A 115,343-nucleotide genomic window follows, 5' to 3' on the forward strand; every position below is an offset into this window, starting at 1 on the left:
ATAGGCGCCTGCAAAGGGACGTCGCTGGCATCCGCTCCGGGATGCAATTCCTATGCTGATCATCCGGAGGTGTCAGTCGCTACGCTCCTTCAACCTCCGGCTAAGGGCTGTGATGCCTCCGGCATCGGCTGGCATCACAGGATGCGGGTCAGATCATCTGAAGCAACATCCCGGTCGAGAAGCACCCCTCAAACACCTCTACTTCGCGATGAGGGTCCGCTTTCCCCTCATCGCCATCTACACCCCCACGTCAGTCTCACAGGTTCCTTGGCAGGCACTAGCTTCCCCGTATGCGATGCCAGCCCCGTGGCAAGCAACCGCGTGCCCAAGGGGTGCTCCCCGGCCGCGAGGGGTAGCGGGATCAAACACGCCTGCCCTCTCACGCCAGCAACTCGGTCATCACATGCCCGTGCACATCCGTGAGGCGGAAGTCCCGCCCCGCATGACGGAACGTGAGACGCTCATGATCCATGCCCAGTTGATTCAAAATCGTGGCATGCAGGTCATGCACCTCCACCGGCTTCTCGATTGGATACTTGCCGATGTCATCCGTGGCCCCGTGCACGTGACCCGGCTTGAATCCGCCGCCTGCCACCCAGACGCTGAAGCAGTCCCGGTGGTGCCCACGTCCATTGGTCCCCTCGCGGCCTGGGGTGCGCCCAAATTCCGTGGCCCAGAGCACGATGGTGTCTTCCAGCATGCCCCGCTGCTTGAGGTCGGTGATGAGCGCCGCCGTGGGTTGGTCCACATTGGAGGCCAGTTCCGCATGGTCCTTCATCTCCCCGTGTGAATCCCAGTTCGGGCGGGAGCCGGTGTCGATGAGTTCAATGAAACGCACACCTCGTTCCGCCAGCCGGCGGGCCACCAGACACTGCCAGGCGAAATCCGCCCCTGGCCCCTTCACGTTGCGATCCAGGCCGTACAGTGCGCGGATGTGCGCCGGCTCCGTGCTCAGGTCAAAGGCTTCCGGGGCCGCCTGCTGCATCTGAAACGCCGTCTCGAAAGACTTGATGCGCGCCGCCAGCGCGGTGTCATGCGCACGGGTGGCGAAGTGCCGCTGATTCAACCGGTCGGCCAGGCCCAGCTCCAGGTTCTGCAGGTCACGCCCCGATTCCGGTGAGCGCAGATTGGCAATGGGGTTGTTTCCAGGAATCACCCGGGTGCCCTGATGGCATGCGGGAAGAAAGTCACTGCCATAAACCTGCGTGCCTCCGTACGGCAGTTGCGGAGCAATGACGATGTAGCTGGGCAGGTTCTGGTTGAATGTCCCCAGTCCATAGCTCACCCACGAGCCCATGCTGGGCCGGGCAAAGGTGGGCGACCCGGTGTGCATTCCCAGCGTGGCCTCTGAGTGGTCAAAGTGGGAGGCCTTCATGGTCCGGATCAAACAGATCTCATCCATGACGTTGCGCACATGCGGGAAGATGTCGCTCACCTCGGTACCGCAGCTGGCGTTGTAGCCTGAACCGAAGAGGTTGCCCATTAGATTGTCCGGCCCTGTGCCATCGCGACCCTTTTTGATCGTTTTGGGGTCAAACGTATCAATATGCGATACCCCACCGGTGGCATAAATAAAGATGACCCGCTTGGCACGAGCGGAGGTATGGGAGCGATGAGCCGCCAGCGGATCCTGGCTGTCGTCAGCACCCAGCAGTTCAGACAACATGCCCGGCCCGAGCAGGGAACTGCAAAAGAGGGAGCGCAGGAAGGCGCGACGGGGTTGTTGGAAGGAGTTCATGGTCACAACCGGAGGCTGTCAGTCGAGGTACAGAAATTCATTGAGCCGGAACAGACTGCGCAGGAGGCTGGACCAGGCCATCGTCTCGGCCTGTTCACTGTCTCCCAAAGTCTGGCGCACCGATGCCAGGTGTTCCTGAAGCATCTGGGTTTCGGCCTCGTCGGGTTCGCGGGCAAACAGGCTGGTGTAGAGCTGACGCAGACGGGCCTCTTCCGACCCACCCTCCTCTTTCAGCAGGGCTTTGGCCAGCCGGTCAGCCTGCTCATGAACGAACTTGTCATTCACAAAAAAGAGGGCCTGCAACGCCGTCACCGAACGATCCCGCGTGCTGGTGCAAACATTCGGATCCGGCCCATCAAAGGTCTGCAGATACGGCTTCGCAGTGAGCCGCTTGGTCATCTGGTACACGCTCCGTTTGTTGCTTGGGTAGTCGCTCTTGAACGGATGGTGCTGCGTGTAGTCCCACCTGGCTGTCGGCGGCATCGCGTAGGGTTGGTGCTGCGGGGCAAGGTCCAGACCACCACTGACAAACAAAAGCGTATCACGGAGCGATTCCGCATCCAGACGTTGCCGCCCAAACTTCCAGTACAGGCGGTTGCCGGGATCACTGGCCACATTGTCCTCCGTGTCCTGGCTGGAGAGCTGGTACGCCCGCGAGGTCATGATGAGGCGGTGTAGTTGTTTCATGGACCACCCGCTGCGCATAAACTCCGCCGCCAGCCAGTCCAGCAACTCGGGATGGGTGGGGGCCTCCCCGCGCAGGCCAAAGTCACTGGTGCTGGGGACCAGCCCGGTGCCAAAGTGCCGCTGCCAGATGCGGTTCACGATGACCCGTGCCGTCAGCGGGTTCTGCTCAGCTGCCACCCACTGGGCGAGCTGCAACCGACCACTGCCCGCCTGCGTCTCCACCGGCAGGGCCGCGCCACCCAGAATCTCCAGGAACTTTCTGGGCACTTCCGCACCCAGACGGTCCGGCTCGCCTTTGATCTGGATCCGGGCGTTCTGGGGTTTCCCTTCCTGCACGGCATACGCGGCGGGCAGCACCGGAAGTTGTTTCAAATAATCCGCGAGAGCCTCGCCGGCCTTTCGCGCCTGGAACAGCAGCCCGTCCAGCTCCCCTTTCTTCCGCCGTTGCTCCTCCAGAGTCCGCTCTTTTTCCAGGGCGGCATTCTCGATCTTCAGCTTTTCGCACCGGGCCAGCAGGGTCTCCAGTTCCACCGTCAGCCGGTCTTTTTCTGCCTGATAGGGGGCCATGGACTCAGCCACCTCCAGCTCTGGAATCAGCGGCACAAAATCCCGCTGCGCCTTGAAGAGTTCAAGCCCCGGGAATGGGTACTGGGTGCTCGCGAAGATGCCGTAGAGCCCATAGTAGTCCCGCGTGGAAACGGGATCAAACTTGTGATCATGGCAGCGGGCGCAGCTCAGGGTGAGCCCCAACAGGGTGCGCCCCATGTTGTCGATCGTGTCCTCAATGGTAAGATGCCAGGGATAACGCTCCACCAGCGAGCCAAACCGCCGCGCCATCGCCAGGTATCCGGTGGCGATGTTCAATCGGTTGCGTTCCTCCTGGCTCCCGGCAGGCAGCAAGTCACCAGCAATCTGTTCGGTGATAAACCGGTTGTACGGCACGTCCGAGTTCAAGGAATCAATAATATACTGGCGGTACAGATAGGCCTGCGGGATCGGGTAGTCGGAGTTGTCCCCGGCCGTGTCAGCATAGCGTACCCAGTCCATCCAATGCCGCCCCCAGCGCTCTCCATAGCGGGGGCTTTCCAGCAGACGATTCACCAGGGCCACCATCGCGGCTTCCCGCCCCTCTGGTCGAGAGAAGGACTGAACAAACTGCTCCACCTCCAACGTCGTTGGTGGAAGCCCGGTCAGATCATAGGTGGCGCGACGGATCAATGTCCGGGCGTCCGCATCGGGAGAAGCTTCCAGGCCTGCGGCCTCACGTCGCGACTGCAGGAACCGGTCCACTGGCGTTAACGGCCAATCTTGATCCTTGACCTCCGGCACCACTGGATGCGACAAAGGCTGGAAAGACCAATGCTTGCTGGCGGCGACTTTGGCCGGCTCTGCGGCACCGGGACTGTCTGGCCAGATTGCCCCTGCAGCGATCCAGGTACGGAGCACCTCGACTTCCTGGATAGTCAGCCGCTCCCCTTTCGGCGGCATCTGCTCATCCTTGTGGGCGGATGACACCCGTTTGAGCAAGGCACTTTCCTCGACATTGCCCGGAACGATGGCGTGGGCTCCGGAGTCGGCCTGGGCAAATGCCCCCTGCTTGTGATCGTAGCGCAAGCCGCCGTTGCTCTCTTCAGGTCCATGGCACTTCACGCAGTGACGCTGCAGAATGGGCTGCACATCCCGTGCAAAGTCCACCTCCGAGGCCGCAAACATCTGGCTCCACCCTGTGAACAGGGCGACCGGTAGCAACACACAAAACTGCCACCAACCAATCATCGCCGCGCAAAGCGTTCAGGGTTCAGAATGCGACGCTTGCCCGCCTCAAGGTGGGCCGTCATCAGGTCCGCGGCTTGTAGGCCGTCGCCGGCGCAAACAGCCTCCACAATGCCCACATGCTCCTCCACGCTCTCCGCCGGACGGGTGCGGTCCGTGTCCGTGACACGGAGGATCACCTGGTGAATTTTGTCGCGCAGCCGTTCCATGGTGGAGATGATCTCCCGGTTGTTGAGGAACGAGCATAACAGGTAGTGCATCTGCTCGTCGAGATGCATGAGCTTCACGAGATCATCTGCCTCAAGGGCGACCTTTTGCTGGGCGATGTTCTCCCGCAGCTTTGTCTCCTGCTCCAGCGAGAGCCTCCCAGCCATCCGGCGCACCACCCAGGCCTCGATGGCCTCCCGCAGCTCATAGTGATCGACAATGTCGTCCACACTCATGCCACGCACCACAATCCCCTGCTGGGCCGAGATGGTCACAAACCCCTCGGACTCCAGACGCTCCAGCGCCACGTGAATAGGCGTCTTGCTCATGCCAAACTGAATCGCAAGCTGCCGTTCCGACAGGAAGGTGCCGGGTGGGAACTCTCCCGACGCGATGAGTCGGCGAAGTTCGGCATAGGCCCGGGATTGGAGCCGGGAGGGCGGTGCGGAGTCAGGCATGGCAAGGTGACTTGAGTTGGGGAAATCGCACTGAAATCCAACTGGTATGCCAGTGGATACGCGGTCCGCCCAGCCATCTTTCTGCTCCTTCCCAAGGAACTGCAAAAAACTACGGCGCGTCACGCGAGCCCGGGAGAACCAGTGTGTCGCCCAGAATCATGCGCAACTGAGCCCGATCGGCATTGGTCAGCCAGTCGGTGTCGGTATCGGTATCGGCCGTGTCTTTCAACCTCAGCGCCAACCGCTGAAGCAGCACCTTTTTGAACTCGCCAGGCAGTGCTTCGAAGCTGGCAGAGTGGATCATGTAACTGCACCGGTGCTTGAAAAGGCGTGTTCGCAGATCGAAGTCCCGCAGCGAACTGCCATCCGAGGCCACCCGTCGCGATTTGCGAAAAGCCTCCTGAAACGCCGGACTGCCCTGCACGCCGCCACCGGTGAGTTCCTGCTCCTCCGTAAAGAGCAGCTTGGCCACGAGTCGGTCGGCATGTTTCTGCAACATTCGCCTCCCAGTAGATTCCGGCAGCGGTGACTCTGCGCCCGGGGTGATCCGCTCCAAGATGGTGCGGGCGGCCCGGGCCGTCTCGGTGAGGGCATTTTGAGTACTGTACTGGTGCTCCAGCACCATGAGCGCGACGATGTCGCTGGTATCGGTGAGATAAGTCGCCTTGGGCAGCAGGAAAGACAGCGTCTCTGCCGGGGCTGTCGCCAAGGGACGTTTGCCGTCGATGAGATTGCCCAAATGGGCTTCCCTGCCAGAGCTGCCAGTCACATACCAGCCACCCCACCGCTCGCCGAGCGGGCTGTTTTCCGTGATGGAGAAGTTCACACTACCTGTGAGGGGCTGCCCCTCGGCATCCACCCGCACGGACTGCACCTGCAGGGCCGCGCCGCCATGGCAGCTGAAGCAATCCTTGCCCACCTGGAAGACGGGCCCCTTCTCCAGCCCAGCGACCGAACGCTGCAGCAGGTAGTACTTAGGGCCTTCCACAGCATCCACCCCAATGAGCTCGATCGCCCCACCCTTCACCCAGCCCACGTAGCACTCGTCATTGTAGTAGATCGCACGCGGCTGTTGCGGTGAGATCAGATCCCGCTGGAGGCTGGTCTTGGAGAACACCAACACCTGAGAAGCCACGGGCACGTCCAGCTCCCGAAGCACGCTCTTCAGAAAGGCAGACTCCGAGCTGACATCCAACTGCACCCGTCCATCCGCCACCTGCTTCCACAGGCGGCGGACTGGATCCGGCTGGTTCTCCACATTCCTCGAACTCAACTCCACTTCAGCGGCCCGGCTGATGAAGCCCGTGGCGGTGATGATGACCGATATCACCAGCCAGCGGGCCCAGGAACCAGACCGCCGCTGAAGCAGATGGGAAGCTGAGGGGACAACGCTCATACCGGGCAGACCGCAGACCCAGCGCGAGGACGCTCCAGCTCCTGACGGGGACCGAAGAACTCGAAGCGGGCCTGGGAGGCGGGGATACCCCAGGCAAGAAGCTGATGGTAGATATCGATCATGAAAGGTTTGGGCCCGCAGAAATAGTAGTCCGCATCCCTCCCCGGCACCAGGGATTCAATGAGCGCTGCGTCAATACGCCCCTCGCTCGTATGGTCCCGGTGCATGCGCAGGCGGTCCATCTCAGTCGGATCGTCATAACGATGATGCACGACCAGATGGGAGTGATCCTTGGCCAGCCCATTGAGTTTCTGACGGAACGCATGGTGACGGCTGTTCAGGCAGCCGTGCAGGAAGAAGATCTTCCGGTCCGGCGTGACCTCCAGCGCGCTGAGCAGCATGCTCATGACCGGGGTGATGCCCACCCCTGCGGAAAGCAGCACCAGCGGGCGGGCGTGCTTCTCCGTGACGTCCAGGAAGAACTCGCCGCAAGGCGGGCCGACCTCAAGACGATCCCCCACCCGCACCTGATCATGCAGGTAGGAGGAAACAAAACCGTCCGGCGTGCTACCGGCGCGCGCCGCTTCACGCTTCACACTGATACGATACCACGACTGGCCCGGCTTGTCCGAGAGGCTGTAGTTCCTCATGGTGGTGTGCCCACACGGGCTGGGCAACCGCAGCGTGATGTACTGTCCCGGTTTGAAGTCCGGCACATTGCTGCCATCCACGGTCTCCAGATAGAACGAGGTGATCTGCTCACTTTCCTGCTCCTTGCGCGTGACGAAGAAGGATTTGAAGCCCTCCCAGCCATTTGGCACCTCACGATGCCCCCGGTAGATCTGGCTCTCCCGGCCAATCAAGATGTCCGCGAGAAACTGGTAAGCCTCGGCCCAGGCGTTCACGATCTCATCCGTAGCCGCACTGCCGAGCACCTCGCGAATCGACGCCAAAAGGTTCGCACCAACAATCGGATAATGCTCGGCCTTGATCTGCAGAGAGGCATGCTTCTGGGCGATCAGTTCCACTGCCCCGCCCAGCACCTCCAGGTTGTCGATGTTTGCCGCATAAGCACAGATCGCGGCCGCCAACGCCTTCTGCTGGGAACCACTGGTCTGGTTCGCCCGGTTGAAGAAGGGAGCGACCTCCGGATTGTGCCGGAACATCCGCTCGTAGAAGTGACGAGTCAGGAGTTCTCCATTCTGCTCCAGGACAGGAGCGGTGGCTTTGACGATGGCGATGGTTTGTGGGCTTAGCATGGTTGTCAGTTCAGGTTGGCCTTAAATAGGTACATTAAATACCTATTTAAAAGGGTATATGTTGCGCCTATTTTGCGGTCGTCGGCCCAATCAAGCTCTCGTACGTGCAGCTCACCTACCACACGGACTACGCCCTACGTCTCCTCATTTACCTCCTCTCCCATCCGGAGAGGAACGTAAGCACCCGGGAGATGGCGGAGTTCTACGGCGTGTCCGTTAATCACCTTGTGAAGGTGGCCAAGTCCCTGACCCAGGGTGGCTGGCTGGTCTCCAGCCGCGGAATCGGTGGCGGAGTCATGCTGGCCAACCATACTCCAGAGGCCAAGGTGGGCGACATCGTCCGCTATACGGAAAATACCGACATCGTGGAGTGCTTCCAGCCCAAGACGAACACCTGCCCCATCCACCAGAGTTGCGACTTGAAGCCCATCTTGTTTCAGGCCCGTCGGGCATTCTTCGATGTGCTGGACTCCTTCACGGTGCGGGATCTGGCCCGCCACCCGAATGAGTTGCTGGCCCTCACCCGGTCGGCAAAACGCGGCAAATCAAAGCCCACCTGACTTGCATCAACGGAGATAGAGCGTGCCGCCATCCACAGGATAGGCCACGCCTGTGATGAAGCTGGCCTCATCACTGCAGAGGAAGACAGCTGCCGCCGCCACTTCGTCAGGTGTGCCCATGCGCCCGATCGGTTGCGTCTTCGAGAGCTTCTCAAACATCTCCGCCTGCCGATCGGGGTAGTTCTTGGCAATAAAGCCATCCACGAACGGCGTGTGAATTCGCCCAGGGCAGATGGCATTGCACCGGATGCCCTGTTTCAGGTAGTCCTGGGCCACCGAGTAGGTCATGGCGAGCACCGCTCCCTTGCTCATGCTGTAGGCAAACCGGTCGCCAATCCCCATCTGGGCCGCAATGGAAGCCATGTTCAAGATGACTCCGCCCCCCTGGCCGGCCATGATCTCCACCGCCGGTCGGAGACAGTTCGCCACCCCTTTCACATTGACCCGATAGATCCGGTCGAGGTCTGCCTCGGAAGTCGTCTGCACATTGCCGACATGAGCGATCCCCGCGTTATTGACGAGGATATCCAACCTCCCATACTTGGCGGCCACATTGCGGATGGCGCTGGCTGCGGAATCCGCGTCTGCAATGTCGCATGCAGCGGCCCCCGCCTGCCCGCCCTCCTGAATCACCGACTGCGCGACTCGACTCGCAGCCCCTACATCAAGATCGAGGATTTCCACGTTGGCCCCCTGGCGCGCAAAAGCGCGCACGATCGCTTCGCCGATACCCGACCCACCACCGGTGATCACCGCGGTTTTTCCATGCAGGGAGAACATGCTCATGAACTCAGCCTAGCCATGGCCCCCAAGTGCTCAACCACGGAATGGTGCGCTGACACAGAACCACTTCCATCGGTCACTTTTGTATCGCGCCCCATGTGTCCTCACCCGGCATGCAAATCGAGGCGCCTATCTAGGGCCAACCACCACCCGTGACTCGGAATGTTTCTTATCACCCATCCACCAAACAGCTCAGCCATGGCCAATTCGTCCCAATCTGTCCGAATTTCACCGGCAATCATCCCTGCTATGCACCTCAAGTTGATAGGTTTCCGACAGAAACTACCTCTCCATCAAGAATAGAACTTGCCCCATCTGCCATCTAGGGTGATGGATTGCGCGCACCAGAGTCCCCTTCGACCTTTGCCTTGAAACTTCATGGAGTTTGACTGGATAGACGTCCCTTTCGACCTGACCACGCTGCCTCCCAAGGATATCGAGGAGTCTTTCGAAGACCCTTTTGCCCTAAAACTTCTGCCCGACGGTGAGAGCGAAGATGTCCGCGCAGCGCGTTACTTTTCCCTCGGCAAGTCCCTCTCCGGGCGGGGAATTTTCAGCGTCTTCTGGACGGACGGCAAGCGCTACCGAGTGATCCTCTCCCGTCCCATGAGCCCCGAAGAAGAACACTTCTACGAGCGCAAGAAGTCCGAAGATCTCTAGTTCCTCTCCTCCCTCCCCCATCCGGCATCCCTGAACTCCCCCCACATGAAATTGATCCGCACCTGGAGTGAAATGCCTCATTTTGAGAATGAGGAGGAGGAAGCCAAGTTCTGGATGGTGCACCAGCTGGACGCCCGGCTCATGCAGACCTCCATGCACCGTCCTGACGTGCGTGAGTCCACCACCATCACCCTGCGCTTTGATCCCCGCATGCTCTCCCGCATCAAGCGCATCGCGCGCCGGCGGTACCTGAACTACCAGAGCATGATCAAGCAGTGGCTGAGCGAGCGGATGGAGCAGGAATTGAAGGATTAGGCTGGGCGGCGACTGAGGCGACATAGCCTTTTGCAGGTCGCAACACCCCAGTCCAAGGAGCGGCGGTTTGTGCTTGCACAACCGCCGAGGTTAACGGAGGAGAGAAACGAATGCGGACTAGCGACGCGACGACTCCGGTTGACGGCAAGTTTGCCATCCGCGCTGACATTTTGCGATCTTGCCCATGGACGAGGTGTCGTTCAGATTTTTCAATCCGTTTGCGGCCACATTAGAAACGAGAAACCGACTCCACCACTGGGAACAAGACGGGACTCTCTATTTCGTCACCTTCCGGCTCGCCGACTCGATCCCAGCGGATGTTTTGCATGCCTGGAAATCGGAACGCAACCTATGGTTGGCTGATCATCCAAAGCCCTGGAGTCCAGCGCTTGAGAAAGAATACCACCAACGTTTTTCAGGGTGCATCGAACGCTGGCTGGATGCTGGCCACGGATCCTGTGTGTTAAGAGGAGAATCGGCGCGTGCGGAAGTGATGAACGCCCTCCTCCACTTTGACGGGACTCGCTGCCGGATGGTCTCTTGTATCGTGATGCCGAATCATGTTCATGCCTTGTTCGTCCTCAATCCGGATTGGAACCTCACGACCCTCATTCACTCGTGGAAACGTCACTCGGCGCAAAAGATCAACCCGCTGTTGGGTCGAGCCGGGAGTCTTTGGCAAAAGGACTATTTCGACCGGATGATACGAGACGGCCACCATTTTGGAAATTGCATCAAGTACATTCGCCGCAACCCGACGAAGGCCAAGCTTCCTGTCTCGGACTTCACGCTCTTTGAAAGCGAACTGGCCAAGACGGTTGAGTAGTTTGCCAACGGGGTCTCAACACATATCCCATCACCACCACCCATTTCCTCCGTTGACCCCCGGCGGTTGTGCAAGCACAAACCGCCGCCCACAACGAGCAACGTCCTCGGGGATGCATCAGCCTTTTGTTAACTCATCGAACTAGCCTCATCCCTCATCCGTGTCCAGTCTCGCAATTCTCGGCACCCGCCATAGTTCCATAGAATCCCGCAATCCAGCAGGGGTGCCCTTCGACGACAACACTTCACAACTCCCCTGTCCAAGGAGCGGCGGTTTGTGCTTGCACAACCGCCGGGGTGACCGGAGCGCAAAAGGGCTACATGATGACATGGAACCCTATGTTCCCAGACAACCACTGGTCAATCCACGGTTTTCGCGATCTCGTTTTCATAGAGGGGCGAACCCTGATGAGCCCAATCCTGCTTTTCCGGGATTGCGCCGAATGCACCGGATACACTTTTCAAAATGGCAGCCATCACGCACTTCGTCCATGGCCCTTAGTCGCACCGGTTCCATTCAATGCCTGAGATTCCTTCAACGTGACCATTGCATCAAGCGCTCCAATCCGCCGACCTCTTCGTTGACCCCGGCGGTTGTGCAAGCACAAACCGCCGCTCCTTGGACAGGGGTCGACCGCATGCTTTCATCGCTGGCCTCACCCTACCGTCATCCCAACCCTCTTGCACTCCGCCGCCACGACGCATAGCGTCGAAAAACGCGTTCCACAATGGCTCCCCCTTCTTCCTCCCCTCCCCTCCAACCTGGACAGCTCCTCTGCCGCCCCTGCCGCAAGACCTACACCCCCGCCGAGGTGCAGGGCCGCAAGTCCTGCCCCAAGTGCAGGGGTCCGTTGGTCAGCAGCCAGCAACTCGAAAGCTACCAGGCGGATACCCACACCAGCTTGAGTCGGTTGAAGCATCAGTCGTCTTCCACCTTGGCCGGCGGTGCGCTCCTCGCCATGGGCATCCAAACGGTCATCAACATCATCAAGCACGACTCTGACTTTCACGTGCTCACCTTCATGGTGTTTGCTGGCGGCATCCTGAGCCTCGTGACCACCGGCCTTTGGTGGCATACCGCCCGCCCTTCCTTGATGCTCGTGGCTTCCCTGGTGTTTCAAGCCACGGCATTCGTCTATTTCTTTTCCGTTTTTGCCGCTTCCGGCACCCTGGACATCCTGGAATCGAAATGGGGAATGCGGATCACTTTTGTTGTGGCACTCGCCCCCTTCTGCATCGCCCTGCTCGCCTGGCATCAGTATCGAAGTTACCTGAGAGTGCTGAAGCCGCGGTGAACCAGAATTGAGCCCCAACAAACAAAAACGCCCTCCGTTTCCGGAGGGCGTTTGAGAATTCAGTCTTGCGTTAGATCAGCCAGCTTACGCCACGGCTTCTTCGCCTTCGGTCGAGTACTGCACCTTCACGGTCTCTACGACGTTGAAGTTGCGGTTGGTGCGGAAACCAGTGCCGGCAGGGATCAGGTGACCCATGATGACGTTTTCCTTGAAGCCGCGGAGCAAGTCGTTCTTCGCCAGGGTAGCCGCTTCGGTAAGCACACGGGTGGTGTCCTGGAAGCTGGCGGCACTGATGAAGCTGTCCGTCTCAAGGCTGGCCTTGGTGATACCAAGGAGCACCGGCTCGGCCGTCGCGGGCTTGCCGCCCTCGTCGGACACACGCTGGTTTTCACGCTCGAACTCGAGACGGTCGATCTGGTCGCCCCACAGGAAGGCGGTGTCACCGGGTTCGGTGATCTTCACCTTGCGAAGCATCTGGCGGATGATGATCTCGACGTGCTTGTCGTTGATCTCCACACCCTGGGCACGGTACACTTCCTGAACCTCATTGACGAGGTGTTCACGAAGGGCCTGAGGCCCAAGGATCTCCAGGATCTCATGCGGCACGACCGCACCTTCCGTAAGCTGGTCGCCCTTGCTCACGTGGTCGCCGTTCTGCACGAAGATGTGCTTGTTCCGCGGGATGAGGTGCTCTTCCTGCTGACCCGTCTTCTGGTCGGTGATGATCACGCGGCGCTTGCCACGAACCAGTCCGCCGATTTCGATGTTGCCATCAATCTTGGCGATTTCGCACGCGTCCTTCGGCTTGCGGGCTTCGAAGAGCTCGGCCACACGGGGAAGACCACCGGTGATGTCCTTGGTCTTGGCAGCCTTGCGCGGCGTCTTGGCGAGCACCGTACCGGCATCCACCTTCTCGTTGTTCTTCACCGCAAGGTGAGCGCCAGCGGGAATGGTGTAGCTGGCCAGGATCTCCTTGGTCTTCGGATCCACAATGACGATCTGCGGGTGCAGGTCTTCTTTGTGCTCGATGACGACGGTTTCCTCGTTGCCGGTGGCCTGGTTGACTTCCTTGGTGATGGTCACACCACCAAGCATGTCGCGGAATTCAATCTTGCCCTGCTTCTCGGTGATGATCGGCACGTTGTACGGATCCCAGGTGACGATCGTCTCGCCCTTCTTGACCTTGCCGCCGTCCTCTTTCGAGATGAGGGCGCCGAGGACAATCTTGTGGGACTCGAGTTCGCGACCCGCGTCATCGTGAATACTGATGGTGCCGTTCTTGGTGAGCACCACGCTGCCTTCCGGCGTGTTGACGATACGAAGCTCGTTGTACCGGATGGAACCCGCGTTCTTCGTGACGATGATGGGCTGCTTGAAGGCACCTGCGGCCACACCACCGACGTGGAAGGTACGCATGGTAAGCTGCGTTCCAGGTTCACCGATGGACTGGGCGGCCACGATGCCGACGGCTTCACCCACCTTGACCACGCGGCCAGTGGCGAGGCTGAGACCGTAGCACTTGGCACAGCAACCGCGCTTGCTTTCGCAAGTGAGCACGGAGCGGATCTTGAGCTTCTCCACACCGATCTTCACAAGGTGGTTGGCCACCTCTTCGGTGATCAGCTGGCCATATTCCACCAGGGTGGTCTTGTCGACCGGGTCATGGATGGTCTCGCAGGAGACACGGCCATAGATACGGGTCTTGAGGTCCACCACTTCGTCGTCACCCTGATAGATGGAGGCGAGCGTGATGCCGTTGACCGTGCCGCAATCTTCCTCGGTCACGATGACGTCCTGGGCCACGTCAACCAGCTTGCGGGTCATGTAGCCGGAGTCAGCCGTCTTCAACGCGGTGTCGGAGAGACCCTTACGGGCACCGTGGGTGGAGATGAAGTACTCCAGCACGGTCAGACCTTCACGGAAGTTCGAGGTAATGGGCTGCTCGATAATCTCACCGCTCGGCTTGGCCATAAGACCGCGCATCCCGGCGAGCTGCTTGATCTGCGTCTGGTTGCCTCGGGCACCCGAGGTGACCATGACGTAGAGCGGGTTGTGGAGCTTCTTGCCGTCGTTGTACTCGAGCGTGCGGAACACTTCCTTGGTGACTTCTTCACCCACGCCGGTCCAGATGTCGATGACCTTCTGCTGGCGCTCACCGTTGGTGATGATGCCTCGCTTGTACTGCTTCGTCACAAGCTCAACATCGGCGCGAGCCTTGTCGAGAGCCTTGTACTTGGCTTCAGGAATCACCATGTCGGTGATGCCGATGGAGCAACCGGAGCGCATAGCTTCGCGGAAGCCAAGCTGCTTGAGCCGGTCCAGCGCTGCCACCGTTTCCTGGTGACCGGCCTTCTGGAAACAACGCCAGATGATGTCGGAGAGCTGCTTCTTGCCAACGGTATTGTTGTAGAAGCCAAGCTCTGCCGGCCAGATCTCACTGAAGCGGATACGACCCGGGGTGGTCTCGACGACCGCCTTGGTCGGGTCGCCATAGGTGCGGCCCTTGGTGTTGTAGTCCGGATTGCGGTAAAGCACCTTCTGGTTCACTTCGACCGCGTTTTCGCTGAGGGCGAACTCGACTTCGGAGGGATCGTTGAAGATGGAGAGGCGACGCTCGTCCTTGGGAGCTCCTGGAAGCTCACGCAGATACGTGAGGGCGAAGCAACCCAGAGGAATGTCCTGGGAAGGCGTCATCACGGGCTTGCCGCTCGCAGGGGAGAACAGGTTGTTCGGAGCGAGCATGAGGAGGCGGGCCTCCATCTGGGCTTCGATCGACAGCGGGACGTGCACAGCCATCTGGTCACCGTCGAAGTCAGCGTTGTAAGCCGTACAAACGAGGGGGTGAACGCGGATAGCTTCACCTTCGATGAGCTTGGGCTCGAACGCCTGGATGGAGAGACGGTGCAGGGTTGGCGCACGGTTCAGGAGAACCGGGTGGCCCTTGGTCACTTCGTCCAGAATGTCCCACACTTCAGGGGTGCGACGCTCAATCATCTTCTTGGCGCTGCGCACGGTGTGCACCAGACCAAGTTCCTTAAGACGGCGGATGATGAAGGGCTCGAACAAGACGAGCGCCATCTTCTTGGGCAGACCACACTGGTTGAGGGTGAGGTCCGGACCGATCACGATAACGGAACGGCCGGAGTAGTCCACACGCTTGCCCAGAAGGTTCTGGCGGAAGCGGCCGGACTTGCCCTTGAGCATGTCGGACATGGACTTGAGCGGACGATTGCCTGCCCCGGTCACCGCACGGCCGTGACGGCCGTTGTCGAAGAGGGCGTCCACCGCCTCCTGCAACATGCGCTTTTCGTTACGGATGATAACATCCGGCGTCTTGAGCGCGAGAAGGTTCTTGAGACGGTTGTTGCGGTTGATGACACGACGATAGAGGTCGTTCAAGTCAGAAGTCGCAAAGCGACCGCCTTCCAGCGGCACCAACGGACGGAGGTCCGGCGGGATGACCGGCAGCACTTCCATCACCATGTACTCAGGGCGGGAATGCGAGGCTGCAAAGCCCTGGCAGAGCTTGAGGCGCTTGGCGATCTTCTTGCGAAGCTGCTTGGAGCGAGTCTTGGTCATGGACTGCTCGAGCTCCTTCACCATTTCGGCGAGGTTGGCTTGAGCCAGAATGTCACGGATGGCTTCCGCGCCCATGCCGACCTTGAAGCTGTCGGCACCGTACTGGTCCTCAGCTTCACGCAGTTCCATTTCCGTCAGCAGCTGGCCGCGCTGAAGCGGCGTGCTCCCGGGGGAAACCACGATGTAATCTTCATAGTAGATCACGCGCTCCAGCGAGCGGGCCGTCATGTCCAGCATGAGGCCGATGCGGGAAGGCATGCACTTGTAGAACCAGATGTGCGTCACCGGCACGGCCAGCTCGATGTGGCCCATGCGCTCGCGACGGACGCGGCTCAGGGTCACTTCCACGCCGCAACGGTCGCAGATCACGCCTTTGTGCTTGATGCGCTTGTACTTGCCGCAGGCACACTCCCAGTCACGGGTGGGTCCGAAAATGCGCTCGCAGAAGAGGCCGCCTTTTTCGGGCTTGAACGTGCGGTAGTTGATGGTCTCAGGGTTCTTGACCTCACCATGGCTCCAGGACCGGATACGGTCCGGGGATGCCACGGAAATGGAGACCATGTCGAAGCCTCCGGTGCGATGCTGCTCCCCGAAGAGTTCCTTGAGATGGTTGTCGAAGCTCGAAGTTTCTTGCATGTTCGTGAGATTCAGGGGTTGCTTCTTACATTCCAACTGCCGTGGCGTAGCTTCCGCCGCCGCCCAGGATTTCTTCCTCTCCGGAGTTCCGGTTCACCACCTTGACGTCGAGGCCAAGGCTTTGCATTTCTTTGATAAGCACGTTGAACGATTCCGGCGTGCCTGCTTCGAGCGAGTTGTCGCCCTTGACGATGCTTTCGTAGATGCGGGTACGGCCTTGGACGTCGTCTGACTTGACCGTGAGCAGCTCCTGCAGGGTGTAGGCGGCGCCGTAGGCTTCGAGAGCCCAGACCTCCATTTCCCCGAAGCGCTGACCACCGTACTGGGCCTTGCCGCCCAATGGCTGTTGGGTCACGAGCGAGTAAGGTCCGACCGCACGAGCGTGGATCTTGTCCGCCACAAGGTGGCCCAGTTTCAGCATGTAAATGTATCCCACCACGACTTCGAGCGCGAAGGGCTCGCCGGAGCGACCGTCGATGAGCTTGCTCTTGCCGTTGAGGCCGATCCATTCAAAGCCAGGAGTGGCTTTGGCCTCCTTGAGGTAGCCGAGGATCTTGTCTTCCTTGATACCGTCGAACACCGGGGTGGCCACCGTGAAGCCCAAGGCCTTGGCAGCAACGCCAAGGTGGGTCTCAAGCACCTGTCCCACGTTCATACGGGAAGGCACGCCCAGCGGGTTCAAGCAGATGTCCACCGGAGTACCGTCTTCGAGGAACGGCATGTCTTCTTCAGGAACGATGGTGGCAACCACGCCCTTGTTTCCGTGACGACCGGCCATCTTGTCACCGACGCTAAGCTTACGCTTGCTGGCGATGAACACGCGGACCTGCTTGATCACGCCGCTCTCCATTTCCTCGCCCTGTTCAAGGCGGTCGAGGCCACGCTCACGCTCGATGTCCGCTTCGTCGAACTTCGCTTCGAAGGCCGAAACGATGTCCATGATCTTGTTGCGGATCGGGCTCTGGTCGATTTCCACCGTGCGGTAGTTTTCGGCCAGGGTGCGAAGGAGGGTCTTCGTGATCTTCTTGTTGGCGCCGATGATGACTTCACCAGTCTCACCGTTCACCACGTCGAGCGGGATCTTCTCATTGAGAAGGATCTCGGAGAGCTTCTCGGTCAGCTGCTCCGTGAGCTGCTCAACCTTGTTTTTGTGTTCTTCCGTGACCTGCTTGATCTGCTTCTTCTGCTCGCTCGGAGAGAGGCGCTCTTTGTCAGCTCCATTGCGGGAAGAGACACGGACGTCCATGACGATCCCGGTGCAGCCGGAGGGCACACGCAGGGAGGTGTCTTTCACGTCAGCGGCCTTTTCACCGAAGATGGCGCGCAGGAGGCGTTCTTCAGGGGCCAGCTCGGTTTCGCTCTTCGGAGTGATCTTGCCGACGAGGATGTCGCCAGGCTTCACTTCAGCACCGATCCGGACCACGCCGTCAGCACCGAGGTTGCGCAGCGCTTCGTCACCCACGTTCGGGATGTCTCGCGTGATTTCTTCAGGACCCAGCTTCGTGTCACGGGCACCCACTTCGAAGTCTTCGATGTGGATGGAAGTGTAGATGTCCTCCTTCACCACGCGACGGGAGATCACGATAGCATCTTCGAAGTTGTAGCCGTTCCACGGCATGAACGCGACGAGCATGTTGCGGCCCAGTGCGAGTTCACCATGATCGGTACAAGGACCGTCCGCGAGGACGTCGCCCTTTTTCACCTTCTGCCCGCGTTCCACCAGCGGACGCTGGTTGATGCACGTGCCGGCGTTGGAGCGCATGAACTTGCGGAGCGGGTAGAAATAGATACCACGCTCAGGATCAGTCGTGATCTTGGTCGGCTCGGCCGCGAAGGCCTTCTCGCTGATCGGCAACTGTCCGTCTTTGGTGACGATGATGTAGTCAGCCGTGGCTGCGGCGACAATGCCACCGGAGTCGGAGACGATCACCGCCTGGGAGTCCCGGGCAGCCTTGGATTCCATGCCGGTGCCCACCAAGGGAGCCTCAGCCTCAAGAAGCGGCACCCCCTGACGCTGCATGTTCGAGCCCATCAACGCGCGGTTGGCGTCATCGTGCTCAAGGAACGGGATCAGAGAAGCGGCGACGGACACCATCTGCTTGGGTGACACGTCCATCAGAGTGGCCTGCTCAGGGGCCACTTCAAGGAAGTCCCCACGATAGCGGACCGAAACCTTGTCCGACTTAAACTTGCCGTTCTCGTCGATGATGTTGTTGGCCTGAGCCACATTGTGGTTCTCTTCCTGGTCAGCCGTAAGATACTCGATCTTGTCGGTCACCACGCCACTCTCCACCTTGCGGAAGGGTGTTTCGATGAAGCCAAACTCGTTGATGCGAGCATAGCTGCACAGGGAGTTGATCAGACCGATGTTCGGACCTTCCGGGGTCTCAATTGGGCAGATACGGCCGTAGTGCGAAGGATGCACGTCGCGCACTTCGAAGCCGGCACGGTCACGGTTCAGACCACCGGGCCCGAGGGCGGAGAGACGACGCTTGTGGGTCAGCTCGGCCAGAGGGTTGATCTGGTCCATGAACTGGCTCAGCTGGGACCGGGCGAAGAAGTCGCGGACCACGGCGCTGAGAGCCTTGGGATTGATGAGCTTCTGGGGGGTCATCACGTCCATGTTCACATCAAACAGGGTCATGCGCTCCTTCACCAGACGCTCCGTACGGGCAAGACCCACGCGGCACTGGTTGGCAAGCAGTTCACCCACGGCACGCACACGGCGGCTGCCCAAGTGGTCAATGTCATCCAGCACACCTTCACCAGCACGCAGCTTGAAGAGGTAGCGGAGGGAGGACACCACATCCATGGCAGTGAGGATGCGCTCCTCGCTGTCCACCTTGATGCCAAGCTTCTGGTTGATCTTGTAGCGGCCGACGCGGGTCAGGTCATAACGCTTGGGATCAAAGAAGAGACGCTTCACGAGCGCGCGGGCGTTCGGGATGGTCGGCGGATCTCCAGGGCGGAGACGGCGGTAGATTTCCTTGAGAGCCTCGTCCTCGTCATGGGCGGGGTCTTTACGAAGGGAGGCGATGATCAGGTCATCCTGCGTGGCGGTCACGCAGCGAATGCTCTTGTGACCCAGCTGGATGAGCTGGCGCACGATGCCGAGGGTCAGCGGCTCATAGGCACGGGCCACGATGAGCTCACCATCCAGAATGTCGCGGAAGATCACCTTCTGAGCGAGGTCTTCCTCGTTCATGGTCTCCTTCAGCTTGAGGTCCTCAATCGGGTAGAAAAGTTTGAGGATGTCCTCGTCGCCCGGATAGCCGATCACACGCAGGAGCGTGGTGGCAAGGAACTTGCGACGGCGACGACGGCGGTCGAGGTAAACGTAGAGGAGGTCGTTCGTGTCGAACTGGACTTCCAACCAGGTACCGCGGTCAGGAATGATGCGGAAGCCATACAACCAGCGACCGTTGAGGTGCTGCTGGGTTTCAAAACAGATGCCAGGGGAACGGTGCAGCTGGCTCACCACCACGCGCTCAGCGCCGTTGATGACGAACGTGCCGCGGGTCGTCATCATGGGCAGTTCGCCCATGTACACGCGCTCCTGTTTGGCACCAGCTTCGTCACGCAGTTCATAGGTGACGTACAGCGGGGCGCTGAAGGTCTCCGCCTCGCGGATGGCCTGCAGCGGATTCAATTTGGGTTCACCGATTTCATACTGCGTGAAATCGAGGGTCATCTTCTCGTCGTAGCTCGAGATCGGGAAGACTTCGCGGAACACCGCCTGTAACCCCAGGTCCTTGCGCTTGCTCGGCGCGATGTCTTTTTGCAGGAATTCCTCGTAAGACTTCAGCTGAATCTCAATGAGATTCGGCGGTTCAACGGGTTCCTTGAGTTTGCCAAAGTTAATGCGCTGGGACATACGGCGGGGTGGCTGGGTGTTGGCAATGAGTTGCGGGCAAACCGGCCTGTTAAGCCGGGGAAAAGAGAGTCAGGGCGGCGGACAAAAACGGTTGTTTTTGCGGCCTATGTCGGAGGACAAAAAAACCCCCGGGCGCGCAAGCGCCCGTGGCGAAAAACAGTCTCATCAAACTTGGGTTCGTTCCCCAACTCACATCCGACGACCTTGCGGGCGGATTGGAAGTTGTTGTACGGGAAGAGAACGGGCATTGAGGAAACGCTGGTTTTTTGAAAGGGTTCCGCCGCCCCCACTGGGGCGGCGAAACCTGCAAAAGAAACAAACTTACTTGATCTCGACCTTGGCACCGGCGGCCTCGATCTTCTTCTTGATCTCTTCGGCTTCTTCCTTGCTGACGCCCTGCTTGAGAGGCTGGGGAGCCTTTTCCACAAGGGCTTTCGCTTCGGCGAGGCCAAGGCCGGCCACAACGGCACGGACTTCTTTGATGACGCCGATCTTGTTCGTGCCACCTTCGGTAAGGATGACGTCGAACTCGGTCTTCTCAACTGCGGCTGCGGCTGCAGGGCCGGCAGGGCCAGCGGCGGCCACGGCGACAGGAGCAGCGGCGCTCACGCCCCACTTGTCTTCAAGGGATTTCACAAGTTCAGCGACTTCCAGGACGGTAAGGGCGCTGAGTTCGTCAACGATTTTATTCAGGTCTGCCATAGTAGTATTTCGGTATCGCCGTCCCCTGAAGCTTCAGAGGTTTTGAGCCTGACAGCCGCCAGACCGGCAAGGAACCATTGGATTTTAGGTATTCAGGTGGAGTTGCCCCCACCATCGAGTCAAATTGGAAAAAGGGTTGCCGGGGCAACCCACGGAAAATTAAGCGGCTTGCTCTTGATCGCCCTTGGCCTTGAGCACGCGAGCCAGAGAGGCGGCGGGCTCGTTGAGCAGGCGGACCAGCTTGGAAGCCGGGGCTTGCAGAACGCCAAGCAGGGTTGCAAGAAGCACTTCGCGGGAAGGAAGGTCTGCCAGGACCTGGATGCCGGAAGCATCAAGGTACTTGCCGTCCAGAATGCCGGCTTTCACCTGGGGCTTCTGGAACTCGGTCGCGAAGGTCTTCATGACCTTGGCGGCAGCGCACACGTCTTTCTCACCGGTGACCACAGCAGACTGGCCCGTCAGGACATCACCGATTTCCACGGGATACCCGGCGCGTTCAGCGGCCTTCTTCACCAGCGTGTTCTTGTACACGTGCATCTCAGCGCCTGCAGCGCGGAGGCGCTTGCGAAGCTCTTCGAATTTGTCCACTTTCAGCCCGGTGTAGTCCACCACGAACATGAACGGGGAGGCGTTGACCTTTTCCAGAAGGTGCTCAATGAGGATCGTCTTTTCAGCTTTCATCGTCGTTGTTCTCCTTCAGATTTAGGCGGCAGATTTCACGTACTTGCCCAGATCAAGCTTGAGCGCAGGAGACATGGTCGCGCTGAAGGTGATGCTCTGGATGAACTTGCCCTTGGCAGAGGCGGGACGGGCACGAACCACGGCGTCAATGAGAGCCTGGGCGTTTTCCACGATGGCTTTCGGCTCGAAGCTGACTTTACCCACGCCAGCGGAGATGTTGCCGTTCTTGTCGAGTTTGAAGTCAGCACGACCGGCCTTGACGGCCTTCACCGCACCAGCGGTGTCATCGGTCACGGTGCCCGTCTTGGGGTTGGGCATCAAACCACGAGGACCAAGTTGTTTACCAAGCTTGCGGACTTCAGTCATGGCGGCGGGAGTAGCGATGGCCACATCGAAACCCGTAAAACCAGCCTTGACCTGGGCGATGAGATCCTCAAAACCGACGAATTCTGCACCGGCGGCCTTGGCGGCGTCTGCGGAGTCGCCCACGGCGAACACTGCGACTTTCACGCTCTTGCCGGAACCGTTCGGAAGGGGGCAGGTACCACGCACCATCTGGTCGCTCTTACGAGGATCCACACCCAGACGGAAGGAAAGAGAAACCGTCTCGGAGAATTTGGTGGCGGGGAGCTTTTTCACGAGCTCTGCTGCTTCTTCCAGTGAGAAGAACTTGTCGGCCGGGATGAGTTCCGCCGATTTTTTGTAACGCTTGCTTCTTTGTTTCATGGTCTTGTGCAGTTCGAACGAGCCTGAGTCTTAAGCAGGCTCTCCTGCCATGGTTTGAGTTTTGGAAAATTAACCGACAACTTCGATACCCATCTGACGGGCAGTGCCAGCCATGATGCGGGCAGCGGCGTCGAGGTCTTGGGTGTTGAGGTCAGCCAGCTTCAGCTTGGCAACTTCTTTGAGTTGAGCCTGGGTGAGCTTGGCCACCTTCTTCTTGTTGGGCTCACTGGAACCAGAAGCCAGGTTGGCAGCCTTCTTGAGAAGGATGGATGCCGGGGGCTGCTTGGTGATGAAGGTGAAGCTCTTGTCCTTGTAAACGGAGATGACGGTCGGCAGGATGTCGCCAGCCATCTTCTGGGTGGCGGCGTTGAACTCCTTGCAGAACGCCATGATGTTCACACCGGCTTGACCCAGGGCAGGACCGATGGGCGGCGCGGGGTTGGCAGCTCCAGCTTTAATCTGGAGCTTGATCATTTTAACGACTTCTTTGGCCATCGCTTGTTCTTGTTACTACGGTTTGAGTTGAAAGGGGTGGAGGAGCTTGGCTGAACCAGGAAAATCAGGCCTTCTCGACCTGCCAGTATTCCAGATCCACCGGAGTGGAGCGGCCGAAGATGTTCACGGAGACACGCAGCAGGCCCTTCTCCGGATCAATTTCTTCGATGATGCCGGTCTGGCTCTCGAAGGGACCGTCCGCCACGCGGACCGTGTCTCCCACGGAGAACATAAACTTCGGCTTTACGCCTTCCTCACGCTCGCGCACCTGGGCGAGCAGGACTTCGACCTCTTTCGGACGAAGGGGAATCGGGTGATCCTTGGTGCCGGCAAAGTTCAGGAAACCGTCGGTTTCTTTAACAAAGTGCCAGGTCTTCACCACGGGCTTGTTGTTCTCATCCAGCAGCCACATGTTGGCGAGGATGTAACCCGGGAACACTTTGCGGGTGGATTCGCTGCGCTTGCCCTTTTTAACTTCAGAGACGCGCTCGGTGGGAACCACCACTTCGAAAACGAGGTCCCCCATTTCCTCTGACTGGATGCGGCGCTCCATATTTTCACGCACGCGCTGCTCGAGCCCGGCGCGGACGTGAAGGACATACCACTGGTCGTGAGGAGCGGGGATCGCGGGCATGATGGAAAAGTAAAAGAGAAGCCGGACGGGACTAAACAGACAGGACTGGCAGATCAGAGGATCGTCGCCGCCTTGAAGAACATGCGCATCACGAAGTCAAAAGCGCCCGTGAAGCCAGCAAAGATCAACATGGCAACAAAGACCACAGTCGTGGCATCGGTCAGCTCCTTGTAACGGGCGAAGCCCTTCTCCTTGGGATCCCACGGCCACGTGGCCTTTTTCATTTCGCCCCAGACTTCGGAAAGATAGCGTGACACTCGGCTCATGTTGTTCGTCAGGCAAAAAAGACTGTCAGGTAAGATGGCACGCCAGGTAGGACTTGAACCCACAACCAATGGTTTTGGAGACCACTACTCTACCAATTGAGCTACTGGCGTGTTTATCTTGACGAACAGTCTTTGTATTACAGCACAAATTAGAAACTGCAAGTGTTGTGATGCCTTTTGGCGACAATGCCGCCGTGAGACTTTTGCAAGCCTCGCGGCGGCTGCCACCCAAACGGCAATCAACAAAATCAGTCGAGAATGTCAGCCACACGACCGGCACCCACGGTACGACCACCTTCGCGGATAGCGAAGCGCATCGTCTTTTCCATGGCGATCGGGGTGATCAGTTCGATTTCGACGGACACGTTGTCACCAGGCATCACCATCTCCACGCCATCGGGGAGCTTGACCATGCCGGTCACGTCGGTCGTACGGAAGTAGAACTGAGGACGGTAGTTGGTGAAGAAGGGCGTGTGACGGCCACCTTCATCCTTGGAAAGGACGTAAACTTCAGCCTTGAACTTGCGGTGGGGCTTCACGGAACCGGGCTTCGCGATCACCTGGCCGCGCTCCACATCCGTTTTCTTCACACCACGAAGAAGGAGACCGACGTTGTCACCGGCGCGACCTTCGTCGAGCAGCTTGCGGAACATTTCGATGTCCGTAACGGTGGTCTTGACGGTGTCTTTGATGCCGACGATTTCGACTTCACCCATCTTCTTGATGATGCCACGCTCAACACGGCCGGTCACCACGGTTCCACGACCTTCGATCGCGAACACGTCTTCCACAGGCATGAGGAAGTCCTGGTCGATCGGGCGCTCGGGAAGCGGGATGTAGCTATCCACAGCGTCCATGAGCTTGTAGATGTTGGCCTTCTGCTCGGCGTCGCCTTCAAGAGCCTTGAGAGCGGAACCCTTAACGATCGGAATGTCGTCGCCGGGGAAGTTGTACTTGCTGAGGAGGTCGCGAACTTCCATCTCAACGAGGTCGAGGAGTTCTGCGTCGTCCACCATGTCCACTTTGTTCATGAACACGACAACTGCAGGAACACCCACCTGACGGGCAAGAAGGATGTGCTCACGGGTCTGAGGCATCGGGCCGTCTGCGGAGGACACCACGAGGATGGCGCCGTCCATCTGAGCAGCACCGGTGATCATGTTCTTCACATAGTCAGCGTGCCCGGGGCAGTCCACGTGGGCATAGTGACGCTTGTCGGTTTCGTATTCGACGTGAGCGGTGTTGATGGTGATGCCGCGCTCTTTTTCTTCAGGAGCCGCGTCAATTTCATCATACTTCTTCGCCTGCGCATACCCCTTCTCCGACAGCGTGGTCGTGATCGCAGCGGTCAGCGTCGTTTTGCCATGGTCAACGTGGCCGATGGTGCCAATGTTGACGTGGGGCTTGTTCCTCTGGAATGCTTCTTTAGCCATGGGTTTGGGTGTTGTAGTATGCGCGTTTGGTTTGGGGAACTGAAAATCAAATCCAAGGGTCGATGGAGCTCGTGGCGGGGATTGAACCCGCGACCTCGTCCTTACCAAGGACGTGCTCTACCACTGAGCTACACGAGCGCACCATTAACCGTGGATGTGCCACCTTTGAGGGGGACCAGAATGCCTGCCTTGCGTCTTCACGCAGAGGAAATCATCACTCGCCGACCCGAAAAAAGTGGATCGCAAGTTAGTTGATCGAGCCGCCCTGTCAAAAAAATTTGAAATTATTTTTGCCGATTTTGAGCTTTTTTGGTGTCACCAGCGTCACTTTCCCTCAATTCGTTGAATTTGAAGGGGTTGGACGACCATCCCCGCAGGGTGGTCGCCAGCGCTCAGGTGGCCTCTCGATCAAACGGGAGTCACTTCGAAGCCTTTGCGGTAGGTTTTGCTCAAGAAGGCCTCCGCGGCGGGTTTCCCAGCGATCTTCATTGCCGCGGTGTCCCACTCCAAGGTCTCACCTGGGAAACGAGCTGCCACATTGCCCAGCTGCACCGCTTCCGCGAGCGGGCCGGCGTAGTGGAAGCCTCCGTCAGTCTTGGTCCCTTCAAAGATGTGATTGATCCAGACATGCCAGTGTGGCGTCCCTGTGACATCTCTGGGATAGGCAAAGCTTTGGAACTTTTCCAACGGGTAGAGCCTGGGACCGGCCACGTGGGGAATGATCGCATTCCCCTGCTCTCCAATCACGAGGGAACCCGCCTTGGGCAGATTGAGGGTCTCCGGCATCTGGGCGAGCTCCTTGGGCGGCTGCAGCTTGCCATCGTACCAGGTGATCTTGACGGTGTTTTCTGCCGTGAACTTGGTGCCAGGGAACACGTAGTGCACCCGCTCCGGCCCAGGCCAGATCTCACCGTTAATGCCCTCGTGCTCCGCGCGGACGGACACTGGCGCCGTGAGCTCCAGGGCGGTGAACAGTGGGTCGAAGATGTGGCAGCCAAAATCGCCCAGCGCACCGGAACCGAAGACCTGCCAGTCGCGCCACACAAACGGGTGGTAGGCATCCGCCACATAAGGACGCTCAGGAGCGGCACCCAGCCAGAGATTCCAATCCACATTGGGCGGAGGGGCGGTTTCCTTTTCCTTCGCAGGGCGATCAAGGTAGTCGGTCCGCTCGCGGCCATCCACCCCTACCCAGCTGTGAATCTCCTTCACCTTGCCGATTGCCCCTTCGCGCAGGAGGCGCACTGCCAGCCGGTACTCGAGGTTGGAGTGAATCTGGTTTCCCATCTGGGTCACCACCCCGGTCTTCTCCGCCCAGAGGCGCATCTGGCGGCACTCCCACACGGTGTGCGCGAGCGGCTTCTGGCAGTACACGTGCTTGCCGCGCTTCATGGCCTCGATTGAGGCCCGTGCGTGCGCGTGATCTGGTGTGGAGACGGAAACGGCATCCACCTTGTCCCCCAGCTGCTCCAGCATCTGCATGTAATCCACGTAGTGAGGCACGCCGGGATACTCCTTGTCGGCCTTTTCAAAACGGTTGCTATCGATGTCGCAAAAGGCCACCAGCTTGGCCTTGGGATGGTTGCCGATGTTCTTGAGGTCGGCGAAACCCATGCCATCCACACCGATGTTGGCCACCTGCAGCATGGAGTTGAGCGGCTTCGAGTAGGAGCCGCTGGGGAGGATAAAGGGGGCCGCGACGGCGCTCGCGGCAGTTTGCAAGAAACGGCGGCGGGAGTTGAGCGATGTCGGCCGGGAAGTGCTGGGAAGATCAATTGCCATGCCGCGACTACACACGGAACAGCCAGGGTGTTTCAGCGCGGGGCCAAGACTATCACATTCGGTGACTTCCTGCATAGGCCCGCCAGGGGCAGCTCCCGCACCTCTGAGCACTCCAGCTAGTCCTGTACTCGAAGCGATCCGCCAATCATCTTGAAGAGAGCCTGGTACTTCTTGATCCGAACTTCCCCCACCGTTCCCTCCCCCGGCCCAAAAGTGTTGATCTGAAAGTTGATCATATGCCTGCCCCGGAACACGCGAATGACTTCAGCCGCACGCAAAGCTTTCTCACCCAGTTGCTCATAAGGCTGCCTGCGCGTGAACATGAATGCAGGCATGCCGTTCACCTTGGTCTTGAGAAAGGAAGTGAGCTCGATCCCAAGGACTTCGTAGCTCTGCCTCAGCATGTCCTCGGTGTACCTGGCATGCAATTCATCCGCTCTCACCGGCACCCCGTTCTCATCCACCGTGGGATTGATCAGCACAGTCATCCAGACATTTCCATGCCCGTAGCCGTTGCGGAAGCCAACCAGTTCCTTCTTCGGCGACGCTTCCGCCTTCCAGCTCATGGGCACTTCAAAAGTCACTTCCATCCCACTATTGGCCGTATGCTGAATCCGCCGAGTGAAGCCGTCAGAGAACTCCTTCTCAGGTGACTTTGCATAGGCAGGGTGGTTCCAGAGGAGATTCCCGCGAACCAGGTCAACTTCGATCGCCCCCTTGGCCCGGCTGTCCACCAGCTTCAGGAATTCCCGGGCCGTTTTGACGGTTGCGATATCATCATACTTGGCCAGCTCCTTCCAGCTTGCCGCGTCCAACTGGGCAAGTACGGCTTTCCCTTGCTCGGGGGCTTTGTTGATGATGTCGGCTTCGATCGCATCGCATCCACTGGCGAAGGGTGACGAAAGCCATGAAGCTCGTGCCGCATACACCTCTACAGCCAGACTTGGAAACGCCTTCTCCAGCTTGTTGAGCTTCCACTCAATGCCCCTGGCGTACATCCTGGACTGAAGCAACTCGGTGGGGAGATCCCCTTTGGGCGTGCCAGGGATCGCCAGAGATGGCTCCGCTGCCAAAACCAATGGAGACAACAACATCTGAAAGAACAGCAGGGGCAGGCAAAAAGCGCTTCTGATCATGCAACCCTTTAGGTCAAAAAGACCGGCCTGTCCAGCAGCCCTGCTCCATCCGGCAATGAGCTCCCCGCCCCTGATGTGGAACATCCGTCATTGCTGCCGACGCGCTTCCGTCATTTCCTTATGCCATGCCAGTAGTGCCGTCTTTAGCCGTTGCACTACCTCGGGTTCGCTTGTTGCGAGATTTTTCGTTTCTCCGAAGTCTCTGGTGAGATCGTACAGCTGCACTGCAGAGCCATCATAGTCACAAAGCAATTTCCAGGAACCTTCCCGCATGGCGAGGTCCGGGAGAGGCTCTTTGTTTTTGGGCCCCATCGTTTTGCGATCAGGCGGACGGGACCAGAAAACAGGGGCCTTGCGGGAGGCCTCACTCTTCCCAAGCAACACGGGAGCCAGATTCTCGCCATCGAAACCCACCGGACCGGCATCCGCGCCGGCCAGCGCCAGCAATGACGGCGCGATGTCCATGGCGGCAAAGACAGAGCGTTCATTGCGGCTCGCCGCCTTCCCCGATTCCATGAGGCCGGGTGCCCACACAACGAGGGGCGATCGCACCCCGCCTTCATACAGCGTGGCCTTGGTGCCTCGAAACAACCCCGCCGAACCCGCCCCCGGCTCGGGGCCATTGTCCGAACACACCAGCACAATGGTGTTATCTCGCAACGCGGGCGTGTCCCGCAGATGGTCAAACAGGCGCCCCAACTGGCGATCCATTTCCTCCAGCACCGCCAGATAAAGGCCTCGCTTCCCCTCCCGCCACTTTTCCACCGGCGGCCAGAAAGGGCTGTGCACATCGTCCGGCCACAAATTGACGTAGAACGGCTTTCCTGCCTGGGCTGACTTGTCCATGAAATGGATCGCAGCCTCCACAAACCCGCCGGTGATCTTTGACCGTTGTATCCAGGTCACCGGTCCCCCGAGTCGCTCGGCATTGGCCCAGATCTTCCCCGGCTCAGTGTCTCCGGGCTTGAGCGTCAGCGGCAAAAGCTTGGGTCCCATGCCTTCAAAATTGGTGAGCGACTCATCGAACCCGTAGGCCGTGATGGGCGGCGCATCATCCACATCCCGCTGACCGCCCAGATGCCATTTGCCGAAGTGACCCGTAGCGTATCCCCTGGCCTTCAGAGCCTTCGCCAAAGTGGGAGCCTGCACATCCAGCCAATTCACCATGCCCCGCCGCGCATTGGATTCACGATTCTCCAGAAACGAAGTGATCCCCCAGCGCTGGGGATACTGCCCCGTGGTGAGAGCGCAGCGCGAAGGTGAGCAGATGGGCGAGTTCACATAGAACTGGGCAAACCGGATCCCCTCCACGGCCAACCGATCAATGTTTGGAGTCTGAGCCTCCTTGTTGCCAAAACAGGAAAAGTCCCCCCAGCCCATGTCATCAATGAGCACCATGACGATGTTCGGACTGCTGGCAGCGACGGAGGCTCTGGGGGCAGCGATTCCTGTCACCAGCCAAAGAAGGATCAGAGCCAGGGGCGATAACGACATTCTTGAGGGCATCCCTCTGCAACGTTTCCGCACAGGTGGAAATTCAGGCGATTCAGGAAATTCCCCCTCCCCCCTGGGCCATCAGCACGCCTATGCACCCGTTTTGTGGGTCACACCAATTCGCCAAACCGCTCAGGGCATCGCGAGTTGAACCCCTCAATCTCCACAGATCCCGATCCGCCCTTCAGCAAGTGGTACTCCTCCGCAAAGAGACTGAAGCTGCAGAGATCAATCGGCGTCACCTCGGAGGCGTTGATCTTGCCAATCACTCCCCCCGCCTCGAGGGCGGCTGCCGCAAGTTCCGAGCAAAAGAATCGGGCAAAATCCTCCTCGTTGCGGGTCGCGGCCCCCAGCATCGGTGTGTCATCCAGGGCATCCAGCGCGGAGCACACCGCCTGAGCCACGTCATACCCTTTGCCCTGGTGAGCCATGAGAAATCGGGCCAACTGCTCAAGATCCAGTCTCTCACGAGCATCGGCACTCAGAGGCAGCCACCAAATGTGCCCCTCATAGCTCTCGATGTGGTGACAAAGCCGGTTCCGCAAGACGCCACCAGAGCTTTTCCCGGTGGTGTGGTCGCGGTGCAGAAACGTGGACTCCATGATGTGCACCGCCACATCCCCTGACCCAGTCTCCACGCTGCACACGATGCCCACATGGGAGACGGTCGCCCCAGTCGCCCATTTGATCACATCCGAAAAATTATTCTTGCCGGAGAAGGCAACCACATCGCCGGGCAACATCCTGGCCCGGATCTCATGATAAGAACTGGTGATGAGGGGCATGGCTCGAGACAATTCGGGTCGGACAAGCGCGTCTACACTATCGCTGGCTCGGTGAGTTGCAACTCTCTCGCACCGTCAGCCGGATGGAAAAAGGCGAGGGCCTATCGGCCCATCAACGCACGTGCTGCCTGGATCAGATTGAGCACGGCGATCCCAAAGAAAAGGATCATCAAGGCGTTGTTCCCCCTCGACTCCAGGAGGGGCAACGACCCAGCAGGCGGCACATAGCCGGTTTCCCTCCACCTCCCACCACGCCCCGGCGAAAGCCATGGACCTTGAGCAGCGCCACCGTGAGAAATGTGACGCCGACTACAGCAGGAGGCAGCCAATCTGAAACCATCGCCATGGGAGCAGTGTGTCTGCCCATTCTCCCGGAATGCTCACCTGCCGTCAATGCTCTGACAGCGTTCAGCCTGCCGCACGCCTTCCATGGGAGGTTGAAATGCCAGGGGCACTTTCGCATTCGCCAGATCTCTCAATATCCCGTGCCCCCTTCTTGAACGGAGGCGGCTCAAGCTCGTCGCCGACGCATAAGGAACACGGCCAGCGCCGCGATGCAGATCACGATCTCAAACAAGAACGTCCAATGAAACACGAAGCTCCACACCCACCAGCTGCGAGTGGCGGGTACAGTGACAAGGAAGAACGAATGGTCTGACAGAGGGTAAAGCCAGCGAATCCCTGCAAAGGGCGTGTCGAGCAGCAGATGGAGGAAGACGCCACCGACAAATGAGGCGGCAGCCAGAGCCAGGGCCCGGCTGCGCAGGATCAACGCCAGGAGCAAAGTTGCACCCAGAGCCGCCAGCCAAAAGACAGGCAGGTGTGTCCAGTAATCGTGATGAAGATGCCGCCCTCGATCGATAAGGTAGAAATAGAGCATGTCGGCATCTGGAAAGATGCTGCCGAGCACGAAGGGGGCGAACAAGAGACGGCGGCGCGCTTGAGCCGTCCTCCGGATTAGCAGGCATGCGCCGAGATAACCCGCGGGAAGGTGGGCAATGAACATAGGGGGATTTTTTTGGGGTGGTCTTCACCCTAAAGGATTGCTCCAAGGAGATCCACAACGAAATTCCCCCTCCCCATGGACCTCAACTAATAAGCAGCAGCCGCGCCGGCTGCCCCGGCTCGATCACCGGCGCACGATGAATGCAAGGCGGCACCAGGCTTTCCGGATGGGCAATGGCGATGCGCCACAGGTTGCCTATGCCGAAGAAGTAAGGTTGGGCCTCTGGCAAGGGTGCGTAGTGAAGGTTGAAACAGTTGTCGCTGAGGAACTCCTCAAATTCCTCGTCATCCTCGCCCCCATACAGTTCCAGCAGTTCCGCGCGGATCTCCGGCACGTCCACCTTGCGCACGGCCTCTTCATTGAGCAGCCCTTCCGAGGCGGTGTGGTTGTAACTGCATAGATAGGTATCCGCCTCCACTGGTGCGCTGTCGACGTGGAAGGAGTACACATCCGTGATCACCGGGCCGCCCTCCTCATCCCGTGGATAGCCGTGAATGCAATCCAGCACGGGTGAGAGACCATGGTCCGCCAGCGCCTTGCGATCTGCGAGCAGGACCTCCCGGGCAGCCTGCCCGGCTAGACTCAACGTCAAGCCGCTGAGGGTGGCTTCATCCAGTGCGAGCCTTCCTTCCTTCACGTCAAACTGGGCCACAATCTCATCGAAGTCACCCGGCAGCGTTCTCGCCCAGCAGAGCGCATTGACGCCGTCCGCGAACTTGGTCGAAACGAGCTCCTCAAAGCTGTGTACGTACTTGATGCGGGGACAATCTGGCTGGGGAGGGCTTGAGGACATATGAAGGAGGCGGGGGCCAGAATAGGACCACACCCAGCAACGACGTCAAGAGAGCGCCCCCGCCGTATAGTTCCACTCAGCGGGAAGCGGTTGCAGACATGCCGGGCATTCATAGACCTCATCCTTGATGACGCAGGTCTGGAGGCATCGTTGGCAGTAGCGGAATTCGAACGCAGCAGTGAATCCCTGAACACCCGGGAATCCTGCTGCTTTTAGGGCGAGATCGAGAGCAACCCATGCACTCGATTCAGGACAGTATCCGGTTGAGAGATTGGATGCCTCTTCGACCACCATGCCCCTCTTGGACCTGCGAAAGGCAATTTCACCCGCACATTCCACGGGCGAGCCTCTGGCACAGGCGATGTGCTCAGAATGCCGGTCCGCGATGAACAAGTGATGCCCAGGCAGCACGGTGTAGGTAAAGACCTCTGAAGGGGTGCCCTGAGAAAAGTATCCCGCATCAAGCGCCCACTTCACCAAACCATCCGCCGTGCACACCTCATGCCTAGGGGTGGTCATGTTGACCTTCTCCTTGATGGCAGCAGGCCCCGCGCAAGGATAAATTCGCATGCAGAGAGCAGGTCTTCATGAAGCAGGCACTTCACCGGCAGGCTGCGATTTCAAGCGCTTCCTCTCCACCAAACATCCAATCAGTCCCGAGAAAAACAATACCACGCCAACGAATGCCAACACCATTCCCACCGCGGTTGAGACCAGGGATTGGCCAATGCCTGCACTCAGCTGTTCAGGATCACCGACCCCGCTGGATCCCAGGACCTCGAAGCTCCGAGTCATTCCCATCACCGTTGCCAACATCCCAAACACCGGCCCTCCCAACGTGAGCAGGCCACCGATGATCATCATCCATTTGAATGCGGGTTTCATCAGAGAACCACCATGCGCAATGAAGCGCCCCCTGTCAACGCCTGCCCCAGCACCGGAGAGTACAAGCTCCACGACTTGGGATATCACTCTCGATTGGCAATCGCATATTGCCCGCGATTCGCGAGGAGGCGAGCAAGCCATTCCGAAAACTCTCACCCACACACCCTTTGAATGACCTGCTCAATCTGACTAAACTCCATCTTACCACAAATGGCGGATGCGCCTGCACGGACCAAGGCAGCGTTGCCTTCATCATGGGAGGAAACGGCCACGATGACGATCTGGTCCCCCGACGCCCGGACCTCCCTGACAAGCGCATCTCCTTTGCCGTCATCGAGATCAAAGTCCACCAGCATCAAATCGAAAGCCTCCGTAGTTCGCACTTCCAGCGCCCCGGCGATGCTCGGCACGACGGTGACCGCATGCTGCGCAAGGAACAGGCGAATGACGTTCGCCGCAAAAACGTCGTGATTTTCGACATAGAGAATCGTCATCAGCTCTTGTCGGATTCAGCGATAGAGCCATCGGCTGAACTCCGATAGACGCGAAGCAACTCGGTGACGAGAATGCCGTCAATCAGCATCCCCTCATAGCACGCATCTTCAATGGTCAGGTGAGAGCAGTTGGCATTGCGAATGATGGTGTGCGTCAGGGCCACGTCCTCGAAACGTGCGCCCGAGAGATTCACATCCGTGAACTCGGCACCCGCGAGGCTCACATCAGAGAACTGCGCGGCACTCAGGTTGGTGTTGACGAATTCAGAGCCACTTAAGTCCGCGTTCTCAGTCTTGGTTTTCATGATGCAGTCTTGGGCGCCCAGTCAGATGGGTCCGGTAGTTTCCATCAGCCTTTTCGAGAGGTAAAGCTTGGTGTGACCACGCGAATCCCAGTCGGGGATTTGACCGACCATACTGAAGCCGTGTGTGCGATAGAAGCGAGGTGCGTGGTATTCCATCGTGTCCACGTAGACATACTTGCAGCCCCGCGCGACCGCCAGCCTTTCCGCCTCGGCGAGCAGCGCGGCCCCAATGCCCTGCGAGCGCCACCCAGGATCTACCGCCATAGTGGAGATGCGCAACCAGGCCAACTGCGTCTCTCCAAAGAGCCCGCCCACCACGCGCGCGGGCCAACTCGCATCTCCGCGGTAGCAACCACACCCTGCCCACTTGTGAAGGCTCACCATCGGCAACGAGCCTCACGTTACTTGCTTTGGGCCCTTACAAAGGTGTGCGTCCAAGTATCCTTTCTCCCTCGAAATGTCCGATCAGCACCAATGTATGCACCCCAGATTTTGACTTTCTCGTAAGTTTCTGGAATCAAATTGGAAGGATCACAGATCGTTGTGAAGCGGTTCTCGACCACCAATTCATCCCCGGCTTGCAGTTGCAAAATCTCGGTCACATCGGCGCCTAGCATTCCATCCAGCACCTTCTTGATCTCCTCCTTTTTCGGCTTTTGCACAACGGTCAGCTTCACCGTGCCGGGCTTTGGCCCCGCGTCCACCCGGTAGACAAACAGATTCTCAACGGGTGTGCCAGCCGTGTGGCCGGTCGGGCCTGATTGCACTGAGGATCCGCCCAGCTCCGCCCCGACATTGCCGCTCCACACTTGAACCATTCGGTTCCAATCCTCAAGAGCGCGAACTTGCAGCGTCTGTTCATTGGTCAAGATCTTCACGAACTGCTGAAACATCGGATCTTGTGACCCGCGAATCGCTCCGATTTCCTTTGCGACATGGGCTTTCACAAACTCCAGGTTCTCCAATCCAATAGGTTGCGCATTGGAATTCAATACAATGTCGGGCAAAATCGGCTCTACCTGCCTGGAGATATATTCAAGCTGCACCAACGGATCCTTGAACTTGGGTGCATCTTCCTTGGTGATCTCCCGATAGTCATTGAACCTGACATGACAGGTTTCTCCAATTCTCTCCAATCGCCAAGTATACTGGGAGCGCGAGGTTAAATGCTCGTTTTTGTTGCCTATGGATGTGTTGCGCTCGAAAACCCGATCAACATTTAGAGATAGCCCATTGGGCCAGTCAAACTTTAAGTCTACCGTGCGCTTTTCTTCCTGAGCCTGAAGCGCTCCCGCCACGATCAGAAAGTAAATCTGCAATAGGATCTTCTTCATAGTTTACGGGGTATGCATCGCTCTAAAGCGGTCGGTCCATCTCAACCACAGATGTCGGGGCACCGCAAAACAATTCCATCGTTTGTCAGCCCCTGACACGATGTCCATTGATGATCGCCAGCTCAAGGTTTGGGTGACTGAGAAGCTCCGCATACGCTGTGAGCCGACTGCAGGTTGTGATGACCAGCTTCTTCAAATTTGGCGCTATCGTGGCAAGCTGGGATAGGGAAGACAGGTTCCGGCCTCGATGAACTTGAAGTTCCGCCAGACCCTCCATGACCGGCAGCCCCTCCAAGTTGCCCGGGCTGAGCCAAGTCAGCTCAAGTCTCTCAATCCCCTTCGGGATGGCGATACCATCAAATGACTTCGTCCGCGGGTTGAAGTGCCAGAGATAGAGAGACTTAATTGACGACTCACTAAATCCAGAATCTCTCTTGTTCCAGTGACAGACCAAGGTGGTGAGACATTTGAATCGCGAATAATCAATCCCCGGTCGCTTCTCCATGACGCCACAGTCGTCCAGATCAGCCAGCGAATACAATCCGTCGACGTTGTCGAAAGAGCAATCCCAAAACCAAACCCTGCGGGCAGACGAGCACTTCGACAGGAAGTCCAGGTTAGTTCCCCGAAAGCCAAATGAGGGACTGCCAAAGACACCGCCGAAGCCCCCTGCATGGTAGTGGGCCAGACATTCGTCCACTCTCGCCGACTCAATGCCAATGCTGGGCGGAGAGTTCGCATCACTGATCCAGAAGCCTTTTTTGCGGTGGATGTTCATCAGTCTTGGCTGGCGGGCAATCAGTAGTTAATGAGGCTGATTCAGAATCACTTTGCCTCGCTGCTCTGGCTCCGATACACGCGAAGCAGCTCGGTGACGAGAATGCCGTCGATCAGCATCCCCTCATAACACGCATCTTCGATGGCCAGGTGGGAGCAATTGGCATTGCGAATGACGACGTGGGTCAAGGCCACATCCTCAAAACGCGCCCCCGAAAGGTTCACATCCGTGAACTGGGCATCAGCGAGGCGCACATCGCGGAACTGCGCCGCACCCAGGTTGGTGTTGATGAATTCAGAGCCACTTAGGTCAGCGCTTTCGGTCTTAGTTTTCATGGCGGAGTCTTGAATGCCTGATTAGATGGGTCCGGCAGTTCCCATCAGTTGTTTTGAGAGGTAGAGCTTGGAGTGACCACGCGAGTCCCAGTCCGAAATCTGGCCCGCAATGCTGAAGCCATGGGCGAGATAGAATCGAGGCGCGTGGTATTCCATCGTATCCACATAGACATACTTGCAGCCCCGCGCGATCGCCAGCCTTTCCGCTTCGGCGAGCAGCGCGGCCCCAATGCCCTGCGAGCGCCGCTCAGGATCCACCGCCATGATGGAGATGCGCAACCAGGCCAACTGCGTCTCCGCAAAGAGCCCGCCCACCACGCGGGAATCTGCGCTGGCAAGCAGCACAAGCGGCTGCGCTTGATGCTCCGGCTGCTGAAGCTGCTCCATGAATTCCGGATTCACAGCCCAGTTGTGTTCCCGCAGCCACTGACGCACGAGATCGCACCCCGCTGCTGAGGCATCGGCCACGGTTGCGATTTCAACAGGTTTGGATGGTGTGCTCACACAGGTGATTGGGGTTGAGAGGCAATTGGTTCCGAAGTGGCCACACCTTCCGTAAACATATCCGGCTCCCCGTGCCACTGATGCCTCGTGTCTCGCATGATGAGCGCGTGATCGAAGCAGACACTGCCCGCAGGAAATGCCGAGTCGTCGGCAAAGAAAGTGGACCCGACGTGCTCCACTTCCAGTGGGCGCACCTGCCAGCTCTCGGTCTGAAGACGGACACCGTCGAGACGGCAGCAATCCCGGGTCACGGAGTACCCGATGCAGCCTGGTTCGAAGAAGGCAGACGACTCGGCGAGGGACTCAAAGCAAGAGGACTCCGGCAGAGAGTCGCTCTCATGAGCACGAAGCTGAAGGGCCATGCCTCCGTCGCGGGCGCGGATGCCCAGAGAAATGCGGGATCCATCGTCGCTGACGTCAAAGTCGGCGAGATGATGCTCGCCAGGAAAAACGCGGCCACCCGCGAAATGGTTGAGCCAGGAACCCGTATCCCGGCGCGGGATAAACACCCCCTCGCGCGTTTCGCCCGAAGGCCCATCCCAGACCACCGCAATACGGTGAGCCGCGTTTTCGCTGGCGATACCGCAAAAGGGCGGAAGCCATCCCGGACGGATCTGCTCCAGCCGGATCAGACAAATGCCCGCAACCGCATACCCACGGTGCAACTTGGGACGGAATGGCGGCGGCAAATAACGCCCCATCACCTCAGCATCCACCCGGTAGTTGACGAGCAGTCTGCGGCGGATCAGACCTTTGATGAGTGGAAGGCGCATGAAAAAGGGATTCCGTCTCTCGGAGCGATTGTCGGCTTGGACTTGCCATCACTCAATGGATGTCTGACTCACCATGGCCATCACCAGCCCCAATCGCCAAAACATAGTGCTCAACCAGTTGATGGCCAGGAAAAAGTTACACCGTCACCTGGGGCAAATTCATTGAATTCGTTCGTCGTTCTCGCCGTCAGGCGTCCCTCCTCGATGCGACAGACAGCCATCTCGGGTGACAGCCTTCAGCGTGCCTACGCCTTCATTGACCTGGAGGTTCCCTTCTGCCTGACCTCACCAAAGGCGTTTGTAGTTGTCGACGTAAGGAGGCACTAGCTGAGGCGTTTGCTGGATACCTTGCCGAGAGCCTGAACTTACGCCCAAGGAGGAATTGGGAGGTAGAAGCAGCGGGATGATGGGATCAAGTTGGATCTGATGTTCGCTCCGGGGTTGGAGTCCCGCCTTTAGGCGGCGTATTCGAGCGCTTTCGAATGTTGAGAGTGTGAACCTCCGGCGACTCAGTCATACCGCTCTGCGTGGACGGTACTCCAACCACACTACGAACGATGGAGGGAGGTTAGAGGAGACCATCGCACTGGTAATGTCTTGAGATGCCCATGGCGGTTGGGGACGCCGTAGATCGGAACGAAGGTGGCACATCCCCCATTCTTGCCATCCCGCTTGGCCTGCTCACGTTCGACTGTCGCTTCGAGGTGCCCATTGACGCGGGTGGTGTTTCCCGAACTTTCTGCCCACCGCCGACGCTAAACTGGAATCGGAAGGTCCATCGCTTGGGCCGCACGCACAGGGTCGAAGTACTCTCGAATGAAGACAATCTTCCCTTCGACCACACGGAGAAAGACCACATATTTCTGCCGATAAACGCGCCCCGTGGATTTGATGATTCCCTCCGCCTCCACCTCGCCGACCGCACCCGCAGGATCCGCAAGCGGGTGAATGGCGAGATCAAAGAAACGGAAGCCTTCCACTGCACCCCTAAACCAGGTCACGTGACGCACCACCTCCTCCCGTCCGGAGAGTTGCGCGGGATGACCGATCGAAGGTGCGTAGGCCAGTTCCCACAAGATGTCGTCGCTGATCAATGTCTCCCAGATGGCCGGGTCATCGACGAGCGTCTCGATATGCTTTTGCAAGAGGTCAGTGGCGAGGGTGTTCATATTGGATTCGACACTTCAGCAATTTGTCAGCCATTCCCATCCGGCGGTTCGCCTAAACCGCAACTACAATCACCGGGCCCGCCTGTTTTGTGCAAAATAGGCATCGCCCACCCGGGGAACACCCAAGACAACCGTGCGGCAACCCGCTACGCTGACGGCATGTCCAGCCGTCTTAACCTCTCTCCGGTCCGAGCAGCCATGCCCGCAACGGGCCATCGTGAACATCGGCCGGCTCCCGCAGAGCGCCTCTCCACGGCCAATCGGCTGGCAAGCTGGACCGCGGCCTTGGCGCTAATGTTCGCAACCGCAACCATGACCACGACATCGCAAGCCGCGGAGGACGCTGGCGCGAAGATGCATGCCCTCTTTGACCGGGAATGGGAATACGCGATGAAAGAGTCTCCTACCTGGGCCTCGTCGCTTGGAGATCGTCGGTGGAACGACCAGTGGGGAGACATCGGGCTGGAGGCAGTGCAACGACGGCAGGAACACGAACAGGCCTTGCTGGCAGAGTTCAACGCCATCCCACGAGCCTCACTCACTGCAGCAGACCAGCTCAACTTCGACCTCTTCAAGCGCGATCTGGAATCCTCCATGGAGGGGGCCCAGTTCCGCCTCTACCTCATGCCCATCACCATGCGCGACGGGATCCAACTCGCCGACGACCTTGCGGACGCACTGAGATTCGAAACGGTGAAAGACTACGAAGACTGGATCGGGCGCCTGCGCCGTTTCCCGACTTACATGAGCCAGACCATCGGACTGATGCGTGAGGGCATGGCCGCCCGCATCTTGCAACCGAAGGTCGTCATGCAGCGTGTCCCCGCCCAGATCGCGCGACAGATCACGGAGAAGCCGGACGACAATCCGTTCTTCAAGCCCTTCACGAAGTTTCCTGACACCATCCCCGCCGCCGAGCAGGATCGCCTCAAAACTGAGGCCCGCGCCGCCGTCAAAACTTCCATCGAACCTGCCTTCCGTGACTTTCAGAAATTCTTCACTGAGGAATACCTGCCCGCGTGCTTCGATGACGTCGGAGCCTGGCAATTGCCACAAGGGCGCGATTGTTACGCATTTCTCGCTCGGCGCTTTACCACCACAACGCTGACGCCGCAGCAGATCCACGAGATCGGGCTTGCTGAGGTGACACGCATCCGCAGCGAGATGGAGAAGATCAAATCCGACGCCGGATTCAAAGGCACGCTGCCAGAGTTCTTTCACTTCCTCAAAACGGACCCGAGATTCTTCTACCAGTCACCCGCCGAATTGCTGGCCGGTTACGAAGCGGTCACTGTCCGCATCAACCCGACCCTTCCGCGAATCTTTAGAACGCAACCTCGGATCCGCTACAAGGTCCAGGCGATTCCCGCCAAAGTGGCACCCGACACCACGGCAGCGTACTACCGGCAACCAGCCGCCGATGGCTCGCGTGATGGGACCTTCTTTGTGAATCTCTACAAGCCCGAGTCACGCCCAAAGTGGGAGATGATGGCCCTCTCGTTGCATGAGTCGGTGCCAGGGCATCACTTCCAGATCGCATTGGCCCAAGAGCAGGGGGCGCTGCCCATGTTTCGCCGACACATGGAGTTCACGGCCTATGTCGAAGGATGGGCGCTCTACTGCGAATCCCTTGGCGATGAGCTGGGGCTTTACACGGACCCGTATGACAAGTTCGGTCAACTCACCTACGAGATGTGGCGCGCCATCCGTCTCGTCGTGGACACGGGCATCCATGAACTAAAGTGGTCCCGCGAAAAGGCCATCGCCTTCTTCATGGAAAATGCACCCAAGACGGAGTTGGACGTCACCAATGAAGTTGACCGTTACATCGGCTGGCCCGGCCAGGCCCTGGCCTACAAGATCGGTCAGATGCGCATCCGCGAACTGCGGACCTATGCAGAGAACGAACTGGGTGCTCACTTCGATCTCAAAGCCTTCCACGACGCCGTTCTGCTCGGCGGCTCCATGCCGCTCGACATTCTCGAAACCCGGGTCAACGGCTTCGTCAAAGCCAGCAAGAACGAACCGTGACTTCGTCCAAATGTCTCACCGAACTCGCCCGACCAGGAAGTGCTCTCTGGTATGACTCGCCACCCAAGAGCCTGGCCCCACCGCCTTCAAAGTCCACATGCCCCGATCTGAATTGGGATGACCACGTGAGGCAGGCGTATGGAAAGCGTTGGACACGATGGGTCGTCCACTACTTGCCATGACTCACTCTCACCACCCTGCCATCGCTCTGAGTGATCTCTGCAACGGCCACTCCCCCTACGCCCTTGCCGTGAAATGTGCCTTCTACGGTCCAGATGCCGTTGGCGAGGACCGCCCGATACGGTTTCTGTCTGGCAATTTTTTCGGCCCCGTAAATCGGCTCCCAGACCGCGACGGCGATCGCTGTTGCGGTCTTGGCATCGGCAACCAGCCCCTCCTTTGGCTTGGCGTTGTGTTTCGGAGCATCGGCTGCGATGGCAACGGCAGATGCAAGAGCGGCTGCACAAAGTAATAGCTGAGTCTTCATATTCACAATGTGGTCAAACGGCTTAAAGTTAAGGCTCAGGCTACTGTCGGGCGAGGGAAAGTCGCGCCGTTGCTTAGATGGGTATCGGCAAGTTCATCGCTTGGGCCGCACGCACCGGATCGAAATACTCGCGAATAAATACGATCTTCCCACCGGTTACACGAAGAAACACCACGTAATTCTGTCTATAGACGCGCCCGGTAGATTTGATGATACCCTCTGCCTCTACTTCGCCGACTGCACCCGTGGGATCCTCGAAAGGATGGATGACGAGATTGAAGAAACGGAAATTTTCCACCGCTCCCCGGAACCACGTAAGGTGACGCACGACCTCCTCTCGCCCGGAGAGCCGCGCTGGGTGGCCAATCGACGGTGCGTAAGCTAGCTCCCATAAGATGTCATCTGCGATCAGCGTCTCCCAGCGTGTCGCGTCATCGACAAGTGTTTCGATATGTTGTTCCAAGAGGTCAGTGGCATTCGTGATCATATTGTTTGCGACAATTGCACGCTCATTCGCCTGACATCAAAGATCGGCCGACCAGTGGCAATCGATGCGCACGGCGCGAGCAGAGAGTGTCAAATTGGGTTTAGCCTGTCAAGAAAGGCCAACGGACAACAAAAACGGGCAGACAGCCTCAGCCATCTGCCCGTCATCACCACAAAACCCGTTTGAAGTTTCGTGTTTGAATTCTGAAGTTTACTTCTTCTTCGCAGCCTTCTTGGCCTTGGGAGCCGCTACCGCCTTCTTCGGCGCATTCACCTCGGCCTCTACCGTGGCCCCCACCTTGAGGCGCAGTCCATTCAGGCGGATGAAGCCAGTGGCGTCGTCCTGGTTGTAGGCCTTGGTCGGGTCCGCTTCCATCGTGGCGATATGCGGGTTGTACAGGCTGTAGGCGGACTTGCGGCCTGCAGCGTAGATGCCGCCCTTGTAGAGCTTCACGCGCACCGTGCCGGAGACGTTCTTCTGGCTCTCCGTTACCAAGGCCTGGAGGGCGAGGCGCTCAGGAGCGTACCAGAAGCCGTTGTACACCAGGGTGGCGTACTTCGGAATCAGGCTGTCGCGCAGATGCATCACTTCGCGGTCCATGGTCAGGCTCTCGATCTGGCGATGAGCGAAGTGCAGGATCGCACCGCCAGGGGTCTCGTACACACCGCGGCTCTTCATGCCCACAAAGCGGTTTTCCACCATGTCCACGCGGCCCACGCCGTGCTTGCCGCCCAGCTTGTTGAGCGCCTTCATCACCTGGAGCGGGCTCAGTTCCTTGCCGTTCACGGCCACGCAGTCACCCTTCACGAACTCCAGCGTGACGTATTCCGCTTTGTCGGGAGCATCTTCCGGGGCAACCGAAAGCGTGAACATGTCCTTGTTGGACGGGGCAAAAGCGTCAAACCAGGGGTCTTCCAGGATGCCGGCCTCAAAGCTGATGTGCAGCAGGTTGCGGTCGCTGGAGTAGGGTTTCTTCGCGCTGGCCTGCACTGGGATGTTCTTGTCCGCGCAATACTGAATCATCTCAGCTCGGCCGGGGAAGGCGGTGCGGAAACGCTCGTCACGCCAGGGGGCGATGATTTCGATCTCGGGGGCCAGAGCGGCAGCAGTCAGTTCGAAACGGACCTGATCGTTCCCCTTGCCGGTCGCACCGTGGGCGATGGCGGTCGCGCCTTCAGCCTGGGCGATCTCCACCATGCGCTTGGCGATGAGCGGGCGGGCAATGCTGGTGCCCAGGAAGTACTGGCCCTCATAGATGGCTCCGGCCTGCATCATCGGGTAGATGAAATCACGGGCAAACTCCTCCTGGAGGTCGTCGATGTAGATCTTGGAGGCCCCGGTCTTCTTGGCCTTGGCGTTCAGGCCCTTCAGTTCGTCGTCCTGGCCGATGTTCGCGCAGAAGGCGATCACTTCCGCGTCATAGGTGTCTTTGATCCAGGAAAGCAGGACGGACGTGTCGAGACCGCCGGAATAGGCCAGAACGATTTTCTTTTTCATGCTGAAGGGTTGGAGTGGAGCTGTCGGGGGAGTCGGTTTGAAATGAACCGCCAAACAAACACCGAATTGCCCCGCCATCAAGGGCGGACGCGGAGTCTGACCAAAATGTCAACCGCGATGCCTCCCTTTCATTCTCGCACCGATCGCCAGGCGAGCCAGCCCGAGAGCACGCTGCAAAGAAACAGTGGCAGAGCGCCCAACCAGGCAGTTTCACCCCGCATGGGGCCAAAAAGGGTCATCGATTCCGCCTGCAACCACCATGAACGCCAGGATTCCAGCGTCACCAGGGCGCAGGCCCAGAAGGCCAACCGCTCACCGTGCACGATCATGGCATAAAACGCCGCCGCGACGAACAGGAGCCACAGCACTCCCAACAATGAGGCGGCACCGCCCGCCACTGACATGAGCCAGGAAAATGGCACCAGAGCTATATTGTCAAAAGGGAACACAAAATGCACCGCGCCACGCGCCCAGTGCAAGGCTCCGAAGACCGCTCCGGCAAAGTGTCCCGCCCAGCAGCAAAGAGCGAACACGAGCGCGCGCCCCCACACTGAGGTGATCCCTTCAAAAAAGACGGTCACTTGATCGATGGAATGTCGCATCAAAACGCTTCGAGGCGAACCCTCGTCTGAGCAAGCAGACTGTGGCAAATCTTTTGCGTTCGTCGAAAGAGCGACGGCCCGCTTCCTCATCATGCGATAGCCACTGGGTAGTTCACCATTTCGGTCCGGCGGTGAATCTACCTGTCCTTCCCACTCCCCTTCCACAGTCGCCGCAAGCGATTCCACCAGCCCTTCGATTTCCGGGCCGCAGCCAGATCCTTCTGGAGCCGCTGGATCTTTTCGTCCCGATCTGCCAGACGCTCTTTCAAGTCGGCCACCTTCTCACGTAGTGCGGCGACCTTCTGCTCCATGATGCCCCAACCGTCCACACCCCCTTGGGCCACCAGCCTCAGTTCCATAAACCAAGCGTAGGTGTGGAGCGCATCCCGGCAACCCTGACGCAAACCCTCAATCACTCCAGGTTCATCGCACAGGCGTCTCCAGAAGACTTCCTGCTCCCTCACCCCTTCAGGCACCGGCCAATGCATCACCTCCGACAAACGGCCCGGCTCACTATGCAAAATCTGCCAGACCTGCTCCTTGTCTGGTGCCATTTCTTTCAAGCGCCAATGAGCCCGGAAATGCAGACCGGTCAGGACGGGCACGTGGCGGATGCACGACTCTCCGTAGGCGGTGATGATCCGCCCCCAAAGCTCGAGGTCCCCCTGTCGGGCGATGGTCTCGTTCCAGTAGCCCACTTTCTCAAAAGCACTGCGGCGATGCATAAAGCAACACGCCGGAATGCGGTTCCACCGGCAGGAGAGAAACTCCTGCCTCATGACGCGATCTTCCAGCGTGAACACGGCGGGTACAATTTCCCCTTCCAAGCCCACCCAGACCGCATCACTCCACACGAAGTGCGCGCCGGGATCCTCAAATGCCGCCACTAGGAGGGCCAGATGATCCGGCGTCACCAGATCATCATGAGCCATGAAGCCAATCAACTCCCCGCGCGCCTCGCGCAGCGCCAGATTACGATTCGCATAGCCAAGTCCCGGGCCCTTGGGATACGGGAGCCACTTCACCCGGGAATCTTGTTGGGCGTATCGCAGCACCACCTCTTCAGTCGCGTCGGTGCAGCCATCACCACAGATCAGAAGCTCATAGTCCGTGAAGCTCTGGGCGAGCACGGACTCAATGGCAAAGGGCAGCACATCCGCGCGGTTGTGCGTGGGCAGCAGGATGCTGAGTTTCACTCTTCTCCTTTCACGTTGCGGAAACGGTACGGGATCAAGTCGGTGTCCCACGGCAGGCGAATCTTGTCTGGAGCAGCGTGGTTGTATTGAATGGTTGGAAAGTTCACCACCAGCAGGTCTTTGTTACCGATGTTCTCGTCTGCATGCCACACGCCACTGGGGATGTTGATAAGCTGGCGTCGCTGCTCGGAGAGGTAGATCTCTTGCACCGCCCCAAACGTGGGGGAGCCCTCCCGGGCATCGTACATCACCACCTTCATCTCCCCCTGCAGCAGGCAGTACCGGTCCTCATGCCGCTGGTGCATGGCCCAGCCCTTTACCCAACCCGGCCGGATGGTGAAGCTGTATACGAATACCAGAGGATCTGCATGCCAGCCCCAGCGGGGGTCGAACATCTCACACACTGCGCCACGCTCATCTGTATGCAGCGTCAGGTCGCGAATGTTCACGCCTTCGATCAACCTTCGGCAGGAGGCCCCGTCGGATTTCACGGTCTGGGAATCGGCGACGGCGGCGGCAATGAGTTTTTCCTGCACGGTCTGAGAGTGGGACATTTGCACTGGTAGCGGCACCCGGATGCCCCGGCAACAGGCTCAGACACAGCAAATCGCGTGGGGTCAGGTTCCGACCACCCACATTTGGGCATTGCGGCATCCCTTTTTCTGGCCATCCCTCTCTGACCGTCATCTTCCATGCCCGAATTCCTCAGCCACACGCTTTTTACCAATCACCCTGAAGTGCTCTGGCTGGCCATCATCGGTGCCCTCTGCATTGGCATGGCCAAGGCGGGCCTGGCTGGCACCGGGCTGGTCAGCGTTCTCCTCTTTGCCCAGGCCTTCGGTGCCAAGGCCTCAACCGGGGTGGTGCTGCCCATGCTCATCGCCGCGGACCTCATGGGCTACTACCTGCTGCGGGGCAGTGGAAAGTGGCGGCAGATCATCCCGTTAGTCCCTCCCGCCATCGTGGGGGTGATCATCGGCTGGTGGCTCCTGGACCTGCTGGACAATGCCACCGCCCGCCTGGCCATCGGCTGGCTCATCATCGTCCTGCTCGCAGTGAAGCTGGTCCTGGACTGGAAACGGGATCAACTGGCGGAGCTACACAAGCATCCCGTTTTCACCGCCATCTTGGGGATCGCCGCTGGCATCGCCACCATGCTGGCCAACGCCGCGGGCCCCGTGATGACCGTTTACCTGCTGGCCCAGCGGTTTGAGAAAAGCGAGTACCTGGGCATTTTCAGCCGCTTCTTTCTGTTCATCAATCTGGTCAAGGTCCCCTTCAGCGCCCAGATCGGCCTGATCACCGGCCCCACCCTGCTCACCAATCTCTGCCTGCTGCCCGTGGTGTTCCTAGGCGCAGTCATCGGCTGGCGCATTGTGAAGGTGCTGCCGCAGAAGATCTTCGAGTGGGTGATGTTCGTCTTCGCCCTGGTGGCGGCCGTCCGGCTGGTGCTGGCGTAATCCCTTCTGGGGAGACGCGGCGAGCGCCCGCATTCCCCTCACCGTTCGATTGCGCCACCCGCTTGACGCTTTGCGCTGTCCCGCAAAGAGGCCTCACGTTCCAGTCTTGTAAGCCCGGCAAACCAAGTCCAAAATAGCTTCAGGTTCGCTATTCCCCTGCCCACCATGTCTTCCCGCAACGCGCCCGCTTCAGAGCCTGTCCTGCCCGCCGCCCAGCCGCCGGAGGAACACACCGGCATCCACGTCGGCAGCCCCTCTCATGCTGCGGCCGGTCTGCCCGCCGTGCTCTCCTCTTTGAACCACGTCTTCGGCCAGGCCGGGGTGGTGCGCGGGACGGAGGCATTGCTCAAGCTGAACCAGAAAAACGGCTTCGACTGCCCAAGCTGCGCCTGGCCGGATCCTGACAATCACCGCGCCACTACGGAGTTCTGCGAAAACGGGGCCAAGGCCATCGCGGCCGAGGCCACCACTCGCAAGGCCACCCGTGACTTCTTTGCCAGCCACAGCATCACCGAGCTGGCGGCCGAGTCCGACTATTGGCTGGAGCAGCAGGGTCGCCTGGTGGAACCCATGCTCCTGGAGGCAGGCGGCACTCACTACCAGCCCGTCACCTGGGATCAGGCTTTCCAAATCATCTCCACAGAGCTGAACCAGCTCCCCTCTCCGGACGACGGCATCTTCTACACCAGCGGCCGCGCCAGCAATGAAGCAGCCTTCCTGTACCAGTTGTTCGTCCGCCAGTTTGGCACGAACAATCTGCCGGACTGCTCCAACATGTGCCATGAATCCAGCGGCTGCGCCCTGAAGGCCACGGTAGGCGTGGGCAAGGGGACGGTGCGACTGGACGACTTTGATCAGGCAGACACCATTCTGGTGGTGGGACAGAACCCCGGCACCAACCACCCCCGCATGCTCAGCACCCTCCAAAGTGCCGTGCGGAAGGGGGCCAAAGTTGTCGCCGTGAACCCGCTCATCGAGCCCGGCCTGCTGGGCTTCAAGCATCCGCAGGAGGTCAGCGGCATGATGGGTCTCTCCACCAAGCTCACCACCCAGTACCTGCAGGTGAAGGTGAACGGCGACATGGCCCTCTTTCGCGGCATCGCCAAGGCGCTCCTGGCTCTGGAAGAAGCCTCGCCCGGCAAAGTGCTGGATGACGCCTTCCTCCGTCAGCACACCACCGGCTTTGCCGAGTACGCCACCTTGGTGCGCCAGACCTCCTGGTCCGAGATCGTGGATGGCAGTGGCATTGCGCAGGAGGAGATCGAGAAGCTCGCCCTTCAGATGGCCGGCGGAGAGAAGCGTGTGATTTCCTGTTGGGCCATGGGCCTCACCCAGCACCGCAACGCCGTCGCCACCATCCAGGAAGTCACGCATGTACACCTCATGCTGGGTGCTCTGGGCCGGCCTGGTGCAGGACTGTGCCCCGTGCGCGGGCACAGCAATGTGCAGGGGGATCGCACCATGGGCATCTTTGAGAAGATGCCGGACTCGTTCCTGGACAAGCTGGGACAGGTGTTTTCCTTTAACCCGCCGCGCCATCATGGGTATGACGTGGTCCTGGCCATCAAGGCCATGCACGAGAGCCCGGGGAAGGTCTTCATCGGTCTGGGGGGGAACTTCCTCTCTGCCACGCCGGACACCGAATTCACCGCCACCGCCCTGAGGAACTGCACCCTCACCGCGCACGTTTCCACCAAGCTCAACCGCAGCCATCTTATCACAGGCAAGCGCGCCCTCATCCTGCCCTGCCTGGGCCGGTCAGAGATGGACTACCAGAGCGGCATGCCCCAGTTCGTCACCGTGGAGGATTCCATGAGCGTGGTCCACATGAGCCAGGGGAACCTGCGCCCCGCTGGCGATCAACTCCTGAGTGAGACCATGATCGTCGCCCGCATCGCCGAGGCCACCCTGGCCAAACAGACCACTGTGCCCTGGGCGCAACTCGCTTCCAACTACGACCTCATCCGCGAAAAGATTGAGGCGGTCATTCCTGGGTTCGAGAACTTCAACGAGCGGGTCCGTCGCCCCGGTGGCTTCTACCTGCCCAACGGTGCTCGTGAGCGCAACTTCGACACCCCGGCGCACAAGGCCACCTTCATTGCCAATGCCCTGCAGTCGGTCCAGCCCGAGCCCGGCCAGTTTCTCCTGCAAACGCTCCGCAGCCACGACCAGTTCAACACCACCGTGTACGGTCTGCATGATCGCTACCGCGGCATCAGCAACGAGCGCCGTATCATCTTCCTGAATCCAGACGATCTGCGTGGACTCGGCGTGCTGCCCCTCCGCCCGGTGGATATCACCAGCCACTGGCAGGGTCAGGCCCGCCTGGCACGCAACTTCCTCGCCATCCCGTATGACATGCCCCGGGGCAGCGCTGCTGCTTATTTCCCGGAAGCCAACGTTTTGGTGCCGGTGGACAGCACTGCAGAGCAGAGCAACACGCCCACATCCAAGTCGGTGATCATCACCATCGCCCCCGCTGCCTCCGCATGATGAAGTGGGGCATCGGCGCTCTGGTGCTCGGGGCTCTGATCTGGTATCAGACCAGCCGCGCCCCAGTCTCCCCCGCCCCCGGGGAGCTTGCGCCGCAGGAGCCCGGGCAACTCGCCCTCTCCAGGGAGGAACCTCCCATCCAGATTCAGGGTTGGACCCTGAAACCTCTCGCCTGGTTCGACATCCAGGCCCGCGTCTTGTCCAAGGAGAGGTACACCGGCGACTTCCCCTCCCCTCTTGCTCCCTACGACCTTGCCCTCGGGTGGGGCCCCATGTCCGACACCGTGGTGCTGGAAAAGCTGGATATCACCCAGAACAACCGCAATTACCACTGGCGCTACTGGGGCACCAGCCCCATCCCGGAGGCGGAGATCAACCGCCACAGTGCCAACATGCACCTCATCCCCGCCTCTCCCGCCGTGGCGGAAACGATTGCCGCCTTCCACATCGGCTCCGTGGTGAAGCTCACGGGCTACCTCGTCGAGGCCTCACACCCCCAGGCCAGCCATCCCTGGCGCAGTTCACTCACACGGGAAGATACCGGTCAGGGCTCATGCGAGATCATCTATGTGAAGTTCGCACAGGAGATTGGAGACAAGTAGACAGAAAACCCGCTTCGTGGAGCAGGGATGAAATGCAATCATTCCTCCAAAGGAAGATCGCGGCAGGGTTGGAGCACCGACTTTAGTCGGCCGATTGGAGCACTCCCTCCCTCACCGGCCGTTCCCACCTCCAAACAACCGCATCAATTTCTTGAACCCCTTGCCCAAACGACTTTGTGTCTTTGCATCACCGGGCATCTTCGCAGCCTCTGCGGAGGAGCTCCCGACACTGGCGGCGTTGTCACCCTCTGCCACTACCTGCTTTTTCCGGTCGCCTTTGGGTTTCCGGATATGAGGCACAATCGACAAACTGGCAATACCGATCCCGAGCGGTCGAGAGTCAACGCCACCCCCTCCCGATACATGGGAAGCCCTCGCCGTTTCGGGCACATGAAAATGAACCCTCACCCTGCCTTGGGAATTCTCCAGCACCTCCCGGGGAATGACTGCCTCAAGCTGGATTCCGCCTTCATGCAGACGCCGCTTCACCACCGGAGTGTGGTCTTGAACCTGAATCTTCAGGGTTTCCAGCGCTTTGTCTGATATCGCGTGCCGCACATGACAGCGCAACAGCCCGTCTCCAGCCCCGTCCCAGTGGAGATCAACGTAGGACTCGCAGGTCGGCCCCGTCCACCGGAAGGGTCCAGTCGCATCCCGTTCCGGCGCGTACCAGCCAGCACCTGCAAACGGCTGGTCAATCTGGAAGTGGGTGGCCGGTTGCAACGAAGAACTCCCGGTTGCGGCCGATGCCTGGGCAGTCGTTGGCGAATCCTGCGATGGCCGGCGAGGGACCTGGAACAACGGTGCCTGCATCTGCATAAGGACCTCCACGGCAATCAACGGAAATGGCGTCGTGCTGCGTGGCGCAATGGTTTGAATGGACCGTGCCGTATTGAGAAAAATCACGAGCGTGTTCCCCCTGACTGGAACCGTTCTGGCCAGTCTCAGCCCTTTCGATTCCGTCTGGAGACCGGCGCCAAAAAGGGGCTCCGCTCCTTCTTCAACGGCAAAAAACTCGTGGACCGCCTCCGGCCCGTCAAATCCCACCGGTGCCAGATAGAGGAATCCTTCAATGGGCTTGTCCAAGGTCTTGAGGTGGGGGCCGCGCTGCTGGGAAACAACTCCTTTGACGGGAGTGTGCAGAAGTAGCGGAGTATCAAGTTCCACCTCATTGGACTGCAGCTGCCTGGTGTATCGTTGCACGGCTTGAAGATCTGACAAGGCACCAAAGCGCTGCTCAAAATCCGGGTGCTCCCTCAAAAGAGCTTTGCCGAAAACGTGGAGCATGCTTTGCAGGGCTTCCTGCCCCGTATTAACGCGAACAAACTCCCCCCATACCTTCGGCAATGCCGGATCGGCCAGCAACTCAAATGCACGCCGCGCCATCTTCGTGTTGTCAGGGAGGTCGTCCCTCAGAGAGGCTGGATGACCTTCGGGATAGTGGTCCAGCCCGAGGGCGGGCCTGATACAGTTAAAGATGCCTGCGTTCTCCAAGTAGCCCGGCAGGGAACTCCTCAGCGCCTCGTACAGTTCCGACGGCAGGGCGTTTTCCACCACCAGCATGGGAAAAGGCTCCTCGTTCAGCATCGTGGCGTCGAAACCGGCAAGCAACGGCCGGAAACCCCAGGGGGAAACTTTGGAGTCGGCCAGCCCCGGCCCCACTGCCGGAAGGAGGGGACATAATGCATCTTCTGTGGGAGATTGCCCCACCTTACAATCAAAGGACGTCTCTGGGCGGGTCATGGCGGTCGGAAAGATGCTGTAAATCTCGCAAGCTTACTTTGAGCGAACATCGACAAGAATTCTATAGGCCTCAGGACAATTTGAGTCGAGGAGGCAAAGGGGGGCTCGTGAAGAAACTCGCGGCGGTTTCATTGACGGATTCGATAAATGAATCAAATGAATACCTCGTGATTCGCCTTTTTCTTGGTCATGATTCTCGTGAAAGTGTCGCCTGGCATGTGGCCGCCCACAGTGCCTTGTCGCGGGCATCGGAACCTGTCTCCGTGACACCCGTTGCTCTTTCCCAGCTTCAACAGGTCTTTTCCCGGCCGCCAGACACCCAGCAGAGCACGGAGTTTTCCTTCAGCCGGTTTCTGGTGCCTTGGATGTGCGGGTACGAGGGCTGGGCGATCTTCATGGACTGCGATGTACTGGTGCTGGACGACGTCTCCAGACTCTGGGCGCTCCGAGACGAACGCTACGCCGTGCAGGTCGTAAAGCACGACCATCAGCCCAGGGAAACGGTCAAGTTCCTGGGCCAACCGCAGACGAGCTACCCCAAAAAGAACTGGAGCAGTGTCATGCTGATCAATTGCGCCAAATGCACGGCTCTGACCCTGGAGTACGTGAATACCTCGTCCGGGTTGGACCTCCACCGTTTCAACTGGCTGGAGGATGAACATCTCGTCGGCGAGATCCCACACCGCTGGAATCATCTGGTGGACTATGACGACGAACTGCCTCTCGATGAGGTTTCCGTCTTGCACTACACCAGCGGTGGGCCTTGGTTCCCCGACTATGCGAACTGTGGCTATGCTGACGAGTGGCGGCGCGAGGCCTCACATCTCCAATTGACCCTTTGATGGCCAGCGAGGCTTCAAGCTCTGGGGCGGGAGAAAAACCTTCGCAACCTTCGCCCCAGCCGGATGACTGACGACACTTTTTCTACAGGCTTCTGAGGTGCTTTCTTAACCGGCTTCACTTTGGGAACTTTTGCACCCGCAGGCAACTCAAGTACGACCATGGTGCCTGGCTCAACCAGCTCGATCGAGCAGAAACGGATGGCACGACGCCGTGGGTCATTGTGCAGAAGGATGTCGTTGTTGGAGACAAACTCAATCCGGACCTCACCGCCATTGGCGGGCAGTGGGATACCAAGTTCAAAAGAGAAGGGTGGTGCAGTAAGAGTGCAGATCAACGTGCCATCCACGTAGATCTCCGTGCGGACTCTTTCGGAAGCGCTTGGATGGGTTAGTTCCAGTTTCAAGCGCAGGCCGCCAATCGCGGCAGGGTTTGCCACCCGGAGTGAACAACGTCTCCCGGCCCATCCGTCGCGATCAATGCCAATCGGTCGAAGGCGATAAAGAAGCTGAACCTCGGTGGATTCGCCAAAACCGATGTGGCATGGGCAAATCTTCTCGCCCAGGCCTTTGACGGCTTCGTCGTAACAGGCGCGGATTGCCTCAACGGATCTGAAATGGGCCACGCCAGCATGATGGGCCACGAGACTCCGCTGAAGGGTCGGATCCTCCGGCGGAAAGGGGGCTGAGGCGAGACATTCGGCCTTGCGCTGCTTTTCCAGAGTAGGATCACGCTCAAAGGTGCCTACCCTGCCATACTTGGACTGCGTAAGCGGACCCGCCGGCAGGTAGAAGAAGTGGCACCCTGAGAGAATGGACATCACAAAACTGCCCGCAATGTCATTGGCACAGGAGTAGCGAAACCGTCTGCACAGATCATGCAACCGCAACAGAAACTGCCCGTCCCGCAGATGGCCGCAGGAAACCACCCGCAGACCGGCGTCTTCATACGGTTTGTGCAGCTGCCTCACGTAGTCTTTCCAGTAGGTGCACACGACCACCGGCTGATACTCGGCAGGAAGTTCCACCAAACGCTTGGCAAAAGCCTCGCGGTCGAAGTCAGTGTCCATCAAGAGAGTGGACTTGTCTGGAAAGACCAGAGTGCCACGCCTCTTCACCTCACTGACTTCCGGATGAAGGCGTCTGAACCACGCCTTCGCATACAGGTAGGTGGAGCCTATCGTGTGCACCACCGGCATCCCTGCCCGCTGATAGATGCCCGCACTTTCTTCACGCACCGCCAGGTACACTGACAACCCGCATTGCAGGTCGTACTCATAGGCTTTGCTCAAGTCATACGGGATGGCGTGCTCGATTGCGAACGGCAACGGCTCGTCCAAAGGCAGCCCCGCATACTGCTTAATCACGATGGCGTTGCCATGAAACTCGTTCATGTGCGCATATTCATCCCAGTCCAGGGGACGCTCCGCGCATAGTTCCTCCAGATTGGCCTGGTCGTAGAGCAGCCCTTCCAGGGGATCTCCAGTTGATGAACTGTCGCACTCTTCCATGGTCACCAGACGGGTGCGTCAAAGCGGGTATTGAAGAATGCCTCATCCGGAGGAGGGGAAGGATACAACCCCTTGTTTTTCAGGGTGTAAAGTCCTGCCACCAAGTTCACCAACCGACGGGGAACGGTCGTGCCCGTCCGGACTGACACGCCGTGAATCGATAGGGGCGAATTCATGAAAAACACTGCTGTATTGCGACCGTAGCGCACAGTCCTCACGGGTTCGAGCTGGTCTTCCGAGATCGTGGTCGCAGTTTCAAAGGTGGGAGGTGGCTGCTTGACCCGATGCAACATCAAGTCCCCGCCCACCGACTCGTCTCCCGGAATGCGCATGTAAAACAGGCCGGTAAAGAGTTTGTTGTGCGCATCCAGGTGCGCAGAACGGAACGAAACCGGCTCCTCGCTCACCACGTTGAGTCCCGGCTGGCAATCCAGACATACATCTGGTAGAGAGGCCGCCAGAGGATCCCTGACCCCGGCGGTGAACTGGTCAAGCGGATACCCTTTCTCCAATTCCAACCAGGGATAAAGCTGACGGACCCAAGGTGCGAACAGCGCCGCCATTTCCTGGTAAAATTCCTTGGAGATATGCCAGCGCATGAAGTCCTTCCAAAGCGGTGAAATCCCCGGATGATTCAGCCCCTCATAGGCCTGAATCTGATCCCGGTTGTACACGTGCTTGGCCGACCTCACCAGGTCTTCAGCTGGGTAGCTGGCTTCCAGAGCAGCGTAGATCTCCTCATCCAAGGCGTTTTCAATGACGATATGGGGATAGGGATCCCAGCGGACGTCTTCCGGCCTTGCGTTTTTCAGTATGCTAAGCTGGGCGGCGCCAAAGGTGACAGGGGCTTCGGTCGGGGTGTGCATGCTTTGGTATAGATTGGGCGTAAAAAATTCAGGAGGCAAGCAGTAAACCTTTGGAGCAAAACGGGTGACCCGGACGCGGGCGCTTCGTGACTTGGCTCTCCTCATTCACTCGCTTGTGCCACGCCCGCTATGCCGTGGCATCATCACCTCAGGAACAGAGCCCTCTACGAGGACGCATGGCTACGCTCCAGACTGTTTGATGAGATATTCTGGTATCCCGAGCGACTGGGAGAACGACGTCGCATTTTTGAGGCCAGATCCAGCACCCCATGGCCGCCCTGTATCTCGAACCAACCGCCCCCGCACCTCACCAGGAATGGAAACTTGAAGGCGGCGATCAAATTCAAAGCCTGTTCAAACACCTGGGATCACACGCGACACAAGAGAACCATATCGGATCGCAAAAATGTGCACCGCTTCGACGACAAATACGCGTTAACAGCTAGAACCATCCTACCGATACTGCGCCGCAGTGGTTGAGCGGCTCATTTCAAATCCAGCGCGCGCCGATCTGTCAGATCGCATTGTCAATCCCCGCACGGGGATGCACCCCGAAAGGAATGGTGGGTTCGGTGGGGGTCGAACCCACGACCAAGAGATTAAGAGTCTCCTGCTCTACCACTGAGCTACAAACCCGTTTTAATTCCAGTGGACGGGCAGTTTTCCATCGAATTGAAAAGATGCAAGCAGAATGTGCAACCCATTGCTGCCGAAGTGGTAGGAGCGGTGTGGGGATGCTTGGAAGATCTTGGTGCGATTCCTCCCCTTCGCTCCCGCACCGACTGGGGACAGCCGGACTACTCCCCGATCCAAGTTCATCGCCCAACTTCGCCAATTGCACTGCGCAGCCTCTGCCGATTGCCAATCTGCGCTACCCTTTCGCCAGCCACCCGCCTCCTTCCCCCAACGGCCCAATCAAACCACTGCCCCCGTTCCGCAGCAGGGTTGGAGTACCGCTTTTAAGCGGAATCACGCCGCAAACTTCCCATGACGTCCATCCATCCGCAGGTCACCCAGGCCATCGCCAGCCGGTCGATCGCTTTGCACCCAGACAACCTCAGGACCACGCGCCTCCTGATGCCATCCCGCACGCGGGACGGTTCCACCCCTGCCCTCAGGGTCTTCAGTCTTGTGTCTCCCGCGCAGCGGGCCCTAGGCTGCAAAACTCTCCCCACACGAGCAGGTCACCACGGCGTTCGGGTTCTTCACCTTGAATCCGCCGCTCTGGAGGTCGTCGCTGTAGTCCAGCTCGCTGCCGGAGACAAAGAGGGCACTCTTGGGGTCGATGACCACCCGGACCTCACTGGAGATCACCATGATATCCCTGTTGGCCGGGCCATCCACGAGGTCCATCTTGTACTGGAGTCCGGAACAGCCGCCACCCACCACCGCAATCCGCAGGGCCCCATGCTCTGCCCGCCCCTGCTTCTTCAGCAGCCCCAGCAGTCTGTCCGAAGCATTCGGCAGGATCTTGATCAGCTTTTCATTGCCGATTTTGTAGGCAGGCGGTGTGGCGGTCATGGAAGGCAGGGACACAGGGTACAGTAGCCTGGATACGCTGGGAGGGGAGGGAGAAGTGAAAAGGGGTAAGTAAAAAGTGAAAAGTTGGGCTCCCAACGCACTTCCCCACCTCCGCAAGCCCTCTACTTTTCACTCTTAACTTGTCACTTTTCACTGCTCATGACATCTGCCTGCGTAGGGACGCAAAGAAATCCGCCGCATCCTCCGGGGTCAGATCCTCCTTCATGTGGGCCGCGTGGTCGAAGATCTCCACGTGCGTCTTGTCCAGCTCCTTGAGGAAGCTGCTGGGCATGCAGGTCTGCTTCTGGCCCCACTTCATCCGGTAGCGACAGTGGCTCAGCGTGAGGCGGCGCATGGCGCGCGTGATGCCCACGTAGAAGAGCCGGCGCTCCTCGTCCTTGGTGCCTTCCTCAATCGAGCGCTTGTGCGGCAGGATGCCCTCCTCCAGACCTGGCAGCCACACGATGGGGAACTCCAGCCCTTTAGACGCGTGCATGGTGATCAAGCACACGCCGGTCTTCTTCGTGATGTCATCCTTCTCCTCGCGATCGTCGTTGAGGCTGGTCTCATCCAGGAAGTCCTGCAGAGTGCCTTTGTTATCACGTTCATCGAACCACGTGAGGGACTGCTTGAGCATCTTCAGACCGATTTCCCAGTTCTCCACATCCGTGGGCGTCTTGGCCAGCTTGGCCAGGTAGTCGCGATACCCGATCTCCACGATGACCTTCTCCGCCAGCGGGGCCAGCTCCACCATCGGCTGCGCGGCATGCGCTTTGAAAAGGTCGATCTGATCGATGAAATTACCCACCAGCATCTTCATGCGCTGGGTCAGCAGGGCCTGAAAGGCCGGATCCTTCAGCGCGGCGTAGATGCTCGTCTTTTTCGCAATCGAGTGATCCCGCGCCAGATCCGCCGTGCTCGTGCCGATGCCGCGCGTGGGCGTGTTCAGAATGCGCAGCAGGCTCACGTCGTCATCCGGGTTGGCCATGACGTGCAGATACGCCAGGATGTCCTTCACCTCACGGCGATCAAAGAAGCTGCGTGCACCCACGATGCGGTACGGGATCTTCTTCTTGCGGAACTCGCTCTCCAGAATGCGGCTCTGGTCATTGGTGCGGAAGAGCACTGCCATGTCGTCGAACTTGTCGCCCTTGCGGTTCGCCTCCAGCATCTCATCGCAGATGAGCTCCGCCTCCTCCTTGTCATCCTCTGCCAACACCAGACGCACCGGCTGCGAGCCGGGATTCTGGCTCCACAGGCTCTTCGGACGACGGCCCACGTTGTTTTTAATGAGGCTGTTCGCCGTGTGCAGGATCGGGGTGGTACTGCGGTAGTTCTCCTCCAGCTTGATGACCTTGGCCCCGGGGAAGAAGGACTCGAACTCGTTGATGTTCGTGATGTCCGCCCCGCGCCATCCGTAGATGGACTGGTCGTCATCACCCACCACGCAGATGTTGTAGGGCTTGGCCACCAGCGCGCGCAGCAGACGCATCTGCAGCGTGTTGGTATCCTGGAACTCATCCACCATGGCGTAGCGCAGCTTCTGCTGCACCTGCTTGCGCACGTCCTCATGCTCCTCCAGCAGCTCCACCGCCTTCAGCAGCAAGTCGTCGAAGTCCATCGCGTTCAGCGCGCGCAGCTCATCTGTGTAGAGCTGCAGCAGCGCCGCATCCAGACTCTGCGCCGCATCGCCCAGGCTGATGCCGTAGTTCTTCGCCTTGCTGATGCGGCTCAGCGCCACGTTCGCATCCAGCGACTCCTCCTTCGTCATGAGGCGCGCCAGGATCTTCTTCACCAGGCTCACCTGCTCACTCTGGCTGTAGATGCTGAAGTTCGTCTTGTAGCCGATCGCCTCCGCATGCACACGCAGCAGTTTCATGCAGAAGGCGTGGAACGTGCCCAGCGTGATGTCCTTGCCCTTCGCCGGACCGAGCATGTCCTTCACACGCTCGCGCATTTCATTCGCAGCCTTGTTCGTGAAGGTCACGGAGAGGATGTTCGCCGGTGAGATGCCCTCATCCACCATGTGGGCGATGCGCATGGTCACCGTACGCGTCTTGCCCGTGCCCGCACCCGCCAGGATCAGCACCGGACCGTGAATGGTCTTCACGGCTTCACGTTGCGGCAGGTTGAGCTGGTCGAAGGCGAAAGACATGGTCGGAGTCGGCGGAAACGAGAACGGGGAAAATCGGGGGCGCGAAGAATGGGCAGCAGAGCAGAAACTTCAAATACCAAACTGCAAACTTCAAACTCGAAACACGCCCCCCCTGGTGCGCAAGAACCACGCCCGCCCGCCCCGCATTCCTAATTCCTAATTTTGCATCTCATCCCGTCGGCAGACCCAGCTTCCGCCAGTCCGCCAGCACCTGCGGGTAGATCTCATGCTCCACGGTGTGAATGCGCTCCAGCACCGTGTCCGCCGTATCACCGATATGTATCGGCACCTTCCCCTGCGCGAGGATGCGGCCGCCATCGATCTCTGCGTTCACCAGGTGCACCGTGGCCCCGGTCTCCAGCTCCCCTTCCTCCAGCGCCTGCACCCAGGCCTCCTTGCCCTTGTACTTGGGCAGCAGAGAGGGGTGCACATTCACAATGCGGTCTGCGAACTCCGAGAGCAGCGGGTCTTTCAACACCCGCATGAAGCCCGCCAGCACCACCACCTGCACGTCATGGCGCTTCAGGTGATCGCAGATCTCCTTCTGCACACTGGCCGGCAGCTTCCAGCCCGCGCCCCCTGCGTCCACGTGGATCGTATTCAGCCCCGCCTCCCGCGCCTTGCGGAGAATGCGCGACTCCGCGTGGTCAGAGATCACCACCCGGATGTCCGCCTCCAGGTGCCCCTCCGCCACGGCCCGGTGGATCGCCTCGAAGTTGCTCCCATGCCCGGAGCCTAGAATGCCGATCCGCAGTGGGCCGGAGTCTTGGGGTGAGTTCACGGGAGTCGCCACCGCGCCTCCTGTCACCACCACTCCGCCCTGGTTCTGCCCCTGCTCCCGCTCCCCTTCCTTCACTCGCTTCAGCGTCGCCGTGGTGGAGCGTCCCGGCACCAGCGGCAGGATCTTGATCTCCGCGCCCACCTGGTCCAGCGCCGCCTTCTCCTCCGGATTCAGCGTCTCCACGGTGTAGTCGCCCCCTTTGGCATACACATGGGGGGCGATGGCCTCGATCAGCTTGGTCACCCGCGGATCTTCGAACTTCACCACCGCGTTCACGCACTCCAGGGCCATCAGGATCTCCGCGCGATCCTCCTCTGTGTTCACCGGCCGGGTCGGCCCCTTCAACTCGCGGACGGAGGCGTCCGAGTTCAGCGCCACCACCAGGGCATCCCCCAGCGCCCGCGCCTGGCGCAGGTAGCGCACGTGACCCGCATGCAGCAGGTCGAAGCACCCGTTCGTGAACACCAGCTTCTGCCCAAGTGCCTCAAGCTGAGCCCGGAACTCCCGCACCTGGTCCACAGTGCAAAGCCAGGTCTCGGGTTCAAAATCTTGCAAGGGATCGGTCATGGGTGGCAGAGGCAACAGAAGTCCGGGTTGGAAGGAAAAAAGGGGGCGGTATACTGCCGCAGGATGGGGCGAGTTCAAGTCTCGGTAAATCGGTAGGCCGGTGATCCAGTAATTCAGTAAACCGGTGATTCATCGGCCGGGAGGCGGCGAGCAAATCGGAAGCAAGCGAAGCTGTTCGCAGTTCAATCTTTAGATTGTCATATTCGGCATTCAACGCCCGGTGCCGCGGGCAACTTCGACGACATGCAGCCCGCCCCCACATGAGCAGGCGGACAACTCAAACTCAGATTGAGAGCGACCTCCGAATCCGTTCGCGGTCAGGACCGTGCAACACTGGCTGCTCGCGTGACCGGAGCCCACCACCACCATCCTCGCCTGGAAACATCGCGAGCCCTGAGCCCAGGTCTTCTGTTTTGTGTCTCCCGCGCAGCGCCTCCAAAGGCAGCCATCTGAAACTTGAACGACGAACCGCTTCCAGGTTATTGGAAACGTACCGGGTCGTCCGGAAATCTCGTCAGGCATTGGGATGCCGTCAGCCGCGCGACTGACGCACTGAAGTGCTGGACTATTTTTCCTGCTGCGGCTGCCCTTTCTCCATCACGCCTCCACCGCCCTGCCCTCACTTCAAGGTTCAATGAAACCACCACTCCACCACTCCACCGCCCCACGCCTGCCCTCCATTCACCCTCCCTACGGAACAACTTCCACTTGCACCGGCCGCTTTGGTCACCATAGTTATTACGCCAAGTCATATTTGCACAGCCTCCTCACACCAGCCCCTTGGTGGGGTCATTTGAAACTGAATGCATCGATATGATCGACCTCGTCAAATCTGTGGCGTTGGACCTGCGTGCCGCGTTGGGCATGCTGTTCACCCGGCCGTTGAGAGTGCTTTGCTACCTGTATATCATGCGGGTCCCGGTGCTGACACTCGGCATCATGATCTTGTTCCCGTTGCTGTCGTGGCTCGGGCCGCTGCGGGCGCTCACTGTGGGTGCCTATGAGGTGGAGTCCTTTGCCCAGGCCTTGCTCGCGACTCTCGGGTTCGTCCTTGCCGGGGGCAGTGCGTACTCCGTCGCCAGCGCCTTTGCAGAGGGCGTGGGCCTGCGCTACCCCGGCGCAGCCTATGACACCTCCCGGCGGGCCCTCCGGTGGTGGCGGCTGGCAGTGGGTGTCGCCGTTCTGGGGAACATCTGCTGGATGCTCGCCGCCTCGTGGCACAGCGTGGATCACACCTTCACCGCGCTCATTGCTGATCCGGGGGCCAGTTGGTGGTGGTTGCTGGCCGGAAGCCTCGTCGGACTGCTCGTCGCCACCCTCATGGGCGGCACCCCGTGGCTGAAAGCCCGGCTCTTCCACCCCATCGTGACCTGGCTGGGCAAGATGAAGCTGGGCGGCCTCACGGGCTTTCTGGTCCGCGGTGGCCTGCTCGGCTGGCTGGCGACCCAGGTGGGCAAGACCGCGGCGGGCAACCGGCTGGCGAAGTTTTATCAGTTCATGGGTGCCTCCGCCGGCGTCATCGCCACCGTCGTGCCGGGATCTCCCGTGACGCTTGAGAAAGGCCAGCCCCGCGCCCATGCCTACGCCCTGCTCACCCTTGGCGCCCTCCTGCTCGTCATCGTCACCGGCTTCCTCAGGCATGCCCTGGCCCCGGTGACCGCCATCTTCCTGCTCTTCACCGTCGTCATCTACGTCGGCACCGGCCTGACCTACCTGCTGGACCTCTACCGCGTCCCGCTCATCCTCACCGTGGTCGCCTACTGCACCCTCATGACGCAGTGGCGGGAGAGCGACCACTTCTACGCCATCTACCCCAGACCCAAGTCGGCCATCGAGTCCGAGTCGGGCGTGCTGGCACTCACCACCACTCCGCAGCAGGCGGTGCAATCTGCAGAGCTCGCCGCCCAGGTGGATCCCCCGCCAGACACCGGCCCCTCATCCACCGCCGCCCCTCCCAGGGTGGTTCAAGGAGAGAACCTCTACTTTCACAAAGACGGGAACGAATCCCTGGGGCTCCCGGCACAGATGCTCGGCCGCCACGGCCGGGAGCACCCAGACACCCCATTCGTCGTGCTGAGCCTGGCAGGCGGGGGCATCCAGGCCGCGGCATGGCCCCTCGCCCTGCTGGAGGAGATCGAGACCAGCCTGCAGACGGCGGACCCGCACAGCGTCCCCTTCCACCAGCAGGTGCGCATGATCAGCGGCGTCTCCGGAGGCAGCGTCGGCGCCATGTATTATGCCCATGCCTACAGCTTCACCTCTCCCAAAGGAGGTGCCACCTCCCCGGGTGCCAGCTCCCAGGGTGGCATCCCCCTCCGCGCCGCCACCCTGGCCGCCCAGTCCAGCAGTCTTGCGGAGGTCACCCTCGCCATCCTGCGCGATGACTTCCGCAAGGTCGCCTTCCCCTTCCTCGTCCGGGAAAACGGCGGCCAGGTGCTCAAGGATCGGGGTGAGGCCCTGGAGCGCAGTTTCTCAGAGAACGCGGAGCTCCGTTTCGGCGCTGGCCCGAGCCTGGCCGACGCCTCCCTCTCCTCCTGGGGTCAAGACGCGCTAGAGGCGCAGCGGCCCGCCCTCATTCTCAACGGCACCGTCGTGGAGACGGGCGAGCGCATCAGCTTCTCCACCGTCCACACCTCACAGGAGCCCACCTCCGGCGGATGGGTCGAGTTCAGCCGGCGGTACAATGCCGACATCGCCCTGCCCACCGCCGCCCGGCTCTCCGCCACCTTCCCCCTCGTGAGCCCCGCCGCACGCCCCGCCATCAGTGATCACGAGTGGAAGGAGGTCAACATCATCCCAGGCCAGGAGAACTGGGCCTCCTTCCCCAACGGCTGCAGCCTCCTCCATGTGGTGGACGGCGGGTACTATGAAACCAGCGGCGTGGTGGGAGCCCTGGCCTGGCTCGATGAGGCCCTGACCCAGCTCTCCAGCATCGCCGACTACCGCGCTCCCCTCCACCTCCCGCCGCCGCAGCACCAGTTCAAGATGCCCAGCCGCATCATCTTCATCGCCATGAGCGGATTTCCTGAACCGCCGGCCAACACCTGCAAGGATGAAGGCAAGTCCACCGCCGGTTCCGTCTTCGACGCCGTCTCGCCCATCATCGCCGCCGTGGGAGTGCGCCAGGGCACCCAGAAGTACTATCCCGACGCCCTCCTCAAGATCTTCAAGTCAAGGTGGGACAGGCACGCCTCAGGCGTACGGTTCGACTACACCCGCATTCTCCCGGAGATCCCCCTGGAGGACTGGAACAACGAGCCCGCCAGCACCTCGGGATACCTCCCCCAGGCACCTCCGCTTTCCTGGCATCTCCGTGCCTCCGAGCAGGCCCACATCGCGGCGCAGATGAAGTCCGACAGCACCCGCAAGCTGATCGAAAAAGTGCGCGCCCTCATCAACCAAAGCCCCTCCGTCCCACCCACCTCACCATGAATACAAGACGCAGCAGGTACTGGTTGTTCTGGTGGGCGCTGGTCGTTCTCATTTGCTACACCGTGTACCTCTCCGGAGCCGCCAACTGGAGCCCCACCATGAAGAAGCACACCGGGCTGGGCTTCACAGACGACGTCACCAGCCCCGTCATCGCCATGGGGCTGGCAGACGATCCCGGCGAGTTTCACGGCGTGCTTGGCATCCCCGCGAAGCAGGCCAGCCCCTCAGACTCCTCCGCGGAACTGGGGCAACACAGCAGCTCCCAGAAAGACATCGGGCAGGACACCGACTCCGCGCAAAAGCTCCTCCGGCTCGATTTCGGCTTTCTCGCCCTTTACACCCTCGCCTTGCTGTTGCTCATCTGGCACCTCACCGCGGCAAAGATCCTCCAGCCCACGGCCTTTGCCGTCCTTCTGGCCAGTCTGCCGCTCGTCATCGCCGCCGCAGACGTGGTGGAGAATGTCAGCGCCCTTTCCATGCTCGGCAGGGTAGAGCAGTCGCTCATCAGGGCCATGCGGGAGGTCGTGGAAGCCCAACAAGACAAATCCGACGTAACAGCGCGGGTCAAGGACGTGCTGGCCAATGCCGCCACCCGCAACCCCGACAGCCCGCCCGTCTGGCAGACCCTCCACGACAAGAAGGTCATCCTCCTGAGCGGCGATGGCAAAGATCCGTCCGCCATTGAGACCATCGCCAAACTCGAGAACATTCCCGCCACCGTCTATGACGCCGTCGTGGATGCCAAGACCGCGGACGAAAAGGTGCAGACCCTGGAAGCCTCCGGCTACATCTTGATAAAAGGGGACCGCCCCACCGCCCGCAGCGAGAAGCTGCAGGAGGCATTCCACGCCCAGACCACGCCGGCCCCCGCCACCGCCCCAGCCACGCCACGGACGAACCCACAAGGCTACATCATGGAGCAAGTGCGCCAGGCCTGTCAGGACGTGCCCCTGCACATGCGCCAGGCCAGCCTCGCCAAGTGGGGCCTGTCAGGCCTCTTCTTCGCGCTCCTCGGTTGGGTCCTGCTGAAACGTCGGAAACGCGGCCCCACCCTTGCCGCACCTCGCGTGAGCTGGTGCCTCTCCGGCGTGCTCATGATCACCGGCGCCCTCACTCTCCTCACCGGCACCTTCATCTGGCCCATCTGCATCGAGGCCGGATTCCTCTTCATCATCGCCGCATTCGTCCCCCTCTTCCTCGGTGGTCTGAAGCTCGCCACCAGCCGCGTCCTGTGATCCTCAGGGCCCTCATGTCGGCCAGAGCGCCCGATGTCAGCGCCTCGACGTCTCAGGCGAAGCTGTTTGTAGTTCAATCTTTAGATTGCTGCATTCGCCGCATGAGCAGCGCGATTGAGCGCTCTAAAGGGCCAACGGCCCGGCACCATCAAGCCTGCCCACGACGTCCGCGGCGCCCCAAAGGCAGCAAACTGAAGCTGGAACGACGAAACACTTCACGGTTGTTGGAAACGCACCCGTTCGCCCGGAGATGTCGTCCGGCACGAGGATGACAGAAGCCGATCCCTACTTGCCTGCTGCGGCGGCCCCACCGCTCTGCCCAGCTTCAAGGTTCCATGAAACTCCCCGGATCCGCAAAAGCGGCTGTTCCCGCACGCACTCCCCAGCCCCGCAAGCGGAGCCAGATGCTTGCGCGGCAAGGCACAAGCACCCCCATCCCCTCCCAACTCGGGCAAACGGAAACCCACCCCCTCATCCTCAATTCCGTAAATTCCGTTCATTCTGTCTAACCTCAGTTTCATTCTCAGTCTCTGTGCCCTCTGCGTCTCTGTGGTTAAGCCCGACTCCCCTTCCACCCCAACCACCAACCACGAACTAAGAACCCGCCCCTTTCACCCGTAGAGCTTTTTCCGTCACCACCTCCCCTGCCGGGACATGTCATGATGACCGTGAAAGCAACCGCCCCTCTCCTCGCCATCCTTCTGCTCACCGCCGCCCCTCTCCTGAGCGCGGCGGAGCTGAAGCCGAAGCCCGGCCCATTCTTCGAGCCCGACTTCCCCTTTTACCAGACCCAGGTGGATCTCACGGTCCCCGGCGGCCCCCTGGCGGAGAACTTTGCCGTGCGCGGCCTCGTGCTACCCCTGGCCCACGGCATGGCAGTCGCCTTTGATCAGGATCTGCTGCGCATCGCCGGCATCTGGTCAACCTCCACGGACAAGCCGCTGGTGACCCCCATGAACATGGCGCAGATCTCCTACGCCAGACCTCATGACAAGGCTGGCGCGCAGCATGCCAGGCCCACCGGCCCCATCTTCTTCCCCACCGCACTCAAGCCCGGTGCCGCCACTTCCGCAGAGGCGCTGAAGACCGACCCGCGCCAGCCCAATGCGACCAGCGATCTGGGCCGTGGCGCGCTGCCCGACGCCCATGGCCGCTTCCTTGGCATCGAGGATTGCGGCACCACCGCCGTGCTGCACTACCGCGTGGGCCAGACTCGGGTGCGGGAGTGGCATGAGGTCCGACCCCTTTCCGGGCAGACCGTCATCCTGCGCCACTTCGCGATCCAACCGGAGCCGGGCCAATCAGCCCCATCGCCGTCGCAGCCCCTGCATTTCGCCGTCGGCCCGGCCACCTGGTTGCTTCCTACAACCCGGCTCGCCACCTGCTCCACCCCAGAGGGTGCGCTACTCGCCGTCGCCACCAATTCAGACGCCCTCACGCTCGCCACCCAGGATGGTGAACTCACCGCCACCTTCACCCCTGCACCCGGCGGGAAGGAACACCGCTTCACCCTGGCGCTGGCACTGGCGCTCGCCCCAGGTTCCGCACCAGCAGCCGCAGAGGCCTCCTCCCTGCCAGGCCAGATCGGCGTCACCCCGCCCGCCCCCACGCCGGGCAGCGCCCGACGCTGGCCGGAAGCGATCACCACCGCTGGCACCACCGGGAGCGTGAAAGCCAATGGCCTCGCCCTTGATCTCCTGGCCCTGCCGGAAGACAACCCCTGGAAACGCCGTGTGCGCGCCGCCGACATCGGTTTCCTCGCACCCGATCGCGCCGCCGTGCTCACTTATGACGGCGATGTGTGGCTCGCAGACGGCCTCCAGTCCCCCAACCTCGAGCGCGTCACCTGGCACCGCTTTGCCTCCGGCCTGCATGAGTCCCTGGCCCTCGCCATTGTGGATGGCGGGGTCCAGGTGGCCACCAAGAACGGCCTCGTGCGCCTGCGGGATCGAGACCATAACGGCGAGGCCGACTGGTATGAGAACTTCAGCGACGCCATGCGCCAGAGCCAGTCCACACGCGCCTTCCCTCTGGACATGGACATCGGCCCCGATGGCTCCACCTACGTCTCCCAGGGCGGCATCCCCATGGGCGGCGGCGGCACCTCCTATCTCGGCAGTGTCGCCCGCATCACCCCGGACGGGCGCAGCGCAGAGATCATCTCCACCGGCGCGCGGGAGCCCTACGTCACCGTGCACCCGCAGACCGGCCTCATCACCGGCACCGACCAGCAGGGCGCCTTCATCCCCTCCTCCGTCAGCTACCTCATCCGCCCTGGCGATCACTTCGGCTTCAATCAGGAGAAGCCTGCCAAGCTCACCCCGCCGCTCCTCTGGATCCCTCACACGGAGGACAACTCCTGCGCCTCGCAGGTCTGGATTACAGGAAACAAGTTCGGCCCCATGGCCGGTCAACTGCTGCACCTCTCCTACGGCAACGGCGGCCTCTTCCTCATCAGCCCAGACCTCGATGCTCCCATCCCACAAGGCGCGTTCATCCCCCTCGGACTCGATACCAAGATCCCCATCCTGCAAGGCCGCCTCCAGCCTGATGGTGCCGCCGCCTGGCTGGCAGGATTTCAAATCTACGACTCCCGCGCGCCCCAGCTCCAGGCCCTCGGCCGCCTCCGTCTCAGCGGCGATCCTGTCGCCAGCCCCATCTCCGCCAAGTCCTGTGCCGATGGGGTGATCCTGAACTTCGCCTCCCCACTCAAGGCCGACAGCGTACGCGCCGAGCAGGTCACCGCCCAGGCCTGGAACTACCTCCGCTCCAAGGCCTACGGCAGCGGCCGCTATCGCAAAGACGGCACCGTCGGCATGGACCCCGTCGGCGTCTCCCAGGCTGTTGTTTCCAAGGACCGCCGCTCCGTCTTCATCCACCTGCCCGGGCTCGGCCCCGTCATGCAGCTCGAGGTGCGGCACACCTTCAAGCTGGAAAACGGCACCCCCGCAGAAGGCGTCACCTACTTCACCATCCACCAGCCCCACGCGGTGAATCTCGCCCAGAGCGGCTTCCCCGGCGTCGATCTTACCAAGACCGACATCGTCTCCCGTCCACAAATCGAAGGCCTCCCCACTGAAACGCTGGGCAAGACACTCAGCGTCACCTTGGGCTGCATCGCCTGCCACTCCGTGGATGGCACCAAGGAAGGCAAGACCGGCCCCACCTGGAAAGGTCTCTTCGGCATCGAGCGCGAATTCGCCGACGGCTCCCAGGAGTCCGCCAACGAGTTCTACCTCCGCGACTCCATCCTCAATCCCCAGCGCAAGATCGTCAAAGGCTACCTCCCGGGCATGGCCAGCTACAAAGGCGTCCTCACCGATGCCCAGATCGAGTCGTTGATCATGTACATCCGGAGCTTGTAGGTGGGGGGGCGCGATGGCGGGTCAGTTCACGTTGCTTTCCTCGCACCCATTCTCTCTTTCGTTCCCCGCCAAACTTCAAACGCCAAACTTCAAACTTCAAACTTCAAACTTCAACGTCTAGATCAGCACGTCCGCTCGAGAACGAGCCTGGGCAACCAGGCACCTCAAACCTGGAACCCATCCCACCTCATGAGGGCCAACGGCCCGGCGTCATACCAGCCCAGGGCAACGCCCTGGGAACTGGGGAACAAAAAAATCTGAGGGCTGAAAGCCCGGCGTCATTCAACGTGCGTCCCTCCCACCCCGAAGGCCAATTCGACCGCCCAATCACCCAGCGCCCCTCCACCTGGATGCGAAGCATCTGTGGAGTGCGGCGAGAATCGCCGCTTTCGCGCCCCTTGCAACTTCCTGCAACCTTGACACAGGAGCAGAGTGAGACCCGCGTCGTCAAGCTCTTCCGTCTGCTTCAGCCACCACCCGCTTCCACGTCTCCGTCAGGGTTATCTCCTGAGTGCAGGTTTCAGCATCCATCAAACGGAAACTGTGGCGGGCAAAATGGCCTGTCGACGGAACGGTGGATGAGAACAGCAAGACCGTATCGTTGCCCACCACATTCGAGATCACCAACGGCTCCCCATCTGACAAACAATGTCCTGAGACCGCTGGAGGCTGAGAAGAGACGTCAAAGGCAAACTCCACGTCCGCATCATCATCCTCATGTCGCCAGATACCTGTGAGGTCCCCAGCCTCCGAGGGACTCATCATAAAACGGCTGATCGGGAGCCAAGCCACCCGAAAGCCTTCGAACCTCTGCTCGAGAAGCTTGGGAAGTGCCCGGCAGTTCTCGTCAGGCACAGACAGGTGCAGTACGTACTCCCCACCATGAAAGGTCCCAACTTCAAGATGCGAGACCTTCAGGCCACATGCCTCTGCGAGTCGGACCGCAGCCGTCATGGCAATCACGTATCCTTCCCTCTCATAGACGTGCCATTGCTGATGGTGCAACGCATCGCGCTCGGATTCATTCAAAGCCAACCACTGATCGTACGTCATAACGCGAGGGTGCAACATTCTCATCCAGCCAATCAGGTTGTTCCAGAAAGGTCAATCCGCGAATCCGGGGCAAGATACACGCCCAAGGTCAAAGAATCGCCACCTGCACCCGCTAAAGCCGACGTCCCCAGCCTCCGACAATACTCAGTTCCCCTTCACTCCCACCCCGGAGGCCAATTCGACCGCCCAATCACCCATCGCCCCCTCCACCTGGATGCGTAGCATCTGTGGAGTGCGGCGAGAATCGCCGCTTTCGCTCCCCTTGTGACTTCCTTGAACCTTGATACACGAGCAGAGTGCGCCCTGCGTCCGTCGAATGAGCACGACCACCCAGCAACTCCCCCCAGCCCTCCGACCCCCGAACCCGGAGGGTTCACCATGAATAGCCATAGGCCGGCCGAGTGTAGCGAGGACTGCCTATGGTATCCGCCCGAGCACTCACTACCGCGCAGCGGTAGGCCCATCGCGTCACCCACCCCCGTTACGCAATCACCTCCCCAACCGGTCGGAAATAACGCTCCGCCAGCTCTGTCATCGTGGCTGCGACCCGGGTGGATCCGGATCCAGGAAGGTGCATCACCAACGGCCAGGGCTCACCCGCCGTCATGTCATAGGCCAGATGCTGCGTGCCACCATCGGATCCAATGACGACGAACGTCGGCCACAACTCCTCAAACACCGACCTCAGACTCAACATCTCTGAGGAAGAGTAGAGTTGAAGGCAGTCGAACCAAGCCGGATCATCCTCATCAAATCCCACCTCGCCTCCATCAGATCGAGCCAGGAACTCGAAGTAGTCGTCGGGCACCGCAGCCGGAAGCACGGCCCGGACCGCCCTGATGACATCCTGGTTCGCACCAGGTGGAAACAAACTTGCAACGACCTTCATGGCGGGTGGCGGCTGAAGCGAGTTCAACGTTCGCACGGATTCCGATGAAACCACCGTGAGGATCGCGCAACGAGCCATTTGTCGGCGACCGCAGACAACGCCAGCGGCTCGGGACCACCGCCCTGGACAAAGTCGCTTCTCCGCCCAGGCAAGACTTCATCAGAGCCGTCTGCAAAACGGATGCCGTGGTCCTCACCTCGATAGTCGTGCCAGTAGCAGGCAATCACGACAGCTCCGTCCAAGATATCGTATTCATAAGCACCGAATGGGTCACGAACGGTCCCAGTGTGCCGGATGGTGAAACGTTCGGCCTTTTGCATGAGTGAGTGAACTAGTCTTGTTGGGGTAACAGGGACGCTGCAGGGACGGGTTCTTGATGCAGCTCCTCGGCAAACCGCTCGATGCCGGTGCAGTTGTCGCAAATCAGAGCCGAGGCTTCTTCATTAAGCCATTCCATCTCCAGAAAGGTGAGCCCCCTGGTGTTCATCATGATCTTCTTTTTGAAGAATGTAACTCCGTGACACCGGGAGCACGAGATCACTCTGCCACGTATCACCCAGGCATTCACGAACTGAACCGGCGACTCACCAGACTGCGCGAGGTTCTTGGGTGGACCGTCTCGTCGGGGTGGGATCTTCATGAGTGGTTTTGGGTGCAAGTTAGATTCCAGTCCGCCCACCTGCGAGCACAAAAGGTTACGAACGCATCACAGGGCTCCACAGCACCTGATCTAGCCATTCCACGCCCTGTTCAGCTTGGCTTCTTATTCACCGGCTCCACGTCCTAGATCGATCTCAACCATCGAAAAAAACGGATCCCGGCGTAAATTCCGATCCCTGCCCCCAAGACCATGCCAGGGATGATTTCAGGCCAATCAGGCTTTCCATAAGAAGGTGGGAAGAGAGTGATCCACGCGGGCACGATGAGAAAGATCGAGGGAACCGCCACCACCCCAAAAAGGACGATGGATGCAGAAGCTGCGCCGATTACATTCATACTTAGGATGTGCCCCAGCTACTCCGTCAACCGTCGAATCACCCGGCACGGATTTCCCGCAGCAACGACATCAGAGGGAATCGACCGCGTGACCACGCTCCCAGCACCGATCACCGTCCGGTCGCCAATCGTCACGCCGGGGCAAATGATGGCGCCACCTCCCACCCAGACGTCCGAGCCGATGGTCACCGGCTTCGCCGCCTCCCGCCAGGTGCGGCGCTCCATGGCGCTAAGCGGATGCGTCGCGGTATAGATCTGCACCGCCGGCCCAAAGAGCACATTGCTGCCGATGGTCACCGGCATCACATCCAGCACCACGCAGTTGAAATTGAAGAACACCTTGCTGCCCAGCACGATGTTGTAGCCGTAGTCGCAGTAAAAGGGAGGCTGGATCCACGCGTCGTTCGGATAGCCGAGCAACGCATCAAGAAGACGCCGCCGCTCCTCCGGTTCATCCTCCCGTGATCATTGAAGCGCTTGAAGAGATCCCGACAGCGCTGCCGTTCCCGGGAAAGCTCAGGATCCACGGCATCGTACAACTCTCCAGCCAGCATCTTTTCCTTCTCCGTTTTCATAGCAGAATAGATCGCGTGTGTCAGCCCAACACGATACAGGCGGTCTCCGAAAGCGCAGGCAAATTCAGCCCATAGAGGCCGCAACAATTCATTTCACAAGGGCCAACGGCCCGGCCTCATACCAGCCCAGGGCAGCGCCCTGGGAACAAGGGTCCCAGGAAGAACCTGAGGGCTGAAAGCGCGGCGTCATAGAACGTCCCTGCAATGTTCACCCTCCGGCCCACCTCAAGAGCCACGCGACTGAACCGGCTAAAGCCGCCTACTACCTTGCCCGCCCTCGCTCACCAAAAAGAGCGAGGGACATTCTTGTCCCGGTTCGCTGCAAACGTCCCATGACATCGACCTCAGATACACAGCACCAATCCAGGTGCATTGCAGCGCACCCAACAGCTCCAATCCCGCTACTGCGTCAGGCGACTGTGCAAGTAGGCGACAAGGGAATCTACTGTACGCAGCCCAGCCAGTTCCGAGCCGACCAACCCGGGATCCGGTGAAGCAGCAGCAAGCTCAGCGAGGACCGAAAACGGCAGCGCCTCGGAGCACCTCCATTCCGGGATGGCTATGGGACGCTGATCGATCCACGTACCATCCTGTTCGAACCTGATGCCTTTGGAATCGATTAAGAAGTCACCTTGATCGCCCCAATACCATTGATCCACATCGTCGCGCCAGCAGTCGATTGACAACAGCAGCTCAAGGCTCCCATCTCGACGCACTATGATGGCGGGGAAGACTGGTGCAATCAGGCTCATCGTATGAAGTCATCAACTAGCGTCAGCTCTCACCCCATGAATGGTTCCCGTTAACGCAAAAATCAATGCATGCGAAGCGCGACAGGAAAGTCATTGGATGGAAACGCTGATCCGGCTTTTCAGCTTTTCAAGGTAAGCATCAGGGTGATCAGCAGTGGTCTCAAGCTGGCCTGTCAGCGCGCTTTGACAAAGCAAAAGTGCATAGGTGAGGTTCTGTTTCCAGGTCTCATTGTCAGTCACATGCGTGAGCAACGCTTCTCGCGGTGTCAGCAAATCCAACAACACCGCCTTGTCGTTGACAATCTCCAACACGCTTTCCAGTCCAGGACAGCATCCAGTCCAACGCCAGCAAGTGTGGCTCAACTCAGCAAGTTTCGTGAAATGCTCCGGATGGAAGACCTGTACTGAGAGCAGGAAGTAGTCAGCTACGGACTCACACAGGCCGGATGTCGTCCAGAACCCTTTTTCGTCAAACGAGATAAATGAACTCACCTGTTCCACCTCATGTTGTTCCAGCATCATCATGAATTCGCGAATCCATCTCGTCCACAGGATTGATCGGCATTTTGTGGCAACCGAATTCCAAGCGGAGGTTGTGCCCGCGATGACCTGCTACGGCCCACCAACAGGCTAATGTGACGACGAGCTTGCCCGCCCACGATCACTAAAGTCACTTTTGATCCTCGCACCCTGTCCGTCCCGGAGGGACGCTGGACCTTAGTCGGTGGTGACAACCACCGGATTTCGTGCCCCAACCCTTTTGCGTCCCGGAGGGATGCCGGAACGGACGGCGAGTAGCACTTGGAAATCCCGCGATATCAAAGCCTCAAGGCGAAGATGCTCTCACTTGATCGTCGTTTGACATTCGAGTGAATACGATGGCTGCCCCCGTGGCAATGGAATGTCGGGCTGCATGGTAGAGTCTCAAACAGGAATACGACTCTCTACCGTATCGCTCCCAGAGTGTGGCCCCGGTGCCCTGCGTTTCGGCCGCCATGAAGACGCGATCATCCTCTGGATCCAGATCAAGCGGCAGTTCCAGATCTTGATCAATTGTTTGCCGCACGTCAGCGATCAAGTGACGCCGATTCGCCTGCTGCGTCACTGGCCGGGTCAGCATTTCTTGATGTCGCCGACACCGCTGTTTTTTGATGCCGCACGTAGTCCGATTTCATGGACGGGAGCAGCGGCAACTTCACCCACTCTGCGGGAGCGGTGGCTTCACCCTTGTCGTAGCGAAATTTGACTCCATCTGGAATGCCGGCAATGAGGTTCAGATAGGCTCCGCCCTCAAATGAGTCCCACGTGCCGTACGGGCAAATTTGCAACTTACCGCCGGTCATCTCGATGGAGACCCCCATCTTGGAGCGCTCATCATCAATCGATGTTTTCGTGTCTGGGTGCCCCATCCAGCTCAGCGACTTCTTAACCTGCAAATCAACTGAGGACATTCCATGCCGATAGACTGAGGTTCCCTTGGGAAGCACGATCGTTCGAACCGTCTCCGGCAGCTTGAACTGGCATTGCTCATAGCTGTCACCATTAATGACGAGCGGGTTCGCCGAGAAACCAGAATGCACAATGCTCCCCTTCCATTCATCCCTGGGGACAGGCTTCGATGCCGGCAAAAGTGCGGCATAGTCTGCCACCGGCGCACTTTGGCATGCAGCCAGCAGTACAGGAAGCACCGCGATGGCGACTCGCTTGAACCATTGCATGGAATGAACCTACACCCACTTCGCGGGCATGCTGGAAAAATCAGCCTTGATCACCATGCTTGTCGGACAAAGATTCCCAATGGCGATCCCGCAGGTCACGCACCGTTCCATAGATGTCAGCGTTGTCTGAGATCACAAGCGCATCATCCTCGATGGGCATCGGCATCTGCTCCAGACCATCCAGAAGCTGGCTGACTGCCGGCCCCGATGCAGCCAGAGTCTCCTCCCGGCAATAGACGGCGATCAACTGATGGTCCAGGTGGCGGACCACGCGGCCCCGAAGAAAGCCGCCATAGTCCGGTTCGTCATCCAGGATGTCCTCGAATCCTGGGGGCGGGCATGAGCGATGACTCCGTCTGGCATCGTGCAGTTTCCCGTCAGGGTAGATCCAGAACACAAACTCGGGAATGCCAAGGGTGAGGTCTCCAATCGCAGTCCTTCTGCCCCGATATTCAGGCGAGAGAAAATCGAACCACTTGCAGGCTTCCTCTCGAGGGACGCTACCGACGGTGATCATTGCAAATCGAGTGTCCCCCAAGAAAGACTACCGACCGCTGACGTCAAGCCATGAAGGAGCATCACCATCCGATGCCGACACCAATTTGCAAGCAGTGAGCGTTCAGTCACTTCGCCCCCGCCCAACCCATAACCTACTTCCTCCCAAATCCCGCCCAGGCCACCGCAGCCAGGAAAAAGATCTGCTCCAAGGTGCGCTGCAGCAGCGGCGTGGCAGGTTCACCACCAATCATCAGATGATGCTGGGCCGCGTAGTAGTTGGCCGGGAACACCGCCAGCAGCAGCAGGATCAGCCCCACCGCGGCCACGCGCCGCATCGCCGGGATGAAGATGCCAATGGCCCCCGCGATCTCCGCCACTCCGGTGAAGGTGACCCAAAATCCCGGATTGCCAAAGGCCGGCGGCACCATGCGCATGAGATCCTCCCGCAGGCCGATGAAATGCGCCCCGCCAGTGAGAAGAAACAACGCCGCCACCCCGGCGCACAAGGCCGCAGGCAGGGTCTGAAACCAGCCCCGGTCCAGCTTCAACGCTCCAGCGAGCCGGGCAAGCGCGGTGACAACGATGAGTGCGATCAAGGGAGCCATGACGAGAGACAGACAGGGGATGAAGGTGGCAGCCTACCTGCCGGTTACGTCTGGCGGAGCCCGGCGGCGTGAGACAAATTCGATACAACTCCTCATCCTCCGCCCGGCCCGACTTGATCCCCTGCGCCCATTCTCCGTTCTTTAAAACTCACAAACTCCGCCAAAGCCGCGGTTCCCGCACGCACTCCATCCCGACGCGTCGGGACGTCGCCAGGTGTCGGATGCGATTCGAAAACATCCCCCCCTCACATCGCCTCCCATCTTGCAGGGCACCACGCCCCACCCAGCAACCACCGCCATAGCCGAACCCGGAGGGTTCACCATGAATAGCCATAGGCCGGCCGAGTGTAGCGAGGACTGCCTATGGTGGTTCACTGGAGTGATCCCTACCGCGGAGCGGTAGGCCCATCGCGACGCCTGCCCCTGACCTCAGTCACACCCTGTGGCCCGTCCCTTGTTCGAATGAGAGCTAGTCAAACATCCTCCCCACCCGCTTGTTCAAGCTTGGTTGACTGAAGCCCCACGCTCCGCCAGGCATCCTCGCGCTTGGGATAGTAAACTTCCTCGGAAGGGATCATCAGCTCGTCGGATCTGCTCAGTGCCATAGCCCTCTGTGCCGCAACGAACTCGCTGATGTCCTCAATGGCCACCACGTCATCCCTGCCGTATCGACGAAGCATATCACCCCGCAACCCCAGCTGAATCGCCCGCCTCTCTTCCGCTGCACCCGTAGGACTGTGATCAGGATCCCATTGAAGACGTACATTCGATGCTTCTACCGCCTTCTTCCAGGACTCCTGATCGGGATAAAGGGCGCTTGTGAACGTCGAAGGTACTGCCACGGCCAGCATCTCATCAAACAAGGTGCGGGGCAGGGTAATCGCGAGGACAACCTCCTGACCTTCCTTGGTTCCCCACCCAGAGCGATACATCATCCAAAGAAAATTCGGCTTGATCCAGCTCATGCGCGAAAAGCTGAACTCTCCCCCGAAGACCTGAAGCTCAGCCGCGTAGCGCCCGATTGAGGGGCGGTAAGCCTGGTAAACGATGATGTTCTCGTCGTCGTATTGGGCAAGAATGTGCCGCCCTGAAGCAGGCCAGCGGTTTTTCTGATCTTTGTATCGTTCTACGCGCATGGGTTTCGTTTCAGCGTCAAACAACCGATTACAATCGGAACAGTGATCCTGGGAAATGGCATGCCTCCACCGCTTCCCCTGAAGCCATTTGTCGTTCCATGAACTGCGTAGTCAACCTCGGTAACCTCTGCCTTTCGGGCGCGATTCATAGTGAGGGCAATAGTGTGTCTCCTGGACATCATCTGTTTTTCGTTTCCAGATCCTGAAAATGTCAGCTTTCGACTTCACAAGACGATACTCGTCAGCCACATCTCTGAAGCAAGCCAGGCAACCAAAGGCCCCTTGACCAGCGGGACTGTAGTCGCTGAGTCCACAGGTGATGCAGCACTCAAGTGAAAAGCCCGCAGGCAGCTGCTCAGTGAGTGAGCGCAACTCTTCCTCGAACAGCCCAGAAACCCCTGTCGAACGAATTGAAAACTCCGGTTGATGAAGGCTCACTTCAATGTCTTCACGATCCAGGCCGCCCCGCTCCACAGGCAGGCCCAAAACAACCTCCGCCTGAAGATCGGCCTGCCGGAGCCCGTCTGGAGCTTGGAGCCGAACTGGCATCAGAATGTTGAAAGTGCATCCGCAGATGTCCCCGAGCGACAAATGAAACAGATCCGTGGCAATGGCTGGCGTAAGTGCATCGAATCCCCAGCCAGAACACTCAATGCCCCGAATGGTCGTCATAAGCGCTGATCCAGTTGAGTGGATGATGATAGACTCCTCCCCTCGTTGATCACGAAAAATGGCCTTCATTGATGTCATGGGGCTCTCCTTTGTTTGACCTCTCTCCTGTCACGCACGATGCTCCATCCCAGCAACCACCGGACCGCAAGCGCGGAGCACGTCGTCGCGAGTCGAATTCCCCACAACCGTCAAACACAGCGCATGCCGGCCGCTCACTGCAGCGTCAGGCCAGATGCGACCTTGCTCAATGGAGTTCGGATCCACAGTGAGGACAGAACCGTTTCTGCGAGAAGATGGGTTGACGGTACAAGGTCTTGCCACACGAGTCGCAGAAGCGCGTCGTTCGAATGTTGAGGAATGAGACAAAGATGACCGCGGGGACCATTAGATAGAGCACCTGCGGCTGCGCGCGCCCCATGATGAAGTAAACGAACGCGCCGAAGATGAGGCCGATGCCTACGTTAAACGCTGGCCAAATCTGCCGTTTGAGCGCAGCGCTTCGGTTAAAGTGGAAGAACAGAAAGCTGCCCAACCCGAGCAAACCCCAAACCACCATGAACACGACAAACTCCTGCGGTGGTCCATCTCCGCCCCGGGCTACGGCGGCCTCCGCAATGAAAATGGGTTCGTTTCCGCTCATACGCTGTATATCGCTGCGTTCAAGCTACGATGTTTCGCAAATGCGCAGGCAAAAATCAACACCGCTTTAGCACCTGCGTTTTTTTGGTCGCTGCCCAAATGGAAACACATTGCCATGGCATTTCAGCCAGCGGGACACCCTGCCTTCCATATCACCACAGCTGAAGTCGCCACCGCGCCCGAGGCAAGCTGAGGCTTGAACGACGAACAACTTAGCGGTTCACTAGAACCTTCTCCCACCCATTGGACGTCAGGATCCGCGCGACTGAACCGGCTAAAGCCGTGCACTACTTTGCCGGCCCGCGGCTGTTCAAAGCAGTCCAGAGCTTTAGCTCGTCGAGAGCAACCTACCCGACCCGCCTCCAAGCTCCAACCCAACCGCGCCCACCCAGCAACCTCTGCCGCAGCCGTACCTTCCGGGTTCATGAGACAACCGCGCTCATCACTCCATCACTCCATCACTCCATCACTCCATCACTCCATCACTCCTCTGTGCCTCTGTGGTTAAACCGCACCTCGCCCCCTCCCCCGCCCCCTCCGCACCAGGGCATGCACCATGACCGCGACCACCACGAGGTTCACCACCAGCAAACTCCAGTGAAAGGCCGAGGGCTTCCGCATCAGGGCCAGGATCTCAAATGGCACATAGATCGCCCCACTCCCCGCCGCCAGGATCTCCGCCCAGGTCTTCTCCCGCAACAGGCCGTACGCTTCCACAAAGCGTAGCGCCGAATAACCCACCGCGCCCGTGGCCAGTAGCAACAGCCGGACGTTTTTGAGATCATCTGCCGCCAGGACGAAAATCTGCGGGTACTTCGATGCGGGGTTGAGGTGCAAGTGCTCCACCAGCGAAAGCGCGAGCGCATGCACATCCTTGTGCACGAGAGACAGGATCGCCGTCGCCGCAAGCAGCACCACCAGGCCCTTACAGGCCTCGATGGCAGCGACAATTTTGATGGCACGGCTCACGGTTTGAACAGCAAAGGGGACGGATACGGTTTCAGTTTCAACGACAACTCCGACTACAAGCACAGCGTCGGTCTCTTCGCAAGACAGCATCAATCACATGGCCCACCCAGCCACCTCACACCCACCCCATCACAGCGGTGGGCATGGCCACTTGCCTCACGGCGGCGGCCCCCATCTTGCGAATCTCGCCAACACCACATCCCCCGCGCCACAGCCGCCTTCGTAGCAGCTCCCCACCCCGCCCGCAAAACTGGCCTGCCACGCCTTCCGTATCGGCCAGCCTTCACCCGAGCAGGAACCAGTGACATACAGATCACCATTCGGTCCCAGACAACCGGAGCGCCCATAGTCCCACTTGGCCCCGCCCATACGCGTGGAGTATGCCAGGCGACGGAGATCCGGCTCAAGCAGGACGAGCACGGCGTCATTGTCCCCGCCAGGCATCGCTTGGAAGGCATCGGCGGTGCATTGGAAATTGTCCGAATTCGACTGCCCCGTGACAAAAACCCGCCCGTCACGATCAACGCCAATGCCATCGAACCCTTCCTCTCCAACACCCCCGAGCAGCGTGCTGGCGACGAGATTGCCCACCGCGTCAAAGCGTGCCACCAGCGCGTCCACCTTGCCACCACCGTACTGGGTCTGAAATGCGCCCGCCGTGACGGGCAGATCATCAGCCGTAGTGTGCTGGCTGATCACCGCGTTACCCGCAGCGTCGAGCGCTAGATTGTGCGTGCTGCAACCTCCGGAATCCCCCGCTCCGCCGAAGTACGTGGCCCACTCCAGGGAACGACCATTTGCGCTGACCTTCACCAGGTAGGCGTCCTGCCCGCCGTGGTACTTGCGATCATACGCACCGGGTGTCGTGACCATGTCCGCAGACTTCGTCCAAAACAACAGGCAGGGTCGACCTTCGGCGTCTACCCGCACGCAGGCCTCCTTTTGCTCGTCTTCGCTCCCGCCCAGCCAGGTGGCCCACAACACGAAAGCACCATCCGCCGCGATCTTGATCACTCCGTTGTCCCGGCCACCCCGCCTCGTCGGCTGGAAGGTATTGGCGAACCACGCGGCAGGCAGCTCCTGCGCACCGGTGCCTGGAGCACTCTCATAGGCGAGATGTGTGAAGACGTTCCCCTGCGCATCGAGATCAAAATCACGGCACAACGACCCCACTCCCACATAGCTTGCCCAGACCAGGCCCGATCCATCCGGCTTCAACTTCGCGACAAAGCCATTGTTCATCCCGTAGATGCCCGCATCAACCCCGCGAAAGGTGGGCTGGAACGCGCCTCCTGTAACCGGAAACCCCGGCCCTGCCCGGCCACACACATAGACAAACCCGGCAGCATCCACCTTGATGCCGTAACCGCGATCATAGTTCGGCCCGCCGAGATAGGTGGACCACAGCAGCTTCCCCTCGGGATCAAACTTGCTGACGAACACATCGCAATGCCCCCCACTCCCGATATCTTTGCCGCCCCGGTTGTACGTGCGGTCATAAGCACCAGGCGTGGTAGGGAAATCCACCGACGTCGTTCCGCCGGTGACATAGGCATTGCCGGCCGCATCCACACAGACATCCCGAGCCTGATCCCAGCGCACCGCCCCCCCGAGATACGTGGAATACGCGAGCTGATAGGCCTCCGCCGCCGCCTGCACCTGCGTGGCGAGGCTGCCCACCAGGGACCAGAGAAGGAACCCAATCAGGCCAGCAGGATAGGGTGACAAGGCAGCGCGGGCACACCTGTGACGCCGAAGATCAATGGGGGTGGAGGTCATGGAGCCGGAGTGCAAAGCGCAACAGCGCGGGGTTGGGAAATTCAGGCAACCCCATTACAGTCGTTTCCCAGAGGTTCATCAACCCCTCTTTGCACTGATGCCTCCTCCTCCCCAAAACCAGGTGGAGGCGAAGCCGTCCGAAACTTGAACAATGGACAGTTTCCGGGTTCGTTGAAACATCACCGGGGCTTCCTCCCAGAGACCCCACGACTGAGCCGGCTAAAGCCGATCACTACTTTGCCCGCTGCGGCTCCCCCAACTCCCGGCAAACAGGTTCACCTCAAGAACCCCAATTCTGTTAATTCTGTCCAAAAATCCGTTGCCTGTATTTCCTCATTCCTCTGTGCCCTCTGTGTCTCTGTGGTCAAACCTCATCCCCTCCTCACCCCTTTCTTACTCAATCACCAAACTACGCCATCAGACTCGTTCGGCACAGCCCCGCATACAGCCCGTTGTGCGCCATCAGCTCCTCGTGCGTGCCGTTCTCCACCACCACGCCCTTTTCCAGCACATAGATCCGGTCCGCGTTCCGCACCGTGCTCAGACGGTGGGCGATCACAAAGCTGGTGCGGTTCTTCATGAGCTGGTCCAGCGCCTGCTGGATCTGCCGCTCCGTCTCCGTGTCCACACTGGCCGTCGCCTCGTCCAGCAGCAGGATGGGCGGATTGCGCAAGAGCGCCCTCGCGATCGACACACGCTGCTTCTCCCCCACGCTGAGCTTGATACCGCGCTCGCCCACCTTCGTGTCCAGACCATCCGGCAGGGCCTCCACGAAGTGCTTCGCATTCGCGCTCTCCAGCGCGCTCCACAGCTCCTCATCCGTGGCCGTGCGCTTGCCGATGCGCAGGTTCTCCCTCACCGTCCCGTTGAAGAGGAAGCTCTCCTGCGTCACATAGCCGATGCTCCGGCGCAGCCAGCACTTGTTCAGCTCATGCACCGGATTGCCGTCCAGCAGGATCTGGCCGCGGTCATATTCATAGAACCGCGTCAGCAGGTTGATCAGCGTGCTCTTGCCCGCCCCGGTGGGCCCCACCAGGGCGATCGTCTGGCCCGGCAGCGCCTCCAGGCTCACATCATTCACCGTCGGCACCTTGCCATAGGAGAAATGCACGTGGTCATAGACGATGCGCCCCTTGATCTCCTCCAGCTTGCGCCCCGCGTCCACATCCGCCTCCTCCTCGGCGTCCAGGATGTCGAACACCCGCTCCCCGGCCGAGCGACCACCCACAAAGAGCTGGTTCAGCGAGTGGATCTGCTCGATGGGTTCATAGAAATAACGCAACACCAGGATGAAGAGGGCGAACTCCCCCTTCGTCAGCGTGCCCTGGAACAGCTCCTTGGCGCCAAACCACAGCACCAGCAGATAGCCCGCATTGTTCAGGAACCGCATGCTGGGCCGGTAGATGGACCACACCCGCATCAGGTGCAGGCTTGCGCGACGCAGCGCATCGCTCGCCAGGTTGAAGCGCTCATGCTCCTCCTGCTCCATTGCATACGCCTTGATCTGGCGCATGCCCGCCACGTTGTCATGCAGCAGGGAGTTCATCCCGCTGCTCGCCTTGCGCACCTTCCGCGCCCGGTCCTTGGAGGTGAGCGTGTACGTCAGCGCCCCGGCCATGATGAAAGGCACCGGCGCGCACGCCACCCAGCCCAGCGTGGCATTGGTGTGAAACATCAGCACCGCCACCACCCCGATCTGCAGCACCGCGATCACCCCCTGCTCGATCCCGTCAATCAACACGCGCTCCACCGCCGGGATGTCCTCCGACACCGTCGTCATGATGTCCCCCGTCGGCCGGTTGTCGAACCACCGCAGCGGCAGCCGCTGCAGCCGCTCATACAGCTCACTGCGCAGGTCATAGATCACCTTCTGCTCAAAGGTGTTGTTGAGCTGGATCCGCAGGCTGTTGAAGAGGTCCTGCCCAAAGAACGCCGCCAGACCAATCAGGATCAGCCCCGGCAGCCGGTCCATCTGCCCGTTCGGGATCACCACGTCCACAATCTCCCGGGTCAGGCTGGGGAACACCAGCACCAGCAGGGTGCCCAGCACGGCACAGGCGAGTTGCGCCCCGGCCATCCAGGGGTAGCGGCGGACATAGGCAAAGACGCGGAAGATCGTTTTCAATCAGGTGGTGGTGGGAAAGTAAAACGCGGGCAGACTGGGCAATGTCGGGCAAAACCGCAGAGACGGGATTCGCCCGTGCGGGGTCTCCGGTTGCAACGGCGGAGAAAAAAGACAAAAGGAGGACGGTTCCCCGCCCTCCTCCATAGATTAGATCGGCCCTCATCAGCCGGATCCGAGAACCAAAGCTTTAGAAGCTCGTGTAGGAGCGCAGCTCTTCCAGGCGGCCCTTCACCTCATCCAGCGTCACCGTCTGCAGGCGCTGCGTGCTGAAGGCCTCGCAGGTGAAGCTGGCTGCCACACTGCCGTGGGCCACGGCGGTGCGCAGGTCGGCAAAGGTCGGCTTGCTCTTCCCGTTGGCCGCCAGCCAGCCGATCATGCCGCCCAGGAAGCTGTCGCCCGCACCGGTCGGGTCATGCACCGCGCTCAGCGGGTACGCGGAGCAGGCGAAGAACTCCTGCGGCCCGGTGCCGAAGAGGAAGCTGCCGTGTTCACCGCGCTTCACCACCACGTACTTCGGCCCCTTCGCCTGGAGCCGGCGGCCCGCCTCGATCAGGTTCGTCGTTTCCGCGAACTGCTTGGCCTCGCCGTCATTGATCACCAGGAGGTCCAGCTTCTTCATCACATCATGCAGACGCTCGTTGGCGATGTTGATCCAGAGATCCATCGTATCCGCCGCCACGAACTCCACTTCCGTGCACTGCTCCAGCGTCTGGAGTTGGTTGTCCGGGCTCATGTTCGCCAGCACGGCGAACTTCGCCTTGGCCGCCTCGGGCGACAGCTTGGGGAGCCAGTTTTCCAGCACATTGATGCCCACCTTGAGCGTGCTGCGGTTGTTCATGTCCTCGTGGTACTCACCCGTCCAGGTGAAGCTCTCGCCCGAGTTGCGCTCCAGGCTGTCCAGATTGATGCCGCGGCTCGTCAGCATGTCCAGGTGCGCCGCCGGGAAGTCATGCCCCACCACGCCCACCAGATGCACCGCCTCACCAAACAACCTTGCGGAAAGCGACGCATACGGAGCGGAACCGCCCAGCAGGCCCTCCTGCGACTGAACTTGCGTCTTGATGTTGTCGATAGCGACCGAACCGGAGATGATCAGGGACATGAGTAGATGAAAAGAAGGATGAGGTTGAGGGCGGCAGACATGAATGCAGGCCCCCTCGTACGCAATCGGTATTTTCGTGGGTCGTTGGGAGTGGGAGTGCGGTCAGATGCCGTTTGGCACTGGGTCGTCATCCTCTCCGGATTCCAGTGCGTCAGTAGGCAGTGCGTCAGTGCGTCAGAGTCGCGGGGCACGACACTGGAGGCCCCCCCTCCCGCTCCGCCACAAGGGTTGGAGTCCCGCTTTCAAGCGGTCAGGCCGCGCTACCCCGGACGCCACTGCCAACCTAACACGCTCCTCATCCCTAAACCAGCGAAGCGTCTCAATCAGGCGCTTGCGCCATCTCAACCAGGTGCCGCCCCGGCGGCACCGTCTCAACCGGCGCAGCCCTTCAACCAGCGTAGCGCCTCAACTTCTCCCCTCACATCCTCCGCCTGAAGCCACGCGGAAACAATCACCACCCGCTTGGCCCCCGCCCCCACAATCTCCGGCAGGCGCTCCGGGTTCACCCCGCCAATGCAAAACACCGGGCAAGTGGCAAAGGCATTCACCTCCGCAATGTCCTGCAACCCAATGGGCACGTAGTCCGGCTTCGTACCGGTGGCGTAGAGCGGGCCGAAGCCGATGTAGTCCGCCCCCTCCGCCATCGCCGCCCGGGCCTGGGCCACACTGTGGGTGGACTTGCCCACAAAGCATCCTGGCCCCACGATGCGCCGGGTGGCCTCCACACTCTGGTCATCCTGTCCCACGTGCACGCCCTCGCTGCCCACCGCCGCCGCCACCTCCGGGTGGTCATTGATGATCAGCGGGATCCCGCCGTCACGGGTGATCGGGTGCATGAGCCGCGCCAGGCGTTCCACCTCCGCCGCCGTGAACTTTTTGGCACGCAGCTGCAACAGATCCACGCCGCCCTCCACCAGAGCCAGCGTCATGGTGGGCACGTCCTCCGGTTTCACATAGCCCAGATCCACAATGCCATAGAGATAAGAGTCCTTCAGCGCGCGCATGCGCCATGCTCCACGGGGTGAGGGGCGCGGTCAACGCCGCACCAGCGATTCCAGTTGACCAGTCCCACCAGACTGTGGACTCTCAGAGCCGCCAAACGGCGAAATTCTGCACCTTCTCGATTCTCCTCACCCACGAACGATGTCCTCGAAACCAACCCTTCTCATCCTGGCCGCCGGCATGGGCAGCCGCTACGGTGGCCTCAAGCAGCTCGACCCCATGGGCCCTAATGGCGAGACCGTGCTCGACTATTCCGTGTTCGACGCCCTCCGTGGTGGCTTCGGCAAGGTGGTCTTTGTCATCCGCCGCGACTTCGAAGAAGAGTTCAAGTCCAAGGTCGGCAGCAAGTTCGACCAGAAAGTCCCGGTGGAATATGCCTTCCAGGACCTCAATGACCTCCCCGAAGGCTTCAGCGTGCCTGAAGGCCGCGTCAAGCCCTGGGGCACCACGCACGCCGTGCTCGCCGCAGAGCAGAACATCAAGGAGCCCTTCGCCATGATCAACGCAGATGACTTCTACGGTCACGACGCGTTCGCCAAGCTCGCCGCCAATCTGCAGACCCTTCAGCCCAAGGATGGCAAGGCCCAGTACTCCATGGTCGGCTTCCAGCTCAAGAACACCCTCTCCGAGCACGGCAGCGTGGCCCGCGGCGTGTGCACCAGCACGGACGGCAAGCTCGCCTCCGTCACGGAGATGACCAAGATCTACAAAACCGAGACCGGCGCCCGCAACGACGAGAACCCGGACAAGCCCGTGGAACTCACCGGCAGCGAACTCGTGAGCATGAACTTCTGGGGCTTCACTCCCGAACTCTTCCCCCAGCTCAAGGAAGCGTTTGTGGACTTCCTCAAGGAACACGGCAGCGATCCCAAGTCCGAGTGCTACGTGCCCAAGGTCGTGGACCTCCTCATCAAGGCCGGCAAGGCCGACGTCGAGGTTTTGGAAACCAGCAGCTCCTGGTTCGGCGTCACCTACCCCGAAGACAAGGCCGTGGTCGTCAGCAGCATCCGCGCGCTCACCGAGAAAGGCGAATACCCCGCCCCCCTCTGGTCCTAAGCTGGATGTCGGGAGCGTGAGAACGCTCCTCTTGTAATCTCCTCAACCCGCGATCCGCCCGCCGGATCGCGGGTTTTTTGTATTTGGGGCGGCAACCCACTCTATCACACGGTCAGCACCTCGAACCCTCCGGGTTCGAGGGCAAGATGCGTGCGCTCCCCGAACCTCAGGTCATCTGTCTTTTGTTTTCAAGTTTTCTGTCTCTCGCGAAGCGGGTTCGCTTTCGTAATAAACGGCGCACTCAGATACACCGGCTCCAGCGCCGCAGCCGCCCGTTCCGCCACATTCTCCGCACTCAACCCCGCAGCCATCCGGGCCAGCCCCACCGCAGACGGCCTCACCGGGGCCACGCCCTCCACCCCCGCTGGCGACACTGCATCCAGCGTGTACCAGGGCACCTCACGATGCGCCTCCTGGAACCGCGCAAAATCATCCTTCCCCATCAGCGGAATCTCTCCCACCGTCAGCGCCCCGCGCTGGATCTGCACGGCGTAGAACAAGCCCCGCCGCGCATCGCCGCACATCACGTAGCGATCCGGCACTTCCTCCACCTCCGGGGCCAGCAGCGAGCACAACCCGATGACCGGCACGCCTTTCGCCCAACCCAGCCCCTGCGCTGCCGCAATGCCGATGCGCACACCCGTGTATGATCCCGGTCCCGTCCCCGCCACGATCAGATCGAGCGCTCCACCACAAACCTCCAGCGCCTCCCCCAACGGGGCAAACAACTGCGAATTGTGCGAACGCTGCGACGAAAACGCCTTCGCATACCGCACTACCCCATCCTGCCACAACGCCACCTGCCCCTGCGGAGTGGACGTTTCAAGGGCGAGAATACAAGCAGACATGACTGAAAAATTAGGAATTATGAATGGAGCCTCGGGCTCTGCGTGCACAGCAGCCACCAATCTGAGAACTCACGTCCCATGTATCACCCCTAATTCCTAATTCCTAATTCCTAATTCCTAATTTCTCCCCGGCTCCCCACGCCTACTGCTCCGCCACTTCCCTGACCCCATCCTCGCGGATCGTGAAATAGAACCACCGCGTGCCATCTGGCAGGAGTTCCGGGAAACGATCTGCCCACTCCACGATCACCACGCCGTCTGCCGCCAGGATGTCATCCCAGCCCACGCCCAGCACCTCCTCTGCGGAGTCCAGGCGGTAGAAGTCGAAGTGGAAGGCGGGCAGGCGGCCGTCGTTGTACTCGTGCACCAGCGTGAAGGTGGGACTGCTCACAATCGCTTGGGACTCCAGCCCGGCCACGATGCCCTTGGTCGCGTGGGTCTTGCCCGCGCCCAGAGTGCCCACCAGCGCCACCACGTCCCCGGACTTCAGAGTGCTCGCCAGATAGCGGCCCCAGTGCAAGGTCTCCTCAACGCTGGCCAGTTCAATCATCAGCCCGCACTCTACGACGGCAGCGCTCAGACTCAAGCCCCTACGCGGGAGGCACCGTCACAAAGTGCTCCCATCCCGCCCCGTCGAAGTCCGGCCTCACCCCCAGTCCCACGGGGACAAAGGTGCCAATCCGCGTGAGCAGCACCTCCGGGAACTGCCCTGCCCACGCCGCAGCCAGCCCACCCCAAGCCTCCTCCGGAATGGCTAGCAGCAGCTCATAGTCCTCCCCATCGCCCCAGGCTTGGGCCGCGCTACAGCCTGCATTCACCGGCAGGGTCCCCTCCTCCAGCACAAACTCCAGCCCGCTGGCCTTCGCCATCCGCGGCAAATCCTTGGCCAGCCCGTCGCTGAGATCCATCATGGCCTGCACCCGCTGCGAATCCGCCAGCCACCCAGCCTCTGCCACGCGGGGGAGAAAATTCAGATGGTGTCCCGTGATGGAGCCTCCCAACCGACCCGTCACCGCGATGACATCACCCGCCTTGGCCCCATCGCGACGCAGCACGCAGCCCTCCCGCACCTTGCCCGTCAGGCTCACCGAGACCATCACCAACGGACCGCCCGCCGTCTCGCCACCCACAATGCTCACCCCGTAAGTTTCCGCGCACCGCCGCAGCCCCGCGTAGAGCCGCTCCACCCAGGCCACCTCCAGCTCCTGCGGCAGCACCAGCGTGACCAGCGCATGCTGCGGCACCCCGCCCATGGAGGCCACATCGCTCACCACCCGGGCCAGAGCCTTCCACCCCACCTGCTCCGGCGCCGCCTCCCGTAGGAAGTGCACGCCCTCCACCACACAGTCCGTTTTCAACAGCTGGTTCCAACCGGATTCCACCGGACGCACCACCGCGCAGTCATCACCCGGACCCGTGATCACCTCCGGCCCCTGCGGCAGATCCTGCACCAGCCGTGAGATCAGCTCATCCTCCCCGATGCTGGCCAGAGTAAGGCGGGAATCCGGCGTGTTCATGGCTGCTGGTTGCTTCCTCTATTCCCCTACAATGACAGGGCCACCAGGTTCCCCGCATTGAAGAGCGCATGCATGAACACCGGCACCAGCAGGCAGCCCGTGGTCTCATAGGCCAGGGCAAAACCAATCGCCAGCAGGAACAGCGGCACCAGGCTGCCCACATGCTGATGCACCGCCGCAAAGACCAGCGCCGAAAAGATCGCCGCGAACCACCGGTCCGTGAACCGCTTCACCACCCCGTACAGGAAGCCCCGGAAGAAGATCTCCTCACTCAGCGGTGCCACCACCACCGCCAGTACTCCCAGCAGCACCTTCGACATGACGTTCCCCGAGTTCTTAAAGATCTTCACCGTGTCCTGCGGGGAATTGTCCACATCCTTCCATCCCAGTCCCAGGGACGTGGCGATGTACAGAATAACGCCCATGCTCAGCACCACCAGGAGCACCGCGCCGATCGACACGCCAAACGCCCGCGCCATGCTCATCTGCCGCAGGCCAAACATCTCCGCCGGATTCAGCCCCCGGTAGATGGTCAGGTAGCCCACCAGCATCAGGCTCAGAAAGATCAGGATCACTGCGCTGAAAAACAGCCCCGCCGCAGAGGCCGCATCGGACAGCTCCTCCACTTTTGGCGAGCCTCCCTCACTGCGCTGCATTCCTCCCCACACCATCAGAGAGAGCAGCGCCAGCGCCACACACACGTCCACCGTGTTGTACGGCCGCACCAGCACATTGCCCTCCAGATTCCAATGCAGGTCTTGGGTGACACGGAGCACTCCGTACACCGTCAGGGCGATTGCCAGGGACAGACCCGCGATGGCGAACACATCGCGCATCACGGCCAGTGTTGCCAGGTCACTCATCGTGGGTCGTCTCGTCAGATGGATCAAGCCGGAGGATCACCCCCTCTTACCGCACCATGTGCGCCGGCAGGAGGTAGGGCTTGCCCGCCTCCAGACGCGGCAGCAGACGGTCGCTCACGTCAAGCTCCACCTTGCCCGTAGAGGAGGCCTGGGCCTTGCCCATGATCCCCAGCAGCTGCGCCAAAGAAGGGGTCAGGCTGTACTTCACCACCATCGCATCCTTCGCGCTGCCCAGCTCCTTTGCCAGAGCATACGCGTCTTCCACGTAGCCCAACTGGTCCACCAGCTTGTATTCTAGCGCCTGCTTGCCCGTGACCACACGTCCATCCGCCACCCCCGTGCGCAGTTGCGCCTCATCAATGTTGCGAGCCTTGGCCACGATGCCCACGAACTTGTCGTACATCGCCGAGACCAGGCTCTGGATGTACTCCCGCTCGTCTTCCCGCATCGGGCGGGAGCCGCTCAGCGTGTCCTTGAACTTGCCGCTGGCAAACGTCATCGTCTCCAGGCCCACTTTGCCAAAGGTCTGGCTGTAGTTCAGGCTCTGGATGATCACGCCAATGCTCGCCGTCAGCGTCGTCTCATTGGCCACGATCTTGGACGCCCCGCAGGCCAGGTAGTACCCGCCCGAGGCCGCGATCGAGTCCATGTACACCACCACCTTCTTCTTCTCCGCCGCCTTCTTCACTGCGTTGTAGAGATTGTCCGAGGCCGTCACCTCGCCCCCCGGGGAGTTCACCCGGATGACGATCGCCTTCACATTCTTGTCCTCAGAGGCCTGCTCCAGCGCCCGCTGGATCGCATCCACATTCATCCCGCCCTCGGAGAAGAGATCCCCGGCCGGGCCGCTGGCGATGATGCCCTCGATGTCGATGCGGACGATCTTGTCCTTCGTCTCCGCCGCCCCCGCCTCCACCAGCGTCTCACGGAACTTCTGCTTCGGCTCCACATAGCCGATGGACGCACTGTCCAGCCCCATCCCCAGGACGGCAGCAAACGACACAAAATTCAGCGCCAGACTGACCAGCAGCGCAACAATCACGAAAGCAAGCAAACATCCCAGGCCTTTGTTTTTCATGGTCGCCGAGCCTACGATGGGATTGTCCCGCACGCAACAAATGGCGGATTGACGGTCTGGAGGCGGGATCAGTGGTGGGAACCAGTGCGTCAGTACGTCAGTGGGCAGTGCGTCAAGGTGTTGGAGGCCGAAATTGTACGGAGTCCAAGCTTCAGCCTACGGGGCTTTCGTGCATGGTGCCTGGCGCTTCGTTGGCGACGACGCACACGACGCAGGGACATTCTGACCGTCCCGTATGCGGGACGGTGAAGCTCTTCGTTCGCATCGCCCTTGACGCGCCCAAAGGCCTGCACCGCCCTCCGACTCGCCGACCTAAACTCGGGGACCGCATGGGTCGCAGCGTGCCCCCCTTCTGCATCCTGCGGAAGGCTCAGGCCCGCCGCACCCCAAACGCCCTTCCCACCCACCACCCCCATCACCTCAAGTCTTGCGTCTTGTGTCTCCCGCGTAGCGGGCCATGCCGAAGGCATCCCAGAAGGTAGCCGGAGGTTAAGGGAGCGTAGCGACCGACACCTCCGGTAGTCTCCAAGAAACAAGCCCGACCCTGAAGGGGTCGCAGCGCCTCCCTCACCTCACGCTACACCCCAACTGACGTTCCGGGCAGAATGCGTGCGCTCCCCAAGTTTCCCATCACTCCCGCCATTCCCCTCCCCGCCCATGACCTCAAGTCTTGTGTCAGGAGTATGCGAGTCTTCTGTCTCCCGCGTAGCGGTCAGCGTCTCAACGTGCCGCTTGCGGCACATCTCAACTTCCCCCGCCCCCTCCCCTCACCGGCATCAACAGCACCTTGTCCACCCGGTGGCCGTCCATGTCGATGACCTCCACGCGGTAGCCTTGTTCCTCGAACCAGTCCCCCTCCTTGGGCACGCCGCCCATGCGGCGCATGAGATACCCGGCAAAGGTCTGGTAGTCACGTTCCGCGGCCGGAGGCAGGGTAAAGCCCTGCACACTTTCCTCGAACATCTCGCAGTCCATCATCGCATCGATGAGCCAGGAGCCATCGTCCCGGCGCAGGGCGCGTGGCTTGAGCCGCACGTCCTGGGAGGGGAAGTCTCCCACGATGGCCTCCATGATGTCGTGCACGGTGACCACACCGATGACACTGCCGAACTCATCCACCACCAGCGCGAGGTGCTTGCCGGAGGTCTTGAAGGTGTCCAGCAGCTTGGACGCCGGCGTGGTGTCCGGTGTCATCATCATGGGCGTCATGACATCCCGCACCCGCACGGGCACTCCCGCCGCCAGGTTCGCGTAAATAGCCTTCACGGACACCACGCCCACCACATGGTCCCGCCGCCCTTCATACACGGGGAAATACGAGTGACCGCTGACCACAATCTTGTGCCAGAGCAGGTCGTGAGGCTCATCCGCATTCACCCAGATGATCTTCGCGCGCGGCGTCATCAGCTCCCGCGCCTGGAGGTGGTCGAGTTCGAGGACATTTTCCACCATGCTGGACTCTGTGGGGACAAACACTCCCGCCCGCATGCCCTCCCGCATGAGTGACTTCACCTCCTCATCAGAGATCGTCTGCTCCTCCGTGATCTTGATGCCAAAGAGGCGCAACATGCCGTCCGTGGAAGCACTCAGAAAATCCACCGCCGGTCCCGTGATACGGGACAGCCGGCTCATGGGCCGCGCCAGAAGCACGGCATAGCCCTCGGGATTGTTCAAACCCAGCCGCTTGGGGATGAGTTCCCCCACCACGAGCGAGAGGTAAGTGATGGCCACCACCACGAGCACGAAGCTCACCGTCTGGGCGTAGTGCTGCAACCCGGGAACCTCTCTCAACACCACCACTAGATGCTCTGACAAGGTCGCACCGCCATAGACCCCTGTCAGAATGCCCACCAGAGTGATGCCGATCTGCACCGTGGCCAGGAATCGGCTGGGATTCTCCGCCAGTTCCAGGGCCACTCCGGCACGGGCGTCGCCCGCCTCTGCCAGGGTTCGCAAACGGTTCCGCTTGGAGGAGACCAGGGCGATCTCCGCCATGGCAAACACCCCATTGGCAACCACCAGGAAGAAGATGATCCCAATTTCAAACAAGATTACACTCATGCATCAATAGAAATGTAGCCGGACACGCTCCCAGCTTGTTCCCGATTCAGCCGCCCAGCCACGGCAATACGGTGCCTGCGGGCAAGCACCTCAACAGGCACTTGCGCCGCCTCAACCAGCGCGGAGCCCGTCTTATCTAGATCGCGGAAGATCGTCTCAACGCCCCTTAGTAGATCATCTTGGAGTCCGGCTCCGCCGTCTCCACCATGCTCACCGCTTCCACCATCGGCACCGTCTGGTTGCCCTCCTGACGATAGGTGACCTTTCCGATCACCTTCACCCAACCCATGTCTTTGAAGGCAGGCGGGGTCTTCCCAAACTCCACGGGGATTGAATACGGCCGGGCGTCCGCCGCGCAACACTGCACCTGCAGGCGGAAGATGCGCACGCGGGTCCCCGCATCATTGTTCACCTTCTCCGGCATCACTTGAGCGATCGTTTCCACAGACTGGCCGTTGAGCACGGACTGCACCTCCTTGTCGCCAGCGGTGTAGAAGATCTCCGGCACCTCCAGCATGAAGTTACCCTCCTTGCTCCGCGGCACCTGGGCCTCCAGATCCTTCAGCGTGAAATGTCCGTAGTTTTTGGCCTCAGCACCAGCACTCTTGGCCTGGCGGTCAAGTTCTTGCGGATTCACTGGCGGCATCACATCTCCAGGTTGTCCAGCGGCAGCCTGGGGTCCAGGAGGGGAGTCAGAAGAGGAGGCCCCTGCCACTGTCGGACTTCCTGCGGGGCGATTACCCGCCTCTTTCTTCAGCGAGAACTGGTCGGCCAGACCGCCCTGACCATAATTCTGGTTGTATAAGCCCTTGTTGACCACCGCCCGGGAACTGAACTGGTCCGGCGTGTTGATCGCCGCGTAGCTAACTGGGACCGCCAACAGGAAAATGGCGACCAACCGGCCGACCACGCCGCTTTCCTCTAGAATGCCATGGGCGTGGGTATGGTCATGGTCGTGCTCGTGATGATCATCAAGACCGTGGCTGTGAGCGTGGTCATGATGCTCATGACCGCAGCACCCTTGCTTCCCGCCTGGTTCATGGGAATGAGCATGCGCGTGGGCGTGGGCGTGCCCATGCGCTTCCTCTTTCTGGGGATGCTCATGGCCGCAGCCTGGACCATGCACATTCCCATGGGAATGGGCCTGCACAGACGCTGCCGCGTTTTCATGGGCATGGGTATGCTCATGCTCGTGCCCACATCCAGGTCCGTGACTGTGCCCATGATCATGGCTGCACCCGGGCCCGTGCACATGTCCATGCTGGTGGCTATGGGCGTGTTCATGCTTGTGGCCGTGATCATGATCGTGGCCATGTTCATGCCCGCAACCGCCGCCTGCGTCACCGTCATCCGAGCAACAATCAGCGTCTTTGGCCGTGGTCGTAACCAGATTGAACAACGCAAGAATCATGAGGCCGATACCAGCCACTAGGACCATGGGCCGGAAGATCCCATCCGCTGGCAGGTAGTTTATCAGGCGCCCGCTGGCATAGAAGTAGAGCATCACTGCGCCCCACAACATCAGGAGCAGAACGCTGGTCACATGAATGGCAGTGCGTTTCGTCATGGCTTGGCTTCGGTTGAAGGTGAGGGCGATACAGTAGGTGCGGATGCTGGAGGCGAGATTGGAGCCGCAGGAGGAGCGCCCGAAGGCCCACCTGGACCGGTACTTGAGACAGCGGTGGGCACCGGCTTGTTGGAAAGCTTGCCCACCCATTTTGCCCAGGGCTCGCAAAGAAGCGCCACCAGCAGGAAGATGGCCACACACAGCCCGACCATGAACTTCCGACGGAAAACGGAGGAATACATGAAGACCAGCTTCACATCCAGCATGGGGCCAAAGACCAGGAAGGCCAGCTTGGCTGCATTGGAGAAGCTGTCCATGGGTGCCGCAATGAACGCATCCGAAGTGCTGCACAGCGCCAGGGCAAAAGCGAGCCCCATCAGGGAGGGCACAGCGAAGAGTTCATTCCCCGCCACCGCCGTGATCTTGCTCTGGTCGATCTGCGTGTTGAAGGCCGCCGTGATGATCACCCCGATGGTGAAGTACATCGCCGTATCCAGGAAGTCCCGCATGGCCGTGCGCATGGCGTGCGTGAGCTTCGCATCGAAACTCTGGGTGGCTCCATTGGCAGCCGCCGCCCCCTTGCCAATGCCCCGGACGACCGCATCCGTCAGCACGTCCGCTGGCTTCTTCCGGATCAACGCCAGCCCCACTATGACGGCCACCGCATACCCCAGGGTGATGCGGGAAAGCGTCATCGTCGCATTCCCGATACCGAAGATACCGTCTATTTTCTGGAACTCCTTGAACGCGGTGAGGGTACTCGCGATGACGATGGGATTGATGATGGGGGCGCTTAACAGGTAGGTGATGCCGCAAGATATCGGCAACCCCTTCTGCACCAGCCGTCGCACCACCGGGACCACCGCGCACTCACACACCGGAAACACCAGCCCCAGAAAGCCCGCCGCGAAGGTGGAAAGGACGCGATTCTTCGGGAGCACCCTCTCCAGCAGCTTCGCAGGGAGGAAGGCGTCAATCAACCCCGACAGTAGTGTGCCCACCAGGATGTAAGGGGCCCCCTCAAACAGGATGCTCAAGAAGGCCTTCAGAATGTCACCGGTCGCGCTCGGTTCAGGCAGGGTCATGCGGAAGTGGTCGAAATGTGAATGGAGCCCCTACTTACGTCCGAAGGCATTCGGTTCAAACGGGGAAACACAAACATGACCACTTTTCACAGGTCCATTGGACAACTGCTCCGCGATGCCCTTCGTATTTCTGCTGTCACCGCACCAATCCCCAAACCTTCCCTTGCCGCGTGGCGTATCCCTGCTAGCACTTTTCCCGAGTTCAAACCTAAAACACTGAACGGAACAACACCATGGCCCATACCCTGCCTCCCCTTCCTTACGACAAAGCCGCCCTTGAGCCCCACATCGACGCCCAGACGATGGAAATCCACCACGGCCGTCACCACAACGCCTATGTGACGAACCTGAACAACGCGATCGCTGGCAACGCAGAGCTCGAGGCGCTCAGCATCGACGACCTGAACAAGAACATCAACAGCGTGCCCGAGGGCATCCGCACCGCTGTGCGCAACAACGGTGGCGGCCACTGGAACCACACCTTCTTCTGGAACATCATGGGCCCGAACGCCGGTGGCGCCCCCAAGGGTGAACTCGCCGCCGCCATCGACGCCGCCTTCGGCAGCTTCGACGCCTTCAAGGAAGCCTTCGCCAAGGCTGGCGTGGGTCGTTTTGGCTCCGGCTGGGCCTGGCTGGTGAAAAAAGACGGCAAAGTCGCCATCACCTCCACCCCCAATCAGGACAACCCCCTCATGGACGGTTCCGGCACCCCGCTGCTGGGCATCGACGTCTGGGAGCACGCCTACTACCTGAAGTATCAGAACAAGCGCCCTGACTACATCGCCGCCTGGTGGAATGTGGTGAACTGGGACGCTGTCGCCGAGCGCTTTGCTGCGTAATCACCGCTCTCAAACTGGATCCATTCCTCAAATGGCCGTCGCAACCCGACGGCCATTTTTTTCGTCCGGGAGGTAACGATGTGAATTTCCGTGAGTAAACTGCTCGCACTCACCGAAAAACGCATCACATTCCGTGCGACGAAATGCCCTGCACGTTAGCCAGACTGCCTTGCGGCGTCATCTACACCCAAGCTTTCAGCGAGCACCTTGCCCGCGTCCACGCGGAGCAGGCGGACAATCATCCCAAGAGGGTGATGACCTTCGAGTATGTGCGATGTGCCAGCGGCCCCATGCGAGGCCGAGCTTGGTGGCAGGTGCTGTGGCTCCCAGACGAGGTCGTGCCGGACTACCGGCGCTATCGCATGGGCCGGATCACCGTGCATTTCCCCAAGAGCTCGCAGCATGGGCTGCGGGAACGCTGCCTCGACTACCTCAATGACCGGGTCGTCGTGCGCCCTTGAACGGGGCGTGTCCAGAGCAGCAAAGCGCTGGGGAGCAGGCCTCTGATGGTCCTCTTTTGCTAGTCCTCCAGCTGCGGCAAGACCTTGTCGCCCAGCCCCTCAACTACCGGGTCATTCAGGTATCGCAACCGTCACAATCTTGAGCAGAAAGGGACGACATTTGTCTTTCAATCCTGAGTCGCGGGGTGCTACAGTCCGCTCTCTCTCTCTCTGGCTGTCCTTTCATACAGAGTCATTTCTCTCATTTCGTCATTATCGGGTCGATCGACTGAGGGCGGTAGCATGCTCGCATTTCAGTGTAGTCCCTTCTGAACCCCCTCCGGACGATGTTCGTTCTCGGTCTTAACGCCTACCACGGCGACTCCTCCGCCGCCATCCTCAAGGACGGGCAGGTCATTGCCGCTGTCGAAGAAGAGCGCTTCCGCCGTATCAAGCACTGGGCGGGCCTCCCCACCGAGTCCATCAAGTACTGTCTGGAAGTGGCAGGCATCACCTATGGCGACCTCCGCCACATCGCCATCAATCTGGACCCGAAGGTCAACCACGGACGCCGGCTCCTGCATGTCCTGCGGCATCTGCCTTCCCCGAAGCTGATCCTGGCCCGGCTTGCCAAGCTGGGCAAGACCCGCAGCCTGCGGGATACGCTGAACTCCGCCTTCCCTGATCAGCCGCTGCACCCGGAGGCGCAAGTGCACCATGTGGAGCACCACCTGGCCCACCTCGCTTCTTCCTACCTCTGCAGCCCGTTCGAGGAGGCGGTCAGCGTTTCCGTGGACGGCATGGGCGACTTTGCCTCCGCCGCCTGGGGCATGGGCCGCGGTCAGAGTCTTTCCGTGGATGGGCGCGTGTACTTTCCCCATTCCCTGGGCATCTTCTACTCCGCACTGACCCAGTGGCTGGGCTTCCCGCACTATGGCGATGAGTACAAGGTGATGGGCCTCGCCCCCTACGGCCAGCCCCATTTCCTGGACCAGATGCGTCAGATCGTCCGTGTGCAGTCCGATGGGACCTTCCGGCTCGACCTGCGTTACTTCCGCCACCATCGGGAGGCCGTGCCCTACTCCTGGGACAACGGCTCCCCTGAGGTGGGCACCCTCTTCACCCCGGAGCTGGAAAAGCTCCTCGGTCCCGCACGGAAAAAGGATGAACCGCTGGAGCAACGGCATCGGGACATCGCCCGGTCCATCCAGGCCATGTTCGAGGAGGCGCTCTTCGCCCTCCTGGAGCAGTTGCACTCCCGCTATCGCTGCGATGCGCTCACGCTCAGCGGCGGCTGCGCGATGAACTCCGTCGCCAACGGCAAGGTTTACCAGCGCAGCCCTTTCAAAAAGCTCTACATCCAGAGCGCCGCAGGTGATGCCGGCGGGGCCATCGGCTCCGCCATGGTCGTCGCGCAGACCCTGCCGAACTCCCAATCTGGCGGCCAGCCCCGTCACTACTGCCGCCACGCCTACTGGGGCCCAGAGTACACAGAGGCCGACTTCGCCACGTTACTGGAGGCAGAGAGCACCCGACTTCAGGAAGCTGGCTGCCAAATCACCATTCACGCCAACCCTGCCCTCCTCTGTGATGCCGTCGCCACCGCCATCAGCGAAGGCAAGGTCATCGGCTGGTTCCAGGGCCGTCTCGAATGGGGCCCGCGCGCCCTGGGCAACCGCTCCATCCTCGGCGACCCCCGTCGGGCAGACATGAAGGACATCCTGAACGCCAAGATCAAACGTCGCGAATCCTTCCGCCCCTTCGCCCCCAGCGTGCTGCGGGAGGAAGTGCCCGCCTGGTTCGAGACCGACGACGACGTCCCGTTCATGATGCAGGTCTTCCAGCTGCGTGAGGAGAAGCGTCCCCAGATCCCCGCCGTCACCCATGTGGACGGCAGCGGCCGCCTCCAGACCGTCTCTGCCGACACCAATCCTATCTACCACCAGCTCATCAGCCGCTTCCACGCCCTCACCGGCGTGCCCATGGTATTAAACACCTCCTTCAACGAGAACGAACCCGTCGTCTGCCACCCGCAGGAGGCCCTCGAGTGCTTTCTTCGAACCAAGATGGATGTGCTGGTGCTCGGTGGTTATCTGGTGGCGCGACATCCCAACGTTGCTCAATCATAGTTCCCTTGTCACAGCGCAATTTCCTGGGCCGACGACCGTTGGCACTCCTGGACGACTGAAAGCTGAATGAATCGCCTTATAACTGCTGCACTGAAACTCGCTCACTCGTCGTCAGAACTTCTGGCACGCCCTTGGGACAATGGTCGGAGGATGCTGAGCTCAGTGATCGCGGGTTCTCTGGCGTACGCAGTGGCCCTCTTTGTGACGTTTCCGGGAACTCTGCTTCACAGAAACTTCTTCCACACTCGCATGTGGGACACGCTCTTGCTCTCCGAGAATCTCTTCGCGAGAAATTTACAAGAGCAAATCATGGCCCACCGGCTCACCGTACCGGTTCTCGTAAAGTTTCTGCACATTGACCAGCCTGCACTGATCACAATTCTATTTCAGATCTTGCCATCGGTGGCCACTTTGGCGTTGATCTACTATAATGCCGCCCGCCGAATCGGCCCACGGACGGCATGGCCCATCACCTTGGCCCTGGCCCTCAGCTTCCTGTTGTTCTACACGTTCTATTACGGCGGCCTGTTTGACCCTGTCACCCACTTGTGTCTGGCTGCCGTGATGACCACCGCCAACCCCGCTGTGGGATTCGCCTGCGCAATAGCGGGAATCTTTAATGACGAACGATTTGTCATCGCCGCTCCATTCGCATTGCTGTGGCACTACCAGGGGGGCACTTGGAGCAGCCTGATCCGGCAAACTGTCAAACCAGCAGCCGGAGTGTTGCTCGGCCTCGCCTGCGCAATTCCGTTGCGGCACGCGATCGCCGTCGGTTGGCTGGGGCCCGGCGTTACATCAAATGTTGATCTAAGTCAGGCACTCACAACATTGCGCCCCTACGACACCAAGAGCTTCTCAGCGGGATGGGCTGTCTTCGCGCTGAATTTCTTCATGTCCTTTCGTTGGACATGGTTGCTGGTCTTCATGTTCTTCGTCAGGAAAAGCCCTCGCTACTCATCTTTGTTTAAAGGCCTCCTCTTCTGCTCTCTGATTCCGCCAGTCCTTTCCGCTGCTCTGGTCATGGATGTCGCAAAGAGCATTGGATATCTCTTCCCGGCCGTCCTGTTTTGCATCGTCAATCTAGTTGCTGACAGCAAGGACGCGGAAAATCTCGGCAATCGTCTCTGGGCAGTCGTCGCCGCGCTGGTCATCACGCCCGTGTTTTGCATCAACGGGGTGTACCCCGCGTTCTGGCTGCCACTGCCAATAGAGGGCGTTCGAAGTCTCGTTGAAGGCATTTGGGGTATCGACATCATTCGTGAGTGGATTGTTCCCGCTGTCCACTCTGACACGATCCTCATTCCGGCGGACTCCTGGAAAAAGTAGAGCCAGCCCGCGCACTTCTTCGTTACGTCTGGAGCGGGATTCACTCTGTCTCGAAAGTCAGCTCCGGCCGAATCACCCTGCCAGCCTCCCGCTGCGGCATCGGCCTCGCCCCCCCATTGCGTCCCACTCTGTCTTCTAGCCCTTGATCAAATTCCTTTTCCGCTTCGTCTTCGGCCTGATCAAATTCGCACTGGCGCTCATCCTGGTGCTGGTCTTGGCATGGTATTTCCGCGAGCCCCTGCTCGGCGGCATAGCTCGTGCCTGGGTGGTGGATGACCCCTCCGCCAAAGCGGACGCCATCGTCGTTTTGGGCGGGGGCAGGGACTGGCGGCCCTTTGCAGCCGCAGACATGTTTCTGGCGGGCCAGGCTCCGGTCCTTCTTGTGTCACAGCCGGAACAAAGCCCGTCCCAGAACCTCCTGCAGCAGCCCACTGAAGCCGACGTGAACACCGCAGTCCTGACCAAAAAAGGAGTTCCTCCCACTGCGATTCAACCGCTGGGACATAACGTCACCAGCACCAGGGATGAAGCACTGGCGCTTCGTGAATGGGTTGTTGCTCATCGCGCGAAGGACATCTTGATCCCCACCGACCCATTTCACACTCGTCGTACGCGCTGGATCTTCCAGAAGGCCCTGGAGGGCACCGGTGCCTCAGTCCACATGAGAGCCATTCCCCACCCCCGGTACACGACAGAAAACTGGTGGCAGCAGGAGGAAGGCTTCCTTGGATTTCAGAACGAGATAGTGAAGAGCCTCTATTATCTCATCAACTACTGACTTCGTGCCCCAAGTGCAAGAACCTCTCATCATCGAAGCCGGGCGCGCTGAAGCCCACTACTGGCGCGATCTCTGGCGCTATCGTGAACTCTTTGGCTTCCTGGCCTGGAGGGACATCCTGGTCCGGTACAAACAGACGGCGATCGGCATCGCGTGGGCGGTCCTTCGCCCCTTGCTCAGCATCCTGATCCTCACCGTTGTTTTTGGGAACGTCGCGAAATTGCCGGCCGGCCCGCTGCCCTACGCCATCCTTGTCGCAGCAGCCATGCTGCCCTGGCAGTTCTTCACGAACTCCCTGACGGAGTCCAGCCAGAGCCTGGTTGGCAACGCGAACCTCATCTCCAAGGTCTACTTCCCCCGCATGATCCTGCCTGCAAGTGCGGTGGTGGTCAGCCTCGTGGACTTTGCCATCTCGTTTGGCATCATCGTCTGCTTGATGTTCTGGTACCAGTACCTTCCCGGCTGGCAGATCCTCGCACTCCCCGCGTTCGTCGTGCTGGCGTTGCTCTCCGCGCTTGGTCCTGGCCTCCTCATCACGGCTCTCAACGTGAAATATCGTGACTTCCGGTACATCATCCCGTTCATCGTTCAGCTCGGTCTGTTCGTCTCCCCCGTGGCCTACAGCTCCTCGGTCATCCCGGAGAAGTGGCGTTTTCTCTATTCCCTGAACCCGATGGTTGGAGTCATTGATGGGTTCAGGTGGTGCTTCGGCGACGCTGGCGGGATTTATCTTCCCGGGTTGCTGGGCTCCATGGGAGTTACCGCACTTCTCTTGTACTTTGGGATCCGTTACTTCCGGAGAATGGAACGGGGTTTTGCTGATGTGATCTAGCCTTCGCGCCGTCACCCAGGACACACCATGGCCAGTGTACATATCAAAGCCGAAAAAATCGGAAAGAGATACACACTGCGCCACTCCGATGCAGGAGCCCGCTACACGGCCCTGCGGGACGTGCTGGCGACCAAACTACGGAACCTGCTCCATCGCCCTCTCCGCCAATTGCAAGCATCCTCGGAAGAGGAATTCTGGGCTCTGCAGGACATTTCGTTTGAAGTGAATCAGGGGCAGGTGCTCGGCATCATCGGCCGCAATGGTGCCGGCAAGTCCACTCTGGCCAAGATTCTCTCCCGCATCACAGAGCCCACCAGCGGCCGGGTGACCCTCCACGGCCGGGTCGCCAGTCTGCTGGAAGTGGGGACAGGCTTTCATCCCGAACTGACTGGCCGGGAAAACATCTACCTAAATGGGGCGATTCTTGGCATGTCCCGCAGTGAGATCCGGGCGAAGTTTGATGAAATAGTCAGCTTCGCAGAGGTAGAGCCGTTTCTTGACACCCAGGTGAAGCACTACAGCAGCGGCATGGCAGTCCGCCTCGCCTTTGCCGTAGCCGCCCATCTCCAGCCAGAAATTCTCATCGTGGACGAAGTGCTGGCAGTTGGGGATGCAGCCTTCCAGAAGAAATGCCTGGGAAAAATGGAGTCCGTAAGCAAAGAGGGGCGCACCGTCCTTTTCATCTCCCACTCCATGTCGCTCATCACAAGGATTTGTGACCGCGCCATCGCCCTGGAAAAAGGGAAAATCGCCAACGATGGCACCGCGCACGAAGTGGCACGAACCTACTTGGCGGCCTCCGGCACCGGTTCCTCCTCCTCCTGGCGCCCCTCCGCACCCGTCGGCGACAGTGCGGCGAAAGTCCACAGCGCGCGTCTTCACTCGCCCGACGGAAACTGTGCCTCTACCTTTTCCATTGGCTGCCCCATTTATTGCACCGTGGAGTACGAGCTCCTGGCAGGCGGGCAGCGCGCCATGCCCGCCCTTCAGTTGGTCAACGAATCAGGGACCGTCGTCTTTGGTTCCGCAGCATTCCAGTTGCGGGAAACAACCCGCATCGGTTGCCATAGCGCCACCTGCACCATTCCCGCCCACCTCCTGGCCGAGGGGCACCACAGCCTCAACATCGCGGTGGTCAGTTACAACCCCAATACCCTCCACGCATTTGAGCGGGAGGTCCTTTCCATGCTTCTCGTGGATGACACCTCCGGCGATGGCGCCCGGGGGGATGCCACGGGGCACTGGCCAGGTATTGTACGCCCCAAGCTGGACTGGGCCGTTGCCTGTTAACCGCCCTCCTCACTCCAAGATCTTACGGTGAGCGGACTTGCCTACACAGGGGAACGAATGGTGCCAGGAGCGGCGGATGCCGCCACCTACTGGGAACATGCAGAGAGATACCGTTTCGCCACCCGCTTTGCGTTCGGCAAAGACGTCGCCGACATCGCCTGTGGCGAGGGCTATGGTGCAGCCGCACTGGCAGAAGCAGGCGCGGCTTCGCTCGTCGCCATTGACAATGCTGATGCGGCCGTATCCCATGCCCGGGAGACCTACGGCATCGATGCCCGGCTCGGCAACGCCGAAGCCATCCCTCTCAAGGACGCTTCAGTAGACTTGATCGTATCTTTCGAAACCATAGAACACCTCGTCCACCCCGATCAGTTTCTGGACGAATGCCAGCGCACCCTTCGACACAGCGGCCGCCTCGTCATCTCCACTCCGAATGTGGACATCTACCGGCAGACGTCGCCAGACAATCCCTACCACGTTTCGGAAATGCGGTCCGATGAGTTCCACAGACGCCTGCTGAGCCGCTTCCGCAAGGTGCAGTCCTTTGGACAATGTCGGCCCTCCCCCCGCTGGACCAGGTTGAGAGGCGGCACCCGTCTGTTCCATCTCGGCACCCGGCTCTTCAACCCTCTACGAACGGTGCAGACGCAGGCCATTTCGCAAAAGTCCACTCTGGAGTACTGCCTTGCGCGAACCACCGCACCGGGCCGCTACTTCACGCCCGAGTCCGTACAACGCGTGACCGGGGCTGAGCTTGCGCGCTGCAAATATCTCATCGCCGTAGCGTCGCAACACTGACATGGGCAGCAGTCCCGTCGTCTCCGTCGTCATCCCCGCCTACAATCATGCCGAGTACATCCTGGCGTGCTTGGATTCAGTCTTCAAGCAATCCTACCGTGACTTCGAGATCCTTCTCATTGACGATGGTTCTCCTGACCAAACTGCCGACATGGTCCGCCCATTTGTCAGCGATGGCACGATTCGCTACTTTCGCCAGGAGAACAGCGGGCAGGCACAAGCACGAAACCGGGGGCTACAGGAGGCCAGAGGGAAGTACATCGCCTATCTGGACGACGACGATCTCTGGCCCTCAGACAAACTTGAATGGCAGGTGGCAGCTCTGGAAGCCAACTCCTGGTGTGCCGTTGGGGGCACGGTCGAGGTGCTGGGAGAGCCGTCACAAGACTCCGACGTTCCCTGCTCCGCCCCCTTTGCTCATCACTCCAGCGTCCGTTTACAGTGGCAATCCCTTCCGATCTCCCGGTCAGGTGCTGGCCCGCACCGGGGCCCTCCGATCAGCGGGAGGGTTTGATGCGTCCATTTGGGGTTGCGACGACATGGATCTGTGGATCCGTCTCGCAGCAGTCGGGACCTTGGTACGGGTCTCGCGGCGAGCGCTCCTCTATCGTCGCCATCCCCAAGGCGCATCCCGCAACACCCGGCGCATGTTGGAGAATGCCCTGAGAGTCCTTTCCAAAAACGCCTCCATTCTCGCTGAGAAAGACAGAGCCAGCACGCTTCAGAAGGGTTACCGCTGGCTCTATCGCGACTATGGTTTCCACCTGCTGTACAAAGCCGTGAAGTCAAGACCTCGCATGCCATCCGATGCTCTCCTCTTCGCCCGGGCATTTGTGGGGCCACTGATCCGGGATCGGCATCTGGTATGGATGGTCATGCAGGACACCGTCATCCGTCCTGCGAAAAAACTGCTCTTCCACAACCGTTCGTCGAGTTGATTTCCATCGTCATCTGCACGCACAATCCTCGAGCCAGCTACTTGGCCCGCACGATTGATGCCCTCCGGCAGCAGACGCTGCCAACGGAGCAGTGGGAGCTGTTGGTGGTGGACAACGCCTCTACCCCTCCTGTGGAGCCCGGCTTGAACCTGGGGTGGCATCCCTCCGCGCGTTTGATCAGGGAGGAGTCGCTCGGCCTCACCCATGCCCAGCTGCGCGGCATCAAGGAAACCAACGGTGACCTGTTGCTGTTTGTCGATGACGATAATGTCCTCGATCCGAACTATCTAGAAACCCTCACTCAACTTGCTGCGGCCCGGCCGTACCTCGCCGCATTTGGAGGCAACATCTCTGGCGAATTCGAATGCTCACCTCCGCCATGGTACAACGGACTGCTGGGATGGCTGGCCATCATCAAGACGGATCGCGACATCTGGGGCAACAGTTACAAGCTCGAACAACTTCCAGTCGGCGCCGGCTTGTGCGTCCGCCGTGAGGTCGCAAACAGGTACGCCGGCGATGTGGCGAATGACCCTGGTCGCCTCACGCTTGATCGCCGGGGTGAGATTCTATCCTCAGGCGGTGACACAGATCTGGTCCTCACCGCCATCGACCTTGGTTACGGCGTCGGCGTGTTCAAAGCCCTTCACCTTACGCATCTCATCCCCTCGACAAGGCTCACGCAATCCTATCTGCTACGCCTTGCCGAAGCGATGGCATTTTCCCAGGTGATTCGAGCCCGGATGGGCCGCGGGCCATCCAAGCCAGCCGCCAACTGGAGACGAAAGGCCCTCGATTTCCTCAAACGGCCGTTCCTCTCCCGCTTCAACCGGCAACTTTTGAACGCCAGGATCCAAGGCGATTCCAGGGCGCGGCAAATTCCTCTCACTGCACCATCGTCAAAGAGCTGACGTCCTCTGCGTCGCCCGCCAATTCACACATGTCAGATGCCATCATCACGGTAGAGAATCTCGGAAAGAAGTATACTCTCCGGCACGCGGCTTCAGGGGCGCGCTACACAGCCCTGCGGGACGTCATCTCCGCCGGCCTCAAACGCTTTCTCAAAAGGTCGGGCGGCTCCTCCGCAGCTTCCCACCAGGACGAATTTTGGGCGCTTCAAGATGTCTCCTTCAACGTGAAACAAGGGGAGGTGCTCGGCATCATTGGCCGCAATGGAGCGGGGAAGTCCACCTTGCTCAAGATCCTCTCCCGCATCACGGAACCCACCAGAGGCCGCATCACCCTGCGCGGCCGGGTTGCCAGCCTTCTTGAAGTCGGCACCGGGTTTCACCCGGAGCTCACCGGTCGGGAGAACATCTTCCTCAACGGCGCCATCCTGGGCATGACCAGGGCAGAGATCACCAGGAAGTTCGATGAAATCGTCGCGTTTGCCGAGGTGGAGCGGTTTCTTGACACCCAGGTGAAGCACTACAGCAGCGGCATGTATGTCCGGCTCGCCTTTGCCGTCGCAGCCCACCTGGAACCGGAGATCCTGATTGTTGATGAAGTCCTGGCTGTAGGAGACGCGGATTTTCAGAGGAAATGCCTGGGCCAAATACACAAGGTGTCCAGACAGGGCCGCACAGTTCTGCTGGTCAGCCATCAGATGGACTTGATCACACGGCTGGCCACCTCCGCACTGCTTTTGCATCGTGGCAAAATAGAGCACCACGGCACCGTGTCGGAAATTGTGCACTCGTACCTTGGTTCTTCGGCCGGCAATGAGGCAAGGTTCAGCTATGCCAACCGCGCCTCCGTTGTGGCAGTGAAGTTGAACCAGGAGCGGCTTCTGAGCGGCTCGTTGGAGATTGCGGTGACTTTCGCCGCGCCAGGCCCGATCTCCAATCCAACTGTAGGAATCGTTGTTTCCACGCTCGGAGGCATGCCCGTCTTCGGGTCGAACACCCTGATGCACCCCTCCGCCAGTCAGATGTACTCGATCTCTTCGGGCCAGGCGATATTCTTGCTCGACGGCATTCCCCTGCTCTCGGGAGAGTACAACATTGCCGTCTGGTTGAGCAATGGCATGACCAACCTTGATCATCTGCCGGAGGCGCTTTCCTTCCGGTATCAAGATCCCGCCCCCACTCCTTACTATGCGGATCCCCAAGTTCAGGGCCCCTGCAAGGTAACCCCCACTTGGCGGTTTGACACGGCCGATTCGGGTGTGCTTGAGCATCCGCACCAAAAGAATTGAAAATCAGCGCTGAACAACTTCCCGCCCATCTGGCGGCCGATGATTACCTTCGTCAGCGGCTGGCACCTTCGCCAGGTGACCCTCTGTACCTCCATCTGGCTGACCTGCTGGAGGCCTTGAAAACCGTTGCCGCAGACGCTCCCATCAGAGTTCTAGACTTTGGTGCCGGAGGATCTCCCTATCGTTCCCTTTTCCCCAACGCCGACTACAAGAGAGCCGACCTGCCGGGAGATGCCACCCTGGATTTTCATATCGACTCCAACGGAACGGTTGATGCCCCCAGCGCATCGTTCGACCTTGTTCTTTCCACCCAGGTTCTGGAACACGTCCGCTACCCGCCCGTATATTTTTCTGAGTGTCAGCGTTTGCTGCGGCCAGGCGGCATGCTGGTATTGAGCACCCACGGCATGTTCGAAGACCATGGCTGCCCTTACGATTTTCGCCGGTGGACCTCCGATGGCTTGAAGCACGATCTCAGCGATTCAGGATTTGAATCCGTCCAGGTGTCCAAACTCACCTCAGGTGGCAGAGCCGTCATCTTCCTGGGGGTGTCCTGGTTTCACCTGCTTCACCAGACAACGCACAAAGGCTGGCACCGGTTGCTGCGTGTCGTCACGACCCTGGTACACAAAGCCCGGCCCATGCTCAACCGTCTTGCTGACCGCCTGTATCCCCTGCACTCAGTGGCGGACGCCACGCAGTCCCCATCCACAGTCTATGTCGCGGTCTTCGCCACTGGATTGAAACCAGCAGGCGAAATTTCCTCCGCGCCCCCCCACTCCAACCCTTAGGAGTCTGTTTTGATCCAGACAGGTTCTTGAGCCCAGCACACCGGGCTGCATCAGTTTCAGCAGCCCCACGCAAATGCGCATTGTGTTCATATCCAGCATGGCTGGCTACCCTTGGGGGGGGAGCGAGGAGTTGTGGAGTCAGGCCGCGCTGCATCTCAAGCGGAAAGGTCACGATGTCGTTGCCTCGGTGGCCACCTGGCACCCGGTACCCGCCCCAGTGGTCGCGCTTGAACAGCAAGGAGTCCAGATCAAAGCCCGTCCGGAAATGGCCAGCAATCTCCTGGCAAAGATCGCCGCAAGACTCCGCAGACAGCACTATTGCCGGCAGCTTCTCAACGGCAAGCCGGATCTGATCGTTGTGTCACAAGGAAACAACTCGGACGGCCTTGAATGGATGGAGCTGTGCATGCAGCAGGCGGCCCCCTTCGTCTCCATTGTTCAGGCAAATTCCGAATCGTTCTGGCCGGATGATCAATTGGCAGCACGGCTGGCGAAAGCCTACGCCAGCGCCAGCCGCGTGGTATGCGTTTCCCAGCAGAACCTCGACCTCCTGGAAAATCAGATTGGGTGCGACCTTCCCAACGGACTTGTGATCCAGAACCCGTGCAAACTTGCGGACCTGGACACCCTCCCGTGGCCGCCGGACAATGATGGCCTCCATTTCGCATGCGTCGGGAGACTCGACCCTGCAGCCAAAGGTCAGGACATCTTGCTGACGATTCTCGCCAGCCCACCATGGCGCAGTCGTACGGTTCATCTCAACTTCTATGGTTCCGGTCGCAGTGGAAACAGTCTCAAGTCCATGGCAAAACGCCTGGGATTGTCCAACGTCACCTTTCAGGGCCACTCGGAGAACGTGGCTCAGATCTGGCGGGACCATCACTTGGCGCTCATGCCCTCCCGTCTGGAAGGCACTCCGCTGGCATTGATCGAAGCCATGTGGTGCGGCAGGCCTGCCGTCGTTACTGATGTCGGGGGCAGTTCAAGTTTGTGTATCGAAGGCGAAACTGGCTTCCTTGCGACGGCCCCCGTTCCGGAGCTTTTTGCCGCGGCCATGGAGCGCGCCTGGAGCTCCCAGGCATTGTTGCAGGCAATGGGAAATGCTGCGCGGCGGCGAGTGGAACACCTCCGCCCACAAGATTCCGCCATCAATCTTTCTGATCTTCTGGAAGTTTGCATCTCTCAGACTCAATCCTTTTCCAAGCCACTTCCCGCGTGAGTTTGCGTCTGTCTGTCATCATCTGCACCCACAATCCCAGGACGGACTATCTTCGTCAGACGGTGGATTCGCTCCGTCGCCAGACACTGCCCACCAGCCAATGGGAACTGATCTTGATCGACAACGCGTCAACATCAAACCCGCCCCCTTCCGACATGGTGGAATGGCATCCGTGCGGCAGGCTGGTTGTCGAGCAGGAATTGGGTCTCACCCCCGCAAGACTACGCGGCATTTCCGAGGCCACCGGATCACTGTTGGTGTTCGTGGACGATGACAACGTATTGCATCCTGGCTACCTGACCTCCGCACTGGAGATCGCCCTGGCCAGGCCTTACATCGGAGCATTCGGGGGGAACGTCACGGGTAAATTTGAAATCCCCCCCGCACGTCATCTGGTGCCCTTCCTCAACTGGCTGGCGCTCCTGCGCGTTGAAACGGATCATTGGGGAAACGCACGGAATATGGACCCCCTGCCCGTGGGAGCCGGGCTCTGCGTCAGGCGCGAAGTAGCCCTTCAGTATTCAAATGAACTGAACTCCCAACTGCACCGTAGAAAACTGGATCGCAGGGGCGCAGCTCTCGTCTCCGGCGGGGACAATGACCTCATCCTCACCGCCATGGAGATGGGCCTGGGTGCCGGCATCTTCATCAGCCTTGAGCTGACCCACCTTATCCCTCGCGAACGTCTGACCGATGCCTATTTTGTCCGCATGGCAGAAGGCATGTCCTACTCGCAAACCCTGCGCGCACGTATGGGAAGAAGCAGAAGCCTTCCTCCAGCTTCGTGGAGAAGGAAGCTGCTCGATCTTGTTAAGTTCCCGTTTTTTGGCAGTTTTCAACGGAAACTGGTTCTCGCCTCACGCCGCGGCGAAAGGCTTGCCCGGCAGTGCGACCTTGCTCATCCCCAGTCGTTCAGCAATCCATCGTCCCGACTCTCTCCAACAGAGTTCAAGCAGTCCGACTTGTAACCCCGGCCATACTTAACTTCCAAATCTCCGGCCTATGTCACGACTCCTAACGACCGCCTTCAAGTTGTTGGACCGGATTCGCAACCGGACCGGCGATCCCCTCCTGCTGCGCAGACTCAGGGACAGCTTGACAGGTCTTCTGACACTCTCGCCAAAGACCAAGGCAAACCTGGAGGCCGAACTTGGCAGATGCAAAACCATTGGAGACCTCTACGATTTCAGCAGTTCAAGAAAGGTATTCGCCCCCCACCAGATCAAGTCAGAGATTGTTTCATTTTTGGAGTTCGCTCGCACTCACCAGCCCAAGGTAGTGCTGGAGATCGGCACCGCAGATGGCGGCACTCACTTTTTGCTTGGCCACAGTCTCCCCACCGTCACCTCCACCATCGCCGTAGACCTTTTTGTCTGGAATGCATCCATCCTCAAAGGCCTCAAACGAGACCAGACAGAGCAGAGGTTCATCCATGCCTCGTCATACGATCCCGCCACCATTCAAGAAGTCACCAACACCCTGGCTGGCAGACCCATTGATCTTCTCTTCATTGACGGTGACCATACCTATGAAGGCGCCAAGAAGGACTACCTGGGCTATCGGCATCTCGTCCGTGAGGGCGGGATCATAGCCTTCCACGACATCATGCCGGATTACAAAACCCGCTATGGAAGAGATACAGGACGGTGGGCAGGCGACGTTCCCATTTTGTGGAATGAGCTCAAACACAACTTCGAACATCACGAGTTTGTTGACTCTCCAGACCAGGACGGACTGGGCATCGGAGTCTTGATCCACCGTAGCGAGATCGCTCAACTGCCCTGACGGGCCTACACGCCGCCGTATCAAGATCCTGGTAGCAAACAATTATTCGTTCGCCCGTGTCGAACGCGAAGTGGCCAACGGCGACAAGCCGGCGCACCATCTCTACGCTGTAGAAAAGCTGCGCGACGCAGGCTTCGACGTTCACCTTCTTGCCCTTGCCGAATCCCATCCCAATCCATGGTGGTGGCCTGAGTTTCTTGGCAGTTTTGACCAACAGAGAGAAGCTTGGAAACTTCGTCACCAGGCGGATGCGATCTATGCCCCATGCCAGACGCAGATCCAGCTCCTAAGTGCGTTGCGGGCATGGGGGCTTTTCCAGGTACCCTTGTTCATGATTGCTCATCATCCAATGACCGGAGGCCGGCTGGCTGGCTTGCGTCACTGGTGGGCCGCCATGCAGTTGCGCGGGCTCGATGCATGCCATGCGCTGAGTCATGCCCTGGCTGGTGACATCAATGCCCTGACCTCACGAGAAAGCAGGTCACAAGCCCTGGTCTGGGGACCGACTCTTTCCTATTACCCACCACCAGACGGATCGCCAGGTGATCGAGCCGTCGCAGCGGGACGCACCGGCCGCGACTTCATCACCTTTGGTCGTGCGGCAACTCTCGCGGGAGTGGGGGCAGACATCATCTGCCTTTCTTCAGATCCCGCGGCGTCGTTCGACAAATTTGGGAGCACCGTTCAAGTGACCGATTCCGCCCGTGAGGACACTCTCAACTACCGCTCTCTCATCCCCAGACTTCAGTCCGCGAGAGTGCATGCTATCCCGCTTCACCCCGGTCACTCTCTCGCGGGGCTGACCAGCCTCACCGATGCCGTAGCGCTGGGCAAACCCGTGATCATGACCCGGCATCGGCTCATTGACATTGACGTTGAATCGGAGGGCATCGGACGTTTTGTTGACCCTGGTGATGTGGAAGGCTGGCGGGAAGCACTCCTGTGGTTCGATCAAAATCCGGCTCAGGCAGTTGCAATGGGCAAACGATCAAGGGCACTCGCAGAGCGCCTTTGGAATGATCGGACTTTTGCCTCCGCGATTGCAAACATCCTTGGAGAATTGCCCCGCCCAGTTCGGGAAACCGATCACAGCCTCCCCAATCAGGTCAAGTGACGCCTTTTGCGGCAATGGTAAGAGGCCGCAGCTTTTCAATGCTCCACTCCGGGAATGAAGGTCCACCTCTTAAGTGCTTACAACGAACCCACTCCGAACTACGGACCCGAATGGCTGAAACACCACACCAGCAGCCCTTCTCCGCACACCCTCGTGGAGGCCCCAAAAGACGCTGACCTCATTCTTTTTGTCGAGACTTTTGCCAGCCTCGACCCATTCTTCCTCGACGTCATCCTGCATCCCGTCTACCGCGCATTCCGTTCGAAGTGTGTCTTGTACCACATCAGCGACATTCCCTTCACCCTTTGCAGGACCGTGTCCCCTTCAGTGGTGGTATCACAACCCGGTCTCCAGCACCGGCGCAGCTTTCACTACATGGCACGCCGCAGGGACAACTACGAGCTGCCTTCATCAACGGAATCACGCGATCATCTCCCGCATCTGTTCTCATTTGTCGGAGCTGTCGAAACCCATCCTGTCCGCAAGGAGATTCTCCGACTCAAACATCCTGCCGCCCTCCTAAAAGACACGTCCGAACAAAGATCAGACCTGATGTCTCCCGCCGATCGCGCGGTGTTCCAGCGTGACTTCGTGGAATCGGTCCTCTCCTCTCATTTCGTGTTGTGCCCGCGGGGATACGGCCCGTCCTCGATGAGATTGTTCGAGGTCATGCAGCTGGGAAGGGTACCAGTCATCATCAGTGATGACTGGGTGCCGGTTCCAGGTGTCGCCTGGGACACCTTTGCGGTGTTTGTTCGTGAAGATTCGGTTTCATCCATTCCAGATCTGCTCGAATCCCTCGTGCCAAACGCAAAGTTCATGGGAGAAAATGCAAGAGAAGCCTGGGAAGTTCACTTTGCACCCGCACACGCCTTCCATCAGCTTGTTTCTACCGCAGCCTCTCTCTTGCATTCCCCCTACGGAATCAGGGAGACCATTCTGGATGCGCTCCCCCTGGTTCACCCCAGGTTCTGGCGCAAACTAACTGGTTACTTCCGACGCCGCATTCAAAGAAGCAACCGCTGACCCCAAACCAATCACCGATACAGATTGGATTCCAAATGAACAGTCCTTTCCACGACCAAATCAGCAGGCGTCCGCGCATTTTCAATGTGCTGCACAAACTTCGTTTGATTGCTCCGCAAACTCAAACTCACCCGGCAGAACGAGCTGTGCTCAAAAGGTACATAAAGGAGTGCGTCGCAGCTGTTGAAGTCGGAACCTACATGGGCGTAACTGCCGCCGAGCTTGCGTCTGAACTGCCGCAAGGAGGCATGCTGTACTGCGTCGACCCCTATCTCAATGACGACCCGTACCAGCGGGTTGCCCAACGGCACTTCGCTAGACAGAAAGTAACATCGAGGATTCAGATACTCGCAGCCACCAGCACGCAGGCAGCCTCAGTCCTGCCTGCTGAGGTTGACTTCTTCTTTGTCGATGGAGACCATAGTCGAAAAGGACTGGAGGCAGACTGGAGGGTGGTCCTGCAGTTGCTCAAAAAAAATGGAGTCGCCGCCTTTCACGACACTTCGCCAGTGCACGAGAAAGATCGCAACTCCATCGAGGCTATTGCGTTTTTTGACGAAGTCATCAAGCCAGACCGGAGATTCAAGTTGGTTGAAACCTGCATGAGCACGAACATCTTGGTGCGCCTCGCGTAGATCCTCACAGCACCAGATTGAGATGCGCATCCTAACTGTCTCAAACTGCAGGCTCACCCTCCACGAAGGTTCAGGCCAGGTGGTGCTGAGCTTCTCTCAAGGGTTGAGAGATGCAGGGCACACCGTCGACACCTTTGGACCCGACTCGTACGCTTTCGCGGGTTGGATGGAACCTCGAGCCCGCTCGCCGCGCCAGGTGGTCGGCATGCTCAAGTTTATCTCACGAAAGCTGAAAAGTGAGAAGTATGACATCATTGAAATCTACGGAGGCGAAGGATGGGCGACCTTCCTCTGGATCAAGCGATTCATAGTGGGAAGACCGATGCTCGTGTTTCATTCCAATGGGGTAGAGCCCCATGTGGAATCGGTCTTTAGAAGCATCGACATGACAGGACACCCATGGTGGCACATCGACCAGACGGCCATGATGCGCCGAGGGTTTGGCGCCGCCGACTATCTGGTTACAGTCGGAAACTATGACCGTGACTTTGTCATCAGGGAAAAATTGCTGCCACCGGCAAGAGTGCTGACCATTCACCCCGGCCTGAACCCTGTATTTCTCAAGCAACCCATCATCGAAAAGAATGAGCAAGTCATTGGGTTTTGTGGAACTTGGATGCCACGAAAAGGTTCCTCAGTGATTGCGTCCGCCCTGCCACACGTTCTCCGCGCCCACGTCTCTGCCAAACTGCTCCTGGTGGGGGTAGGCAAGCAGTTCCGCAAGGAGGAATGGTTTCCGGCTGACGTGTGCAACCAGATCGAAGTGGTGCCCTTTGTATATGACAAACCCCAGTTGCTTGACTGCTACAAACGCATGCAGGTCTCACTCATGCCCTCCCACTACGAAAGTTTCGGGTTGGTGGCGGTCGAGGCCATGGCTGCAGGAGTTGCGCTGATAGCCAATAAAACTGGAATCGTCGCTGAACTTACCCATGGTAAGGAAGCGTGGATCCTGGAAGACAATTCCGCCGACAATCTCACTGCGGCGCTGCTTCATCTGCTCGCCAATGACGACCTGCGCAGGCACATTACGTATCAAGGCTGGAAGTTTGCCCAGCACCTGACATGGGAAAATGCGTCTACCCAGCTGGAAAGCCATTACTCAACCTGGCTCCGGAGCTTCAATGGCAACTTCTAAAAACACACATCCCAGTCCGGGAAGCAGGGAGAAAATTTCGCGCGGTTCCATGAAGGGCTTCGACACCGCCTATTTTCTTACCCACCCCATCCAGTATCAAACGCCTCTTCTCCAGGCTCTTGAAGACGCAGGCCTGGGTGTGAATGTGTTGTACGCATCAGACAAGGCCACGTGGAACGAATCCAACTGGCGGACCCAAGTTCCAGTAAACTGGGACATCCCCCTGTTGGATGGCTATTCTTACCAAAGCCTCAACGACGGCCCACTCCAGGGCGGGTTCTGGACACAGTTGCGGCACTACCGGTCGCAGATCCGTGCTTGGTTGAAGGTCAATCCGACACTGATTGCCTGGGTCCACGGTTGGGGAAATCCGTATGCCCTCGCCGCTTTGCTGGAGTCTCGGCGGGCCGGTGCCCGTATCGTCTTGCGAGGCGAGTCACATCTGGACTGTCTGCGAGGTCCCTGGTGGCGCAAAGCAGTGCACAGAATGCTGCTGGGCACCCTCTTCAAACACATCGACCACTTCCTGGCGATTGGCTCCGCGAACCTCGCCTTCTACAAGGCGTACGGAGTCGGATCGGAACGAATCTCCTTCATGCCGTATGTAGTGGACAACGACTTCTTCCGTCGCCCTGCCCTCTCGCCTCCTCACGGCAATCCATTTTTGGCCGAACCGGGCCGGCCCATCGTGCTTTACACAGGGAAACTTGCCCACCACAAGGCGGTGGATGTTCTCATCGAGGGAATCCACCGCGCATCCCAGACCATGCCAGCAGGAGTCCGCCCCCGCCTGGTACTGGTGGGAGAAGGCGAACAGAGGCCTGCCCTGGAAGCTCTGGCCGAGCGCCTCCTTCCGGGGGATGTCTGGTTCGCGGGCTTCCGCAACCAGACGGAAATGCCTGCTTTCTATGCCCTCGCAGACATTTTTGTTCTTCCCTCGAGCTTTGAGCCCTGGGGCCTCGTGGTCAATGAAGCGATGAACTCCAGCAAACCCATCGTTGTCAGTGACATGGTCGGAGCACGCCATGATCTCGTGAAACCCGGAGTAAACGGCGTCGTGTTCAAATCGGGGAACGCCTCGGCACTCGCAGAGGCATTGGACCCACTCCTGGCGAATGTAGATCTGCGGGACCGATTCGGGAGAGCAAGCCTCGAGATCATCAACCAGTGGGGCATCCCGCAAGCGGTAGACGGTTGGCGCCAGGTTGCCGTCGCCCCCCGCCCACTTCACACGGCAGCAGCACGAGTCGTTGACAATGCACCGCCCAAAAGATTGAACGAGGCCCAAGCAGGCGGCACCATTTCTGTCAGCTACGCCTATGTGCACAATGCCTATCAGCAGGCTGAAGCGGCCTCCGACGCTGGTCGCCTCGAAAAATTCTACTGCTCCTGTCTTGATGCGGAGGGGCACTGGGGCAGTTGGATTGGCCGGCTGGCAGGGCGGGCGACGATGGCCAGTAGAAGCGGCGTGCATTTGCAAGCTGAATCCGTCGTCGAAAACCCCTGGCCCTTGCTTCGTTCGCGGCTGAGCGAAAGAATGTCCGGAGCACCGCATCACGACTGGATCGCAGTTAGCGCTGAGTTTGACCGCTGGGTAGCCCCCAGGCTGGAGCAAGATCCGTGCGATCTCCTGCTCTGCTATGAAACAGGAGCACGCGAATCATTTACTAGAGCCCGGGAACTGGGCAAACGTTGCCTTCTCGATTGCCCGCAGTTCCACCCTGACTTCCTCTGGGACCTCTTGGCTGAGGCTGCCGAGCATTGCAGCCTTCCTCCCCCCCCACCCATTGACACGCCAGAGACAGCTCGCCGGAAGGCGGATGAATTCTCTCTCGCCCACCATTTCCTCGTCTATTCACCACTGCATGCCACCAGCTTCCTGCGCGCAGGATTCAAGCAGGAGCAAATTCACATCGCCCCGTTGTGGATTGATCCAGAGCTTTGGTATCCAGAATCGCGCTCCTTTCACCGTGCCTCCCACCCGCTGAAGCTCCTTTTCGTCGGGGGTGCCAGCCTCCGCAAAGGCATCCCCTTCCTGCTCAAGGCCATGAGAGC

The 115,343-nt window shown here is 59.8% G+C and carries 102 protein-coding genes, 3 tRNA genes and 1 pseudogene (1 of these 106 running past the window's edge); 36 read left to right on the forward strand and 70 right to left on the reverse strand.

Translation table 11 applies throughout. The annotated features are described in order from the left end of the window. Nucleotides 1-379 precede the first annotated feature (379 nt). The 5 genes from BV034_RS28640 to hmpA all read right to left on the reverse strand — a co-directional run bounded on the left by BV034_RS28640 (nucleotide 380) and on the right by hmpA (nucleotide 7,518). Nucleotides 380-1,738: a DUF1501 domain-containing protein gene (locus BV034_RS28640; protein ID WP_050030375.1), complete on the reverse strand. Its 1,359-nt coding sequence runs from the start codon at nucleotides 1,736-1,738 to the stop codon at nucleotides 380-382. Nucleotides 1,739-1,756: 18 nt separating this feature from the next. Next, on the reverse strand, nucleotides 1,757-4,138 hold the full coding sequence (locus BV034_RS28645; protein ID WP_050030376.1) for a PSD1 and planctomycete cytochrome C domain-containing protein: 2,382 nt from the start codon (nucleotides 4,136-4,138) through the stop codon (nucleotides 1,757-1,759). Between the two features lie 59 nt (nucleotides 4,139-4,197). Further along, nucleotides 4,198-4,863: a GntR family transcriptional regulator gene (locus BV034_RS28650; RefSeq protein ID WP_050030377.1), complete on the reverse strand. Its 666-nt coding sequence runs from the start codon at nucleotides 4,861-4,863 to the stop codon at nucleotides 4,198-4,200. A gap of 109 nt (nucleotides 4,864-4,972) precedes the next feature. Continuing rightward, entirely contained in the window at nucleotides 4,973-6,259 is a 1,287-nt protein-coding gene (locus tag BV034_RS28655; protein WP_050030378.1) for a hypothetical protein, read from the reverse strand. Beyond that, nucleotides 6,256-7,518 carry an NO-inducible flavohemoprotein gene (hmpA, locus tag BV034_RS28660; RefSeq protein WP_050030379.1) on the reverse strand — a complete coding sequence of 421 codons (1,263 nt, stop codon included), beginning with the start codon at nucleotides 7,516-7,518 and terminating at the stop codon, nucleotides 6,256-6,258. Before hmpA ends, BV034_RS28655 begins: the two co-directional genes overlap by 4 nt. A 104-nt stretch (nucleotides 7,519-7,622) precedes the next feature. Here hmpA and BV034_RS28665 point away from each other — a divergent pair, with 104 nt between their 5' ends. Next, a complete protein-coding gene (locus tag BV034_RS28665; RefSeq protein WP_050030380.1) occupies nucleotides 7,623-8,078 on the forward strand; it encodes an Rrf2 family transcriptional regulator in 456 nt (151 codons plus the stop codon). Between the two features lie 6 nt (nucleotides 8,079-8,084). Here the strand turns inward: BV034_RS28665 and BV034_RS28670 are convergent, their stop codons facing one another. Next, on the reverse strand, nucleotides 8,085-8,858 hold the full coding sequence (locus BV034_RS28670) for an SDR family oxidoreductase (RefSeq protein ID WP_050030381.1): 774 nt from the start codon (nucleotides 8,856-8,858) through the stop codon (nucleotides 8,085-8,087). A 381-nt stretch (nucleotides 8,859-9,239) separates the two neighbouring features. Between BV034_RS28670 and BV034_RS28675 the strand changes: the two genes are divergently transcribed. The 4 genes from BV034_RS28675 (at nucleotide 9,240) to BV034_RS28690 (ending at nucleotide 11,956) form a co-directional block, all read left to right on the forward strand. Next, entirely contained in the window at nucleotides 9,240-9,521 is a 282-nt protein-coding gene (locus BV034_RS28675) for a hypothetical protein (protein ID WP_009964673.1), read from the forward strand. A gap of 45 nt (nucleotides 9,522-9,566) precedes the next feature. Further along, nucleotides 9,567-9,836: a CopG family antitoxin gene (locus BV034_RS28680; protein ID WP_009964674.1), complete on the forward strand. Its 270-nt coding sequence runs from the start codon at nucleotides 9,567-9,569 to the stop codon at nucleotides 9,834-9,836. A 184-nt stretch (nucleotides 9,837-10,020) separates the two neighbouring features. Beyond that, entirely contained in the window at nucleotides 10,021-10,662 is a 642-nt protein-coding gene (locus tag BV034_RS28685) for a transposase (RefSeq protein WP_050030382.1), read from the forward strand. A gap of 727 nt (nucleotides 10,663-11,389) precedes the next feature. Beyond that, the gene (locus BV034_RS28690; protein ID WP_050030383.1) at nucleotides 11,390-11,956 is read left to right on the forward strand and encodes a hypothetical protein; all 567 of its coding nucleotides are present in this window, start codon (nucleotides 11,390-11,392) and stop codon (nucleotides 11,954-11,956) included. Between the two features lie 84 nt (nucleotides 11,957-12,040). Here the strand turns inward: BV034_RS28690 and rpoC are convergent, their stop codons facing one another. From rpoC to BV034_RS28830, 25 genes are all read right to left on the reverse strand, one after another. Then, a complete protein-coding gene (gene rpoC / locus BV034_RS28695) occupies nucleotides 12,041-16,171 on the reverse strand; it encodes a DNA-directed RNA polymerase subunit beta' (protein WP_050030384.1) in 4,131 nt (1,376 codons plus the stop codon). A 25-nt stretch (nucleotides 16,172-16,196) separates the two neighbouring features. Further along, nucleotides 16,197-20,045 carry a DNA-directed RNA polymerase subunit beta gene (rpoB, locus tag BV034_RS28700; RefSeq protein ID WP_050030385.1) on the reverse strand — a complete coding sequence of 1,283 codons (3,849 nt, stop codon included), beginning with the start codon at nucleotides 20,043-20,045 and terminating at the stop codon, nucleotides 16,197-16,199. 321 nt (nucleotides 20,046-20,366) lie between these two features. Continuing rightward, nucleotides 20,367-20,747, reverse strand: coding sequence for a 50S ribosomal protein L7/L12 (rplL, locus tag BV034_RS28705; RefSeq protein WP_050030386.1), 381 nt, complete (start codon nucleotides 20,745-20,747; stop codon nucleotides 20,367-20,369). Nucleotides 20,748-20,906: 159 nt separating this feature from the next. Continuing rightward, nucleotides 20,907-21,428 carry a 50S ribosomal protein L10 gene (gene rplJ, locus BV034_RS28710; protein WP_050030387.1) on the reverse strand — a complete coding sequence of 174 codons (522 nt, stop codon included), beginning with the start codon at nucleotides 21,426-21,428 and terminating at the stop codon, nucleotides 20,907-20,909. Between the two features lie 21 nt (nucleotides 21,429-21,449). Continuing rightward, nucleotides 21,450-22,154 carry a 50S ribosomal protein L1 gene (gene rplA, locus BV034_RS28715; protein ID WP_050030388.1) on the reverse strand — a complete coding sequence of 235 codons (705 nt, stop codon included), beginning with the start codon at nucleotides 22,152-22,154 and terminating at the stop codon, nucleotides 21,450-21,452. A 69-nt stretch (nucleotides 22,155-22,223) separates the two neighbouring features. Beyond that, nucleotides 22,224-22,649: a 50S ribosomal protein L11 gene (gene rplK, locus BV034_RS28720; RefSeq protein ID WP_009964686.1), complete on the reverse strand. Its 426-nt coding sequence runs from the start codon at nucleotides 22,647-22,649 to the stop codon at nucleotides 22,224-22,226. Nucleotides 22,650-22,713: 64 nt separating this feature from the next. After that, the gene (nusG, locus tag BV034_RS28725; RefSeq protein ID WP_050030389.1) at nucleotides 22,714-23,283 is read right to left on the reverse strand and encodes a transcription termination/antitermination protein NusG; all 570 of its coding nucleotides are present in this window, start codon (nucleotides 23,281-23,283) and stop codon (nucleotides 22,714-22,716) included. A 53-nt stretch (nucleotides 23,284-23,336) separates the two neighbouring features. Further along, a complete protein-coding gene (locus tag BV034_RS28730; RefSeq protein ID WP_038172755.1) occupies nucleotides 23,337-23,549 on the reverse strand; it encodes a preprotein translocase subunit SecE in 213 nt (70 codons plus the stop codon). Between the two features lie 35 nt (nucleotides 23,550-23,584). Beyond that, a tRNA-Trp gene (locus BV034_RS28735) sits at nucleotides 23,585-23,660 on the reverse strand. A 137-nt stretch (nucleotides 23,661-23,797) separates the two neighbouring features. Beyond that, complete coding sequence (tuf, locus tag BV034_RS28740) at nucleotides 23,798-24,982, reverse strand: elongation factor Tu (RefSeq protein ID WP_050030390.1); 1,185 nt, start codon at nucleotides 24,980-24,982, stop codon at nucleotides 23,798-23,800. A gap of 63 nt (nucleotides 24,983-25,045) precedes the next feature. Continuing rightward, nucleotides 25,046-25,120: transfer RNA gene (locus BV034_RS28745), tRNA-Thr, on the reverse strand. A 270-nt stretch (nucleotides 25,121-25,390) separates the two neighbouring features. After that, complete coding sequence (locus BV034_RS28750; RefSeq protein WP_050030391.1) at nucleotides 25,391-26,764, reverse strand: Gfo/Idh/MocA family oxidoreductase; 1,374 nt, start codon at nucleotides 26,762-26,764, stop codon at nucleotides 25,391-25,393. A gap of 116 nt (nucleotides 26,765-26,880) precedes the next feature. Beyond that, nucleotides 26,881-27,900, reverse strand: a complete 1,020-nt coding sequence (locus BV034_RS28755) for a hypothetical protein (protein WP_050030392.1) — start codon at nucleotides 27,898-27,900, stop codon at nucleotides 26,881-26,883. Between the two features lie 87 nt (nucleotides 27,901-27,987). Further along, a complete protein-coding gene (locus BV034_RS28760) occupies nucleotides 27,988-29,394 on the reverse strand; it encodes a sulfatase-like hydrolase/transferase (RefSeq protein WP_050030393.1) in 1,407 nt (468 codons plus the stop codon). 110 nt (nucleotides 29,395-29,504) lie between these two features. Then, on the reverse strand, nucleotides 29,505-30,179 hold the full coding sequence (locus BV034_RS28765; protein ID WP_050030394.1) for a hypothetical protein: 675 nt from the start codon (nucleotides 30,177-30,179) through the stop codon (nucleotides 29,505-29,507). 511 nt (nucleotides 30,180-30,690) lie between these two features. Then, on the reverse strand, nucleotides 30,691-31,185 hold the full coding sequence (locus BV034_RS28770; protein WP_050030395.1) for a metal-dependent hydrolase: 495 nt from the start codon (nucleotides 31,183-31,185) through the stop codon (nucleotides 30,691-30,693). Nucleotides 31,186-31,267: 82 nt separating this feature from the next. After that, a complete protein-coding gene (locus BV034_RS28775) occupies nucleotides 31,268-31,978 on the reverse strand; it encodes a hypothetical protein (protein ID WP_050030396.1) in 711 nt (236 codons plus the stop codon). 45 nt (nucleotides 31,979-32,023) lie between these two features. After that, nucleotides 32,024-32,548, reverse strand: coding sequence for a hypothetical protein (locus BV034_RS28780; RefSeq protein WP_050030397.1), 525 nt, complete (start codon nucleotides 32,546-32,548; stop codon nucleotides 32,024-32,026). Nucleotides 32,549-33,015: 467 nt separating this feature from the next. Beyond that, nucleotides 33,016-33,357 carry a response regulator gene (locus BV034_RS28790; RefSeq protein ID WP_050030399.1) on the reverse strand — a complete coding sequence of 114 codons (342 nt, stop codon included), beginning with the start codon at nucleotides 33,355-33,357 and terminating at the stop codon, nucleotides 33,016-33,018. Then, nucleotides 33,357-33,662 (reverse strand): pentapeptide repeat-containing protein, encoded by a 306-nt coding sequence (locus BV034_RS28795; protein WP_050030400.1) that lies wholly within the window; start codon nucleotides 33,660-33,662, stop codon nucleotides 33,357-33,359. The genes BV034_RS28790 and BV034_RS28795 overlap by 1 nt, the downstream gene beginning before the upstream one ends. A gap of 401 nt (nucleotides 33,663-34,063) precedes the next feature. After that, on the reverse strand, nucleotides 34,064-34,996 hold the full coding sequence (locus BV034_RS28805; RefSeq protein WP_050030402.1) for a hypothetical protein: 933 nt from the start codon (nucleotides 34,994-34,996) through the stop codon (nucleotides 34,064-34,066). Nucleotides 34,997-35,821: 825 nt separating this feature from the next. Further along, nucleotides 35,822-36,109, reverse strand: coding sequence for a pentapeptide repeat-containing protein (locus BV034_RS28815; RefSeq protein ID WP_050030404.1), 288 nt, complete (start codon nucleotides 36,107-36,109; stop codon nucleotides 35,822-35,824). A gap of 21 nt (nucleotides 36,110-36,130) precedes the next feature. Next, on the reverse strand, nucleotides 36,131-36,613 hold the full coding sequence (locus BV034_RS28820) for a GNAT family N-acetyltransferase (protein WP_050030405.1): 483 nt from the start codon (nucleotides 36,611-36,613) through the stop codon (nucleotides 36,131-36,133). Then, nucleotides 36,610-37,386 carry a DUF2071 domain-containing protein gene (locus BV034_RS28825; RefSeq protein ID WP_050030406.1) on the reverse strand — a complete coding sequence of 259 codons (777 nt, stop codon included), beginning with the start codon at nucleotides 37,384-37,386 and terminating at the stop codon, nucleotides 36,610-36,612. The genes BV034_RS28820 and BV034_RS28825 overlap by 4 nt, the downstream gene beginning before the upstream one ends. 755 nt (nucleotides 37,387-38,141) lie before the next feature. Next, the gene (locus tag BV034_RS28830; protein ID WP_050030407.1) at nucleotides 38,142-38,555 is read right to left on the reverse strand and encodes a nuclear transport factor 2 family protein; all 414 of its coding nucleotides are present in this window, start codon (nucleotides 38,553-38,555) and stop codon (nucleotides 38,142-38,144) included. Between the two features lie 312 nt (nucleotides 38,556-38,867). Here BV034_RS28830 and BV034_RS28835 point away from each other — a divergent pair, with 312 nt between their 5' ends. Further along, nucleotides 38,868-40,586, forward strand: coding sequence for a DUF885 domain-containing protein (locus BV034_RS28835; RefSeq protein ID WP_081888198.1), 1,719 nt, complete (start codon nucleotides 38,868-38,870; stop codon nucleotides 40,584-40,586). 169 nt (nucleotides 40,587-40,755) lie between these two features. Here BV034_RS28835 and BV034_RS28840 read toward each other — a convergent pair whose 3' ends face one another. From BV034_RS28840 to BV034_RS28865, 6 genes are all read right to left on the reverse strand, one after another. Beyond that, nucleotides 40,756-41,073, reverse strand: coding sequence for an NTF2 fold immunity protein (locus BV034_RS28840; RefSeq protein ID WP_050030408.1), 318 nt, complete (start codon nucleotides 41,071-41,073; stop codon nucleotides 40,756-40,758). A gap of 73 nt (nucleotides 41,074-41,146) precedes the next feature. Further along, the gene (locus BV034_RS28845) at nucleotides 41,147-41,560 is read right to left on the reverse strand and encodes a nuclear transport factor 2 family protein (RefSeq protein ID WP_265593582.1); all 414 of its coding nucleotides are present in this window, start codon (nucleotides 41,558-41,560) and stop codon (nucleotides 41,147-41,149) included. Nucleotides 41,561-41,770: 210 nt separating this feature from the next. Next, nucleotides 41,771-43,057 carry an argininosuccinate synthase gene (locus tag BV034_RS28850; protein WP_050030409.1) on the reverse strand — a complete coding sequence of 429 codons (1,287 nt, stop codon included), beginning with the start codon at nucleotides 43,055-43,057 and terminating at the stop codon, nucleotides 41,771-41,773. A 128-nt stretch (nucleotides 43,058-43,185) separates the two neighbouring features. After that, nucleotides 43,186-43,659, reverse strand: a complete 474-nt coding sequence (locus tag BV034_RS28855; protein WP_050030410.1) for a hypothetical protein — start codon at nucleotides 43,657-43,659, stop codon at nucleotides 43,186-43,188. Between the two features lie 137 nt (nucleotides 43,660-43,796). Beyond that, a complete protein-coding gene (locus BV034_RS28860) occupies nucleotides 43,797-44,855 on the reverse strand; it encodes a glycosyltransferase family A protein (RefSeq protein WP_050030411.1) in 1,059 nt (352 codons plus the stop codon). Beyond that, nucleotides 44,852-45,409 (reverse strand): dTDP-4-dehydrorhamnose 3,5-epimerase family protein, encoded by a 558-nt coding sequence (locus BV034_RS28865; protein WP_081888191.1) that lies wholly within the window; start codon nucleotides 45,407-45,409, stop codon nucleotides 44,852-44,854. The genes BV034_RS28860 and BV034_RS28865 overlap by 4 nt, the downstream gene beginning before the upstream one ends. A gap of 138 nt (nucleotides 45,410-45,547) precedes the next feature. On the opposite strand from BV034_RS28865, the gene BV034_RS28870 reads away from it, so the two are divergent. The 3 genes from BV034_RS28870 (at nucleotide 45,548) to BV034_RS28880 (ending at nucleotide 49,410) form a co-directional block, all read left to right on the forward strand. Continuing rightward, a complete protein-coding gene (locus tag BV034_RS28870) occupies nucleotides 45,548-46,315 on the forward strand; it encodes a sulfite exporter TauE/SafE family protein (protein WP_050030412.1) in 768 nt (255 codons plus the stop codon). A 165-nt stretch (nucleotides 46,316-46,480) separates the two neighbouring features. Then, a complete protein-coding gene (locus tag BV034_RS28875; RefSeq protein ID WP_050030413.1) occupies nucleotides 46,481-48,808 on the forward strand; it encodes an FdhF/YdeP family oxidoreductase in 2,328 nt (775 codons plus the stop codon). Continuing rightward, nucleotides 48,805-49,410: a hypothetical protein gene (locus BV034_RS28880; RefSeq protein ID WP_050030414.1), complete on the forward strand. Its 606-nt coding sequence runs from the start codon at nucleotides 48,805-48,807 to the stop codon at nucleotides 49,408-49,410. The genes BV034_RS28875 and BV034_RS28880 overlap by 4 nt, the downstream gene beginning before the upstream one ends. Nucleotides 49,411-49,521: 111 nt before the next feature. On the opposite strand, the gene BV034_RS28885 is transcribed toward BV034_RS28880, so the two are convergent. Continuing rightward, on the reverse strand, nucleotides 49,522-51,153 hold the full coding sequence (locus BV034_RS28885; RefSeq protein WP_265593583.1) for a hypothetical protein: 1,632 nt from the start codon (nucleotides 51,151-51,153) through the stop codon (nucleotides 49,522-49,524). A 167-nt stretch (nucleotides 51,154-51,320) separates the two neighbouring features. On the opposite strand from BV034_RS28885, the gene BV034_RS28890 reads away from it, so the two are divergent. Continuing rightward, nucleotides 51,321-51,995, forward strand: coding sequence for a glycosyltransferase (locus BV034_RS28890; protein WP_050030416.1), 675 nt, complete (start codon nucleotides 51,321-51,323; stop codon nucleotides 51,993-51,995). A 14-nt stretch (nucleotides 51,996-52,009) separates the two neighbouring features. Here BV034_RS28890 and BV034_RS28895 read toward each other — a convergent pair whose 3' ends face one another. From BV034_RS28895 to purN, 6 genes are all read right to left on the reverse strand, one after another. After that, nucleotides 52,010-53,503 (reverse strand): hypothetical protein, encoded by a 1,494-nt coding sequence (locus BV034_RS28895; RefSeq protein WP_050030417.1) that lies wholly within the window; start codon nucleotides 53,501-53,503, stop codon nucleotides 52,010-52,012. A 2-nt stretch (nucleotides 53,504-53,505) separates the two neighbouring features. Further along, nucleotides 53,506-54,369, reverse strand: coding sequence for a hypothetical protein (locus tag BV034_RS28900; RefSeq protein WP_050030418.1), 864 nt, complete (start codon nucleotides 54,367-54,369; stop codon nucleotides 53,506-53,508). A gap of 561 nt (nucleotides 54,370-54,930) precedes the next feature. Beyond that, nucleotides 54,931-55,005 (reverse strand) — tRNA-Lys (locus BV034_RS28905). A 516-nt stretch (nucleotides 55,006-55,521) separates the two neighbouring features. After that, the gene (locus tag BV034_RS28910; protein WP_050030419.1) at nucleotides 55,522-55,890 is read right to left on the reverse strand and encodes an iron-sulfur cluster assembly accessory protein; all 369 of its coding nucleotides are present in this window, start codon (nucleotides 55,888-55,890) and stop codon (nucleotides 55,522-55,524) included. 157 nt (nucleotides 55,891-56,047) lie between these two features. Further along, nucleotides 56,048-58,045 (reverse strand): UvrD-helicase domain-containing protein, encoded by a 1,998-nt coding sequence (locus tag BV034_RS28915; RefSeq protein ID WP_050030420.1) that lies wholly within the window; start codon nucleotides 58,043-58,045, stop codon nucleotides 56,048-56,050. 169 nt (nucleotides 58,046-58,214) lie between these two features. Next, nucleotides 58,215-59,393: a phosphoribosylglycinamide formyltransferase gene (purN, locus tag BV034_RS36535; protein WP_265593585.1), complete on the reverse strand. Its 1,179-nt coding sequence runs from the start codon at nucleotides 59,391-59,393 to the stop codon at nucleotides 58,215-58,217. An 813-nt stretch (nucleotides 59,394-60,206) separates the two neighbouring features. Here purN and BV034_RS28930 point away from each other — a divergent pair. The 3 genes from BV034_RS28930 to BV034_RS28940 all read left to right on the forward strand — a co-directional run bounded on the left by BV034_RS28930 (nucleotide 60,207) and on the right by BV034_RS28940 (nucleotide 67,425). Continuing rightward, entirely contained in the window at nucleotides 60,207-62,825 is a 2,619-nt protein-coding gene (locus BV034_RS28930) for a hypothetical protein (RefSeq protein ID WP_050030421.1), read from the forward strand. After that, nucleotides 62,822-64,060 carry a hypothetical protein gene (locus tag BV034_RS28935; protein WP_265593586.1) on the forward strand — a complete coding sequence of 413 codons (1,239 nt, stop codon included), beginning with the start codon at nucleotides 62,822-62,824 and terminating at the stop codon, nucleotides 64,058-64,060. The genes BV034_RS28930 and BV034_RS28935 overlap by 4 nt, the downstream gene beginning before the upstream one ends. Before the next feature lie 659 nt (nucleotides 64,061-64,719). Further along, the gene (locus BV034_RS28940) at nucleotides 64,720-67,425 is read left to right on the forward strand and encodes a DUF6797 domain-containing protein (protein WP_050030423.1); all 2,706 of its coding nucleotides are present in this window, start codon (nucleotides 64,720-64,722) and stop codon (nucleotides 67,423-67,425) included. 447 nt (nucleotides 67,426-67,872) lie between these two features. Here BV034_RS28940 and BV034_RS28945 read toward each other — a convergent pair whose 3' ends face one another. The 18 genes and pseudogenes from BV034_RS28945 to thiE all read right to left on the reverse strand — a co-directional run bounded on the left by BV034_RS28945 (nucleotide 67,873) and on the right by thiE (nucleotide 83,937). Continuing rightward, nucleotides 67,873-68,478, reverse strand: coding sequence for a hypothetical protein (locus tag BV034_RS28945; RefSeq protein WP_050030424.1), 606 nt, complete (start codon nucleotides 68,476-68,478; stop codon nucleotides 67,873-67,875). A gap of 481 nt (nucleotides 68,479-68,959) precedes the next feature. Then, nucleotides 68,960-69,367 (reverse strand): SMI1/KNR4 family protein, encoded by a 408-nt coding sequence (locus tag BV034_RS28950; protein WP_050030425.1) that lies wholly within the window; start codon nucleotides 69,365-69,367, stop codon nucleotides 68,960-68,962. 23 nt (nucleotides 69,368-69,390) lie between these two features. Then, nucleotides 69,391-69,687 carry a hypothetical protein gene (locus tag BV034_RS35265; RefSeq protein WP_265593587.1) on the reverse strand — a complete coding sequence of 99 codons (297 nt, stop codon included), beginning with the start codon at nucleotides 69,685-69,687 and terminating at the stop codon, nucleotides 69,391-69,393. An 11-nt stretch (nucleotides 69,688-69,698) separates the two neighbouring features. Beyond that, on the reverse strand, nucleotides 69,699-70,007 hold the full coding sequence (locus BV034_RS28955) for a hypothetical protein (protein ID WP_050030426.1): 309 nt from the start codon (nucleotides 70,005-70,007) through the stop codon (nucleotides 69,699-69,701). A 374-nt stretch (nucleotides 70,008-70,381) separates the two neighbouring features. Beyond that, nucleotides 70,382-70,938 (reverse strand): annotated as a pseudogene (locus BV034_RS28965) (sugar O-acetyltransferase). A 401-nt stretch (nucleotides 70,939-71,339) separates the two neighbouring features. Next, the gene (locus BV034_RS28970) at nucleotides 71,340-71,690 is read right to left on the reverse strand and encodes a hypothetical protein (protein ID WP_050030428.1); all 351 of its coding nucleotides are present in this window, start codon (nucleotides 71,688-71,690) and stop codon (nucleotides 71,340-71,342) included. A 90-nt stretch (nucleotides 71,691-71,780) separates the two neighbouring features. Then, nucleotides 71,781-72,215, reverse strand: a complete 435-nt coding sequence (locus BV034_RS28975) for a hypothetical protein (protein ID WP_265593588.1) — start codon at nucleotides 72,213-72,215, stop codon at nucleotides 71,781-71,783. Between the two features lie 542 nt (nucleotides 72,216-72,757). After that, nucleotides 72,758-73,408, reverse strand: coding sequence for a hypothetical protein (locus BV034_RS28980; RefSeq protein ID WP_050030430.1), 651 nt, complete (start codon nucleotides 73,406-73,408; stop codon nucleotides 72,758-72,760). 40 nt (nucleotides 73,409-73,448) lie between these two features. Further along, complete coding sequence (locus tag BV034_RS28985; protein WP_050030431.1) at nucleotides 73,449-73,925, reverse strand: hypothetical protein; 477 nt, start codon at nucleotides 73,923-73,925, stop codon at nucleotides 73,449-73,451. Between the two features lie 133 nt (nucleotides 73,926-74,058). Further along, on the reverse strand, nucleotides 74,059-74,511 hold the full coding sequence (locus BV034_RS28990) for a DoxX family protein (protein WP_050030432.1): 453 nt from the start codon (nucleotides 74,509-74,511) through the stop codon (nucleotides 74,059-74,061). A 473-nt stretch (nucleotides 74,512-74,984) separates the two neighbouring features. Then, complete coding sequence (locus BV034_RS28995; protein WP_050030433.1) at nucleotides 74,985-75,647, reverse strand: DUF4291 domain-containing protein; 663 nt, start codon at nucleotides 75,645-75,647, stop codon at nucleotides 74,985-74,987. Nucleotides 75,648-75,758: 111 nt separating this feature from the next. After that, nucleotides 75,759-76,388: a DUF6304 family protein gene (locus BV034_RS29000; RefSeq protein ID WP_265593590.1), complete on the reverse strand. Its 630-nt coding sequence runs from the start codon at nucleotides 76,386-76,388 to the stop codon at nucleotides 75,759-75,761. Between the two features lie 175 nt (nucleotides 76,389-76,563). After that, complete coding sequence (locus BV034_RS29005) at nucleotides 76,564-76,959, reverse strand: hypothetical protein (protein WP_050030435.1); 396 nt, start codon at nucleotides 76,957-76,959, stop codon at nucleotides 76,564-76,566. 503 nt (nucleotides 76,960-77,462) lie between these two features. Beyond that, the gene (locus BV034_RS29010; protein ID WP_050030436.1) at nucleotides 77,463-77,927 is read right to left on the reverse strand and encodes a DUF2127 domain-containing protein; all 465 of its coding nucleotides are present in this window, start codon (nucleotides 77,925-77,927) and stop codon (nucleotides 77,463-77,465) included. A 156-nt stretch (nucleotides 77,928-78,083) separates the two neighbouring features. After that, nucleotides 78,084-79,706 carry an SBBP repeat-containing protein gene (locus BV034_RS29015; RefSeq protein WP_050030437.1) on the reverse strand — a complete coding sequence of 541 codons (1,623 nt, stop codon included), beginning with the start codon at nucleotides 79,704-79,706 and terminating at the stop codon, nucleotides 78,084-78,086. A 409-nt stretch (nucleotides 79,707-80,115) separates the two neighbouring features. Further along, a complete protein-coding gene (locus BV034_RS29020) occupies nucleotides 80,116-81,831 on the reverse strand; it encodes an ABC transporter ATP-binding protein (RefSeq protein ID WP_050030438.1) in 1,716 nt (571 codons plus the stop codon). A gap of 187 nt (nucleotides 81,832-82,018) precedes the next feature. Then, nucleotides 82,019-82,933 carry a PfkB family carbohydrate kinase gene (locus BV034_RS29025; RefSeq protein ID WP_050030439.1) on the reverse strand — a complete coding sequence of 305 codons (915 nt, stop codon included), beginning with the start codon at nucleotides 82,931-82,933 and terminating at the stop codon, nucleotides 82,019-82,021. Between the two features lie 371 nt (nucleotides 82,934-83,304). Further along, nucleotides 83,305-83,937, reverse strand: coding sequence for a thiamine phosphate synthase (gene thiE, locus BV034_RS29030; RefSeq protein ID WP_050030440.1), 633 nt, complete (start codon nucleotides 83,935-83,937; stop codon nucleotides 83,305-83,307). Between the two features lie 139 nt (nucleotides 83,938-84,076). On the opposite strand from thiE, the gene BV034_RS29035 reads away from it, so the two are divergent. Further along, nucleotides 84,077-84,991, forward strand: a complete 915-nt coding sequence (locus tag BV034_RS29035; protein ID WP_050030441.1) for a sugar phosphate nucleotidyltransferase — start codon at nucleotides 84,077-84,079, stop codon at nucleotides 84,989-84,991. A gap of 188 nt (nucleotides 84,992-85,179) precedes the next feature. Here BV034_RS29035 and tsaB read toward each other — a convergent pair whose 3' ends face one another. The 7 genes from tsaB to BV034_RS29070 all read right to left on the reverse strand — a co-directional run bounded on the left by tsaB (nucleotide 85,180) and on the right by BV034_RS29070 (nucleotide 92,238). Then, nucleotides 85,180-85,839 (reverse strand): tRNA (adenosine(37)-N6)-threonylcarbamoyltransferase complex dimerization subunit type 1 TsaB, encoded by a 660-nt coding sequence (tsaB, locus tag BV034_RS29040; RefSeq protein WP_050030442.1) that lies wholly within the window; start codon nucleotides 85,837-85,839, stop codon nucleotides 85,180-85,182. Nucleotides 85,840-85,981: 142 nt separating this feature from the next. Continuing rightward, the gene (gene tsaE, locus BV034_RS29045; protein ID WP_265593591.1) at nucleotides 85,982-86,425 is read right to left on the reverse strand and encodes a tRNA (adenosine(37)-N6)-threonylcarbamoyltransferase complex ATPase subunit type 1 TsaE; all 444 of its coding nucleotides are present in this window, start codon (nucleotides 86,423-86,425) and stop codon (nucleotides 85,982-85,984) included. Between the two features lie 4 nt (nucleotides 86,426-86,429). Further along, entirely contained in the window at nucleotides 86,430-87,356 is a 927-nt protein-coding gene (locus BV034_RS29050; protein WP_050030444.1) for a thiamine-phosphate kinase, read from the reverse strand. A gap of 26 nt (nucleotides 87,357-87,382) precedes the next feature. Then, entirely contained in the window at nucleotides 87,383-88,219 is an 837-nt protein-coding gene (locus tag BV034_RS29055) for a type II CAAX endopeptidase family protein (RefSeq protein WP_050030445.1), read from the reverse strand. A gap of 46 nt (nucleotides 88,220-88,265) precedes the next feature. Continuing rightward, nucleotides 88,266-89,297: a signal peptide peptidase SppA gene (sppA, locus tag BV034_RS29060; RefSeq protein ID WP_050030446.1), complete on the reverse strand. Its 1,032-nt coding sequence runs from the start codon at nucleotides 89,295-89,297 to the stop codon at nucleotides 88,266-88,268. Nucleotides 89,298-90,041: 744 nt separating this feature from the next. Continuing rightward, entirely contained in the window at nucleotides 90,042-91,358 is a 1,317-nt protein-coding gene (locus BV034_RS29065; RefSeq protein WP_050030447.1) for a hemolysin family protein, read from the reverse strand. A gap of 166 nt (nucleotides 91,359-91,524) precedes the next feature. Further along, nucleotides 91,525-92,238, reverse strand: a complete 714-nt coding sequence (locus BV034_RS29070; protein ID WP_265593592.1) for a hypothetical protein — start codon at nucleotides 92,236-92,238, stop codon at nucleotides 91,525-91,527. Nucleotides 92,239-92,307: 69 nt separating this feature from the next. Here BV034_RS29070 and BV034_RS29075 point away from each other — a divergent pair, with 69 nt between their 5' ends. Further along, a complete protein-coding gene (locus BV034_RS29075) occupies nucleotides 92,308-92,790 on the forward strand; it encodes a hypothetical protein (protein WP_265593593.1) in 483 nt (160 codons plus the stop codon). A 131-nt stretch (nucleotides 92,791-92,921) separates the two neighbouring features. Here the strand turns inward: BV034_RS29075 and BV034_RS29080 are convergent, their stop codons facing one another. After that, nucleotides 92,922-94,010: a permease gene (locus BV034_RS29080; protein ID WP_050030450.1), complete on the reverse strand. Its 1,089-nt coding sequence runs from the start codon at nucleotides 94,008-94,010 to the stop codon at nucleotides 92,922-92,924. 233 nt (nucleotides 94,011-94,243) lie between these two features. On the opposite strand from BV034_RS29080, the gene BV034_RS29085 reads away from it, so the two are divergent. The 21 genes from BV034_RS29085 to BV034_RS29185 all read left to right on the forward strand — a co-directional run. After that, nucleotides 94,244-94,849, forward strand: coding sequence for a superoxide dismutase (locus tag BV034_RS29085; protein ID WP_038158610.1), 606 nt, complete (start codon nucleotides 94,244-94,246; stop codon nucleotides 94,847-94,849). 143 nt (nucleotides 94,850-94,992) lie between these two features. After that, entirely contained in the window at nucleotides 94,993-95,310 is a 318-nt protein-coding gene (locus BV034_RS29090) for a hypothetical protein (protein ID WP_050030451.1), read from the forward strand. Between the two features lie 326 nt (nucleotides 95,311-95,636). Next, nucleotides 95,637-97,418: a carbamoyltransferase C-terminal domain-containing protein gene (locus tag BV034_RS29095; protein ID WP_050030452.1), complete on the forward strand. Its 1,782-nt coding sequence runs from the start codon at nucleotides 95,637-95,639 to the stop codon at nucleotides 97,416-97,418. Nucleotides 97,419-97,667: 249 nt separating this feature from the next. Next, nucleotides 97,668-98,747, forward strand: coding sequence for a hypothetical protein (locus tag BV034_RS29100; protein ID WP_265593594.1), 1,080 nt, complete (start codon nucleotides 97,668-97,670; stop codon nucleotides 98,745-98,747). 142 nt (nucleotides 98,748-98,889) lie between these two features. Continuing rightward, complete coding sequence (locus BV034_RS29105; RefSeq protein ID WP_050030454.1) at nucleotides 98,890-99,525, forward strand: YdcF family protein; 636 nt, start codon at nucleotides 98,890-98,892, stop codon at nucleotides 99,523-99,525. A gap of 4 nt (nucleotides 99,526-99,529) precedes the next feature. Beyond that, on the forward strand, nucleotides 99,530-100,357 hold the full coding sequence (locus tag BV034_RS29110; RefSeq protein WP_050030455.1) for an ABC transporter permease: 828 nt from the start codon (nucleotides 99,530-99,532) through the stop codon (nucleotides 100,355-100,357). Nucleotides 100,358-100,384: 27 nt separating this feature from the next. Beyond that, nucleotides 100,385-101,647, forward strand: coding sequence for an ABC transporter ATP-binding protein (locus BV034_RS29115; protein ID WP_050030456.1), 1,263 nt, complete (start codon nucleotides 100,385-100,387; stop codon nucleotides 101,645-101,647). Nucleotides 101,648-101,674: 27 nt separating this feature from the next. Continuing rightward, nucleotides 101,675-102,445, forward strand: coding sequence for a class I SAM-dependent methyltransferase (locus BV034_RS29120; RefSeq protein ID WP_265593595.1), 771 nt, complete (start codon nucleotides 101,675-101,677; stop codon nucleotides 102,443-102,445). Between the two features lies 1 nt (nucleotide 102,446). Then, on the forward strand, nucleotides 102,447-102,959 hold the full coding sequence (locus tag BV034_RS29125; RefSeq protein WP_050030458.1) for a glycosyltransferase family A protein: 513 nt from the start codon (nucleotides 102,447-102,449) through the stop codon (nucleotides 102,957-102,959). Between the two features lie 25 nt (nucleotides 102,960-102,984). Continuing rightward, nucleotides 102,985-103,383 (forward strand): hypothetical protein, encoded by a 399-nt coding sequence (locus BV034_RS29130; RefSeq protein ID WP_050030459.1) that lies wholly within the window; start codon nucleotides 102,985-102,987, stop codon nucleotides 103,381-103,383. Beyond that, entirely contained in the window at nucleotides 103,380-104,294 is a 915-nt protein-coding gene (locus tag BV034_RS29135) for a glycosyltransferase (RefSeq protein ID WP_050030460.1), read from the forward strand. The genes BV034_RS29130 and BV034_RS29135 overlap by 4 nt, the downstream gene beginning before the upstream one ends. Before the next feature lie 29 nt (nucleotides 104,295-104,323). Next, on the forward strand, nucleotides 104,324-105,580 hold the full coding sequence (locus BV034_RS35270; RefSeq protein WP_081888193.1) for an ABC transporter ATP-binding protein: 1,257 nt from the start codon (nucleotides 104,324-104,326) through the stop codon (nucleotides 105,578-105,580). Further along, nucleotides 105,577-106,371, forward strand: a complete 795-nt coding sequence (locus tag BV034_RS29145; RefSeq protein WP_050030461.1) for a methyltransferase domain-containing protein — start codon at nucleotides 105,577-105,579, stop codon at nucleotides 106,369-106,371. The genes BV034_RS35270 and BV034_RS29145 overlap by 4 nt, the downstream gene beginning before the upstream one ends. A 97-nt stretch (nucleotides 106,372-106,468) precedes the next feature. Further along, nucleotides 106,469-107,590, forward strand: coding sequence for a glycosyltransferase family 4 protein (locus BV034_RS29150; protein ID WP_265593596.1), 1,122 nt, complete (start codon nucleotides 106,469-106,471; stop codon nucleotides 107,588-107,590). Beyond that, entirely contained in the window at nucleotides 107,587-108,558 is a 972-nt protein-coding gene (locus BV034_RS29155; RefSeq protein WP_265593597.1) for a glycosyltransferase, read from the forward strand. Before BV034_RS29150 ends, BV034_RS29155 begins: the two co-directional genes overlap by 4 nt. 34 nt (nucleotides 108,559-108,592) lie before the next feature. Then, on the forward strand, nucleotides 108,593-109,375 hold the full coding sequence (locus BV034_RS35275; RefSeq protein ID WP_081888195.1) for a class I SAM-dependent methyltransferase: 783 nt from the start codon (nucleotides 108,593-108,595) through the stop codon (nucleotides 109,373-109,375). A 331-nt stretch (nucleotides 109,376-109,706) separates the two neighbouring features. Further along, on the forward strand, nucleotides 109,707-110,489 hold the full coding sequence (locus BV034_RS29165) for a hypothetical protein (RefSeq protein ID WP_265593598.1): 783 nt from the start codon (nucleotides 109,707-109,709) through the stop codon (nucleotides 110,487-110,489). A 54-nt stretch (nucleotides 110,490-110,543) separates the two neighbouring features. Further along, nucleotides 110,544-111,515, forward strand: coding sequence for an exostosin family protein (locus BV034_RS29170; protein ID WP_050030465.1), 972 nt, complete (start codon nucleotides 110,544-110,546; stop codon nucleotides 111,513-111,515). A 35-nt stretch (nucleotides 111,516-111,550) separates the two neighbouring features. Further along, nucleotides 111,551-112,150, forward strand: coding sequence for a class I SAM-dependent methyltransferase (locus BV034_RS29175; protein WP_050030466.1), 600 nt, complete (start codon nucleotides 111,551-111,553; stop codon nucleotides 112,148-112,150). A 22-nt stretch (nucleotides 112,151-112,172) separates the two neighbouring features. Then, on the forward strand, nucleotides 112,173-113,288 hold the full coding sequence (locus BV034_RS29180; protein ID WP_050030467.1) for a glycosyltransferase family 4 protein: 1,116 nt from the start codon (nucleotides 112,173-112,175) through the stop codon (nucleotides 113,286-113,288). Between the two features lie 49 nt (nucleotides 113,289-113,337). Further along, on the forward strand, nucleotides 113,338-115,343 hold the 5' portion of the coding sequence (locus BV034_RS29185) for a glycosyltransferase (RefSeq protein WP_050030468.1). It continues 451 nt past the right edge of the window; 2,006 of the gene's 2,457 nt are visible here — the first part of the coding sequence; its start codon is at nucleotides 113,338-113,340; its stop codon lies off the right edge, out of view.

It is taken from the genome of Verrucomicrobium sp. BvORR034 (assembly GCF_000739635.1).
In the GTDB taxonomy this organism is placed as follows: Bacteria; Verrucomicrobiota; Verrucomicrobiia; order Verrucomicrobiales; family Verrucomicrobiaceae; genus Verrucomicrobium.

Coding starts and splice junctions, on each gene's coding strand:
- BV034_RS28755 (WP_050030392.1), bottom strand. CDS start 27,900: ATGATCAGAAGCGCTTTTTGCCTGCCCCTGCTGTTCTTTCAGATGTTG.
- BV034_RS29055 (WP_050030445.1), bottom strand. CDS start 88,219: ATGAGTGACCTGGCAACACTGGCCGTGATGCGCGATGTGTTCGCCATC.
- BV034_RS29025 (WP_050030439.1), bottom strand. CDS start 82,933: ATGTCCCTGATCATCTCCGGTTCGGTCGCTATCGACAACATCAAGACG.
- BV034_RS29150 (WP_265593596.1), top strand. CDS start 106,469: ATGGCTGGCTACCCTTGGGGGGGGAGCGAGGAGTTGTGGAGTCAGGCC.
- BV034_RS29005 (WP_050030435.1), bottom strand. CDS start 76,959: ATGAGCGGAAACGAACCCATTTTCATTGCGGAGGCCGCCGTAGCCCGG.
- rplK (WP_009964686.1), bottom strand. CDS start 22,649: ATGGCCAAAGAAGTCGTTAAAATGATCAAGCTCCAGATTAAAGCTGGA.
- BV034_RS28775 (WP_050030396.1), bottom strand. CDS start 31,978: ATGTCCTCAAGCCCTCCCCAGCCAGATTGTCCCCGCATCAAGTACGTA.
- BV034_RS29165 (WP_265593598.1), top strand. CDS start 109,707: ATGATTGCTCATCATCCAATGACCGGAGGCCGGCTGGCTGGCTTGCGT.
- BV034_RS28880 (WP_050030414.1), top strand. CDS start 48,805: ATGATGAAGTGGGGCATCGGCGCTCTGGTGCTCGGGGCTCTGATCTGG.
- rplL (WP_050030386.1), bottom strand. CDS start 20,747: ATGGCAGACCTGAATAAAATCGTTGACGAACTCAGCGCCCTTACCGTC.
- rpoC (WP_050030384.1), bottom strand. CDS start 16,171: ATGCAAGAAACTTCGAGCTTCGACAACCATCTCAAGGAACTCTTCGGG.
- BV034_RS28750 (WP_050030391.1), bottom strand. CDS start 26,764: ATGGCAATTGATCTTCCCAGCACTTCCCGGCCGACATCGCTCAACTCC.
- BV034_RS28995 (WP_050030433.1), bottom strand. CDS start 75,647: ATGCGCGTAGAACGATACAAAGATCAGAAAAACCGCTGGCCTGCTTCA.
- BV034_RS28835 (WP_081888198.1), top strand. CDS start 38,868: ATGACCACGACATCGCAAGCCGCGGAGGACGCTGGCGCGAAGATGCAT.
- BV034_RS28850 (WP_050030409.1), bottom strand. CDS start 43,057: ATGAAAAAGAAAATCGTTCTGGCCTATTCCGGCGGTCTCGACACGTCC.
- BV034_RS29000 (WP_265593590.1), bottom strand. CDS start 76,388: ATGAAGGCCATTTTTCGTGATCAACGAGGGGAGGAGTCTATCATCATC.
- BV034_RS28830 (WP_050030407.1), bottom strand. CDS start 38,555: ATGAACACCCTCGCCACTGACCTCTTGCAAAAGCATATCGAGACGCTC.
- BV034_RS29080 (WP_050030450.1), bottom strand. CDS start 94,010: ATGACCCTGCCTGAACCGAGCGCGACCGGTGACATTCTGAAGGCCTTC.
- purN (WP_265593585.1), bottom strand. CDS start 59,393: ATGACCGATCCCTTGCAAGATTTTGAACCCGAGACCTGGCTTTGCACT.
- BV034_RS28945 (WP_050030424.1), bottom strand. CDS start 68,478: ATGACGTACGATCAGTGGTTGGCTTTGAATGAATCCGAGCGCGATGCG.
- BV034_RS28990 (WP_050030432.1), bottom strand. CDS start 74,511: ATGGCTCCCTTGATCGCACTCATCGTTGTCACCGCGCTTGCCCGGCTC.
- BV034_RS29085 (WP_038158610.1), top strand. CDS start 94,244: ATGGCCCATACCCTGCCTCCCCTTCCTTACGACAAAGCCGCCCTTGAG.
- BV034_RS29170 (WP_050030465.1), top strand. CDS start 110,544: ATGAAGGTCCACCTCTTAAGTGCTTACAACGAACCCACTCCGAACTAC.
- BV034_RS28790 (WP_050030399.1), bottom strand. CDS start 33,357: ATGACGATTCTCTATGTCGAAAATCACGACGTTTTTGCGGCGAACGTC.
- BV034_RS28650 (WP_050030377.1), bottom strand. CDS start 4,863: ATGCCTGACTCCGCACCGCCCTCCCGGCTCCAATCCCGGGCCTATGCC.
- BV034_RS28985 (WP_050030431.1), bottom strand. CDS start 73,925: ATGATCACCGTCGGTAGCGTCCCTCGAGAGGAAGCCTGCAAGTGGTTC.
- BV034_RS29050 (WP_050030444.1), bottom strand. CDS start 87,356: ATGAACACGCCGGATTCCCGCCTTACTCTGGCCAGCATCGGGGAGGAT.
- BV034_RS28845 (WP_265593582.1), bottom strand. CDS start 41,560: ATGATCACGAATGCCACTGACCTCTTGGAACAACATATCGAAACACTT.
- BV034_RS35265 (WP_265593587.1), bottom strand. CDS start 69,687: ATGCAAAAGGCCGAACGTTTCACCATCCGGCACACTGGGACCGTTCGT.
- BV034_RS28980 (WP_050030430.1), bottom strand. CDS start 73,408: ATGCAATGGTTCAAGCGAGTCGCCATCGCGGTGCTTCCTGTACTGCTG.
- BV034_RS28900 (WP_050030418.1), bottom strand. CDS start 54,369: ATGCACACCCCGACCGAAGCCCCTGTCACCTTTGGCGCCGCCCAGCTT.
- BV034_RS28685 (WP_050030382.1), top strand. CDS start 10,021: ATGGACGAGGTGTCGTTCAGATTTTTCAATCCGTTTGCGGCCACATTA.
- BV034_RS28895 (WP_050030417.1), bottom strand. CDS start 53,503: ATGGAAGAGTGCGACAGTTCATCAACTGGAGATCCCCTGGAAGGGCTG.
- BV034_RS29180 (WP_050030467.1), top strand. CDS start 112,173: ATGCGCATCCTAACTGTCTCAAACTGCAGGCTCACCCTCCACGAAGGT.
- BV034_RS28970 (WP_050030428.1), bottom strand. CDS start 71,690: ATGAGCCTGATTGCACCAGTCTTCCCCGCCATCATAGTGCGTCGAGAT.
- BV034_RS28870 (WP_050030412.1), top strand. CDS start 45,548: ATGCCCGAATTCCTCAGCCACACGCTTTTTACCAATCACCCTGAAGTG.
- thiE (WP_050030440.1), bottom strand. CDS start 83,937: ATGCGCGCGCTGAAGGACTCTTATCTCTATGGCATTGTGGATCTGGGC.
- tuf (WP_050030390.1), bottom strand. CDS start 24,982: ATGGCTAAAGAAGCATTCCAGAGGAACAAGCCCCACGTCAACATTGGC.
- BV034_RS28795 (WP_050030400.1), bottom strand. CDS start 33,662: ATGAAAACCAAGACTGAGAACGCGGACTTAAGTGGCTCTGAATTCGTC.
- rplJ (WP_050030387.1), bottom strand. CDS start 21,428: ATGAAAGCTGAAAAGACGATCCTCATTGAGCACCTTCTGGAAAAGGTC.
- rpoB (WP_050030385.1), bottom strand. CDS start 20,045: ATGTCCCAGCGCATTAACTTTGGCAAACTCAAGGAACCCGTTGAACCG.
- BV034_RS29035 (WP_050030441.1), top strand. CDS start 84,077: ATGTCCTCGAAACCAACCCTTCTCATCCTGGCCGCCGGCATGGGCAGC.
- BV034_RS29075 (WP_265593593.1), top strand. CDS start 92,308: ATGGTCGTGCTCGTGATGATCATCAAGACCGTGGCTGTGAGCGTGGTC.
- BV034_RS28910 (WP_050030419.1), bottom strand. CDS start 55,890: ATGACCGCCACACCGCCTGCCTACAAAATCGGCAATGAAAAGCTGATC.
- BV034_RS29115 (WP_050030456.1), top strand. CDS start 100,385: ATGGCCAGTGTACATATCAAAGCCGAAAAAATCGGAAAGAGATACACA.
- BV034_RS28760 (WP_050030393.1), bottom strand. CDS start 29,394: ATGTCGTTATCGCCCCTGGCTCTGATCCTTCTTTGGCTGGTGACAGGA.
- BV034_RS35275 (WP_081888195.1), top strand. CDS start 108,593: ATGTCACGACTCCTAACGACCGCCTTCAAGTTGTTGGACCGGATTCGC.
- BV034_RS28675 (WP_009964673.1), top strand. CDS start 9,240: ATGGAGTTTGACTGGATAGACGTCCCTTTCGACCTGACCACGCTGCCT.
- BV034_RS29130 (WP_050030459.1), top strand. CDS start 102,985: ATGGATCTGTGGATCCGTCTCGCAGCAGTCGGGACCTTGGTACGGGTC.
- BV034_RS28875 (WP_050030413.1), top strand. CDS start 46,481: ATGTCTTCCCGCAACGCGCCCGCTTCAGAGCCTGTCCTGCCCGCCGCC.
- BV034_RS28770 (WP_050030395.1), bottom strand. CDS start 31,185: ATGTTCATTGCCCACCTTCCCGCGGGTTATCTCGGCGCATGCCTGCTA.
- nusG (WP_050030389.1), bottom strand. CDS start 23,283: ATGCCCGCGATCCCCGCTCCTCACGACCAGTGGTATGTCCTTCACGTC.
- BV034_RS28840 (WP_050030408.1), bottom strand. CDS start 41,073: ATGAAGACTCAGCTATTACTTTGTGCAGCCGCTCTTGCATCTGCCGTT.
- BV034_RS28975 (WP_265593588.1), bottom strand. CDS start 72,215: ATGATGATGCTGGAACAACATGAGGTGGAACAGGTGAGTTCATTTATC.
- BV034_RS28815 (WP_050030404.1), bottom strand. CDS start 36,109: ATGAAAACTAAGACCGAAAGCGCTGACCTAAGTGGCTCTGAATTCATC.
- BV034_RS28865 (WP_081888191.1), bottom strand. CDS start 45,409: ATGTCCCACTCTCAGACCGTGCAGGAAAAACTCATTGCCGCCGCCGTC.
- BV034_RS35270 (WP_081888193.1), top strand. CDS start 104,324: ATGTCAGATGCCATCATCACGGTAGAGAATCTCGGAAAGAAGTATACT.
- BV034_RS28655 (WP_050030378.1), bottom strand. CDS start 6,259: ATGAGCGTTGTCCCCTCAGCTTCCCATCTGCTTCAGCGGCGGTCTGGT.
- BV034_RS28825 (WP_050030406.1), bottom strand. CDS start 37,386: ATGCGCCTTCCACTCATCAAAGGTCTGATCCGCCGCAGACTGCTCGTC.
- BV034_RS29100 (WP_265593594.1), top strand. CDS start 97,668: ATGTGGGACACGCTCTTGCTCTCCGAGAATCTCTTCGCGAGAAATTTA.
- BV034_RS28805 (WP_050030402.1), bottom strand. CDS start 34,996: ATGAAGAAGATCCTATTGCAGATTTACTTTCTGATCGTGGCGGGAGCG.
- BV034_RS29175 (WP_050030466.1), top strand. CDS start 111,551: ATGAACAGTCCTTTCCACGACCAAATCAGCAGGCGTCCGCGCATTTTC.
- BV034_RS28885 (WP_265593583.1), bottom strand. CDS start 51,153: ATGACCCGCCCAGAGACGTCCTTTGATTGTAAGGTGGGGCAATCTCCC.
- BV034_RS28670 (WP_050030381.1), bottom strand. CDS start 8,858: ATGTTCTCCCTGCATGGAAAAACCGCGGTGATCACCGGTGGTGGGTCG.
- sppA (WP_050030446.1), bottom strand. CDS start 89,297: ATGAAAAACAAAGGCCTGGGATGTTTGCTTGCTTTCGTGATTGTTGCG.
- BV034_RS29065 (WP_050030447.1), bottom strand. CDS start 91,358: ATGAGTGTAATCTTGTTTGAAATTGGGATCATCTTCTTCCTGGTGGTT.
- BV034_RS29095 (WP_050030452.1), top strand. CDS start 95,637: ATGTTCGTTCTCGGTCTTAACGCCTACCACGGCGACTCCTCCGCCGCC.
- tsaB (WP_050030442.1), bottom strand. CDS start 85,839: ATGTCTGCTTGTATTCTCGCCCTTGAAACGTCCACTCCGCAGGGGCAG.
- BV034_RS29090 (WP_050030451.1), top strand. CDS start 94,993: ATGCCCTGCACGTTAGCCAGACTGCCTTGCGGCGTCATCTACACCCAA.
- BV034_RS28955 (WP_050030426.1), bottom strand. CDS start 70,007: ATGAAGATCCCACCCCGACGAGACGGTCCACCCAAGAACCTCGCGCAG.
- BV034_RS28940 (WP_050030423.1), top strand. CDS start 64,720: ATGATGACCGTGAAAGCAACCGCCCCTCTCCTCGCCATCCTTCTGCTC.
- BV034_RS28950 (WP_050030425.1), bottom strand. CDS start 69,367: ATGAAGGTCGTTGCAAGTTTGTTTCCACCTGGTGCGAACCAGGATGTC.
- BV034_RS28640 (WP_050030375.1), bottom strand. CDS start 1,738: ATGAACTCCTTCCAACAACCCCGTCGCGCCTTCCTGCGCTCCCTCTTT.
- hmpA (WP_050030379.1), bottom strand. CDS start 7,518: ATGCTAAGCCCACAAACCATCGCCATCGTCAAAGCCACCGCTCCTGTC.
- BV034_RS29015 (WP_050030437.1), bottom strand. CDS start 79,706: ATGACCTCCACCCCCATTGATCTTCGGCGTCACAGGTGTGCCCGCGCT.
- BV034_RS28680 (WP_009964674.1), top strand. CDS start 9,567: ATGAAATTGATCCGCACCTGGAGTGAAATGCCTCATTTTGAGAATGAG.
- BV034_RS28915 (WP_050030420.1), bottom strand. CDS start 58,045: ATGTCTTTCGCCTTCGACCAGCTCAACCTGCCGCAACGTGAAGCCGTG.
- BV034_RS28645 (WP_050030376.1), bottom strand. CDS start 4,138: ATGTTTGCGGCCTCGGAGGTGGACTTTGCACGGGATGTGCAGCCCATT.
- BV034_RS28690 (WP_050030383.1), top strand. CDS start 11,390: ATGGCTCCCCCTTCTTCCTCCCCTCCCCTCCAACCTGGACAGCTCCTC.
- BV034_RS29125 (WP_050030458.1), top strand. CDS start 102,447: ATGGGCAGCAGTCCCGTCGTCTCCGTCGTCATCCCCGCCTACAATCAT.
- BV034_RS28730 (WP_038172755.1), bottom strand. CDS start 23,549: ATGAGCCGAGTGTCACGCTATCTTTCCGAAGTCTGGGGCGAAATGAAA.
- BV034_RS28935 (WP_265593586.1), top strand. CDS start 62,822: ATGAATACAAGACGCAGCAGGTACTGGTTGTTCTGGTGGGCGCTGGTC.
- BV034_RS28780 (WP_050030397.1), bottom strand. CDS start 32,548: ATGCGAATTTATCCTTGCGCGGGGCCTGCTGCCATCAAGGAGAAGGTC.
- BV034_RS28855 (WP_050030410.1), bottom strand. CDS start 43,659: ATGCGACATTCCATCGATCAAGTGACCGTCTTTTTTGAAGGGATCACC.
- BV034_RS28930 (WP_050030421.1), top strand. CDS start 60,207: ATGATCGACCTCGTCAAATCTGTGGCGTTGGACCTGCGTGCCGCGTTG.
- BV034_RS28765 (WP_050030394.1), bottom strand. CDS start 30,179: ATGCCCCTCATCACCAGTTCTTATCATGAGATCCGGGCCAGGATGTTG.
- rplA (WP_050030388.1), bottom strand. CDS start 22,154: ATGAAACAAAGAAGCAAGCGTTACAAAAAATCGGCGGAACTCATCCCG.